This is a genomic window from Asticcacaulis endophyticus (assembly GCF_014652575.1).
GTDB lineage: Bacteria > Pseudomonadota > Alphaproteobacteria > Caulobacterales > Caulobacteraceae > Asticcacaulis > Asticcacaulis endophyticus.
Genome location: NZ_BMZB01000003.1, coordinates 114,124 through 229,466, shown reverse-complemented (window position 1 = coordinate 229,466; position 115,343 = coordinate 114,124). Strand labels below are relative to the sequence as shown.

Below are 115,343 nucleotides of genomic sequence, written 5' to 3'. Positions count from 1 at the left end.
TCAGCCAGCCAGGCGACCGGAACCACATTATCTTTATAGGCCGCGGGCACTTCGACCGGTATGACCGCGACATCTTCTTTGCCGTGCTGCACCCACAACGGCCCGCGATCGGAGCGAATCGTCAGCTTAGACGGGCCATACTGCCATTTACCCGTAGCCCCTTCGAATCGCCAACCAATGCGCACTTCGTTGGACGGCATTTTTTCAAACACATGCGCAGCCGTTACCAGAACAATTTCCGGTGGATTATTAGCCGAATTATAGCCGCGCGGAACGGAAACGAGAAAACCGGTACCGACCATGCGCTTTCCATCGGCCAGAGGCTGATCGATTTGCACCGTTGCCTTAATCAGTTCCAGTGTTAAATCAGCATCCATAAACAATATGCCCTTGAAAAAGCAGGCCAGTCGTGAATCTTACCAAACCGTCATTTGACGGATAGTTAAGAAGCGTCGCAATCTCGTTACAAAGCTCGATCATTTTCATCCCCCGGCCTTATGGCCAATCTGACAAAGGTGTCATCACATGAAAAGCCGCATAAATCGCAGAAACATGCTTGTAAGCAGCATAAGTGTTGGATTTATGGTCAACTCTGCTTTTGGTGCCACACCCGCCCTATCCGCTTCAGGAAGTCATATGTCTAAACTTACCGCCCCAAAGGCTAAAAAGGTTCCCTTCAAAATCGAACAACTGGGATACGGTCGTACTGATGACTATCACTGGATGAAGGATGATCGCTGGCAGGAGGTTTTGCGCGATCCTGATATCATTAAAACCGACGTCAAGGATCACCTGACACTTGAAAATGCCTATTCCAAAGACATGCTAAAGCCTACCGAAGCGTTACAGGCGACATTGTTTGAGGAAATGAAAGGCCGCATCAAGGAAGACGATTCATCTGTACCCGCAGCCGATGGCGCCTGGGAATACTATGTACGCTACAACGCCGGCGCACAACATCCGATTAATGCTAGAAAACCACGCAGCAAGGACAAGATCAGCAAAGAAATCATCCCCTTTGCCGCGGTGCCTGCCGACGAGCAGATTTTGCTGGACGAAGATGCTGCCGCTAAAGGCCTCGACTATTACGCGACCGGCACGACTACCCATAGCCCGGATCACAAGCTTTATGCCTGGTCCGAAGATACCCAAGGCTCCGAGGTCTACAAAATACACGTTAAGGATCTGGCGACCGGAGAACGGCTTGGCAAGCCCGTCGAAAGCGCTACGGGTGATTTCGTGTTTTCGCCAGATTCTCAATATTTGTTCTGGACGTTTCGGGACGATAATGGTCGCCCCTCAAAAATTTATCGCCGTCCTGCCAAGGGCGGGGAAGACGTCCTGATCTATGACGAAAAAGACCCCGGTTTCTTTATCGGTGTTGGCAGCCTGTCATCCGATAAGTTTATCATCATCAGTATAGGCAATCAGGAAACCTCAGAGGTCTGGCTGATTCCGGCATCCGACCCAACAAAAGCGCCTGTATGCGTCGAACCCCGTGTGACCGGTGTCATGTATGAGGTCGATCACTGGGACGATCGCTTCGTAATTCTTACCAATGCTGATGATGCCTTAGATTTCAAGCTGATGACGTCCACAGCCACCATGCCTTCAAAATCAACCTGGCAACCGTGGGTCGCCCACCGTCCCGGCACTTACATCACCGGCTTTAGCCTTTATAAGGGCCACTTGGTTAGGGTTGAGCGTGAAAACGCCAATTCACGTATTATCGTAACGAAAAAAGCTGACCTTAGCGACCACGAGATAGGCGTTAAGGAAGAGGCCTACGCCCTTGGGTTAGGCGGTTCACTGGAATACGACACGACGGTGATGCGTTACACCTACACGTCCCCGACCACGCCATCCCAGACCTATGACTACGACATGGACAGCCGGCAAAAAACCTTGCGCAAGACGCAGGTTATTCCGTCTGGTCACAATCCGAACGACTATGTCGCCAAGCGCCTGTACGCAAAGGCACCGGATGGTGTTGATGTCCCTGTCACCGTCCTGATGAAAAAAGATGTTAAGCTGGACGGCAAGGCCCCGCTGCTGCTTTACGGTTACGGTTCCTACGGCATCCCGATGGAGCCCGCTTTTTCTATCCGCAACCTAAGCCTGGTAAACCGTGGCTGGATTTACGCCACCGCCCATATTCGCGGCGGCTCTGAAAAAGGCCGTGGCTGGTTTATGGATGGCCGTAAATTTAAGAAAAAGAACACCTTTACCGATTTTATCGCCTGCGCCGAGCACCTGACGGCCAAGGGGTATGGCTCAAAAGGCCGTATAGTGGCCTATGGCGGATCGGCCGGCGGGATGCTCATGGGGGCCATTACCAACATGCGGCCTGACCTGTGGGCTGGTGTGATTGGCGCTGTGCCGTTCGTAGACGTGCTCAACACTATGAGCGATACCTCCCTGCCCCTGACCCCGCCTGAATGGCCGGAATGGGGCAATCCGATTGAGGATAAGGCCGCCTACGATTATATCGCCTCCTACAGCCCCTATGATAATATTGCCGCCAAGGCGTATCCGCCAGTGCTGGCAACAGGCGGCCTTAGCGACCCCCGTGTTACCTACTGGGAACCTATGAAGTGGATTTCCAAGCTACGCGAATTTAATACGTCTCAGGCGCCGATGTTGCTCAAGATCAATATGGAAGCGGGGCATGGCGGGGCTTCGGGTCGCTTTGACTTTCTGAAAGAAATTGCTTTTGATTATGCGTTTGCTATCTGGGCCGTCGATAAAGGATATCTGAAAGCGTAAATGCCTGTTTCACATTCGATTTTAGTCCGCAAAGCCACCTTTGCGGACTTTTCCGCCATAACCGAAATTTACGGCCATAACTGCCTTTATGGGACGGGCACCTTCGCGTTGGAACCCGCCACACCGCAGGAGATGATGTCGCGCTGGCATGAGATACGCCAAATGGACCTGCCTTATCTGGTGGCTGTGGAAGCTGATCATGTGCTTGGCTTTGCCTATGCGTCACCCTTTCGAGCCCGGCCCGGATACCGCTACGGCATTGAAGACAGCATCTATATCCACCCGGACCACCACGGAAAAGGTATAGGAAAGGCGCTATTATCCGAATTGGTCACCACGACGACAACTCTTGGCTATTACACCATGATCGCCGTAATTGGTGATGGTGAGAATGCGGCTTCCATTGCCGTCCATAAATCCATGGGCTTTGTAGAAACTGGCCGCTTGCCCAATGCGGGTTACAAACTTGACCGTTGGCTGGATGTCGTTTTCATGTGCCGCGAATTGCGGCCATTAGATAATCCGCCGGTTGGGGCCGGCTGGAGCCAATAGCATCATACCGATAAGCTGGGAAATTCGACTTATTCGTGCTCTGAAAAATATGTGGCCCCGAAATTGCTTTGGTCCGTCAAACAAATGGATCAGAACAACGGTATCATATGGCTAGTCTCAAAAATTTTGCCCCCCAGCCATCATTTGACGCGGGACGCGATCCGGTCATAGATATCGCGCGCGGCAGTGCCATGCTGCTTGTTATATTTGGCCATACCCTTTTGATCTTTTTTCTGGCACGGCCGGATGGCGGATTTGATCCCCATGCATTTTCAGCCGCTCAGGCTATACAATCCTTTCATATGCCGGCCTTTTATTTCATTTCAGGCATGGCGGCGCTGCGTTTGCATGAGCGGAATTTTTATCAAACGGCTTCCCAGGCACTTACGCTCATCTTTTTTGCCTATATTACACATCTTATGGCCGTTCCCTTTGTAGGCGCCGCGCACGGAGACCTGCTTCACCCTCTGAACCTCATTAAACTGGCCGTACGCCCCCTGGTATTGGGTAAGGATTTCGCACTAATGGTGCCCTGGTTCCTGATATCCTTAGCCATCGTCCAATGTCTGGCGTGGATTTACCTACGTGGTTCCGCAATTGTAAAAATCTCTATGATCATAGGTCTGGCAGCTATTTTTATAGCCGATGCTAATGGCCTTAAAGTCATATTCATGGACAATACCTGGGGTATCGGCCTGTTCTTTTTCCTGGTGGGGCGTGCGTTCAGCGGCGTTAAAAAACCAGCAATCACACCTCGGCTCGCCGCCGTCGCGGCATCGGTAACAATAGGGCTTGTTACCATCCTTCATCCCCTGAATAAGGGATGCCCTTTAGATCCGATTTCAAATTGCAATCAAAGCACTTACCCGTCCTTTGGTGTTAATATCGTTGCCGGGCAGGTAGGCTTTTTACCCCTGTTTCTGGTGACCGCATTTCTGGGCATTGCCAGCCTGATCTTACTCGCACAAGCCGTAAAACCCTTCCGCGCATCGGTCTTACTGGTATGGATTGGTCAGAATACCCTAAGCCTGTTGATCTTAAACGGGGCTTTTCTGGTACTTGCTACGCCCGTGTTGGCCGCGCACATCTCACTCAGACCATGGGCATGGCTAGTGTGGTCTATGCTTATTACCGCAGGACATGTAGCGGTTTTACCGTTTATCAAACCGGGGATGGACCGGCTTCAAAACCTTTGTCGCCTGGCCGGTGACGGTGTGATCCACATAGCCCAAAAACATTTTCCGGAACGGATTTAATGCAGTTATGCCCGCGCCAGTTTGAGAAAATCGACAACGCTCTGTGCGGCCAGCTCGGCGGGTGGGCGCTGCCCACGGCCCATCTGATCAAGGGCCGCGTACTGCGCTTCAATCTGTGACCGGCGCAATTGGGGATTATCCAGTCGCTCACGTACCGCCCTGACCAGATTATCAACCGTGCAGTCTTTTTGAAGATATTCAGGTGCAATTACCTTACCGGCAACGATGTTGAACAAGGTTACATATTTCAAAGACGACAGAGCCTTGAAAATATAATAGGTCAACGGCTCGACCTTATAAGCAATGATCATCGGACATCCCGCCAGTGCCAGTTCCGTCGAGACCGTACCCGAACACGCCAACGCAAGATCTGCTGCCTTCATGGCGCCTAGCTTTTCAGCTTCGGAGTCAATCAGATACACGCGGTCCTTAATGTCCCCGATCGCCTCATGCACCAAAGCTTTGACCGTATCAGCAACCGGCAACACGACCTTTAGATCAGGACGTTCCACCAGCAATCGTTCAATCGTCGCTTTGAATACCGGCATAAGGCGTTTGATTTCGGCGGGGCGGCTGCCCGGCAGAACCAGCAGCATCTGCTGCCCGTCTTTTCGAGCGATGCCCCGGGAAACGGCATCGGGGTCGGCTTTAGTGAAATCGACATTCAGTGCCGGGTTACCGACCACTACGGTCTTTAACCCCTCGCGCTCAAAATAAGGGGCGTCCATCGGGTGCAGCGCTAGCAAAAGGTCGACACTGCGCGCCAGTGTTTTCGCACGCCCAGGGCGTGTAGCCCAAACCTGCGGCCCGACATATTTAATCAACGCCACATCTGGCATCACCGCCCGGATACCGTGAGCGACCCGTAGTGTGAACCCCCACGAATCGATCAGGATAACGGCATCTGGTTTGTCTTTGACGGCCAGTGCAACCGTATCCGCTACACGCGCCTTCACGCGTTTATAGGCCTTCAAGCCTTCGACCATGCCTAAAATTGATAACTGAGCGATATCGAACGGACTTTTAAGACCAAGGGCCGCCATACGCGCGCCGCCAACGCCTACGAACCGCAACTCAACATCCGAACGGGCTTTGAGTTGCGCCATCAGCCCCGCCCCCAGCACGTCACCCGACGCCTCGGCCGCGACCAGCATGATAGTTTTAACGGGGCGGGCTGTCGCTGTCGTCGAAGCCATAGATGAATACTCCCAATCGGTCAGCAGTCGCGTAGGTAGCGGTTTTGTCAACGACCAGCAGTTTCCCCACCTGCCCAACTATGCCGCATAAACCAGCTTGCGCCACCGCCTCCACCGTCGATATACCAATAGTCGGCATATCCAGACGTAAGTCCTGTATCGGCTTGGCCACCTTTGCCAAAACTCCCTTGCGATCCGCAAGCGAGCCTTTCAGGGCCGGTGAAAGACCGCTGATGCGTGCAAGCATCAAGTCAGTCCCCTCCTGAGCCTCAACGGCCAGTGTGATTTTATTTGCAACCACAGCCGCCTGACCAATGTCCAGAGCCCCGATCACATTGGCAATACGAATAGCCTCAACCATATCGTCATGGCCTTTGGCGGACGGTTCAGGCCCAGCCTGCAGCCCGTGACCAACTAAAAGCTGCGGGTTAGCCTCATGCGCCCCTTCAATAACATACCCTTTAGACTCAAACATATGGGCAACTTGCCGCAGGAGGCTGTCATCACCACCCCGTCCTGCCGCCTGAATGGCGGGCAAATGGGCAGCCCCCCCGGCATCATGTTCAAGCGTATCAAAATCAGGTCGACGCACATAGCCGACCATACATATGTTTTGGCAGGCTTCCTGCGCCAACAGGCTGAAAATAAAACCAAAATCGCCTAGTCCGACATCGTAACCAGGATGATCTGTAAGCTCAGGTTCCGCAAATTCTTTGAGACGCAGGACGCAGTAGGGCCGATCGGTTGCCTTAAGATAGCGCGCCACTTCGACCGGAACCGCGCCCCCGCCCGCGATTAGCGCCAGTTTGCCCGACGTCACGGCTCTACTCCGCCGGCAGGCAAATGGGACGATTGGAATCCTCGCGAATAAAGTTCACGATTTCCACGATCTGCGCCACCTCGGAAAAGTTTTCGAGCACATCATCAAGGCGCTCCTGAAGTGTGCCCTCATCCGCGAACATCATCCGATAAGCGGTACGCAGCGACAAAATCAGATCCCGTGAAAAACCACGGCGCTTAAGACCCACCAGATTGAGCCCCTCCAAACGAGCATGGTTCCCCCAGACCGAGCCATAGGGGATGACATCCTTGGTCACCATCGCCGCGCCACCCACGAAGCTATAGCGCCCGATACGCGCAAACTGATGCACGCCACATAACCCGCCCAGGAACACAAAATCACCGACCTGTACGTGCCCACCTAGCGATGCATTATTGGCCATGACGACATTGTTCCCGACCACGCAGTCATGAGCTACGTGTGAGCCGACCATAAACAAACAGTCATTCCCGACGCGGGTAACCGCCCCCCCCTTGACCGTCCCCGTGTGCATGGTGACATGCTCACGGATCTGATTGCGTTCGCCGACGATCAGGCGGGTAATAGCGCTCTTGTCATGGGCCAGATGCTGAGGGTGACTGCCTAAAACCGCGAAGGGATGAACGACAGTCCCCGCTCCAATTTCAGTATGACCGGTAATCACGGCATGGGAGATCAACTCTACGCCATCCCGCAAAATCACATCGGGCCCCACGACAGACCAGGGGCCAATTTTCACATCTGCCCCGATTTGGGCACCGTCATGGATAATGGCGCTCGGATGAATAGTCATTTATTTTGGGCTTTCGACGACCATGGCCGCGAATTCACACTCACAGACGACCTTGCCGTTGACGTAGGCTTCGCCTTTGAATTTGAAGACGTCGCCACGATGACGCAGAACCTCAACCTTCATGTGAAGCGTATCGCCAGGACGCACAGGACTTCTGAAGCGCGCACCATCCACCGACATAAAGAAGATCGTTTTGCCTTCGACATCGGCATCCAGAGACTTCGACATCAAAACTGCGCCGGTCTGGCCGATGGCCTCAATGATCAGAACACCGGGCATGACCGGGTTTTCAGGAAAATGCCCCGGAAAAAACGGCTCATTGAACGTGACATTCTTAATGCCCGTCATGCTTTTGTTCTTGATCCAGTTCTCCCCACGATCAATCAACAAAAACGGATAGCGATGGGGGATGCGCCGGAGAATTTCAGCGTAGTCAATACTATCACCGACCACCTGATCGGGATTGACGGCCTGAACTTCGGCTACGGCCTGAGCGGCTTCTTCTGTCATTGAGTGGTTAACCCTTATCTTTCTGAGCCGCCTGTTTAGACAGCCAGGCAGCTTCGCGCAAGAACTGACGCGAGGGTTTGGCCGGAAAACCAGACCACATCTCGCCTTCGGGCACATCTTTATAGACGACAGCCCCCGCAGCCACCTTGGCACGCGCCCCCACAGCTATATGGTCTATCAATCCGGCACGGCCGCCAAACATCGCCCCATCACCGATGCGCGCCGATCCTGAAATACCAGCGTGAGCCGCAATAATGCACTGGCGGCCAATCTGAACATTATGGGCGATCTGAACCATATTGTCGATCTTGGTCGCTTCACCGATCACCGTATCATCATAGGCACCGCGATCAATACATGTGCCGGAACCGACGCTAATGTCATCCTGCAAGATAACCCTGCCAAGTTGCGGCACGTCAATCAGCCCCCGCTCATCCCCGCTAACCCCAAAGCCCGCCTCACCAATATGAGCCCCGGAGGCGATATGGACACGATCTCCAATCAAGGCGCAGTAAACCGTGGCGTGAGCCCCAATCCGGCAATTGCGGCCAATGGTACAGCCCGGCCCGATAACGCTATAGGCTTCTAACCGCGTACCCGACCCGATTTCTGCATTCTGACCGATAACAACACCGATGCCGATATAAACATCGTCTTCAATGCGTGCTGTTGGGTGTACTGCGGCCATGCCGTCGTGACGAACAGGCTTATAAAGGGCATTTGCCAGTCGTGCCCAAGCGGCCTGTGGTGATTTAACGACCAGAGCCAGTCCCTCCGCAGGCACCATCGGGGAGTCATCCTCGGTCACGAATACAAAGCCGGCGTGCGTTTTTTTCAACGAAGACAAATAGCGTCTATCACTGAAAAATGCAGCCTCATCGGGCCCCGCAACGGATAAAGGGGCGCAGGCCTTTATTGGCCCGCACCCTTTAACGGAAGTCTCAGTATATTTCGCCCGTGTAAGCGCCACGACCTGATCCAAGTTGAGACTTGACGCGACCTCAAAAAATCTCAGATCAGGCATGAGTGTTTACGGACGTCCTGTTATTTAGTTCTTTTTGGTTGCCGCGGTCGGTGCCGGGGCGGCTGCCGTCGGACGGGCTTGCGGCGTAATGCGCTCACGATCAAAGGTCATGGTCTTTTTGACAGCGTTAAGCTTGGTCACGACCTGTCCGGTGATATCCATAGCCGGGTTGGCGAACAGAACCGAGTTGCGATCAACCAGAATACCGCAGCCCTTTTCCGTATAGACGGCACGCAGTTGGGGTTCAAGGTCGGTGGCGATTTGACGCTGGGCCTTGGCTTCAGTTGCCTGAAGCTCCTGACCACGCAATTGTACCTTCTGTTCAAAACCCTGAACCTTACCCTGGAAGGCCTGAGCCTTGGTTTGCAGGGCCTCACCTTGCAGGGTCTTGGCGTTGACCTGATCCTGCAGTGATTTACCTTCGGTTTCAATGGCGGTGCGCTCAGGCTTGATTTCAGCCTCAACCGCAGCGCTCAACTGGCGCATGCGCTCACCGGCAGCCTTGCCCATGTCAGAGCCGGCAATGGCGTCTTCAACTGAATAGACGCAGACGCCCGGTATCACCGGACCTGGGTTCATGGCCGGTTGCGCCGGGGCAGCAGCCGGTGCCGTCTGGGCCGAAACCTGACCGGCCATAAGCGCCGCAGCGCTGGCGAGAACGAGCAGAGATTTTTTCATCGATGTAACACTCATGGCTTTGTTGGTTTCCCGGAGATGTGCCTCCGGAGATAAACGGTTTAAAACTGGGTCGACTGCGAGAAACGGAAAGTTTCCGTCTTGTCGTAATCTTCGCGCGAGAGGACCTGTGAAATATCGAACTGGATCGGCCCCATGGGGGATTTCCAACGAATGGTTACACCGGCTGCTGCCCGCAATGACATATCATCTACGATATTTGTGTTCACGGTGCTACCACTCATCTTAAGGCGGTCATCCACACCGCCGAGCGTACCGAAATCCACGAATAAGGCTGTTTTGAGGCCGTACTGCTCAGGCAGACCGTTCGGGATGCCCAGTTCGACCGTACCGATGGCATAGGTTTGGCCGCCCAAGGCATAGGTTGAGCTTTGATCGCGCGGGCCAATACCGGCATTTTCAAAGCCGCGGAACGTCGTGCCGCCCTTGAAGAAGCGGTCATTGATGCGGACTGCGTCACCGCCAAATGGGGTTATATTTCCGGCTAAACCTTGCAGATGCAGGATCATGTCCTTGCGGAAGCCGTAATACCAGTGAGCCTCAAGTTCAGAGCGAACATATTTCACGTCACCGCCCAGGCCCGCAAAATCCTGACGGGCAATCGCCTGCCAGCCGCGCGTCGCCTGCACAAAGTCATTCCGACGGTCGAACGACAAGGTGTAGCCCACGCTCGATGTCACGCCGGTGCCGCAGCTATAGATAAGGTCATCACACTGGGTTGAGGTGGTGCCGTAGGACAAGTCGTCCGAACGCAGGTTGTAGCGCAGGCGCAGCAGGCTATAGCCATTCAGGCTGTAGCCCAGACGCAGGCCAAAGCCGTTACTTTCGGACTTATAGCTGGTGTATTCCGAGTAATCGAGCGCCGATGAGAACAGGTCGATACCGGCCTGCACATCACGATTCAAGAAATGCGGTTCAGTAAAGCTGATGTCGACATTTCTCTGGATAGAGCCCGTTGAAATCCGGGCCCGCACGTTCTGGCCACGACCGCGGAAGTTACGCTCAGTGATACCCACGTCAAAAATGAACTTTTCATAAGACGAGAAGCCTGCCCCAAACGACAGTTCGCCGGTGGGCTGCTCCGTGACCGCCACTTCGATATTGGTCTTGTCAGCCGTAGTCGATGGCACTTCCTTGATTTCAACGTCTTTGAAGAACCCAAGCGCGTTGACATACATCTTAGAGCGCTCAAGCAGGGCCTTATTGTAAGCATCGCCTTCGGATAGCAGCATTTCGCGGCGAACGACACGATCGAGTGTGCGGCCATTGCCGACCACATCGATCTTATCGATATAGACGCGCGCACCTTCGCGGACATTATAGGTCACATCGACGGTACGGTTCTGAGGATCGCCCTCGTCACGCGGGCGAATGTCCACAAACGCAAAACCTGCGGAACCGGCCGCAAAGGTCAGATTATCGACGCCCTTTTCGATCAGATCGCTTTCATAGAGATCGCCGCCCTTGAACGGAATAACGCGTTCCAGATTCTGGGCATTCAGTTTGTCATTTTCGGTTTTGACCGTAACACGACCGAAGTTATATTTTTCACCCTCATCCAGCGTATAAGTGATCGCAAAGTCCTTACGATCCGGCGACAGCTCAGCCACGGACGATACCACGCGGAAATCATAGTACCCGCGGTTGGTGTAATGCTTTCTCAACTGCTCACGGTCGTAATCCATACGATCCGGATCATAGTTGTCATTCGATGAGAAGAACTTCCACCAGATCGACTTTTTAGTGACGACGACACTTGAAAGATCGCTGTCCGAGAACGCTTTGTTGCCGATAAAGTTCATGCTCGACACACCGGTCTTGACGCCTTCATCGATTTCAAAAATCAGATCGACCCGCTTTTGCGGCAGTTCAACGATCTTTGGAGTCACGGTCGCCGAAATCCGGCCAGATCGGCGGTAAAGTTCAATAATGCGCTGAACATCGGCCTGAACCTTGGCACGGGTAAACACACCGCGGGGACGGATAGTCACTTCTTCGCGCAGCTTGTCTTTGGATAGGGCGCTGTTGCCTTCAAAAACCACTTGGTTGATGATCGGGCTTTCGACAACGCTGACCACCATTTCAGCGCCATTCATGACGATCTGAACGTCGGAAAACAGTTCTGTGCGGAACAGGGTTTTTACCGATTGGTCGATGGCCAGAGGCGTTGCTGGCTGGCCCACCTGCACCGGCAGATACGAAATGATCGTCTGCGAATCGATGCGCTCATTACCTTCGACACGGATACGGCCAATATTGATCGCCGCTTGTGGTGCCACCGCTGGCTGGGTCTGCACCGGATCAACAGGCGCCGTTTGCGCCATGGCCGGAGTGGTCAGAAGCCCTAGGCTTAGAAACGCCAGAACGCTGACGCCCGATTGAAGCTTTCGTGAAGAAGTATGCACGTTGAGGCCCTTAGTCATATGTTCTGTATCATTTTTATGTTCGGACGGCGGTCCGTGTTTCGCTAACCATAAACAATCGCAGCCACCGGCACTTCGGTATTTGCAGAGTTGTTAATTACGAAAACAGTCCCCCAAAGAATTTCACTACCCCTGTATGATTTAGATCGTTCCAAGTCGCGAACAACATCAAACCCAGCAAGGTTACAAGTCCCAGTCTGTAGCCATAGCCCTGTATGGCCGAATTTAGCGGCTTTTGCATAACCGCCTCATAGGTATAAAACAAGAGGTGACCACCATCCAGCACCGGCACCGGCAGCAGATTAAGGAAGCCAATGCCCACCGAAATGACCGCGGCCATAGTGATCATGTTTAAAGCAACTAAAAGCAGCCTCTCTTCTAAAGGTGCCTTCACTTTCATGGTTTCAGAAGTAATATCTCCGGTGGCCTTAGTCATACCAATAATACCGCTTAGCTGGTCACCATTTTCTTTTCCCGCGAAAATGCGGCCAATATAGGTCACATTCGTATCAAGCACTTGCCAGGTCATTTTGGCCCCTTCGACAAGCGCCGTGTGCGGCGCAAACCGCTGCCAGCGCATATCGCCGCCCATCTCAATACCTAAACGACCGGCCTTGATGCGATGCCCCCCTGAGCCAACTTCACGTTCTTTACGCGCAGGCGTTGCTTTCAGAACAACCGATGCGCCGTCACGCAGTACGGTAATGTCGATCGTACTATCCGCCCGCATCATGATGAGGGTGAGGGCATCCTGATGATTTTCGACATCGCGACCATCGATTTCTGTGATGAGGTCACCGGGTTTAAAGCCCGCCGCTGCCGCCGGAGAGTTTGGCTCAACGCTAACGACACTTGCGGGCGTTTGCCCTTTGCCGATAAACATCAGTACGCCCGCAAACAGCACAATCGCCAGAACGAAATTGGCAAAAGGCCCCGCAGCGACGATTAGCATCCGCTGCCAGACCGGCTTGAAATGGAAATAAGCTTTTTCCGCCCCCTCGCCTTCTTTGGCGACAATGGCGGTGCGCGCAGCATCGAGTTCCTTGGCATCCGGCGACATAGAGGACACATGCTCATCACCGGCAAATTTCACATATCCGCCCAAAGGAATGGCGCTCAGGCACCATTCAACCCCGTTTTTATCGGTACGCACCAAAAGCTTGTGTCCGAAACCTACTGAAAAACGCTCAATCTTAGTCTTGAACAACCGCGCGACGCTGAAATGACCCAGTTCATGAATCGTCACAATGACACTAATCAGAATCAGAAATTGCAAGATGGTGACAATAGCATGCATGTAGCGCGTATCTCTCTGGTTTAGGCGCGAAGCTTTGGAACGCTTGAGGCTGAACGATCACAAAAGCCGCCCACCAGAGCGCGAATGCGAGCATCAAGCTCAAGAATAGTCCCGACATCCTGACTTGTGTCATTAATCGCTTTAGAAGGCAATTGGGCCCGCATCATGGCAGCTTCGACATTTTCGGCGATTTGCGTAAAGGCGAGGCGTTTCTGCAAAAAGGCGGCAACGCAAACCTCATTGGCCGCGTTAAAGACGACCGGCATGTCACCCCCGGCCTTAAGAGCTTCACGAGCCAGCCTTAACATCGGAAAAGCGTCTTCGTCAGGCGCTTCAAACGTCAAAGACCCAATGGTTTTGAGATCAAAACCCGGTGCCTGCCAGGCTGTGCGGCGCGGCCAGTTCAGGCAGTAGGAAATCGGCACCCGCATATCCGCCGGCCCCATCTGAGCCAGACTGGAGCCATCCTTATATTCCACCATCGAATGGATGACCGACTGCGGATGGATCACCGCATCAATCTGATCGGCAGGCATATCAAACAAATAGGCCGCTTCAATGAATTCAAGGCCTTTGTTAGCCAGACTGGCGCTGTCGATCGTGATCTTAGCGCCCATCGACCAGTTCGGGTGCTTTAGAGCCTGCTCTACGGTTACCCGGCTTAACTGATCGCGGCTGTAGCCTCTGAAAGGCCCACCGGATGCCGTCAACACAAGGCGATTGACCATATCCTTTTGGGTGCCATCAAGGACTTGGAAAATGGCGTTGTGCTCAGAATCAACGGGCAAAATACACCCGCCTGCCGCTTTCGCACGCGCCAGTAAGGCCGGACCGCAACACACCAGAGCTTCTTTGTTGGCAAGGGCTACAGTAGCACCGGTTCCCGATGCCGCCCAAACCGGCTCAAGGCCCGCAATACCGACTATCGCGGCCATCACCCAGTCTACCGGACGGGCCGCCGCCTCAATCACCGCAGCGTCGCCACAGGCAATCTCAAGGCCGGAACCCTCCATCAGGCCCTGAAAAGCGTCCCACGATTCAGTGTCTGCAATGACCGTTAAGCCGGGGCGAAATTTGCGCGCCTGTTGCGCCAAAAGCTCAATATTCTTACCACCACACAGAACATCGATGCGGTACTTAGGCTCAAGCGCGTTTAATTCTTCGATCAGCGCCAGAGTCGACACACCTATGGACCCGGTAGATCCCAAAACCGTGACGGACTTTGGCAGCGCATTTAGCATCAGAGCACGGTTCCCAGCATGACCAGAAGACGAATACCACCAATAGCGACAATCGCAAACATCAGACCGTCCACCCGATCAAGCAGACCACCATGCCCCGGAATGAGCGAACCCGAATCCTTGACGCCGTAGCGTCGCTTCAGCATCGATTCCCACAGATCGCCCGCCATAGTGGCCAAAGCCGTCAGGAGCCCTACGATCTGCGCCGATGTGCTGGATTTAAAAAGCCCCGTAAGATCCGACAGCGTCCCTGCGGCCAGCATCCCTGCCATCATGCCGCCCGCAAACCCTGCCCAGGTCTTATTCGGCGAATACTTGCGCCAAAGCTTAGGCCCCCCGACAGCCCGACCGACCAGATATGCGGCGCTGTCCGCCGTCCAGGCGATCAGGAAGGCAAACAGCACCCATTCAAAGCCATTGCCGGTCTGACGCAGCCAAATCAAAACAAACGCGGGCCAGCCAATGTAACAGGCACCATAGGCCGCATCCCGCCACGGCCCGCCTAAACGACGGATATAGGCGGCCGAACAGGCTGCTCCAAAAAGCAAAAGGGCCACGGATACAAGCGGATGGAATGGATCGTACGGCTTATTCAGCGCCTCAGCAAATATACCTGCCAATGCCGGCAAACAGACCGCAACGGCCATACGTGTCGGCGTTTTGGGCGCTGCCATAGCACCCCACTCAATACTGAGTAAGGCCACCCCGACACTAACCAGAACCAAAAACGCCCAATCACCCAGATGCACAATATAAAGTACAACCGGCACCAGAACGATGGCGGAAGCGATGCGAATACTCAGTTCCCGAATGGACGACCCTGTGGATTTAGGCGGAGACATGTCCTGCCTCTACCGCGCCAAAGCGCCGGTCACGCTCCTTGAAAATACGTAGCGCGTCCTCAAGGTGAACCCGATCATAGTCGGGCCACAGAACATCCTGAAATACAAATTCCGCATAGGCCGCTTCCCACAGCAGAAAGTTTGACAGCCGGTGCTCACCCGATGTGCGGATCATCAAATCAAGCGGGGGCAAATCATGCGTCGATAACAACCCGCCAAAAACCTCCGGCGTCAGATCATCAACCTGCGCATCACCGGATTTGACCTTGGCCGCAAAGCGCTTGGCGGCATCCACCACATCGGCCTGTGCACCGTAGTTCAGCGCCACCTGAAGGAAAAAGCGCGAATTGTTGCGGGTATCATCATGCGCCTTACGCACACATTCCACGATATCTTTGGGCAGACCATCCTGCTGGCCGATGATGCGGACGCACACACCTTCTTTAGACAGTTTAGCCAGATCGGATTCAATGAACGTCCGCAAAAGCCCCATCAAATCACTGACTTCAGCCGCGGGCCTGCGCCAGTTTTCGGTCGAGAATGCAAACACCGTCATATGGGTGACGCCAAGATCACCGGCGGCCCGAATGGTGCGGCGCAGAGCATTAACACCGGCCTTATGGCCCATGGTCCGCATCTGCCCGCGCGCCTTGGCCCAGCGTCCATTACCATCCATGATAATCGCCACATGCAGCGGTGAAACCGGCGCTTTATCAGCCTCCCGCGTGTCGGATACCTGTGTCGTTACGCCAGCGGGCATATACGTTTCCCTGGGTTATCAGCCGAGTTCCGCGGCCCTGAATATTGCGCCTGCTATTAAAGCCGCATGTTTGATATCACCATAAACCGTGATCCGCCATAGGTGCGGCTGAACCGCGCCCGCTTAGACCTGCATAATTTCGGCTTCCTTGATCTTTAGCTGCTCATCGATGCGCTTAATGGCAGCATCGGTGAAGCTCTGGATCTCAGTGATCATTTTCTTTTGTTCGTCTTCGGAAATATGGGAGTCTTTTTCCGCCTTCTTGATGTCATCATTGGCATCACGGCGAATATTGCGCACAGCCACGCGCTTTTCCTCAGCATATTTACCGGCAATCTTGACCAGATCCTTGCGGCGCTCTTCGGTCAAAGGGGGGATCGGCACGCGCAGGGTCGTACCATCCGTGACCGGATTCAGCCCCAGGCCCGAATTGCGGATAGCCTTTTCGACAGATATCACAAGGCCCTTATCCCAGACATTGACGCTAATCATGCGTGGTTCAGGCACGCTGATTGCGGCACATGACGTAATCGGCATGGTCGATCCATAGGCGTCAACGACAATCCCTTCAAGAAGAGAAGACGATGCGCGACCGGTACGCAAACCGCCGAAATCTTCTTTCAGCGACGTTACCGACTTATCCATGCGGTCCTTATACTTAGCCAGTTCGGGTTTGCTCATGATATGTCTCGTTATTTTAGATGATTATTCTGAAATGACCGTATAGGTGCCGCGCCCGTGAACCACATCGCGCAGTGCCCCGTCTGATCGGATGGAGAATACAACGATAGGAATGCTGTTGTCGCGCATCATGCTGACGGCAGACGCATCCATGACCTTGAGGTCTTTAGCCAGAACCTCATGATAGCTCAACGTATCATAACGCCGTGCGGCAGGATCTTTTTTCGGATCAGCCGTATAAACGCCGTCAACCGAAGTGCCTTTAAATAGCGCGTCGCAATTCATTTCCGCCGCCCGCAACGCTGCCGCTGTATCGGTCGTAAAATAAGGCGCGCCTGTGCCGGCCGCAAAAATCACCACACGGCCTTTTTCAAGGTGCCGCTCGGCACGGCGACGAATGAAGGGCTCGCACACAGAATCCATTTGAATGGCCGATTGCACACGGGTATCGACCCCTAGTTGCTCAAGGGCATTCTGCATGGCCAGAGCGTTCATGACGGTGGCCAGCATACCCATATAATCAGCGCTGGAGCGCTCCATCCCAACAGCAGCCTTCGACAGCCCGCGGAAGATGTTGCCGCCGCCGATTACCAGACAAAGTTCGACGCCCATCTGCGCCACTTCGGCGATCTCTTCGGCCACCGCCTTAACGGTGTTCATATCGATCCCGAAACCCTGCTCGCCCATGAGGACTTCACCGGAGACCTTGAGGAGGATGCGTTTATAACGAAGGTCAGCCGTTGCCACAGCAGGTTCGGTCATATCGGTATCTCCGGGGAATCAATGGTCTAATCGGGATTTGGATTTTCGCTCTCTGCTCTAGCCGGTTATTACCCATTTGAAAAGACAAAGGGCGCGAACACTATTACGTGCCGCGCCCTTATTCTCATCAAAAATGTGGATTAGGCTTAAGCCTGACCACCCATCATTGAGGCGACTTCAGCCGCGAAGTCTTCGGTCTTTTTCTCAACGCCTTCACCCAGAGCCAGACGCGTAAAGGCGGTAACCTTCACATCAGTGCCGAGCGACTTAGCGGTTTCCGCAACGAACTGCTCGATGGTTTGATCCGGGTTCATGACGAAGGATTGCTTCAGCAGCACGACTTCTTCAAAGAACTTGCGGATGCGGCCTTCGACCATTTTCTCTACCACGCCTGCGGGCTTGCCCGATTCCAGCGCTTGCTCGGTGAAAATCGCCTTTTCACGCTCAACCGCCGCCGGATCGATATCGTCCGTCGACAGCGAGATAGGCTGAGTAGCGGCGATATGCATGGCAATTTTGCGGCCCATATCGTTGAGTGCTGCCGGATCACCTGCCGATTCAACCGCAACCAGAACCGCGATGCGACCGAGATCCGGCGCAATCGAGTTGTGGATGTAGCTGGCGACAACGCCTTCGGAAACCGAATGCTTGGCCAGACGACGCACCATCATGTTTTCACCGATATTGGCGATCAAGTTGGTGATTTCGTCATTAACCGCCGACTGCACGTCTTCGACGCTATCCGTCGACAGGGCAGCTTTACCGGCATTGCGCGCCAGAGCCTGGAACAGTTCGTTACGGGCCACGAAATCGGTCTCAGAGTTAACTTCGACCGCAGCCGCCGTCTTACCGTCCGAAGCCACGACCACCAGACCTTCTGCCGCCACGCGGTCAGACTTCTTGGCCGCCTTGGACAGGCCCTTGGTACGCAGCCAGTCCATGGATGCTTCGATGTCGCCACCGTTCTCAGACAGGGCCTTTTTGCAATCCATCATGCCGGAGCCGGATTTTTCGCGCAGTTCCTTCACGAGAGAGGCTGTAATTTCCACCATGGAATCCTCCATAAATTTAAAAAGTTAAACCGTATGAGCTAACCTTAGCTCACGGGTGTTGCCATTTAACGACAACGGAGCCTGACAGGACTCAGACTCCGTTGTGAAATCTTAAGTCAGGATCAATCAGGCGCCTTCAGGCTCGATTGATCCTGAAGGAATTTAGGCCTCGGTAGCTGCGTCGGCCTCAGCCGCCAGAGCCGGTTCGACCGGAGCTTCAGAAGCGCCCAGATCAACACCAGACGCCACTTGACCAGCGGCCAGACCATCCAGAACCGCATCAGCGATCAGGTCGCAATAGAGCTGCAGCGCGCGCGCCGCATCGTCATTGCCCGGAACCGGATAGGTGATACCGTCAGGATCGGAGTTGGAGTCGAGGATGCCAATCACAGGAATATTCAGCTTACGCGCTTCCTGAATGGCGATCGATTCCTTATTGGTATCGATCACGAACATCAGGTCGGGGATACCGCCCATGTCCTTGATGCCGCCCAGAGACAGTTCAAGCTTTTCACGCTCACGGGTGAGCGTCAGAAGTTCCTTCTTGGAACGACCAACCGGGTTACCATCCAGAACGCCTTCCAGTTCGCGCAGACGGGCGATCGAACCGGAAATGGTGCGCCAGTTCGTCAGCGTGCCACCTAACCAACGGTGATTGACATAATACTGAGCCGACCGCTTAGCCGCAACCGCTACCGGGCCGGAAGCCTGACGCTTGGTGCCAACGAAAAGAACGCGGCCACCGCTGGCGGCGACTTCACGCGCCTTAAGCAGCGCCTGATGGAACAGAGGCAGGCTCTGCGACAGGTCGATAATGTGGATGTTCGAGCGCGAACCGAACAGGTAACGCTCCATCTTCGGGTTCCAGCGGTGAGTCTGGTGACCAAAGTGCGCGCCAGCTTCCAGCAGCAGGCGCATAGACAGTTCAGGCATAGCCATAAATTTATTCCTTCTTCCGATAAACCTCCGCAAACAGTTCAGTTCTCCGAATGGAGGAACCTCGGTTAGCGACGAGTAACGAATGTCACTGCGCCGCGCGTTTGCGTGCGAGATGGGGGCAACTAGGCACAATTTTAGCAAAAATCAAGCAAAATCCAGAAAGCCATTGGGAAAACCGTTTAGCCAGAGCTGAATAATCGTGCTTAAATGTCTTCGTAATATAAAACGCCCGCCATCGATTTCAAGGCCCCGCGCAGATGGCCATCAAGCCGGTAACGATCCGGCAATTTGATTTCGACTTCCCGGTCAGAGCCCAATTCCGTCAAAAGGCTGATTTCCCCTCCGGATTGCGCCTTAGATTTATCCAGAAACTCTTTAAGAGTAACAATATCCAATCCTCGCGACGAGACATGTAATCGCAGGCCGATATCATCCATTTTGAGCGTGTCAGCCATGAGCGCTGCTTCATCTCCGAACATGCGCATTTCGCCTTCACGGCCGCCCTTACAGCGAACCTTCACAACTATTGACTTGCCAGGGTCGAGCACTTCACGGCAACGTCGCAGGGCTTCAGGCTGAAACATCACCTCATATTCCCCAGTCGGGTCAGACAAGGTCACAAAGGCAAATTTTTCACCCGATTGTGCCGAAGCGCGCTCCTGGCGTCGGCGCACAACCCCCGCCATGCGAAAGGCTTCCTGCCCTTCCGATGCTAGCCCCACAGCCTCAGCATAAAGCGTGACGCTCCGACGTTTGAAAACATCCAGCATATCGCCCAAAGGATGGCCAGACAGATAAAATCCAACCGCCGCCAATTCATCATCCAGACTATCCGGGCCGGAATTGCTCGCAACTTTTGGCAGACGTGGACGCGCCGCCTCTGTGGCACCAAACAAAGTAACCTGAGAAGATGCCCGTTCCGCTGCCACACTTTGGGCATAAGCCATCAAAATATCCGCAGCCTGCACGATTTGGGTACGGTTAGGGTGGATTGAATCAAAGGCGCCAGCTTTCGCGAGATTTTCAATCGCACGTTTGTTGACGGCTTTCGGATCGATGCGTTCAAGAAAATCGAACAAATCTTTGAACTTGCCGCCCTCTTGACGCACCTGAACCACGGTCTGCATAGCTTCAAAGCCAACATTTCGGATGGCTCCCAACGCGTACAACACTTCGCCATTTTCGACATCGAAATCTGCCATAGATCGATTAATATCCGGCGGGCAAATCTTCACGCCGAAACGACGCGCATCTTGATAAAATACGGCCAGCTTATCGGTGTTGGCGATATCAAGGCTAAGCGTTGCCGCAAAAAACTCGACCGGATGATTGGCCTTTAGATAACCGGTCTGATACGAAATAAAGGCATAGGCGGCCGCGTGCGATTTGTTAAAGCCGTAGCCCGCAAATTTGTTCACAAGTTCAAAAATTGAGTCCGACTGCCTTGGGTCAACACCCTTTTCACTCGCACCAGAAATAAATCTTGCTTTTTGCAAGTCCATTTCTTCTTTTTTCTTCTTACCCATAGCCCGGCGCAAAAGATCGGCTTCGCCCAGACTGTAGCCGGACAAAATCTGGGCGATCTGCATCACCTGTTCTTGATAGATGATAACTCCGTAGGTTTCTTTCAGCACCGGCTCAAGGCTGGGATGCAGCATGTCGATTTCAGCACGACCGAACTTACGATCAACATAGGTATCGATATTGTCCATTGGCCCGGGCCGATAGAGTGAAATCAGAGCGGTAATTTCTTCAATCGAACCGCAGCGCATCTTGCGCAGGGTGTCACGCATGCCCTGACTTTCAAGCTGGAACACACCGATAGATTGGCCTGACGCCAGAAGTTCATAGGTCGGGCCATCATCCAGGGGCAGGGTCGAGAAATTAATCTCCACGCCCCGTTTACGCAAATACTTCATCGCGCGATCAAGTACGGTCAGGGTTTTCAGCCCCAGAAAGTCGAACTTAACAAGGCCAGCACTTTCCACCCATTTCATATTGAACTGGGTCGCCGGAATATCTGAACGCGGATCTCGATAAAGCGGCACCAATTCCGTTAAAGGGCGATCGCCAATAACGATCCCGGCCGCGTGGGTCGATGCGTTACGATATAATCCTTCTAGTCTTAGGGCTGTATCCAACAGCTTTTTGACCGGTTCTTCATCCTTGGCGGCTTGCCGCAACCGAGGCTCAACATCAAGCGCCTGAGCCAGAGTCACAGGGTTGGCCGGGTTAGCGGGGATCATCTTAGCAAGGCGATCGACCTGCCCTAATGGCAACTGCATGACCCGCCCAACGTCACGCAAAACAGCTCGTGCCTGCAACGTACCGAAAGTAATGATCTGCGCCACACGATCACGACCGTACTTATTCTGAACATAGGTGATGACTTCTTCGCGTCGCTCCTGACAAAAATCGATATCGAAATCGGGCATTGAAACGCGTTCAGGATTAAGGAAGCGCTCAAAAAGCAATCCAAACCGCAGAGGATCAAGATCGGTAATGGTCAGTGCCCAAGCCACAAGCGAACCAGCCCCCGACCCCCGGCCCGGCCCGACCGGCACGCCGTGCGTCTTGCCCCACTTAATAAAGTCCGAAACGATAAGGAAATATCCAGGGAAACCCATATTCTGGATAACGCCAATCTCACGCTCCAAACGATCCCAGTAGTCCTGCTCAGGGTAAGCTGGCTTAACTTCCTGAAGGCGCATTTTAAGCCCTTCCCGTGCCTGAAACGCTAGTTCCTCAGCCTCATTGCGGCCATCACCGGTGTCAAATCTTGGCAGGATAGGATCACGTTTAGCCACCAGAAATGCGCATCTCTTGGCAATCTCAAGCGTGTTATCACATGCTTCTGGCAGGTCTTTAAACACCTCACGCATTTCACTTGCGGGACGCAACCAATGATCTTTTGTTACCTTACGCCTGTCAGATACCCCCATGAAGGTGCTATCAGAGATGCACAATAAGGCTTCGTGAGCCTTGTAGAGATCTGCGCTGCCAAAATAGGCATCATTAGTCGCCACCAACGGAATGTCGTGACCATAAGCGTATTCAACAAGCCCAGCCTCAGCCATGCCGCGCTCAACACCGCCCATACCATAACCAGTATCATGCCGCTGTAACTCAATATAAAATCGGTCACCGAAAATCTCATGCATAGCCTTAAGAGCGACGCACGCTTCATCGGGTTTATTTTGCCTGAATAATGGATCGACAGGGCCATCAGGTCCGCCAGATAAAAGTATCAGTCCTTGGTTATGGGCGGCAATGTGATCCCATGTAACATGAGGCTCTTCGATGCCATCTGACTCGACATAGGCAATCGAAGATAAATGACACAGATTGAGATAACCCCGCTCATCCTGAGCCAGCAGAACAACCGTAGGAATACGCGCCCACTTCTCGGTCAAACCGCCGCCAATACCTTTGACCGGTAAAGCGCAACCAACAATTGGCTGCACCCCGACGTCCTTACAGGTTTGGGAAAATTCTAGCGCACCGTACAGATTACAGCGATCGGCAATCGCAATCGCCGGCATCGAAAGATTTTGCGCCAACTTACCCATGTCATAGGCCTTAATGGCTCCTTCAAGCAGGGAGTAGGCCGAACGAACCCTCAGATGAACAAATCCGGTCTCGCTCATATTCGTCTCCGCCAGAGGTTGCTTAAGGTGAGATTACCCGATTCACCCTACCAGCATAGACAATTGGCAAACAACCCACACAAAGCCAGCGACTGATGCAAAGGACAGCAAATTATGTAATGTCGAAACCATTTTCGCACTCCGTTAAATTCTTGCTTTGTTCTATATTCCCCATTTGTTCCAAGTGCAAATAAATTATGCACATAACAAGAACAAAAATAACAATGCATTGATTTTAAATAATTAAATCAAACAGCGCTCGTGGACAATTCCGTGAGCTTTCCGTTCTGAATGGTCACAACCCGGTCCATATGTCTGGCAAGTTCCAGATTGTGGGTCGCAATCAGTGCTGCGACCTGCTGGTGACGAACTGTTTGCTTCAGCGCCTCAAAGACTTGCTTGGAGGTATCCGGATCAAGGTTACCTGTGGGTTCATCGGCCAATAGCAATCTGGGACTGTTGACCAAAGCCCGCGCAATCGCCACCCGCTGCTGCTCACCACCGGAGAGTTGTGCGGGTTGATGGTTCAGGCGCTCGCCCAATCCTACCTGCTCAAGCAAAGCCTTGGCGCGCGCCTCAGCCTCACGCACGGAACGTCCCAAAACTCTCTGAGGCAGCGCCACATTACCCAAAGCCGTAAACTCAGGCAGCAGATGGTGGAACTGGTACACAAAGCCGATTTTAGTCAGCCGCGCCCGCGTGCGCAGCTTATCATTGGCACGCGTAAGGTCTTCACCATCAATGATTAGTTGCGCTTCTTCCGAAGTTTCCAGCAAGCCGACACAATGCAGTAGCGAAGATTTCCCTGAACCGGACGGCCCAACAAGACCAACCACTTCACCGGCATAGAGGTCAAGATCGACACCTTTAAGCACTTCAAGTTGTGCGCCCTCGGCAACATTATAAGTGCGGTTCAGGCCCCGCAGCGACATGACAACAGTTTTATTACTCATAACGCAGCGCCTCTACAGGCTCTAAACGGGCTGCCCGTATCGCTGGCGGCAAGGTCGACAAACATGCTGCCAACAAAGACCAGAACACAACAAACGCCACTTCGGTAGGCTCAATTTTGGCCGGAATATATGACAGGTAATAGACGTCCGGGTTGAAGACTTTGGTTTGAGTTACGAACTCAACAAACTGCTGTATGGGACGGATAAAGATACAGAAAATGACGCCCAGCATAACACCCGCTATGGTCCCGCCCGCGCCCAGAGTGGCACCTGACAAGAAGAATATTTTCATAATCGAAGACCTGTCGGCGCCAACGGTGCGTAAGATCGCTATGTCTTTGCCCTTGTTTTTGACCAGCATGACAAGGCCGGAAATAATGTTCATAGCGGCAATTGCAACGATCAGACTTAGGATCAAGCGCATGACGTTACGCTCGACCTGAAGCGCCCCCCACAATGACGCATTGCGCTCCGTCCAGTCCTGAACGATCCCGCCCTGCCCCGCAGCACCAACAATCTGAGGGCGTATGGACTGGATCTGATATGGGTCTGTGACTTTGAGTTCAAGCGCGTCCCACTCCCCTTCTCTGTCGAAGAAAAGCTGGGCCTGTTCGATCGGCATATAGACAAAGGACGCATCAAGCTCGCTGACACCTACCTTAAAAACGCCTGCGACCGTATAAGTTTTACGGCGAGGAATGGCGCCAAACGCCGTGGATGTCCCCGGCGTCAAAAGGGAAAGCTCATCTCCCGGTCCGACGCCCATATCGCGCGCCATGCCGTCACCGATCAGGATATTGTCACCGCCATAGTCGCCAACACCGAAATCCTTGATGGAACCTTCGGTGATATTTTCCACAACAATGGGCGTCTCTTTTAGGGTTTTCGCATCGACCCCGCGGATATAGGCCAGACCGGCCACGCCCTGAACATTCTGAGCCATGCCCGGAGACTGCACGAACGGCGAGACCTGCGTCACACCCGGTACGGCTTCAAGACGCTTAACCATATCATCGCGATGACCAAAATCGTTAATCGCCATGCCGCCGACATAGGCGTGACCGTTGAAGGCCAGCAACCGCGACATCATTTCATCGCGAAAGCCATTCATGACGGCCATGACGATGATCAGAACCGCCACCGACAGCATAACGCCTACAAAGCTGATGATCGAAATCAGCGCCACCCCGCCATCTTTGCGTTTAGCCCGCAGATAACGAAACGCCAGATCCAGTTCCCAGAGGGAAAAGCCCAGGGTTTTCTTCGGCTTTGGCAGCACTTCTGACATATGGGTTAAGCCTTTGTCAGTTGATCTAGGACGGCATCAAATTCTGCGGTGTGGCGCTCACCCGTCTTGCGGTGCTTGATTTCGACCTTACCCTCAGCCAGTCCTTTGGGCCCAATGATCAGTTGCCAAGGAATACCGATCAGATCCATCGACGCGAATTTCGCACCGGGACGGTCATCGGTATCATCATAAAGTACCGACTTACCGGCGGCCTCCAAAGCCGCATAGGCCTTTTCACAGGCGGCATCGCAGGCGGCGTCCCCTACCCGCAGGTTGATCAGGGCGACATCAAAAGGTGCGACCGATTCCGGCCAGATGATACCGGCATCATCATGGCTGGCCTCGATAATACCGCCAATCAGACGCGACACACCAACACCGTAAGAGCCCATATGGACATGGGTTTGCGTCCCGTCCGGGCCATTAACGGCGGCATTCATCGGCTCAGAATATTTCTTGCCGAAGTTGAAGATGTGGCCGACTTCAATTCCGCGGGCTGACAGTTGTTTGTCCGCTGGTACGGCGCCAAAGGCCGCTTCATCGTGCATCTCTTCGGTAGCTGCATAAAGGGCTGTGCGCTCATCAACGATGGCCTGCAGATCATCCCAATCGACATTGTCACCGGGGGCGGACATATCGACCAGATCCTTATGGCAGAAGACGGCACTTTCGCCAGTGTCGGCCAGAATGATAAACTCGTGGCTCAAGTCACCGCCGATCGGGCCAGTATCGGCACGCATCGGCACGGCCTTAAGGCCCAGACGTGAAAAGGTGTTGAGATAGGCCACAAACATACGGTTATAAGCCTTACGCGCCGCCGCTTCATCGATATCGAAGCTATAGGCATCCTTCATCAGGAATTCACGGCCGCGCATCACGCCAAAGCGCGGGCGTTGCTCATCGCGGAACTTCCATTGAATGTGATAAAGGTTAAGCGGCAGACTTTTGTACGACCGGACATAGGCACGGAAAATTTCAGTAATCATTTCCTCATTGGTCGGCCCGTACAGCAACTCACGCTCATGGCGGTCCTTAATGCGCAGCATTTCCTGACCATAGTCTTCATACCGGCCAGATTCACGCCAAAGATCCGCCAGTTGCAGAGTCGGCATCAGAACCTCAATGGCACCGGCTTTTTGCATTTCCTCATGAACAATCTTTTCGATCTTTTTCAAGACCCTCAAGCCCAACGGCAGCCATGCATAGATACCGGCAGCCTCCTGGCGGATCATGCCGGTGCGCAACATCAGGCGATGCGATACGATCTGGGCTTCGGAAGGATTTTCTTTGAGGATGGGCAGGAAATAGCGCGACAGGCGCATGAGCAGTATCCGTTAAGTCTGGTTTTGATTGTGCGTGACAATTAGCGGGGTTCGCAGGCGAAAATCAACGCCTTAACGTGGATTATTTGTTGACGCGCATTTAATCCAAAAACCGCGTTACACTTTTTGGAATGCGCTTTACCCCGGAAATTCCGGCAAAGGTATCAGGCCGAACTGGATGATGATCATAACCAGCACCCAAATCCCCGCAGCAATATAGGTCGTGGTCAGTAATTTTTTCTTGAGATTAGGCTCTACCGGCGCGCCGGGGTCACCGCCATCGGTCGTCTCAATTCCTGCCTCGCGGTGACTTTGGTTTCCCAGAGGCAGGACGACGAAAAACGCCGTCCACCAGATGATGATAAAAATCGCCGTGATCGTTAAGGGGCCCATAAGGGGTGCTTTCTTTAAATCAGGCCTAATGTTTCGTCGAGATTCAAGGCCAAATTAAGGTTCTGAACCGCAGCCCCTGATGCGCCCTTACCCAGATTATCCAGAACGGCCACCAGACGCGCCTGCTGACCATCTTCGTCACCAAAGACATGGATAAGTAGGTTATTCGTATCTTTGAGTAACTCAGCATCCAGCGCCTTGGTGGCATTCGACTCCTCAAGCGACGCCACCTTGACGAAGGCTTCACCCGCATAGTGCGCGGCAAAAATCTCATGCAGCCGTGACAGCTCAGGCTCATCCGGCAGCGCCCACAATTGCAATGGAATTTCGACGATCATGCCTTGCGCAAAGCGTCCAACAGCGGGGGTAAATACCGGCGGCGATTCCAGCCCTGAAAATACGGTCATTTCCGGCAGGTGCTTGTGGTTGAGGCCGGTCGCATAGATGCGGTAGTTATCTTCGGTGCCGCCGTCTTCGAACTCAGCAATCATGGACTTACCGCCGCCGGAATAACCGGAAACCGCATTGACCGTCGATGGCCAGAACGGCGGGATAACACCGGCATCGACTAGGGGCCGCATCAGCGCGATAAAGCCCGTTGCGTAACAGCCGGGGTTGGAAATGCGTTTAGACGCCCGGATTTCATCACGCTGCCCCGGTGCCATTTCGGCAAAGCCGTACGCCCAGTCTTCGTGGACACGGTGTGCGGTCGAAGCGTCAATGATTTTTACATCCGGATTTTCGACCAAGCTGACCGCTTCACGCGCCGCATCGTCAGGCAGGCACAGGATCACGGCATCCACCGCATTGATGGCCTCTTTACGGGCCGAAGCATCCTTGCGTACAGTCTCATCCAGCCGGATCAGTTCTATTTCCGGACGCAGTTCAAGACGCTTACGGATCAGAAGTCCGGTCGTGCCGACATCGCCGTCAATGAAAACCTTATGCGTCATTAAAACAAATCCTGAAATCTATAAAATCAATAAAAAAAAGCGCTCCGGATAAACCGAAGCGCTTTTTGATAACAACCACGAATGTGGATATTAACGCTTCGAGAACTGGAAGGAACGACGGGCTTTCGCGCGGCCGTACTTCTTACGCTCAACAACGCGCGAGTCGCGGGTCAGGAAGCCAGCTGCCTTAAGCGTCGGACGCAGAGCTGGCTCAAAATAGGTCAGAGCTTTCGACAGGCCGTGACGGATGGCACCGGCTTGCCCGGACAGGCCAGAGCCTTGAACCGTGACAAACACGTCGAACTGGGTCGCGCGCTCGGTCAGGTTCAGCGGCTGAGCAATCATCATGCGCAGAACCGGACGTGCAAAATACACTTCCTGTTCGCGGCCATTGATGACCCACTTGCCGGAGCCGGGCTTGATCCAGACGCGGGCGATGGCGTTCTTACGCTTGCCGGTAGCATAGGCGCGACCGAACTTATCCAGTTGCTGAACGCGCTCGACCGGAGCCACGACAGGGTTGGACGACAGGGAAGCCAAAGCTTCCAAACCTTGAGTTTCGGACATTCTTAGAAGCTCCGTACGTTCTTGCGGCTCATGGCCTTGAAGTCGATGACTTCCGGCTGTTGAGCTTCGTGGGAGTGTTCCGAACCGGCATAGATACGCAGGTGCGTCAGTTGGGCGCGCGCCAGCGGCGATTCCTTTGGCAGCATACGCTCAACGGCCTTCATCAGAACGCGCTCAGGATACTTGCCGCCCAGGATTTGGCCCATGGTGCGGGTCTTGACGCCACCAGGGTGACCGGTGTGCCAATGGAACACCTTGTCCGTCAGCTTCTTACCAGTATAGTGAACCTTCTCGGCATTGATGATGATGACATAGTCACCGGAATCAACGTGAGGCGTGTAGGTAGGCAGGTGCTTGCCGCGAAGACGCATAGCAATGAACGAAGCCAGACGGCCGACTACGGCGTCCTGAGCGTCGATCACGACCCACTTCTTCTCGACATCGGCCGGCTTAAGCGGCGCGGTGGTCGATTTCAACATGGTCAAATTCCTTAGATTTCTTACAGAATGCATTCCCATAAGAATGAAGTGGGCGGGAGATACATGATTGGTCGTGACAGGTCAATACATAATTTTTACTAAAACAGACACACTACATTGTTTTTATTAGCATTTTTAACAATGGTATTAAATTACCGTTATTTTTTGCGATGAAAACTTATCCAATGATTACCCTTTTCGATCTTTTCCACGTTCACACGGTCGTCTAAAAGCACATATATAAGCCCATACGCCTATATTCCGGAGTTTTCATGTACCTGTCGCGCCGCTCTATGATGAACCATGCCGCAGCGGCATCCCTTGCTTTCTCAGGCTTCCCTTTGCTGGCCTGTGCCCAGAATAGCAGCCGCGCCGACAGTACGGCCACGACCTATGAAAATGAGGTCGAAGGCTACGGACCGCTCGTCGAAGATAAATACGGCATCTGCGACCTCCCCGCGGGCTTCACATACAAGGTTATAAGCGAAGCCGGTGAAACCATGAGTGATGGCCTTGTCGTGCCGCATGTTCATGATGGCATGGGCTGCTTTGCCCACGGCACAGACACGATTGCCCTCGTACGCAATCATGAACTGTCGCCTAAACACCGTAATTTTGGTGCAATTGGCATGAATGGCCGTCTGATCGACAAGCTAGATAAATCAAAAGTCTATGACTTTGAAGCCAATGACTATCCGCTGCTGGGTGGCACCACGACGGCAATTTATAACATGAAAACCCGTCAGGTTGAGCAGCAGTTCATGTCACTCATCGGTACCTCAACCAATTGCGCCGGCGGACAGACTCCGTGGGGCTCATGGCTGACCTGCGAAGAAACCGTGACCAAAGCCGGCGAAGGGGTCGGCAAGGATCACGGCTATGTCTTTGAAGTCCCATCAGGTCACAAGGGATTGGTTGATCCTGTGCCGATAAAAGCGATGGGCCGCTTTAAACACGAAGCCACCGCCACCGATCCGCGCACCGGCATTATCTATTTGACCGAAGACACTAGTGACGGCGTGTTTTATCGTTACCTTCCTAATGATCGCCGCCACTTGCTGAAAGGCGGCAAGCTTCAGGCATTAGGGTTCAAACAGTTCCCGAAAGGCGCGGTCACCTCAAACGTCGGTGAGACCATTTGGAAAGTCGGAGACAGCTTTGATGCGGTCTGGATCGACCTAGATAATGTCGAAAGCCCGGATGATGACCTGCGGGCACGGGCCTATACAGCGGGCGCGGCGCAGTTCGTGCGCGGTGAAGGCATCCATTTCGGTGACGGAGAACTTTATTTCACCGCGACCTCCGGCGGCAAGGCCGAAGCCGGTCAGATCATCCGCTATCGACCCAGCCTGCACGAAGGCCAGACCGGCGAAAAAGACGCACCCGGCAAGGTCACTCTGTTTCTGGAATCGGCCAACGAAAACGTCTTCGACTATGGTGACAACCTGACCATATCAAACTGGGGACACCTGTTCGTCTGCGAAGATCGCTACTCTGATAGCCTGCGCAACCACATCCGCATCGTCACCCCACTGGGCAAGGTCGCGACTTTCGCCCGTAATGTGTTTAAAGAGAACGGCGAATGGGCAGGCGCGTGCTTTTCACCTGACGGTTCCACCTTGTTTGTCAACGTACAGTGGCCGGGATTTACCTTGGCTATCACCGGCCCGTGGCAAACCTTCAAAGCGTAAAAATAAAGCCCCGACGAACCGGGGCTTTATTTTATCTTAAGCGGAAATCGCGATCAGCCCGCGCCACTTTCCACATTAGAAGTGTCGCCAGAATAATAAGGCAAACCGCCACAAACTGGTGCATCAGGCCAAAACCAATCTGTGCACCCGACACAAGTGTCGCCACACCTAAAATACCCTGTACCCAGACCAGAGTTGCCACTGACGTCGAGATCAAACGGATTTCATCGTCCATACATTTCTGAGCCACAATAATGGCATAGGCCGTGATCCCAATCAGGGCAACATAAGCGACGATACGGTGCATAAACTGAACCATGCCCTGATCGTGGAAGAACACAAAGCCGATGCCTTTGCTCCAGTCAACATATGGCGCAATGTGGCCATTCATCAGCGGCCAGTCATTATAGACCGTCCCGGCATCATTACCGGCGACCAACGCACCCAACAAGCATTGCAGGATGATCACGCCAAAAACCATAGATGTCGCCACACGCCAACCCTGCGGCGCACCACGTCCACGCCCCTGCCCGGCCAAGGCTTCACACGCCGTCCATAAAGTCAGCACCAGTATAACCAGCGCCATGCCTAAGTGAATCATCAACCGTTCAGGCGCGACATCAACGCGCTTATCAAGGCCGGATGACACCATCCACCATCCGATTCCGCCCTGCAGCGCACCAAGCCCCAACAGACCCGCGCAGCGCCAGATCAGACGCCCCGGCACCTCTGACCTTAGCAGCAAGATCACAAATGGCACAAAAAACACGACGCCGATCAACCGGCCCAAAAACCGGTGAATCCACTCCCACCAATAGATGCCTTTGAAATCCTCAAGATCCATATGGGCGTTGATCTGACTATATTCAGGAATTTTCTGATATTTTTCAAATTCCTGCTGCCAGGCCGCATCACCAAGCGGCGGTATAGCCCCGGTTACCGGTTTCCACTCTGTGATCGAAAGCCCCGAATCGGTCAGACGTGTAGCCCCACCGACCAGAATCATTGCCACGACTAAAAATGCCACCGCGAACAGCCACGCTGCCACCAGAGGAGACTTTAAGGGAAGTCGCACGTCTAACGCCTCACATTTGGTAATTTTGCCTCTTATAGCTTAAGAGGTCTGTTCAATTCTTTAACCTTACCCGCTATAAGAGCGTTAATTACGACAATCTGACGAGCACTGAAAAGATTGAGAGATTTGCCCACAGGGGCAAACAAATTTCAAGTGCCCGCCCCAGGAAACGATGAAAGGGTCCACACATGCGTGCTGAAGACTGGTTAGTGGCGGTCGCCGTCGGTTGCGTCGTAAGCTGGATAGCCAATGCCATAACTCAAAGCCGCTATAGCCTTCCGATCAATCTGTTTGTCGGCATATTTGGGGCGATACTGGTCAATATGCTGATCCACACTATGTCGCTTTATCCGGATAGCCTGTTTTTGACGCTAAAGCTTGGCATGGCGGGATCAATCGGCTTACTGCTGCTGTTCCACATCAGCCGCCGACTGGAGCGCAGATGACGTTTAAGCCCTTAAGCCTGCCGGTGCGTCGACTGATCGCCTGCGGGGGCATTATCGTGTTTTTATGCGTTTATGTGGCCTTGGTATCTAATATCGCTGGCCATCTGCCCGACAATAAGCTGATTGAACTGATGTATTATGGCCTGGCCGGAATTTTGTGGGGCATTCCAATAATACCCATTATTAGCTGGTCTGAAAATTATCAAACAAAAAACCGGCGTTGATACAGATGCGGAGGCGGCCTGAAAATGTGCCGCCTCCGCCCCGTTTTAAATATTTTCCAGAACGTATTCGGCTGCCGAGACTTTGAACTCACCAGGCGCTTCAACGAACAATTTTTCGACAACACCATCCTTAGCCATCAGGGCGTAACGCTGAGAGCGAATGCCCATGCCGAACTGGCTGCCGTCCATGGTGAGGCCAAGCGCCTTGGCGAAGTCACCATTGCCATCACCCAGCATCAAAATCTCATCACCAATGCCTTGATCCTTAGCCCAGGCCTTCATGACAAAGGCATCATTGACGCTGGTGCAAACGACCGTATCGACGCCTTTGGCCTTAAAAGCGGCCACCTGATCCTTGTAGCCCGGCAAATGACGCGCTGAGCAGGTCGGGGTGAACGCCCCCGGCACAGCAAACAGGACAACCGTTTTACCGGAAAACACTTCGATGCCGTTTATCGGCTTAGGGCCATCTTCGGTGGGGGTCGAGAATTTTGTGTCTGGTAAGCTATCGCCGGTTTTGAAGGTCATGATGAAGTCCTTATTGTCATCTTACATAAGACTTGGCCGTATAGGCTGAGTGCCCGCCTGAGCCAAGTCAACAGAATGTGTAATCTCAAATTTTTGAGGTTTTACAGCTTGAAACCACCCCACAAACCCCCATCATAAGTTTATGAGTACATCTTTCCCTCCACCATCCGATCCCAACTCGCTTCAGGGGCACCTGCTGATCGCTATGCCGGGTCTTGACGATCCGAACTTTGATCACAGTGTCATCTACATCTGTCAGCACGACGATGCTTCGGCCATGGGACTGGTGCTCAATCACCCGATTCAAGGACTGGATTTCGGCCGAATGATGGATGAACTCGGCATTGAAGGCGTTGACACTGACCGGACAAGGCAGAAGATTTTTAACGGTGGTCCGGTACAGAATGATCGCGGTTTTGTTCTCCACAGCCTCGACTACTGCCTTGAGGATATAACCCTGTCGCTGACCGGCGGCGAGGATATCAATGAGGCTACGGGTCTCGGACTGACCGCCACCCGCGATATACTGGTTGATCTGTCAAACGGCAAAGGTCCACGTGATGCGCTCATTGCCCTTGGCTATGCCGGCTGGACAGCAGGCCAGCTTGAAGCCGAAATCCGCCAGAATACCTGGCTGATCGCCCCTGCGGATAAGGCTATTATCTTTGCTCGCGACCCGGCACGGATGTGGGAGATGGCAATTTCATCACTCGGCATCGCGCCTGAACACTTAAGCGGGCAATCCGGCAGCGCTTAAAGCGTTTTTCCATCAAATGATCTCATTTGATGGATAGATGAGAGCACCACATAAAAATTAGATGGATTACGCCGCAAACACTTGATGGATAACGGGTGCAGGGTCGGTTTTGAGCCGAGGCCCAAGAATAGCCGATGCACACCCCTTTTGACGGCTAAGCGTGGTGCCTACCCGGCTGAGATCATCAAGCGTAACCAGATCAAGTTCGCGGGCCTGCTCATCAATTCCGAACAGTCGCCCATTGGTCAATAACTGCGACGCATAGGCTCCGGCCCGCATGGCTGGATTTTCATCATTGAGATAAAGCGACGTCTTAAACTGCGCCTTAGCCCGTTCCAATTCGCGCTCCAACGGACTTTCGGCCAGTTCACGTAAGGTCACGCCAATCAATTCACACAAGGGCTCAAGGTCTGCGGGCAAACAGCCAGCATAGACCCCCACCACACCCGTATCGCGATATTGCGTCGACCAGGCATCAATCGTGTAGGCCAGCCCACGCGCCTCCCGCGCCGACTGAAACAGGCGCGACGCCATGCCTCCGCCCAAAATCTCACAGAACAACCGCGTTGCGAACAAATCGTCATCAAAACGGCTAACGCCTTCAAACGCCAGAGCCAGATTCACCTGCTCGATCCGGCGCGTCAGATGGCTGTGCTGACGGGTAAACTGAGCGCGTTCAGGTGTGGTTGTGACACCGGCAGGCTCAACCCCATCCAGTACCTTCACCAGCGCCTGATAAGCCGCGTCAGGGTCGATCCCGCCAGAGACGCACAAAACCATATTCTGAGGCGCGTAGAGGCTTTGAGCAAAATCACGCAGGCTTTTCACATCTACCGGTTTTAAGCTTTTGACCGTGCCCAGGATCGGGCGGCCCAGACTTTGCTCAGCAAAGCTCGACCTCTGGAGCATATCGAAGACATGGTCATCGGGGGTATCAAAGGCCTCGGATATTTCCTGCCCCACCACCAGTTTTTCACGCTTCAGTTCTTCCGGCACCATGAGCGGACGAAACATCAGATCCGTGACCACTTCCAGCGCCAGCGGCAGCAAATGGTTCAGACCGCGCACTTCAAAGCGGGTGTGCTCATAGCCTGTCGAGGCATTGATCGTGCCGCCCTGATGCTCAATGACTTCAGCCAGTTCGCGGGCGTTTCGGGTCCCCGCCCCCTTGAAAACCATATGTTCCAAAAGGTGCGCCCAGCCCGATTGAACCTCAGTTTCAAACCTTGTCCCGCCATGAATGATGGCGGTTAAGGCAAAGCTTTTCGAACCAGGGATGGGATCGCACAGCAATCTCAGGCCACTATCGAATTGATAGAGCCGGATAGCTGTGCCGGCCAGAACAGACTCACTCATCGGAAATTAAGCGTTCACTTTCTTATATTTTTGGTACAGTACGGCCCCAAACATGGCCAAAAGCGTCCAGGCCAGACCAAACCAGGTCAAGGCATATTCAAGATGGCGGTTAGACAAGGCCGCCGTCATCGGGCTTTGCACCAGACCGCTGATTTCGAGATCGGACTTTTCCAAATCCATGATCACGAAATAGTCTTCACGCACAGGCATATTCAAGGCCTTGGAAATTTCACGTGCTGAACGCCAATACCACTCGTTTTTTTCCGGTATATTGGGCGGCGTCATACCGGCCGGAATAGCATCAAGCTTTCGCAACCGCCCTACCACAGGCGTTATGATCGGCAGATCCTGCGGCAATGGCACCTCAGAAAAGCCCAGTTCAGTGATGATTTTTCGCTCTGAATCATAAGGACACGTCCCCAGAACGTGATATCCGGACACACCGTTCAGCAGGCCGTGCATATAGATCAGTTTATCGGCGGCAATAAAGCAATTGCCAATAGTGATCTGCCGCCACGACGCATCCTGATCCCCGGCAATAACGTCGCGAACCGGTAATGGCGCAATTGTCTGGGTGCGCTCAATTTCAGATTTCAACCCTTGCTTCCAGTGAAGGCGCTGCAATTGCCACACGCCCAATCCATTAAGGCAAAGGAAGGCTATGACGACACAAACCGTCATGATCGGTGGGGCTAGTTTAAATAAAGACCTAACCGCCATGTGAACGATCCTTAACCCGGTTTTTCAGTTGGAACGCGACGGTTACCCCTTTCAGGGGACGCATCAGCCCAAGGCTAAGGATCAAAGCCAAGGGCAACCAAATCACCATGTGAACCCAGATGGGCGGTTGATAAGCGAAGTCTGTAATTACAAAACCAAAACAGCAGATAAAGCCTGCGATCAAAATAATGAAGACGACGGGACCGTCTCCGGTATCCGCCGCCTTGAAATTCTGACCGCAATTTGGACAATCATCACTGACTTTAAGAAAGCCTGAAAACAGTCTTCCTTTACCACAGACGGGACACTTACCTTTCACGGCCGCGAGGAAATTAACCTCACGACCGCCGGGATTATCGTTCATCAGTGCGCCACGCCAAAGACGACATAGATGAAGGCGAACAGGAACAGCCACACCACATCGACGAAGTGCCAGTACCAGGCCGCAGCCTCGAAACCGAAATGCTTCTTAGGTGTGAAATCACCGCCCATAAGGCGCAGCAGACACACCGCCAGGAAGATGGTCCCGATCAGGACGTGGAAACCGTGGAAGCCCGTCGCCATAAAGAATGAAGAACCGTAAAGGCCGGAATTAGCAGCTTCTTCATTGAAGAACAGATGGTGCTCAATGATGTGGTGGTACTCATAGGCCTGAACGCCCGTAAAGATCGCGCCAAGGATCACAGTCAGCAAAAGACCGAGCTTGGCATCCTTACGATTGCCGACCTGAAGCGCATGGTGCGCCCAGGTAACCGTGGTGCCCGACAGAAGCAGGATAAGCGTATTCAGCAGCGGCAAATGCCAGGCACTGACCAGTTCGACACCGTGCGGTGGCCAGTTTGACCATGCCGTGCGCACTTCTTCGATGGCCGAGGCCTCGGACGCCCGGTGGCTGCCGAACAGAGCCATTTCAAAGAAAATCCAGAACCATGCCACGAAGAACATAACTTCGGATGCGATGAACATGATCATACCGTAGCGCAAGCCCAGTTGCACCACAGGGGTATGGTCGCCACCCTTGGATTCCTTGATGACATCGCGCCACCAGCCGAACATCGAATACAGGATGCCGACAAAACCTATGGCGAAGACGTACCAGGTGCCCTTTTCAAGACCAAATAGGCCCTTTAGCCAGATGACCAGGCCCACAAACATCAGCGTTACAAACGCCGATGACACCAGCGGCCAGGGACTGGGATTAATAATGTGATAGTCGTGCTTTGCGCCGTGAGCCATTTCCGTCCAACTCTTCGTTTGCGCCCCCCTGTTGTGGGCTGGCCTTAATTTTCAGGTCTCGTCAAATGCGAAACTGTCGCTAATCCCGTTTATGCCAAATCGTTCGTAAACACAATGCAAAGACCCGGCTTAAAACAGGGTTTTTAGGCTAGTTACCGGCCTCTTTGACAGGGAAAAACGTGTAGGATAAAGTCACATCGGTCGTTCCCTTGGCATCGATATCACCGATCATTTCCGGATCGAGATAATAGACCATCGGAAATTCTTTTTCCTCACCCGCTTTAAAAGTCTGTTCGGTGAAACAAAAGCACTCCAGCTTCATGAAATAGCCGCCCATAGCTTCGGGCAGCACATTATAACTGGCCTGTGCGCGAATCGGGTGGTCCGACAGATTTTTAACCTTGAAATAGGCCATGGCGGTCTTGCCGACCTGAACATCCTGATACGGCTGTTCAGGTTTAAATTGAAACTCGACATTATTGACATTGGTGTCGAAGCGAACGCGGATGACCTTATCCAGTACCACATTGGAGGCCTTAACCGCTTTTTGCGTGGTGCCATTAAAACCCGTCACCTGACAAAAAAGCCGGTAGAGCGGCACGGAAGCATAGGCCGCCCCGATCATCACCACGAAAAGACCGGCACACATCAGACCAATTTTCTGGTTTTTACTCAGTCGCGAAGTGCCTTTAGCCATGGTCAATGTCCTGCCGCCACACCTTCGGCCATGCGGACCAGAGATACGATAAACACTAATATAACGAACGCTCCCAAAGACAGACCAATGGCCAGATTGCGCTTCTTTTGCGACGCCAGATACGCTTTTTTGTCGTCATCATGATCAGCCATGGCTAAAGCCCCGTAAAAATGTGCTCACCCAACAACGTGGCAAACAACGCCGTCAGATAAAGGATTGAAAACGCAAACAGATCGCGGGCGGGCTTTGCTTCACGCTTAACGTCATACAGCGAAGCCTCACCGCCTTCTGGGTGGTCACCTGCGCGCGACAGAAAGACCTTGACCGCCAGATAGATGAAAAATGCCCCGCCTAAAACCGAGACGGCGACATAGGTAGGCCCGCCCATATTGAAGGCGATCGGCAAGCAAGCCACGGGCGCCATGATCAGGCTGTAGATCAGGATTTGCAATCGCGTTGACTTGGCACCCCTGGCTACCGGCATCATCGGGATACCAGCATTTTTATAGTCTTCGGTCGTGTAAAGCGCCAAGGCCCAGCTATGGGGTGGGGTCCACAAGAATATAATAGCAAACAATATCCACGCCTCAACCGGTGCGTTGCCCGTGGCTGCGGCCCAGCCAATCACCGGCGGGAAAGCCCCTGCCGCCCCACCGATGACAATATTTTGCGGTGTGCGCCGCTTCAGCACCATGGTGTAGAGCACCACATAATAGATAATCGTCAGCGCCAGCAGGCCTGCTGCCACAAGATTAATACTCAGCGCCATCATGAAGACCGACAAAAACGACAATACTCCGGCAAACGCCATGGCATCCTGACGCGACACACGCCCGGCAGCGACAGGACGCCCGCGAGTACGGCGCATCAGCGCATCGGTTTCATGCTCCAGCGCCATATTGAACGCTCCGGCAGCCCCCGCCCCCAAGGCAATGCATAACACAGCTACAAAGGCGATCAGCGGATTGATGCTGGTCGGGGCCACCACGACGCCGGTAAAGCCCGTAAACACCACCAAGGACATGACACGCGGCTTCAAAAGCTGAAAATAATCGTTCGGTGACCCGCGTAAGGCGCGCGAGCCATAGACACCTTCAAGCTCTGGCTTATCCGACGATTTGGGTTTGGGCGACGTCATGTGTGAAATTTCAACCGACACAGTATTTTCCAATAGGCTTTAATGAACTTAGGGGGCGAAGACGCATAGCCCTCACCCCCTATATTGTCGTCAAGGCTAAGTGCCCAATCAGTGATGATCATCTTCCTTGATCACCGGCAGTTCCTCGAACTGGTGATACGGTGGCGGCGACGACAGGGTCCACTCCAATGTCGTTGCCCCCTCACCCCACGGGTTAGCGTCAGCCTTGCGGCGGCGCACCACGGCTTCGACCAGCATAACCAGGAACACCAGAACGCCAACCACCGTAATGGCATAACCGATCGAAGAGACCAGATTCCAATAGGCGTAACCTTCGGGGTAATCAACATAACGGCGCGGCATGCCTTGCAGCCCCAGGAAATGCTGCGGGAAAAAGACAATATTCACGCCAATGAACATGATCCAGAAATGGGCCGCACCCAAAAATTCATTGTACTTGATGCCGAACATCTTCTCAAACCAGTAATAGAACCCGGCGAAGATCGCAAACACAGCCCCAAGTGACAGAACGTAGTGGAAGTGCGCCACAACATAATAGGTATCATGCAGCGAATAATCGATACCGGCGTTTGACAGCACCACCCCGGTCACACCGCCAAGGGTGAACAGGAAGATGAAGCCGATCGCCCACAACATCGGGGTTTTAAAATCAATCGAACCGCCCCACATGGTGGCAATCCACGAAAAGATCTTAACCCCGGTCGGCACCGCAATGACCATAGTCGCCATAACGAAGTACGAACGAAGCTGGATGCCCATCCCCACCGTATACATGTGGTGCGCCCACACGATAAAGCCGACAAAGCCGATAGCCACCATAGCGTAGGCCATGGCCAGATAGCCAAACACGGGCTTACGCGAAAACGTCGACACGATATGGCTGATGATACCAAAGCCCGGCAGGATCAGAATATACACTTCCGGGTGACCGAAGAACCAGAACAGGTGCTGGTACATGACCGGATCACCGCCACCGGCCGGATCGAAGAAGGACGTACCAAAGTTACGGTCGGTCAGCAGCATGGTAATGGCACCCGCCAGAACCGGCAGCGACAGCAACAGCAGGAAGGCCGTGACCAGTATCGACCACGCAAACAGTGGCATACGGTGCAGGGTCATGCCCGGCGCACGCATATTAAAGATGGTCGTAATGAAGTTGATCGCCCCAAGGATTGAAGACGCGCCCGCGACGTGCAGCGCAAAGATCGCCAAATCCATAGCCTGACCGGGGTGCCCCGTCTTACCTGACAGCGGCGGATACATGGTCCAGCCACCACCAAAGCCGTTCTGACCGGCACCGGGGCCGCCCGGAACAAACATCGACAGACACAGCAATATCCAGGCTGACACCAAAAGCCAGAATGAAATATTGTTCAGGCGCGGGAACGCCATATCCGGCGCACCGATCATGATCGGCACGAACCAGTTGCCAAAGCCACCCACCATGGCTGGCATAACCATGAAGAAGATCATGATGATGGCGTGAGCCGTTACAACCGCGTTGTAACCGTGCTTGCCTTCGAAAATGCCCAGTTTGTCCAGCATCGAGCCTTCGACAAACACCTGAAGCCCCGGATGCGCCAACTCCCAGCGGATCAGACCCGACAGCGCCCCGCCGACCAAACCGGCCATGATAGCGAACAGCAAATAAAGTGTGCCGATGTCCTTATGGTTAGTGGACAAAAACCAGCGGGCGAAAAAGCCCGGTTTGTGATCGTGATCAGCGTGATGATCATGAGCGACAGCGTCATGAGAAGCCATGGTCGTCTCTCTTCCCTATATACTATTGGGCCGGCGTGGCGGCCGGCACGGCAGCCGTCGCAGCAATGGCAGGAGTTTCAGCGGCAGCAGCAGGAGCGGTTTCGGTCGCAGGCGCTGTGGCCGACGCGGTTGCGGCCGCTTCGGCATCTGCTGCCGCTTTGGCCGCATCAGCAGCAGCCTGAGTCTGGGCCGCGCGGGCTTCTGTGGCCAGCATGGCTTTGGTCTTTCCGCCCGCCTTGATGATGTAGTCATCAAACTCAGCGTCAGTCACGACCTTAATCTCGATAGGCATATAGGCATGATCAACGCCACAAAGCTCAGAACACTGCCCGTAATAGGTCCCGACCTTTTCGGCCTTAAACCATGTATCATTCAAACGACCGGGCACGGCATCAGTCTTCAAGCCAAAGGCCGGAAGTGCAAAGGCGTGAATGACGTCAAAGGCAGTGACCTTAACGTGGACGACCTTACCGACCGGCACGACCAGCGCATTATCGGCGGCGAGCAGATAAGGCTTACCGGCCTTCTTGGCGTCCTCTTCGGTAAGAACACGCGATTCGACCCCTTCGACCCCCAGTTCAGGATAGTCGTACGCCCAGTACCACTGGAACCCGGTCGCCTTAACCACCACATCCGGTTTTGGCATGTCATGATATTTACGGAGCAGCGAGAATGAGAAAAACGCGATAAACACAAGGATCAGAACCGGCACAACCGTCCAGATGATCTCGACAACAGTGTTGTGTGAAAACTTTGCAGGAACCGGATTTGATTTGCGATTGTAGCGCACAGCAATCCAGATCAGCAGCGCCAGAACCAGCAGCGTGATGGCTGTGATTATGGGCATCAGAATCACGTCATGGAAAAAAATAGCATCGTGCTTGAGCGGCGCCGCCGCGGGCTGCAAATCAATAGCACCGTCAGTCGGTTGCCCCAGCGTATCAGCGGCAAACGCCGACATAGCCGTCATCCCCGACAGCATGGCCATTCCAGCCAGGATGGACGAAGTCTTAATCAGCCTTCGGAAGCCCATTCGCGAATTCCTCATCAATTGTGACCGAAAAGGCGCCTGAACGTCTTTTCCCTGCCGAATCTTCAATAAACCTTATCAGTTCTTTGAGAAGCGCCCAACCCTGTGAATTCAGCGCTTCCAGAGCATCCGGTGCAGAGCCTATACGTCCATCCGGACAAATTGTCCCACCATCCGCCATCGGTTCCCATAATGAATTAAATGGAGGTTGCAAAGACCAAAAAGCCAATTCCTTATTCCAACTAAGGATATTTCTGGAAAACAGGCCCAAGAGGCTCCATATAGGGCCATAAAGCCCCGCACTGCCTGCGCGGTTTTGTCACACCATAGTCCCGATTAATTTCCAACCTGTGATAAAACTGAATCGGCCCGTAGCCTTAGCCAATATTCATGCTTAAGTTAGTGACATGCGTTTTTTCAGGATTATCTCGTGACCGTATCCGCCGAACCCGCTTTAAGTGCCTCAACATCCGCCGGCAAAGGTGCCGATCTCAGTAATCTGGATATTCACGCCGCGAAGGGGTTACTGGATCAAGCCCTTACCGGCGCCGATGATGGTGAAATTTTCTTTGAAACGCGTGAAAGCGAATCGCTCGTGTTTGACGACGGCCGGTTGAAATCGTCGTCCTATAATGCCGATCAGGGATTCGGTTTGCGCGTAGTTTCTGGCCAAACCGTCGGATTTGCCAATAGCGCCGAACTCAGCCTTGAGGCCCTCAAACGCGCTGCCGAGGCCGCTTCACTGGCCAAATCCGGCAAGGCCGTGAATATCGCTCTGGTATCTGAAAATCCACACCGCACCAATCAGTCCCGATATAAGGCGGTTGACCCTTTATCGGAAATGTCATTTGCCGATAAAATTGAGCTTTTGAAAGCGATTGACGCCTATGCGCGCGATAAAAACCCAAATGTCGTTCAGGTGTCCGCCAGTCTGGCGGCTGAAAAACGTGGCATAACCATTTTACGAGCGCAAGGTGAGATCTATCATGATTATCGCCCGCTCATCCGCATAAGCGTCGGGGTATCGGTCGAAGCCAATGGTAAGCGCGAAAGCGCCTCATCCGGTGGTGGCGGAAGGTATAGCCTGTTTGAGATCACTTCGCCTGAACATTGGCAGGCTCAGATCGACGAAGCCTTGCGGCAGGCCTTGGTCAATCTTGACGCCACACCGGCCCCGACCGGGGAAATGGATATTGTACTTGGTAATGGCTGGCCGGGCGTGCTGCTGCATGAAGCGGTCGGACATGGCCTTGAAGGCGATTTCAACCGCAAAGGCACCTCCGCGTTTTCAGGCAAGATGGGCCAGCAGGTCGCCGCCAAAGGAGTCACGGTGGTCGATGATGGTACAATTGCTGATGCCCGCGGGTCGCTCAATATTGACGATGAAGGCACACCGACATCGCGCACCACTCTGATCGAAGACGGTATACTGGTTGGCTACATGCATGACCGCCTGTCGGCACGACAAATGAGCGTGGACGCCACCGGAAACGGCAGGCGTCAATCCTATGCCCACCAGCCCTTGCCCCGTATGACTAACACCTTCATGACGGCGGGCAAAGATAGCCGCGCTGATATGATCGCTTCGACCCAAAACGGCCTCTATGCCGTTAACTTCAGCGGCGGACAGGTTGATATCACCAATGGTAAGTTCGTGTTCCAATGCACCGAAGCCTACCTCATCGAGGATGGCAAGGTAACACGGCCCGTTAAGGGCGCCAGTCTGATCGGCGACGGCCCCGCCGCCATGCGCCAGATTGAGATGATCGGCAATGACTTTGCCTTCGACCCGGGCGTCGGCACCTGCGGTAAGGCGGGGCAGAGCGTGCCGGTGGGCATTGGCCAGCCCTCGCTCAAGATCAGAGGCCTGACGGTTGGCGGCACGGGATGATTTCGGGCGAATCGGCTATAACCGAGGCCATGCCTGATTTAAGTTTTGAATCCCAACTCAATGGATATGTGTGCGGCGTTGATGAAGCCGGACGCGGCCCGTGCGCAGGTCCGCTATGCGTGGCCGCTGTTATTCTTGACCGTAACAAAATTCCAGATATGATTAGGGATTCCAAAAAATTATCTGAATCTCATCGCTTTAAACTTGAGCCTTTGATCAAACAGAGCGCCATCGCCTGGAGCGTAGTTGAAGTCTCATGTGAACAGATTGATGCCATGAACATTCTTCAGGCAACGATGTGGGGTATGGCCGAAGCCGTCATCAGATTATCGGTTACAGCCCACCATGCCCTTATTGACGGCAACAAAGCGCCGAAACTCAGCATTCCGTCACATCCTATCGTCAAAGGCGATGATCGCTCACTGTCGATTGCCGCCGCATCCATTCTGGCCAAGACCGCCCGCGATCGCATTATGATTGAGATGGACTCTATCTATCCGGTTTATGGCTTTAAGAAACATAAAGGCTATCAGGCCGAGGCACATTTAGAGGCCATCCGTTTGCATGGCCCCTCGCCCATCCATCGCCGGTCATGGGCCACCGTCCGTAATCTGGCGACAAGCGCCCTCTAAAAGAACAAAACGAATCCAAAAGTGAGTCTTTTAGGACTCACTCACATAAAAATGATTCGCCCGATTCTCCATGAGTCAAGTTTTTACTTTTTGTTAACCGCAAGAGACTCTATTCCTTTGGATTCAGGGCGTTACATAAGCGCCCTCATTTGAACCTGTAAGGATTTTCTGATGTCACGGCTGGTTTCGCAAAAAGCACTTACCGACAAGAACAATGTCGCCCTGGAACTTGACACCATCCATGTGGGTGAGTGCGTGAACATCCTGAAAAGCCTGCCGGACAAGTCCGTTGATCTGGTCTTTGCCGACCCGCCCTATAACCTTCAACTGGGCGGCGACCTTCTGCGTCCGGATAATTCCAAGGTTGATGCGGTTGACGATGAGTGGGATCAGTTTGCCTCATTTGAAGCCTATGATAAGTTCACGCGCGAATGGATGCGGGAATGTCAACGCGTCCTGAAAGATGACGGCGCCATCTGGGTTATCGGGTCTTATCACAATGTCTTTCGCTTAGGCGTTGCCCTGCAGGACCTCGGGTTCTGGGTCATGAATGATGTCATCTGGCGCAAATCGAACCCAATGCCAAACTTCAAGGGCACCCGCTTTACAAACGCCCATGAAACCCTCATCTGGGCCACAAAATCCAAGGGTCAAAAGCGCTACACCTTCAATTATGACGCCCTCAAAGCTTTTAACGAAGACACGCAAATGCGTTCGGACTGGAACATTCCGCTGTGCACAGGGGATGAGCGCCTGAAAGACGAAAACGGTGTAAAAGCCCACCCGACCCAAAAGCCGGAAGCCTTATTGTACCGCGTCCTGCTGTCGTGCTCAAAACCCGGCCATGTCGTCCTTGACCCTTTCTTCGGCACTGGCACGACGGGTGCCGCGGCCAAGCGTCTGGGACGCCATTTCATCGGCATCGAGCGCGATCAAACCTACGCCAAGCACGCGCTTGAGCGGATAAGCAAGGTTACCCGCGTCAGTGAAAGCGATCTAGCCGTTATGGGGTCTAAAAAATCTGAACCGCGCGTGCCGTTCGGCGCGTTGGTTGAGGCTGGTCTGCTCAATGCCGGAGATACACTTTATTGCCCCAAGGGCCAAAAGACTGCCCGTATTCGTGCGGATGGCTCACTGGTTCACGGCGAGCTTTCGGGTTCAATCCATAAGCTGGGAGCTATGCTGGAGCAATCTCCAGCCTGTAATGGCTGGACCTACTGGCGCTTCAAATCCGATGCCGGATTAAAGCCGATCGACGATCTGCGCTCCCGCATTCGGGCCGATATGAACTGATTTAAACCAGTGATGGTATAAACTTCAAAGCCTTGCTGAATACCGTCGGCAAGGTTTTTTTGTCACTAAAACTGAGGCATTGATACTGATTGTGGCGGCGCAGAAAATCGCCCATTTGCGTTGCCGTGAGATGTTGTAGCCATACATCCTGGGTTAACCTGAAATGCGTAAAGACATGGTCATAGCGACCAATAAATTCAGCCTCACTAAAAATCAATAATTGATTTCCACTCTCAGCATCCGTCCACGCCTCATCGCGCCAATCCAGATGAGGCAGCCCTAACATACCCCCCAATAGGCCTTTATCGGGTCGGCGTTCAACAATAAAACCCTCGTCAGAAACGATCAAAAACACCACGCCATATCGATGAGGCTTTGGCGTTTTTGACAACCTGACCGGATAGTTTTCGGGATGGTTCAGATGATGAGCCCGGCAACCTTCACTCAAGGGACATTCTGGACATTTTGGCGACTTAGGGCGACATACACTTGACGCTAAATCCATCAGGGCTTGTGGCCAGTCAGAGGCCCTATCGGCCCGAACCCATTGAGCAGCATAAGCTTTTAAGACGGGCTTTGACCCCGGCACTGGCTCATCGACCGCATAGATACGGCTCATGATCCGCTCAATATTACCATCAACAACATTGGTGGGTTTATCGAACGCAAAGGCTGCAACGGCTGCCGCTGTGTAGGGGCCAAAACTGGGGATTTTTAAAAGATCGGCTTCATCATCGGGAAAAGCCCCCGCGTATTGATCGACGATGACGCGCGCCCCTTTCAGCAGGTTACGAGCGCGTGAGTAATAGCCAAGCCCCGCCCACGCCGCCATGACCTCACCATCCTCTGCAGTGGCCAGATTGTGCACCGTTGGCCAGCGTTTCAGGAAGGCCTCATAATATGGCGCGGCATGAGGGACGGTGGTTTGCTGGAGCATGACTTCAGACAACCACACCCGATATGGATCAACAATTGATTCGTCACCCGGCAACCGTCGCCATGGTAAATGGCGAGCGTGACGATCATACCAGGTCAGTAAATCTGTCCGTAAACGCAAGACATCATCCGCAGACAGGTTTATAACAGTTTTCATGAAGCGTACCTTGCCATCCCTTGAAGACGCGGTCGCCATTTTGCGCGCCACACGCACCAAGCGCATGCCTAAACCGCCGCCACCTGTCAACCGCCAGATCACGCCCCTGCTCAAGAGCCTGAGCGCACGCTTCGAGGCCTATGACACAGGCGCCGGTCGGCTGAAAAGCCGTTGGCCTGAGATTGTCGGTGAGTCACTGGCCAAATTGTCCGAGCCCGCAAAAATCATAACAAATCGACCAGCGACCAAACCAACCGCGCGGGGAAGCCTGTCAAAAAATGCCCCTGTGCCCGCAAATACTAAAAGCGTTGGTATACTGGAGATACGCTGCGAAGGTGCTTACGCGCCCATACTTCAGCATCAGCAGGATTTGATTATGTCCCGCGTCAATCTGTTTCTTGGGGCAGGCTCTGTGGGCCGCCTGCGCATCGTGCAGGGGCAGGTAAGCCAGACCACCCGACAAGCCACCGCAGCGGTTCAGTCACGGCCCTTGAATGCCGAGCAGGAACTGGCCCTGCAAAACAGCCTTAAGGATGTCAGTGATGACCGGTTACGGCAGACATTGCTCAAGCTGGGGCGTTCTGTGATCGCCAGGGATAATGCCCGCGCAAAGGCTTCGGAGCGATCTCCGAAAACGTAAACCACCTCTTGCTCCGGTCATAATCTCGCCTTACACACGATTGAAGAATTTAACGCCGCCGCGCGGAATCAGATATGATTTCGTAGCTTTGCGGTTTAACGCCCATTATCACACTTTGATCTGGTGACCTCTATGTCTATGAACTTTGGAAAATTCCTGACCGTTGCCGCTCTTGGCTTAGGCTTGATGGTGTCTGCCTGCTCAAAAGGGGGCGGAGATGCGGTGAAATCGGACGACATGGTGATGGGGTCGGATACGGCACCGATTACCATGATCGAATATGCATCGGTTACCTGCAGCCACTGCGCGCAATTTAATGAGACCGTATTTCCGGACATCAAGAAAAATTACATCGATACCGGCAAAGTCAAATATGTATTTCGTGAGTTTCTGACGCCACCTAATGATGTTTCAGCGGCGGGTGTCCTGCTGGCGCGCTGCGCCGGTGATGACAAATATTTTCAGGTGATAGACTCGGTGATGCGCTCTCAGCGGGAAATCTTTGAAACCGGAGATGCCAAAGGCGTATTGTTGCGAATCGCCAAAACGGCCGGGATTTCTGATGAGAAATTCAACACCTGCGTCACTGATGAAGCCGGACTTAAGCGCATCAATGCCAATATGGAAAGCGCCATCAAAGAACATAACATTACCGGCACGCCAACCTTCCTGATCAATGGCAAGAAGTACGACTATAAGGGCGGCGACATCAAAGAATTCGACACCGCTTTTGCTGCGGCCACCGCTGAGACCAAGTAAACATGATCAAACTACCCGCCATACTGAGCAACGCATTCAAAACCAAAAACGCTAAGGGATTGGCGTTAAGGTGCGGGCTTGGCCTGATGGCAGGTTTTATTCTGATGGTGCCCATAAGCATATATGCTCAAAATATTGCCGCTCAGGCCGAACTGCCTGAGATGTATAAAGGCAATCCCAAAGCTCCGGTTGAGGTCGTGCAATATGCTTCCGCCACCTGTTCCCATTGCGCGCATTGGCACAATACAGTCTGGCCGGAGTTTGAAATAAAGTACGTCAAAACCGGCAAGGTCAAATTCACCTTCCGCGAAGTCGCGACGCAACCGGCCAATGTAGCCTTTGGGGTTTACATGGTCGGGCGGTGTGCGGCCGCCAAGCCGCCTGCCAAAATGACAGCCTCTACAGCCTATTTCACGGTCGTCGACGGTTTTCTGAAAGATCAGGCCAAGGTCGCCCAAAGCGGCGATGCCTTGACTGAGATTAAAGCCCTGGCCGCGCTTGTCGGTATGGATGATGCGGCGCTGGATGCCTGCCTTAAGGACGAAGCCCTGTTTCAAAAGGTTCGCGGCCGCATGGAAAAAACCATGCAGGCCAATAAGGTCGAAAGCACACCAACCTTCTTCGTAAACGGTGTGCGCCTGGATGGTGAAACCGAGCTAAAAGATTTTGACGCAGCCATTACCGCCGCGCAAAAACCGAAAAAGAAATCATCTTAAGACGTGCAATTCCAGCGGCTTAAACTCTCAGGCTTCAAATCATTCGTCGATGCTTCTGAATTTCGCATCGATCCCGGTCTGACGGGCATTGTCGGCCCGAACGGCTGCGGCAAATCCAACCTGCTTGAGGCCCTGCGCTGGGTGATGGGGGCTACCTCTGCCAAGGCTATGCGTGGCATGGGCATGGATGACGTTATTTTTGCGGGTTCCGATAAACGCCCGTCGCGTAACTGGGCCGAAGTCACGCTGACCATCGACAATGCTGATCGTCTGGCGCCGCAGCCCTTTACCGACCAACCCGTCCTCGAAGTGGCCCGCCGTATCGACCGTGGTGCTGGCTCGACTTACAAGGTCAACGGCAAGGAAGTCCGCGCCCGTGACGTGCAGCTTTTGTTTGCCGATGCCTCAACAGGTGCCAACTCCCCTGCCCTTGTCCGGCAGGGGCAGATCTCCGAGCTTATCGCCGCCAAGCCGCAAAACCGCAGACGCGTTCTCGAAGAAGCCGGTGGTGTATCGGGCCTGCATACGCGAAGGCATGAAGCCGAGCTTCGTTTACGCGCCGCCGAAACCAATCTGTCACGGCTGGATGATATTTCGCGCGAACTGGATCAGGCTTTGTCACGTCTGAAACGTGAAGCCCGTCAGGCTGATAAATATAAGAAAATTTCGGCTGAAATCCGCGCCCTGCAAAAAGCTATCCTGCACGCCAAATGGCTTGAGGCCCTGTCGGCTTTTCAGACCGCGACCGGCGAGATGCAAACCTTAAGCCGCAACGTAGAAGACACGACTCGTGCGGCGGCAGTGGCCCAGACTGAGGCGTTGAAGGCCGCTGAAATTATCCCCCCCTTGCGTGAAGAAGAGGCGGTGGCGGCAACCGTCATGCATCGCCTTAACATCGAGAAAGAACGGCTTGATCTGGAAGAGAAACAGGTCAAAAATGAGATTGAGCGCCTTAAAGCCGATCTGCACAGACAGCAATCCGACCACGCTCGCGAACTTGACCTGTCCGGTGATGGTCAAAACCAGATTGAGCGCCTTACCGCGGCGCTTGATAAGGTAAAACAGGAAATATCTGAGGCCCCTGCGCGCGAGCCCGAATTGGAGGCGGCGGTTGCAACTGCCGAAACCGCGCGCCAGGCCGCCGATCAAACGATTGAACGCCTTGCCGCTGAGCTGGCGGCGCTTACCGAGAGACAAAGACTTGAGGCGGCACGCCTGCGTGAAGCCGAAAGCCGATTTGAGCGCGCCCAGTCACAGGTTAAAACCGCGCGGTCTGAAAAGTCGAATCTGGGCACATTCGATTATGAAGCGATAACCACCCTTGAACAGGCAGTCACCGCATCGCAACGCACTCTTGATGAAGCCCGCAACACCAGCGAAACCCTGGAAGCCGGTCGAGCGCCGCTCGTCGAAGCCGAAGCATCGGCACGCAAAACGGTGCGCGAAGCCGAAGACAAGCTGGGTCGTCTGACCGCAGAAGCTCGCGGGTTATCGCAAATCCTGCTGGGTTCCAATTCAAAGGACAAAGCCCCTGTGCTTGATTCCGTGCGGGCCGATAAGGGTTATGAACTGGCGCTGGCCGCCGCGTTAGGCGAAGACCTTAACCTGCGTCTGTCTTCACGCCACAGTACCGATGCGCTCGCCTTTTGGGTTGAGGACTTCACCGCACAAAACACTATAAACTGGCCCATTGGCGTTTCGCCCCTTAGCCAATTCATCAAGGCACCAACCGCCCTGACCGCCCGTTTAAATGCGGTTGGGGTTGTGGCGCAATCTGACGGCGACAGTTTGCAGGCTCTGTTGCCGACCGGGGCACGGCTTGTCTCCGTTGAGGGCGATTTGTGGCGCTGGGACGGCGTCATCGTGCGCGCCAAGGCCCCAAAGCCTGCCGCCGTCAGGCTGTCACAGCGGACGCGACTTGAGGATCTTGAAACCGAGATCGACGCACTCAAGCCGGAACTGACAGCCCTACAAGCGGTTCTGACGACAGCCGCAACAGTCCAGAAAACTCACGAAGACAATGTGCGCAACGCGCGGCTAAAAATACCGGAGCTCGAACGCGCATTACGCGGGCAACAAATCAAACTGGATGAGTTGCAAAAAGCGCAGGCCCGCTTTGACGCCCGCAATCTGGCACTGAGCGAGACCCTGACCCGTCTTGAAGAAGCCACGATCGAGGCATCAGAGGCTCTTGAAACCGTGCGGGCGGAGCAATCCGCACCACAGGATCAGACTGAGCTTAACAATGCTCTCAACACAGCCCGTCAAGATGCTGAAGTTAAACGTCAATTAGTCACCGCAGCACGATCGGCCCTTGATGAAGAAAAACGTAACCGGGCCGCAAGAGAAGGCCGCGAACGTAATATCAGCCGCGACCTGAGTGAGTGGGCACGTCGCCATTCCGAATCGAAAGCCCGTATCGAGCGCCTGCAAAAGGACCAACACGCCACCGCCGAAGCGTTGAGTAAGGCCACAGATGCGCCTGCCGCGTTCGAAGACAAACGCATAAGCCTGCTGGACTCGCTGGAAACCGCTGAAAAACGCCTGACTGAGGCCCGTGACAAGTTACAAACCGCCGAAAATACCCGGCGTGAAGCCGACATAAAAGAGCGCGCTCTGGAACAGGACGCCGCCGCAGCCCGCGAGCAACGCGCAGGTGCAGGCGCGCGTCTTGAGGCGGCCCAATTACGCAAGGATGAAATCGAAGCGCAAATCCTCAATGAAACAGGTTCCGACCCTGAAGCCCTAGGGCGGCGGCTAAAGGAAGAAGCTATTGCGACCCCTGCCGATGCCGCCGGTGCCGAATCACTTTTGTCGGGGCTTGAGCGTGAACGTGACCAACTAGGGGCCGTTAACCTGCGCGCTGAAGAAGAAGCCGGTGAATATCAGGATCGACTTGAGACCCTCAGCCGGGAACGCCTCGATCTGACAACGGCGATTGCCAAACTTCGTGACGGCATTGATGAACTGAATGCCGAAGGCCGTGAACGGCTTCTGGCCGCTTTTGAAATCATCAATGAACATTTCAAGGCGCTGTTCGTCGCCCTGTTTGGCGGCGGCTCAGCAGAACTGCGGCTGGTCGAATCAGATGATCCGCTTGAGGCCGGACTTGAGATTTTCGCCTGTCCGCCCGGTAAACGCCTGTCGACCATGAGCCTGATGTCAGGCGGTGAACAGGCCCTGACGGCGACTGCCCTGATTTTTGGCGTGTTTCTGGCCAACCCGGCACCGGTGTGCGTTCTGGACGAAGTTGATGCGCCGCTCGATGACGCGAATGTGGACCGGTATTGCAAGCTTCTGGACGAAATGCGCACACGAACAAATACGCGCTTTATCGCTATTACCCACAATCCTGTGACGATGGCGCGTATGGACCGCCTGTTTGGCGTCACGATGGCCGAGCGCGGCGTCTCGCAACTGGTCAGTGTCGATCTTAATCAGGCCGAAGCTCTGGTGGCGGATTAATTGCCGGTATCGGGTCGGCAAATAAGCTAAAAACAGCGCTGTCATTCCCCACCCATGCCTAATATAGTCAAAAACCTCCATGGCTTAGATATAAATATACATTAAACTACACTTTAGCCCCGCCCCTTGCTTGACCTTTGATCGCCTTGCGATTAGGTTCCGCGCCGTTCGAAGCAGGGTTATCTCTTAGGGGATAATCCGCCTGCCTAAGTTTTAAACATGACAGATGAACCCCAAAAAGAGACTTCGCCTGATCGGAAGCTCGATGAACTTGAACAGCGCCTTAACGCTATTGAAGCGAAAAAGCGTAAGTCATCAGAAAAAGATCACGCCGAAGCGGGCGCCAGCGCGGGCTATCAGGCCCTGGGCGAACTGATCGGGGGCATTTTTGTTGGTTTGGGGCTGGGGTGGCTGTCTGATACATATCTTGGTACGAAGCCATGGGGTATGATTGTGGGTGTTCTGATTGGTCTGGCGGGCAGTGTTTATCTGATCGCCAAATCAGCCAATAAATCCACCTCAGACAGTGATGAGTCGAAAAAAGATTAGGATGATTGAGACGGAGCCATCCGTCTTTGATATTGTTGATTTAAAGAGGTAGGGCTTATGGCCGATCCGTTACACCAGTTCCAGATCCAAAAGATCGTTGAGCTTCCGACCGTGGAAGTGGCTGGTATCCCCATCGACCTGTCGATCACCAATTCGGTTATGGCCATGATTATTGGCACCGGTGCGGTTATCCTGTTTTTCCTTTTTGCAACCGCTCGCACCGCGATCATTCCCGGCCGTATGCAGGTCATGGCAGAAGGTCTGTTTGGCCTGATCGATGATCTGGCCGAATCCATCATTGGCGATGAAGGCCGTCACTTCTTTCCGTTCATTTTTACGCTGTTCCTGTTCATCCTGAGCCTTAATCTGGTCGGGATGACGACCTACTTCACCGCCACATCGCAGTTGGCTGTGACCGCAGCCCTAGCCGTACTGACTATCGGTGCTGTTATCGTGGTCGGTTTTGCGCGCAATGGTTTGGGCTTTTTCAAACTGTTCGTGCCATCGGGCGTGCCGTGGTGGATCCTGCCGCTGATCGTCGTCATCGAAATCGTATCCTTCCTGATGCGTCCCATCACCCTGTCATTGCGTTTGTTCGGTAACATGGTTGGCGGTCACATCGTTATGAAGGTGTTCGCGGGCTTTGTCGTCGCTCTGGCAGGCCTTGGTATCGGCGGCGTTGTCGGCGCTGTTCTTCCGCTTCTCTCTGTTGTGGCTTTGACTGCACTGGAGTTTCTGGTGGCCTATCTGCAAGCCTTTGTGTTTGCGGTTCTCACCTGTGTTTATCTGAACGACGTGGTGAATTTAGGCCACCACTAATCGGTTTTTCTTCCTCTAAATAATCTCTATCAGGAGTTTTAAGTCTATGGACGCTTCAGCTTACAAATACCTCGGCGCTGGTCTGGCTATGCTTGGTATGATCGGTGCCGGTATCGGCCTCGGCGTACTGTTCGGCAACTTCTTCCAGGCCGCCCTGCGCAACCCTTCGGCTGCCAAGTCGCAACAGACCAACCTCTTCATCGGCATGGCGCTGACCGAAGCTCTGGGCATTCTGGCTTTCGTTATCGCCATCATGATCCTGAACGGCTAATTCGCTTAAACAAACACCGATTATCGCGGATCAGGAACTTAACCGTTGCTGATCCGCGGGTTTGTTTACAGATAGTCCCGTTTACGGCCTGAGTTCAGGCCATTTAAGGAATTCATGATGAGCGCCGCAAACGACACCCTGGCTATGTCGCCGGCTGCGGAGCCTTCCGATACGGCGCCCGTCACGACGGTGGCCACTCTCGACCCCGTAGCCACTGCCCCGGCAGACGCTCATGCGGACACGCATGAGAGTACTGAACACGCCGGTGGTGAAGCCCATGCCAAGGGCCTGCCTCAGTTTCAAACCGAACACTGGGCGGGACAAATCGTGTGGCTGGTGATTATTTTCACCATCCTCTACATCGCTATCGCCAAGATGTTCGCGCCCAAGTTACGCGGCGTTATCTCGACGCGCGGTTCGACCATTTCCGAAGATCTGGCTAACGCCCGCGCTATTCGTGACGAAGCCGAGGCTCAGGCTAAAATGTCGGCCGAAGAAACGGCTGCTGCTCACGCGGCTGCCCGTAAGCTGGCCTCTGACGCCAAGGCCAAGGCTGCCGCTGAAAGCGCCAAGGTTCAGGCTGAAGAAGACGCCAAGCTGAACGCTCTGATCGAAGACGCTGAAACCAGCATCCGTGCTTCACGCGACAAGGCTATGGCCTATGTCGAAGATATTGCCACGGAAACGGCCAGTGTTCTGGTTGAAAAACTAACCGGCAAAGCCGCCACCAAAACGGCCCTTAAAGCCGCTTTGAGTAAGGCATAGGAGCGCAGATATGGATTTTTCTAATCCCGAAGTTTGGGTACAGATCGGCCTCCTGTTATTCTTTGGCCTGCTGGTGGTCATGAAAGTGCCCGCTAATCTGTGGAAGTCGCTTGGTGACACAGGTGATGCGGTTCGCGCCGAGTTGGACGAAGCTGTGCGCATCCGTCAGGAAGCCCAAAGCCTGCTCAACCAAATCAAGGCCGAGCGTCTTGAGGCTGAGCAAAAGGCTAAAGAGCTGGTGGCATTTGCCGAATCCGAAGCCGTGCGTCTGGCCGAAGAAGCCAAGGAAAAACTGGCGGAGAACATTGCCCGCCGTCAGGCCTTAGCCGAACGTAAAATCGCTCAGGCCGAAGCCAAGGCGGAAGCTGATGTCAAAGCCGCGGCGGCTGATCTGGCGACCAAGTTGACAGAAACCATCCTGATTGAACGTAATGCCGGTCTAAAAAGCGATCCGTTAGTCGATAAGGCCATTGGCCAAATCGGTCAGCGTTTGTCCTGATCAATTGAAGCTTAAGTTATAAAAAAACCCGCTGGTTCATCCGGCGGGTTTTTTTAATGATGTCTGTGTTTTCTAAGAAATCTGCGCCGGAAGGCCGATAACATCTTGCCTTCTTTTTTAAGAAGCAGGCGCTCTGTACGCAGGATTTGCTGCCAGAAGATCGAAAATATGGGCGGATTTTTCCGTAGTAATTTCCGCAGCGGCATTATCCAGTTGGGGTGTGAGCGCTTGAGCTCCATGAACTTGCGCTTTGTCCAATAGGAGTTGCGCATCATGATGATCAGGCCCGCAATCGATAGCGGCATACCCATAGGTCCCGGCAAGGGCGCAATCAAGATCCCCAGCAACACCAATGAACCGCCCGCAGCAATCAGAACAGGCTTCAATACCCGGCTTAAAAGGCTGCGAGGTTTAATATTGAGCCGGGCTTTGGCGGCCTTTTCAATCTCGCGTAAAACCCGCTTGGACAGTTTAGGCTTACGCGTTTTTAAGATATCCCGAAAAAACGACCGTTTGGCTTTGGGCTGCTGACGCGCACGCTCCCTCGTCCGTCCTTTCGGAACGGCGACGGGCAGGATACCCGTGGAGGAGCTGTCGTTCGGCGCGGTCATCACATATCCGGCAAATCAGGTTATGGGGTCATACGCCCCATATGGGCGCATAGGCCCTTAGAGTAAAGGCAGTGGCGCGGCGTTTTCATGTCTTTCGTGATCAACTTAGGTAAGAAATTGATACTGTGATAAAAAAGACCCCGGCACATCGTACCGAGGTCTAAATCTATATCATAACGCTCTAAAAATTAATTGTTACAAACAGTTAAGACGCCTTAACCATAGGTCAGCTTGGGTTGACGCGCCGCCTTGGTTTCATCAAGACGCCGTGTTGGTGCCAGATGCGGGGCGTTTTTAAAGCGGGCTACATCATCCGTATTGTTCTTGGTAGCCAAAGCGGACGCGGCCAATGCCCGAAGCGTGTCTATGAAACGATCCAGTTCAGCTTTTGATTCGGTTTCGGTCGGCTCAATCAGCATGGCGCCATGCACAACCAGCGGGAAATACATGGTCATCGGATGGAAACCCTCATCGATCATCGCCTTAGCAAAGTCGAGCGTAGTGACTTGAGTGCCCTCCAGCCATTTATCATCGAACAGGGCTTCGTGCATACACGGCCCATCCGGGAACGGCACGCTCATGATGTCCTGTAACGACGCCTTAATGTAGTTGGCGTTGAGTACGGCATCTTCCGCCACCTGACGCAGACCGTCAGAGCCGTGGCTCAGCATATAGGTCAGGGCGCGGACATACATGCCCATCTGGCCGTGAAACGCACACATGCGGCCAAAATTAGCCGCAGACGCATCTTCGCCAAACTCTTCCAGCACATAGCCGTTGCCAGAGTTGACCACCCACGGCGTCGGCGCATAGGCCGCCAGAGCCTCAGACAGCACCACAGGGCCCGCCCCCGGCCCGCCCCCGCCATGCGGCGTCGAGAAGGTCTTATGCAGGTTGATGTGCATGGCATCTACGCCCAGATCACCGGGACGTACGCGGCCAACAATCGCGTTGAAATTGGCGCCGTCACAGTAGAAATAGGCACCGGCGTCATGGATCAGTTTGGCAATATCGACGATATCCCGCTCAAACAGCCCGCAGGTATTGGGATTGGTCAGCATGATGGCCGCGACATCATCGGTGATCTTGGATTTCAGGTCAGCCAGATCAACCCGCCCATCAGAGGTTTGGGCGATTTCCCGCACGCTGTAACCCACAAACGCGGCTGTGGCCGGATTAGTACCGTGCGCTGAGGATGGCACCAGTACCGTACGGCGATGGCCCTGCCCCTTGGCTTCGTGGGCAGCCTTGATGGACAATAGCCCGCATAGTTCGCCGTGCGCCCCCGCCTTGGGCGACAAGGCCACCGCAGGCATACCCGTTAGGGTCTTAAGCCAGTGCGCCAGCGTATCCATAAGCTCCAGCGCGCCCTGAACGGTCGAGGTTGGCTGCAGCGGATGGATATCCCCAATACCTTCCAGCCGTGCCATCTTTTCATTCAGGCGCGGATTGTGCTTCATGGTACACGACCCCAGCGGATAAAGCGCCAGATCGATGGCGTGGTTCTTTTGGCTCAGGCGCACATAATGGCGCATGGCCTCCGGCTCAGTCAGGCCTGGCAATCCCAGGTCATCGCCGCGCACCAGATCACCGAGATCCGATGGGGATATGTCTATGTCTGCGAAATCAACGCCCGTGCGGGTGTAATCCTTCTTCTCGAAGATCAGGCGCTCATATTGCAGCAGCCCTTTACCGCCGGTCAGCGACTTAAACTCAGCCGAGGTTTCAGCGGTATCTTCCGGGCGGGTCGGACGGCCAACAGCATTCATGGACATCTTAGAGCACCTCTTTCAGAGCGGCGACAAAGGCGCTCATGTCAGTATCGGAAACGGTTTCAGTGACGGCAATAATCAGGTGATTATCAAATGCCGCATCATTATGAAGGCGCGTAAATGGCACCCCGCCCAGAATGCCCTTGGCAGCCAGGGCTTCGACGACCTCTGCTGCCACCTTCGGCAGCTTCACCGTAAACTCATTGAAGAACCGCGGCGTCAGAACGTCAACACCGGCTATCGACGCCAGTTGGTCTTTCAGAGCATGGGCTTTGGCATAATTGATCTTGGCAACCCGCTTAAGCCCTTCCTGACCCAACAGACTCATGTGGATGCTGAAGGCCAGCGCACAAAGACCTGAATTGGTACAGATATTGGAGGTCGCCTTATCGCGGCGGATGTGCTGCTCGCGCGTCGACAGCGTCAACACAAAGCCGCGCTCACCATCCGCATCGACAGTCTCGCCACACAGGCGTCCCGGCATCTGGCGCAGATACTTTTCCTTCGCGGCAAACAGACCGACATAGGGCCCGCCAAACGACAGCGGGACGCCGATGGACTGACCTTCAACGGCGACGATATCGGCGCCCATCTCACCGGGCGATTTCAACAGCCCCAGTGACATGACCTCGGTGACCACCACAATCAACAGTGCCCCCGCCGCCTGAGCCGCTTCGGCAATCTGGGTCAGGTCAGTCGCGGTGCCAAATACGTTCGGCGTCTGCACCACCACGCAGGCCGTGTCTTTGTCGATGTGCTTCAGAACTTCGGCTTCGGCGTCAACCGCAGGCGTCAGGGCCTCAGTCTCCATGCCCACCGCATGGGCCAAGGTTTCAACCGTATGGGTATAATGCGGGTGCAGACCGCCGGACATGACGGCCTTATTGCGCTTGGTGATGCGCTGTGCCATCAACACGCCTTCGGCGGCTGCGGTTGAGCCATCATAGAGCGAGGCATTGGCCACAGGCATACCAGTTAGGCGCGCTACCTGCGTCTGAAACTCAAACAAAACCTGTAAGGTGCCTTGCGCGATTTCCGGCTGATACGGCGTGTAGCTGGTCAGGAACTCTGAGCGTTGAATGATATGATCAACCGTTGATGGGACATGATGCCGGTAAGCCCCGGCCCCGACAAAAAACGGTACGCGCGACGGGCTGAGGTTTTTCGCCGCCATCGCTTTGATTTGCGCCTCGACCTCCATTTCACCGGCATAGCGCGGCAGATCGACCGGCGCAGTCAGATGCGCCGACGCCGGCACATCGACAAACAGATCATCAACGGATTTGGCGCCAATGGTCGCCAGCATTTGGGCCCGATCGGCCTCATTCAACGGTAAATATCTCATAATACCCTTACAGCGTAGAGAGGAAGGCTTCGTAGGCGTCACGATCCATCAGAGCCTCGACCTGAGTCGCATCCGACAGCTTGATTTTCGCCAGCCAGCCCGTGCCTTCAGGGGCCGCATTGATGACTTCAGGGCTGCTGGACAGTTCATCGTTAGCGGCGATGACTTCGCCCGATATAGGCGCATAGACGTCAGAGGCCGCCTTGACGCTTTCGACGACGGCGAAGCTGTCGCCCTGATTTACGGTTTTGCCGACTTCCGGCAACTCAACGAAGACAACATCGCCCAAGGCATCGGCGGCATAGGCCGATATACCCACCAGAGCCGTATCGCCTTCGACCAGTACCCATTCGTGATCTTTGGTAAAGCGCATAAGAAAACCCCTATAAGAATTTGAAATTAAGCTGATTTTTTACGGTGATAGCCATTTTTGACAAACGGCAAGGCAACTACGGTACATGGATAGGCCTTACCGCGCACATCCCACGTCAGGTTAGTCCCGACCTCAGAAAAAGCTGGCGGCACGTAACCCAGGGCGATCAGACCGCCTGCTGACGGAGACGGCCCGCCAGAGGTAATATAGCCAATCTCTTCGCCAGCCTCAGTGAGGATCTTGGCCCCTTCGCGTGCGGGCGGGCCCGCCTCACCTTTCAAGGCCACGCGCACGCGCGTCAAACCACCGTCAAGCTCAGGTTTCAGGCGGTCAAAGCCAAGAATATCACCGGCCTCCAAGCGTGATTTTGACATGGCAAAACCGAGATTAGCCTCAGCCAGACTATAGCCCGTATCCATTTCGTGGCCATAGAGCGGCATACCGGCCTCCAGGCGTAAACTGTCGCGCGCACCAAGACCGATCGGCTTTACAACCGGATCAGACAGCAAAGCATCCCACAGTTCCGCCACCTGATTTTCATGAACTGAAATTTCAAAACCATCTTCGCCGGTATAGCCGGAGCGGGAAACGTAAACCGTATGTCCCTGCCAGGTGAAGGTGCCACAATCCATGAAGTACATTTCGCACGCCGCCGGAATGACCTTAGCCATAACCTCTTTGGCTTTGGGGCCTTGCAAGGCCAGCAGGGCACGGTCGCTCAAGATCTCCAGTGACGTATCGCCCTTAAGGTTTCGGCCGATATAGGCAAAATCCTGATCCTTACAGCCCGCATTGACGACCAAAAATAGGCCGTCAGTTTCCGGGCGCGACACCATCAGGTCGTCAAGAATGCCTGAATTATCATTGAGCAGCAGGGAATATTTTTGGCGGCCAGCTTTTAATACCTTGAAATCGGTGGGCGTGAGCGCCTCAAGCGTGGCAATCGCGTCCTTACCCTTCAAACGGGCCTGCCCCATGTGCGACACATCGAACAAGCCGCATTCGGCGCGTGTCCATTTGTGTTCACCCAGCACGCCGTCATACTGCACCGGCATGGCATAACCGGCAAACGGCACCATACGCGCGCCAAGATCGACATGGCGCTGATAAAGACGGGTATATTTCAGGGTCTCAGTGTTTGGGGCGTCAGTCATGAGCAAACCTCGGTCAACAGGCGCGAATGCGGGATCACAGAACGATGCATAGTTCTGCCCCCGCTGTCCATTGAACCTGAGAGATTTCAGCCTTTAAGATTTAAAGACCTTGCTCCTTCGGCGGATCGTCAAAAGTAGTGGCGCATTTTTAAGCGAAAAACCGGTATCCACTTTTTCGCAAAATGCTCAGACGATCACTTTCCAGCGTTTAGCATATCGTGCGGTCCATTGTGCCTGAGCGTTTCCGGGGCGGTTGCGCCTTCGGCGTTGCGAGTCACCCCGCAATCTCTCCCGCATGATATATCTCGCTTGTGCGATATGCACCGTAAAGAGTCAAGCAAACTTAGCCGTTGTTGACGATCATTTTAAGGTGACCTTTTTCGCGCAATTCTGGCGGGTCATAGGCTTCGGGTCTTTCAATCACCTTGGGCGGCACCAAAAGCTTCTTTTTATGACGCACAGCCTGCGGCAGTAATGAGGCTTCCAGATGCTCCCGCTCAATTTCGATATGAGCGTCAGCGTATAATAATATGTGTTTATTGGGAAAACGCCCAGGCGGTGAGACCAGTACCAGCTTCTTTTTAGGAAAGCGCTCTTTGAGGTAGCGCGCCGTAGCCGCATGGTCACCATCGGCGGTGACTAGATAGCAGACATCAAACAGATTATCCTCGGCATCCGCAGCTATCGACAGCGCCAGATTGACATCGCCCTGCTTCTCAATCGACAGGTGCCAGGTGTGCCCGCAAGAATTACAGCCATCCAGCGCCGACACAAAATGCCCCATGCGCGCCACGACTCCGCGGGCTTTAAGGGCCTGCATATAGTCATCGTGCCGCTTCATCTTGGTTTTCGACTGCGGACGAAAGGCTGAACACCACACCACGCGCTTAACGACTTCATCAGCCGGGGCCAACGCTCGCCCCAACGCCTTAAGGTCTAACCATTTCAGGTAGGGTCGTTTATAGGCATCAACCGCGTGATAGAGGTTGAACCCATCGTAATAGATAGCCGCCCGCTTACGGAAAAACGGTAGTGACCAACCTTTTTCAGTCTCTAGGCTTTTGTCCAGCCGTCTGTTTTTATTGTGATTGGACATACTCGGACTTAACCACCCCATTAACCCGTGATTAAGTATTGCCCGATGTTTACGCCCTTGTCAGCAGCTTTCGTGTAACACCGTGCATATTTAGCTAAGGGTGCAGGCCCTGACCCAAGTTTGCGGATATTGTGCTGACAGACGTGCAGCCAGACTATGCGCATCCTTAAGTGTATCGCACAGAGCAAAACAGGTAGCACCTGAACCAGACAATCTGGCCATACGGGTTTCAGGTTCATCCGACAAGCGTGACAGAAGATCGCCTATCTGCGGATGCAGATGAACGGCGGGCGCTTCCAGATCATTGCGGGTTTCGGATAGCGCGTGGAGCAAATGATCAATATTGATGATGGATCGAAACGGCGTGCTCGCTTCAATCTGGGCAAATTGGCCAAGCCTGTCATACTGACCGTAAACTTCCGGGGTTGAACAGGCGATACCCGGATTAATCAATACGGCCGGAACCGCGGGCAAGGCAAGCTTCGTCAAGCGTTCTCCGTACCCTTCGGCCAAAGTAGATTGAGACCAAAGACACATGGCGCCATCCGCCCCCGTGGTGGTCGCTATGGCTTCGAGTGCTTCATCCGTCATGTCAGGTGCATAATGGGCGCGCAAGAGTTGCAGAACCGCACCCGCATCCGCCGAGCCCCCGCCAAGCCCTGATGCCACCGGCAAGTTCTTGGTCAGATGAATATCATGCCGATCAATATTGACACCCGTCACCATTTCAAAGCGACGCACCGCTTTAACAATAAGATTGGTGCCATCGGTCGGCACCCCGTCTGCAAAGGGACCATCACAGGTCAGTCCTGGCGCTTGCGGCACGCTTTTAGGGCGCAAGGCGACCTCATCCCCAACATCGGCAAACATGACAAGGCTTTGTAGCGGATGATAGTTTTTAGCATCCGGAGCCGCGACATGCAGGTACAGATTGACCTTGGCACGCGCCAGAATCGTCAGAGGAGGCGATATGTCAGTCATAGATATCAGGGCTTAGGGGTGACGACCTTGGCGGATGCCGGCGCATCGACCGAAGCCACGGTGCTCTTGGCCTTAACTTCGGTATCACCGAGTTTTTGCTTGACCGAGGCCAGTTGCTTTTCGCTGGCCCCCTCAAGCGTTAACACGCGCTGCCACTGATATCGCGCCTCATCGCCACGCCCTAACGCACGGTAAACATCGCCCAGATGCTCATTCACTTCCGGGTCAGACGGTTCCAGCAAAATAGCCTGCTCGATCCAGTCCAGCGCCTGATCATATTCGCCGAGACGATAATAGCCCCACCCCAGCGAATCCATCATAGCCCCTGATTTCGGATCAGCCTCCAATGCCTTACGCACCAATTCCATGCCGTCCTTGACGTGCATATTGCGTTCGATCCAGCCGTAGCCCAGAAAATTCAGCACTTCAGGCCGGTCAGGTGCCAGAGCTTTAGCCTTTTTGACGGCACTTTCGGCCATGTCCCACTGCCCTAACTGGTCATAAAGGACGGCCTGCATGAACCAGGCCTGCCACGTAAAGTCGCCATCCCCATAGGTCTTGACGCGATCACGGATCAAATCGAGCCCGGATTGATATTTGCTTTGGGCGCGCAGGATATCCGCCATCTGAACCGTCAGATCAAGATTTTGCGGATCAACCTTGGAAAGGTTCGCTAAAATCTCAAAGGCCTGATCTTTTTGATCGTGGTCATTGAGACTCCACGCCAACCGCATCCGGGCCTCACGATAGAACGGCGAATTAGGCTCGATTTCAGCCCATACCTTTTGCGCGTAATTAAAATCGCGCATCTTACCGTGGATTTGCCCCAGCAATATCTTAGCCCGATCCTGATCCGGATTAAGATAAAGCGATAACCTAAGCGACGTCAGGGCCATCTCGACCTGCTGCTCAGTCAGGTAAAGTGTGGCTGACATGAATAACGTATCGGCAATGCCTTGCTTGAGGCTGGGTAGCGGCGGCTTATCCGAACTGCCGGACTGAATGCGTATGATCGATTGTTCCGTCAGGACATCCGGCGAAATGGCGGCAATATCCTGATAGATTTTCAGCGCTTCATCCTTACGTCCACGGCGCTCCAGAAACGCGCCATAGCTTGGCCCAAAAAATACGCCGACAGCCCCCGGCTGATAAAGCTCCTTATAGAGCGCTTCGGCTTCATCGGTCTTGCCACGAATTTCAGATAAGACCGCCTGATCTAGTGCCCCGAACAGTGACAACAGCCGGTCTCTCGATTGCGGGGCCCCAGACAAGGCCTGATCCCATTTGCTATCAAGGGCATATACCCACGGCCTCAGCAAGGCACCGGTACGGTTCTGTGATTGCAGGGCCAGCATTTCATCCAGCGCCTCACCCGCTTTTGCCGGTTTGTTGGCCTTGATGTAATCAACGGCCACTGCCAAATCACCCAGGGCCTGAATGTAGCGCGGGCTCTCTGAATTTGTTGGCCGAGAAGAAACAGCATAGTCAATATCACCGCTCAAAAGGGCAGCAATAAAGGCTTTTTCTCTAAGGCTTTCATTCAAGGGATCGGCTTTGGCGGCCGAAATCAGCGACTCGGCAGCGACCATGGTATCACCGCGCGACACGGCATATTTACCGACCAGATATTCACCGTAAGCGCTGTTGGGTGAAGCTTTTGCGAACTTCACCCGTCCCTCACCCGCAGGTGCCGCCAATGCCGGATTTGCACTAAAGATACCCGCCGTTAATAACAGGCCCGCCACCAACGAATTACGTGAAAAGCGCGGCAGTATCTGATCCATCAGGTAAAACTTTCAACGACGGGTGTGCAACTAAGCTCACCATTACATATTTGGATAGTTCGGGCCACCCCCGCCTTCAGGCGTCACCCAAACAATATTTTGTGTCGGATCTTTGATATCGCACGTCTTACAATGAACGCAATTCTGGGCGTTGATCTGTAAGCGCGGCTTGTTTTCTTCCAATCCAACAATTTCATAAACCCCTGCTGGGCAATAGCGTTGCGCGGGCTCAGCATATTTAGCCAGGTTGATGTCGATCGGCACACGTTCATCTTTAAGGGTCAGATGAACCGGCTGATCTTCTTCGTGGTTCGTATTGGAAATGAAAACAGACGACAGTTTATCAAAGCTTAAAACGCCGTCGGGCTTAGGATAATCTATCGGCGTGAAACCGGCCGCAGGTTTGAGCGACTGAGCATCGGATTTGCCGTGTTTCAGGGTGCCCAGCACCGATACGCCGCCCAAAAGCTTAGTGACGTGCATCTCAATCCCGCCCAGAACTGTGCCTAACCCGGTGCCAAAGCGCGTTAAAATCGGCTTTACATTGCGCACCAGCTTGAGTTCTTTGGCGACATCGGATTTGTCATAGGCCGACTGATACGTCTCAAGGCTGCGGTTGGCGGGGGCTTTAGCCGTATCGGTTAAGGCTTCAAAAGCCGCGTCAGCCGCCAGAATCCCGGTTTTGATAGCATTATGGCTGCCTTTGATACGCGGTACGTTCACAAAACCCGCCCCGTCCCCGATCAGTAATCCGCCCGGGAAATTCAGCTTCGGAACCGACTGAAAACCACCTTCGGAGATGGCGCGCGCGCCATAAGAAATACGCGTCCCGCCTTCCAAGTGTTCACGAATAACCGGATGCTGCTTGAAACGCTGGAACTCATCGAACGGCGACAGGTACGGGTTCTGGTAGTTCAGGTGAACCACAAAGCCGATCGAGACGTATTCCTCACCGAAATGGTACATGAACGATCCGCCGCCGGTCTTGTCATCAAGCGGCCAGCCTAGCGTATGCTGAACGTATCCGGGCTTATGTTTATGCTTAGGTATTTTCCATAACTCTTTCAGACCAATACCATATTTCTGGTAATCAGCCCCCTTATCGAGCTCGTATTTTTTGATCACCTGTTGCGACAGTGATCCGCGCACACCTTCGGCAAAAAAAGTATACTTGGCCCTAAGCTCAAGGCCGGGCTGGAAATCCGGCTTGGGCGCACCCTTGCGATCAAGGCCGAACACACCCGCGACCACACCGGTAACCGCGCCATTATCGTCATAAAGCACTTCCGAACAGGCCATGCCCGGATATATCTCAACCCCAAGCCCTTCGGCCTGTTCCGCCATCCAGCGTGTCAAATTACCGAGCGACCCAATGTAACAGCCGTGGTTTTTCATATAATCGGGCATGGGTAGCCACGAAATATCGAGCGCGCCATGCGGTCCCAGATAAATGAACTTATCCTCAGTCACCGCGGTTTCAAGCGGCGCGCCCATCGTCTTCCAGTCAGGAAAAAGCTTTTCAAGACCCGCCGGGTCCATCACCGCCCCTGACAGAATATGCGCCCCGATTTCCGAACCTTTTTCAAGCAAAGCCACGCTAATATCGGCACCGGCTTTTTCAGCCCGCTGCTTCAATCGTATCGCCGCCGAAAGGCCCGCCGGACCGCCACCGACGATCACGACATCGTATTCCATGCTTTCGCGTTCCATCGCCTCAGACATAAGCTTTTTCGCCTTTTATATCATACGCACTTTGGTTTGATTTCGACGCCGATTGCCCGTAAAGCTATGACTGCCAAAACACATTGTATTCAATAGGGTTCCGTCTTGTCTCTGTCTGCTCCCCATGACGCCGTCAAGGCGCTTGAAAGCTATCTCGGCTTTTGGATGGATCATGACGTTGCGGAAGCCTATGAATTCCAACCTATTAACCGAACCCTTCTTGAGAATAAACCCCGCTTAACCGCTAAAACGCCCGCCGGAAAAGTTTCCGCGAACGTCAACAATCAAGTAGCGCAGACCCCGGTTAACGTCAACCTGAATGCTTTGGTGCCGGAGAATCTGCGTCATTTCGATCCGGAGATTGCCCTTAATCAGGCGCGCCATCTGGCCAGCACAGCCACCAATCTGGACGAGCTTTATGCCAACCTGTCAAAGTTCGAAGCGCTGCCTCTGCGGTATGAGGGCGGCAAAAATCTGGTCAAGGGCCGGGGTAATCCCAATGCTCGCTTGCTGATCATCGGCGATGCACCAGATGCCGAGGAAGATGAATCCGGTCTGGCCTTTGGTGGAAAATCGGGCAAGATGCTTGATCAGATGCTGTCGCAAGCGGGAGTGAGCGATCACTTTTACGCCCTGCCGGCTGTCTTTTGGCGCCCTGCCGGCAACCGACCTCTTACGGATTCGGACGCAGCCCTGATGTCGCCATTCTTACATAGTTTCATCTCAATAATTAAGCCCGATGCTGTTTGGCTCATGGGCCCCGCCGCCGTTAAGGTGGTTCTGGATGTGACGGACGGCATTCAGAAACTGCGCGGAAAAGACCTTAGTTTCAAGCCGCTTATCGGTGATCATAGCCCGGTTTTACGCGCGAGCTTCCATCCGTCCCTGTTGGTGAAACAGCCTATGGCAAAGGCATTTGTGTGGCGCGATCTGCTGGAAATGTCCCAAAGGCTTGCTTAACGCTTATTAATTCGGTACCTTCACCACTTAGTTCTTTATGTAGCGCTGTGGCGCCAATTTCGGATACACCCTGACGGAGGGACATCTTGAGACTTGATCACAGCCTTGCTTATGCGCTTACTTTAAGCCGCAACCTGCGAAAATCCTTATTGATTTCTGCGACAGGCCTATTCATGGTCGCGGGTTTTTGCCATAGCGCTATGGCCGCCGAATCCAAGCCATCAAAAGAGACGGCCACACCGGCTAAAGCCACATCAAAGTCCAAGACCGTTGCAAAATCCAAAGCAGATTCGAAGGCTAAAATCGAAAAAGCTTCCAAAAAATCTACTAAAGAGAAATCTTCTGAGACTAAAAAAACAACGCCTGCAAAAGTTGATCCCGTTAAGCCTACGCCCCCCCGACCTGAGCCGCTTATCGCTACGCCAAATCAGCCGGTGCCCTATCAGGCCATTGCCGTAGCCGCGCCGGTATTGCCAACTCTGATTGCCAAGGGACAGCCGGCAACCGGCAACATTACGCCGTGGGATGCCGAGCGCTATGATCAGGCCTTCAACCTGATCGCCAAGGGTGATTTTGAAGGCGCTCAGGAAAAAAGCTCTCAGATTGCTGATGAAACGCTCAAAGGTTATCTGGAGTTTTACAAACTCTTCAACGGTAATTATTCCTCGTCTTACGGCGAGTTAACGGCGTGGCTTGAGCGTTACTCGGATCTGCCGATGTCCATGCGCGTCTGGTCTTTGGCCAAACGCAAAAAACCTGACGGTGAAAGTGATCCGCCGTTACCCGCGCTCGCCAAAGCCTCTCCCAGAGGGGATTCGGATTCGCTAAGACTGGCCAGCCTGAACCCCGTAGCCGGTATCAACGCGGTGGCGGCGATGTTTGATCGTCCCGAACCAAGTCGGACCGAATCGACCAGCGGCAGCCTTAATCCAGATTCGTCCCTGACGCCCAAATCGGCACGCTCCGCTTATAATAACAATCAGTTAGAGCAGGCGGTTAAACTTGGTGTGCAAGTCGGCGATCGCTGGGTTGCCGGCCTCGCATCCTATCGCCTTAAACGCTACACCGAGGCCGAAAAGCATTTCGACTTCGTCATCAATGACCCAAGCCAGAACGCGTGGAGCCAGTCTGGTGCTGCCTATTGGGCCGCGCGCGCAGCCTTGATGCAGAACCAAAAGGATGAAGCTGATCGTTATTTGCGTATCGCCGCTTCGTTCCCGTTCACATTCTACGGTCTGGTCGCAGAGCAACGCTTAGGGATTGAACCGGCGGTGGCGCTGGCTCAAAAAGGCCTCCCGCCCGCGCTTAGCAACGATCCGCGCAATCTGGCACGCACCTTATCCGATGACTTCGAGTGGACGAAAACCAACGATCAGGCCAAGCGTGTCACCACCCTGATGCAGATCGGCCGCACCAATGATGCACGCGCAGAGTTGCAGGATGCCATGCAGCGTGCTTCCGATGATACGACGCGTAATCACTGGCTGGCTCTGGCGACCTATCACAAGCTGTCGGTATCCAAGTTGAAAAGCTCTGATCGCCTGTTTGATTCGTCGTCCTACCTGCAACCTGACTACGAACCCAAAGGTGGATTCGCTATCGATAAGGCTCTGGTTTTTGCCATTGCGCGTAAGGAAAGCAAGTTTAACCCCAAGGCCCAAAGCTATGCCGGTGCTTACGGGCTTATGCAACTTATGCCCGCTACGGCCGCTTTGGTTACCGGGGACAAAAAGCTGCTCACCAAACCCGCCGCCCTGCTTGATCCGGAAACTAATCTGACCATAGGCCAGGAATATATTCAGCGCCTTCTGGCCGCCAAACCCATTGGTGGCGACATACTGCGCGCGGTTGCGGCTTATAATGCGGGCCCCCGACCGGTTCAGGACGCCGTCAACGCGCTGGGTCCAGACGCCGATGCGCTCCTGATCATGGAATCAATCCCAGTGGCTCAAACCCGGCAATATGTCGAAGAGGTTATCGCCGCCTACTGGATCTATAGCCATTTGATGGGAGAAACACCCAAAAGCCTGAAACATGCGGCTCAGGACGTTCGTGCGATTAGCTTGAACTAGGCTCGCTTCGGTGGCTTAGGCGGAAAGCCCATCAAATAAGCGATAAAACTCCAGCCTTTACCAATCTGAGAAAAGGCCCAGCCTTTGCGTTTGAAACGCTCACCACTGGTAATCAGCGGCGTCGGTATCGGCCTCAATCGCGCCCGTCCCAGAGCCAGATCCATGCTCAGGGCTTCATAGGCCGCCTGATCCTTATAACCGCCCACTGCATCATAGAGTGCGCGCGACATAAACAGGCCGTGATCCCCGGATGGCGCGCCAAACCAGCGCGCCCGAAACGCCAACGCCTCAGCCCAAAATGCCGCCAGCCATGACGGATCATCAAAGGTAAGCCGAAAATAACCTGCACGCTGCGGGTATTGGCGCATATGCAGGTGAATCTGATCCATCCAGCCCTCACCCAACTGTGAGTCCGAGTGCAGGATCAACAACCAATCCCCCCGCGCCTCACGACAACCCTGCCACAGTTGCAGGCCTCTACTGGCATCGGCATGAACGATGCGGCAGCCGGTTGAGTCGGCAATCTCTAAGGTCGCATCGGTTGAGCCGCCATCGACCACAATAACTTCTTTGATCAGCCCCTCAACTACCCCCGGAACCAGCGCGCTTAATGTGCGCACCAGCGAATCTTCGGCATCGATCGTGGGGATGATGACCGATATCATCGTGACAACACCCCGATCACCTCGACATGGCCCGACCACAGAAACTGATCAATCGGTGCTACGCTATCGAGAGCAAATCCGGCATCACGAAGGATGCGCACATCGCGGATAAAGGTCTGCGGATTACAACTAACAGCCACCACACGTTTGACGGATGACAGGGCAATCTCACGGGCCTGATCTTCGGCGCCTGCGCGCGGCGGATCAAAGACAATCGCGTCAAATCCGTTCATTTCCGCCGCCAGCATAGGACGCCGGTAAAGATCGCGCACCTCAGCCGTTATGGTCTTAAGTCCAGAGACCCGGCCCATTGCCGATTTCAAGGCCCCAATAGCACCCGCCGCCCCGTCAGCCGCATAGACCACCGCCTGCTCCGCCAGCGGGAAAGTAAAGGTGCCCGATCCGCAAAACAGATCGGCCACCTTCTTGGCGCCCGCCACAGCCTGCGTGACCAGACGCACCATGTCGGCTTCCGATTTTGGACTGGCCTGCAAAAAAGGGGCAAACGGCAGATCGACCATCGCCCGCCCAAAGCGCACCTGCGGCGCTCTGGCCATATATTGAATTTCATCAGACATCGTGACGCGCGCAAAATCAGCCGCCGATGCGGTCATGGCAATCTGCATCCGCCCGTCCGCGCTCAAGCCTCCGCTTTTGGAGCGCTCTACACCGCGAATGTCGATATCGAGCCCCGTTTCGGAGACTGTTACATTCAAAATGGGGGCTGACTTAGGGTGTTCAAACAGCGCCTGCGCCAGTTCGGTCAGGTGTGGAAGCGCTGCCACAATACGCGGGTCGGCCACCGGGCATTCTTCGATACGCACCTGATCCCAGGACTTGCGCATCTTAAAGCCCAGTTCGACCCGGAACGTGCCTTTTGGGCCGTTGATGCGTTTGGCATGAAGCCCGACGCGCCGGCGTGTATGAGGCGGCGTGGTCAGTATCGGCTCAACCGACGTTTCAAGGCCAGCCTTGGTCAGCATAGATGCCACCAGATCGTGCTTCCACGCGCTATAGGCGTTCATCTCCCAATGCTGAAGCGCACAGCCGCCGCAGCGGCTGAAATGGCGGCAAAGGGGCGCTACGCGCTCCGCACTTGGGGCAAGCACTTCGATCAGATCGGCGCGGTCTTTGTGGATTTCAGCGCGCACCGTTTCGTTCGGAAGAGTGAGCGGCACAAATACGCCATCGGCGGTGATGCCGTCGCCCTGAAACCCTATATGGGCAATCGATAAGGTTTGTTGCGCCATAGGCTTTGAACTCAAACTGACGTGAAGGAGGCTTCTCATAGGGCCTTAGCAAGGATTTGAGAAGGGCTGGCGAAATTTAGGCCGGTTTTAGTCCCGAAAAATCTGAATTATTTTCACCAACCACCAAATACGCAGCCCGCAACAACTAATAAGATTATGATTTAATACAATAATTTAAAATATAGCATCTTTGAACATGAACGAAAATGAACGAACGTCTCAAATCCCGTTCATATTGGAGAGCTTATAAAGGTCCTCAACAACGGTGATGAAAGGTTCTTCACCACCGCCTTTCAAGTTAAAGGAGCAAACCATGTTGAAGATTACCAAGACACGTAAGATCGCTTTGTCGGCCCTGGCGGCCGCCACCATGATCACCACCGTCGCCGCCCCCGTAACCGCTTCGGCCCGCGACCGTTATAACACCTGTTCGGTTGATCGCTCAAACGGTAAGGCCAATGGCGCGATTATCGGTGCCGTCGCCGGTGCGGCCTTGGGTAACGGGGTATCTGCCCGTAACGCCAAGACCGAAGGCACTATTCTGGGCGCCGTTCTTGGGGCCGCTGTAGGTTCGCAGGTCGGTAAGAGCAACGCCGATTGTGAACCACGCTACAATAGCGGTTATCAAAACAACGGCTATGGCCGCCCGCGTTATGAGTATCGCCAAACCAGCTACGGTAATGACCGCTACGACCGTTACGATGATCGCCGTGATCGTCATGACGACCGCTACGACCGCCGTAGCGACCGCTGGTAATAGATAAGGTCCGGGGATCGGCTTCCCGCTCCTCCCCTTATCCCCCGCTGGTTTCCGGACCTTACCCCCACCCTCTGCGCCCCCCTTTACACTATGGGGCGCGGAGGGTGATTTTTTAGACGCCCTTCTTACGGTTCCAGGCAAAGGCTTTGGCACCCCAGTAATTCCAAACCCCGCTCAAAAGTGCCGCGCTAACACCTGCGGCAAACCAGTGAACCCCCAGGTAGTCCTTTAGCAAAATAGCGACCCCAAGGCTCAACAAAGCCCCGATACTGCACGCAAAATAGAACCCGATCAGTCCGGTGACCATGGGCCATCCGCTCAGTCGTTTATCGCGGAAGGTAATGATATTATTGATATAAAAATTCCAGGTCATAGATAGCCATATGGCCAGACCATAATTGATGATGTCGTCGAACCTGACCTGATAACGATAAAGGGACATTTCGCCGTCCACGCGCGTTACGGCATGGCTTAAGGCCAGCACAAGAGCATAAACAAATACGCCCGAAACACCGACCACGCCGAACAGGACAAATCGTGCCGACAGGAAGCCATTGGTCGCTTTTTCAACCAATAACGCCGCCAGATCCAGCACAACCCGCACATCAAGCTTGGATTCACCCCCCTGGCGTTGACGCAGGGCGGCCTTGACCTCACCGAATTTGGGCCGAACCGACGCCGATGCCACCAGATCCACCAGAATCTTGAATCCAACTCCGGTCAGCTTAGGGCGCGCCTTAAGATACCACTCACGCGTCATGATGAAACAGCCGCTTAACGGATCGGTCAAAGGTGCCTTCAGCACTAAGCCGGATACTGCGGTTGCGGCCCTGGAGCCCAGATCACGGAACCAGCTAAGCCCGGTATCAGCATCGCCCAAATAACGCGAGACGCACATCAGGTCTTTTTTCTCAGCCATGATCTTATCGGCCATTTCGCGAATCGCCTTTGGGTCATGCTGACCGTCACCATCCATCACCCCCAGATAGCGTCCGCGGGCGTGGTCCCAGCCCATGATCGCCGCCGACGACAGGCCACGCTCATTGTAGCGGACATGCAGATGCACACGCGGGTTCGTCTGGGCCAGATCGAGAACTTCGGATTGGGTCTGATCTTTTGAGTCATCGTCCAGAACGATAATCTCGTAATCGATACCCGTCAGAGCGTCACAAATCTCTGTGACCACACTTCGGATAGCGGCACCTTCGTTGAGGGTGCAGATAATCATGCTGAGATCAGGTGCGCCGGGCCCTGCCTTGGTATCAACGTCCGACAAAAAAAACTCCTGATTTAGCTAATTCTTCGTAAAAATGCCTATGGCCTGCTATAGCGGCAAGATAATGTCCAGCCAATAGGGTGTGTAGGTGTCTTTTGATTCTGGAAAAACACTTTTAACGCTAAAAGTGAAACACTACGCGATAATATTCTTGTTTTGCCTGCCTATCCTCTCAGGGCTTATTGGCAAGATAGGTAAATCAAAGGCTTGGCTCGGTGACTATCAAGCCATTGCCTGTGCGGGCCAAAAGGTAATCGAATCACAGCCTATCTATGATTTTCAGTTGGCCTGCGAAGGCATGCGTCCAGCGGTTTTCGTCTATTTGCCGTTCATCGCGGATACGGCGGCCTTTCTGGCGCGTATTTTTGGACAAACCGACCTGCAAACGCTCTATGCCGTCATCTATGTATTCAGCCTTTTGGCGCTGGCCTGGCTGATCTATCTGCGTAAGGCAACTCCGGCCACGTTGATCCAGAAAATCCCGTTCGCAGCCTTCCTGACCGGCAGTGCGGTCGTGTGGGGCAATATTGCCGTTCTGTGCCATGCGGCGGTCGGTTTTAGCGCTTTGCTGGTCGCCAGCAGCTTTTGGTGGGGACCGTGGGTATTTGTGGCTATTGTCGCCGCCTGCGGTAGCGTAAAGCCCGTCTTTCTGACCTATCTGGCGGTGGTGCTGTTCATGCAGGGCTCCATTTACAAACGCCTGATCCTATTTGGCAGCGGGGCGGTTTTGGGCCTGCTGCCGACCGTTTTGTTCGCTCTCGACGGTTCGGCCTTGTCTCAGGAATGGCGTGATACGCTGTCTTACTTCGTCTACCAACTCACCCCCGGCGAAAGTTATTACGGTTGGCTGTCCCTGTTCGGTCTTAAGGCTGATGGAGCTTTGGCGGGCTTAGGTTTTCTTGGGTTCGCGGGCCTTCTCACCCTTGCCGGTTTTGCCATTGCCGAAGGCCTGAAATTGTCCGCCACTGAGCGCGTATGGCTTGGCCTTAGCTTGGGGGTGTTGATGATCCCTCGCCTGATGTCGCAGGATGTATTTTTAATCGGTATAGGTCTGGTGGTAATTGCCCTTAACAGCCAGTCCTTAGCTGCATCCAGCAAACTCATGAACTGGATCAAGAACAAAGGATTGACGGTTCTGGCGTCGATCTGCGTCTTTGTGCTTATCGGCAATGCGGTTGAACTCGGTGATTATACCACGCGCATCGCGACACTGGCTTTGAGTCTCTACGTCCTGATCGTAGGCTTTATGGCTTTCAAAAATGTGCCCGAAGCCATAATGTCTGCCCTATCACATCGGCCACCAGAGCGTTCAAACCCATGAACGCGCTGGACTGGTTAACTCAAAAAACCAGAAGCCGGTGGTCTTTGGGGCTTATGGTGTTCTTTTTTACCTTGCCGGTAACCTCAAGCCTTATTGGGCGCCTGACAAAGGGCAAGTGGTGGCTAAATGATTTCGATGCCCTGCTCTGCGGCGCGGATCACATCCGGCGCGGATTGTCGCCCTATGACCTTGCCCCCATGTGTGAAGGCCTTAAACCTGCCGCCTATGTCTATGCGCCACAGGTGGGAAAGGCCCTGATCCCTGTTATTGAGGCTATCGGGCTTGATGGCGCACGATTGGCTTATGCCGCCCTTCTCATCCCGCTTATTTTACTGATGGCATGGTACAGCCTTGGCAAACGCTTCGATCATGTCCCATTGCGACTGAGAGTTCTGGGATGCGGCTTGCTGACCGGCTCATCGATCGCCAGCGGGAATATCGGCCTTTTTCTGCACGGTGTCATTCTTCTGGCAGCCCTTGGACTTCATAAATCCCGCTGGCCCTTTTTGCTGGCAGTCGTCTGCGCCTCAGCCATTAAGCCTACCCTACTGACCTATCTGATCGTCTTGATCTATCAGGATAAACCCATAATCAGCCGATTAGGGTTCAGCAGCCTTGGAGCGATTACAGGCCTTGCCGTCGTCGCGTCCATTTTCGCTACGGCCGGGCCGTTATATGATGTCTGGCAGGCCCGGATCGCTGAGATTGTGGTGTCCGAACAGGCCGGCATGAGCTTCTTCGCCTGGGCCGCCGCCGCCGGACTTGGAGCCTCTTCGCCATTTACGTTGGCGGGATATGTGTTATTCGCCGTTGTAATGGCTGTTTGCGGATGGTTTATAGCTGAACACGCGGGCGCCACACGGGATGAACGCATATTGCTGGGACTGGGCATGGCGCTGCTGCTCAATCCCCGTCTGATGGATTATGACCTTCTGATATTGCCTGCCGTCATGGCTCTGGTCGTTTCCCTCAGCCGGACTTTAGGAGACAAGACGTTACATTGGGTCAGTTTAAGCTTTGTAATCGTATCCTTTGCGACCCTTATGCTACGAATGGCAGACATCGAAGGCTGGTCACCCGATGCGTTTGCGGTGCTTGCCTACTGCGGGCTGATTATTTTTTCAGGGCTAAAGCTGATCAAACGTCACGGCCCCGACACAATGCAGGTCTTTTTAAAGTCGCTCAGAAGACCCAGTGTGTAATTACCGCCACAGTTTACTCAAACCTAACGGCATAAACGCTTTTTATCGCGCTCGACACAATTGCAACCACATTCGGGTCTTATTCCGCCTCAATTCACGCTCAGTTGGATGAAAACCTAAGATAACAATCCATCCAAGCCTTAGTGAATTTCAATGCTTAACCGACTACCGGTTTTCAGAACCGACGCCCCTGCATGGCTGTCGTCCCGCCTGACCTCGCCCACAGCGCTGGGGTGGTATATATTTGCCTTTACGTCGCCTTTGATCGGTGGGCTCATCGGACGTATTATCAAAGAACGTCCATGGCTGGTTGATTTCGATGCGCTGGCCTGTGCGGGCGATCATATGACGCGCGGCCTTTCGCCCTATGATATCACCCCGTTCTGTCAGGGCATGAAGGCCACCCCCTATGTTTATGCCCCTCAGATCGCGGGCGTTTTTGGCCACATGATCGAAGCCCTGAGCTATGATCTGCTGAGACTTAGTTATGTTCTGGCATTGGCCATAGCTCTGGGCTTTATTGGCTGGGTCGGCATGGTCAAGGCGATGCCCCATGCGCCCAATGCCCTGCGCATTCCGGTCTACGCCATACTGACCGGTGGCAGCATCGCCTCTGGCAATATTGGCATATTGCTGCACGCCATCATTCTGTTGTGCGCGTTGCAGCTAGATAAACAGCGCTGGCCATTCATACTGGCCGTTATTTTCGGCGCCTTCTTCAAACCGACCCTGATGACCTATTTCATTGTGCTGCTCTATCAGGATCGTCCGCTAAAATCGCGTCTCGTGACCGGCTTCACGGCGGGCAGCGCCGGAATCCTCGCCTATCTGGCTCTGATTAAATCGGCAGGCCCCCTCAGCGACGAATGGCGCGCCAGCCTTGATCAGATCGTCATGACCGAACAACCCGGCATAGGCTTCTTTTCATGGATGCCGTGGATCGGATTGGAACCCAGTTCCACACCGTCTCTGATTTTAGCCGCGCTTTTCATGGTGACAGTCGCGGCTTTGGGCTTTGCCATGGCCCATTGGGGCAAGATCACGGCCTTTGAGCGCATTATGCTGGGGCTGGGTGTGGCTCAGCTTCTGAACCCGCGGCTGATGGATTACGACATCCTCTACATCGCCCCCGCCGTGGTGTTGATGGCGACGATGAGCCGGCATCTGGGGTTGCGACAATACCAAGCGGTGACCTGGGGGCTGTTGATCATGTGCGCCTCGATCCTCCTGATCAACAATTGGGACGCCAATGCCCTGCCCATCATTCCGATGTCAGGCTTAGGCATCACGCTGTTGATGCTGTGGGTCGGCAGCCAGATCGTCTGGCTTAATCGGGAAAAGCTGATCGCGCCGTTTACGGGGCTTAAAAAGCCCCGCTTACAGGGCGGCCTTGAGCCGCTCTAGGGCGGCCGCCAGCTTGGCTTTACCACCTTCGGCCTCGGCTAAGCGTTCGCGGTTTTCTTCGATCACCTCTTCCGGGGCTTTTTTGACAAATTCGGGATTATCAAGTTTACGGCGCGTGCCGTCGATCGACTTGTCAAAGGCGGCAATGTCTTTCAACAGGCGCGCTTCCTCGGCCTTGAGATCGATGAACTCGGCAATCGCCAGATGGGCGGTGGCTTCGGCGCTGACGAACGGTACAGACCCCGCCTGAGCCGTTTCCGACACCGAAACCTCCGACAACCGCCCTAAGAACAGTATCAAATCACGGTGGGTTTCAAGGCGAGCCTTGGTTACGCTGGATGCGCCGGTTAAGCTTAATGGCGCGCGGGCCGATCCGGGCACATTCATTTCCGAACGGATGGAGCGAACCTCGGAAATCAGGTCGATCAGCCAGTTAATTTCGTCATCAGCCGACGCATCAATCCAGTCGCCCTTAAACTCAGGCCATGTCTGAACAATCAGGTGGTTCGGACGTGCGCCGTTAGCGGTCTTATCCCACAGTTCTTCGGTGATGAACGGCATGACCGGATGCAGCAGGATCAGGCACTGATCCAGAACCCATGCCGTCGTGGCGCGGATTTCGGCCTTAGCGGCCTCATCATCGCCGTTCAGGATCGGTTTCGCCAGTTCCAGATACCAATCGCAGACCACGTTCCAGACAAATTTATAGAGCGCCGATGCTGCATCATCAAACGCGCAGGCCTCTAATGCTGTGGTCACCGCCTGCACCGTCTTTTGAACCTCACCGCGTATCCAGCGGCTAAGAGTCAATTTTACGTTCGCCGGATCAAAATCTTCGACATGGGCGCATTCGTTCATCTGAGCGAAGCGCGCGGCATTCCATAGCTTGGTGCCAAAGTTACGGTAGCCTTCGATGCGCTGTTTGGCCAGCTTAATATCACGCCCCTGCCCTGACATGGCGGTCATGGTGAAACGCAAGGCATCGGCGCCGAATTCATCAATCAGCACCAGCGGGTCCATAACATTGCCCTTGGACTTGGACATTTTCTGACCCTTGTCATCGCGGACCAGCGCATTGATAAAGACCCGCTCAAACGGGGCCTTCCCGGTAAAATGCAAGCCCATCATCATCATCCGGGCGACCCAGAAGAAGATGATATCAAAGCCGGTAATCAGGGTATGGGTCGGATAAAAGCGCTCCAGGTCTTTGGTCTGCTCAGGCCACCCCATCGTCGAAAATGGCCACAGTGCTGACGAGAACCAAGTGTCGAGAACATCTTCGTCCTGACGAAGCTCAACAGCCGTAATCACTCCATTTTGCCTGAATGCAGTAAATGTATTGCCAAAAGAAATTGGAATATTTCCATAGTAGTCTTTTGCTTGTTTTAAAATCTCGTCTTGATCCTCGCCTACAAATATTTTGCCTGCAAATCTGTCCGGATTATCAGCTTCAAGAGGCGGGCCGAACCACGCAGGAATACGGTGCCCCCACCAAAGCTGACGCGAGACACACCACGGCTCAATGTTTTTCAGCCACTCAAAATAGGTCTTCTCCCAGTTCTTAGGCTCAAAAACCGTGCGACCATCTTCGACAGCCGCAAGCGCGTCTTTAGCCAATTCACCGGCATTGACGTACCACTGATCGGTCAGATAAGGCTCAATCACTACTCCGGAACGGTCACCATGCGGCACCATATGACGGGTCTTTTCGATCTCTTTCAGTAGCCCCAGATTTTCCATCTCAGCGATGATAGCTTTACGCGCCGCGAAACGATCTAAACCTCGCAGATTATCAGGGATATCTTTATACTCAGGCGCATTAAAGTAGCTTGGAACAATCCGAGCTTCACCATCTAAAATGCTTAAAGACTGAAGGTTGTGGCGCTTGCCGACCTGAAAGTCGTTAAAATCATGGGCGGGCGTGATCTTAACAGCACCGGAACCCTTGGCCGGATCAGCGTATTCGTCGGCCACAATCGGGATACGCCGACCAACGATCGGTAGAACGACCTCTTTGCCGACTAAGCCCTTATAGCGCTCATCATCCGGATGCACGGCCACCGCCGTATCACCCAGCATGGTTTCAGGGCGGGTGGTCGCCACAACGATATAGTCGCGCGTCTCAAAGGTCTCATTGCCCTCTTCATCCTTGACCGGATGCTGATACGTCAAGCCATCGGCCAGCGGATAGGCGAAGTGATAATAGGCCCCATCGACTTCCTTTTGTTCGACCTCAAGGTCTGAAATCGCCGTCTGAAAATACGGGTCCCAGTTGACCAGGCGTTTATCGCGGTAAATCAGGCCCTCTTTATGCAATTGCACAAACACCTTGCGCACCGCGGCGGAGAGGCCCTCATCGAGCGTAAAGCGCTCCCGCGACCAATCGCAGGATGCGCCCAGACGACGCAACTGACCGACAATCGTCCCGCCCGATTCGGCTTTCCAGTCCCATACCTTTTGCACAAAGGCCTCACGGCCCATATCCCGGCGCGATTGCTGCCCCGCAGCCGCCAGTTGACGCTCAACCACCATCTGAGTGGCAATACCGGCGTGATCCGTCCCCGGCAGCCACAAAGCTGCCTTCCCGCGCATCCGCTCAAAGCGGATCAGCACGTCCTGAAGCGTATTATTCAGCGCATGGCCGATGTGCAGCGATCCCGTCACATTGGGCGGCGGTATCACAATCGAAAAGCTCTCAGCCCCTTCTTTGTCAGTCGGCTTAAAGGCACCGGACGTTTCCCACATCTCATAAAGGCGCGGTTCAACGGATTTCGGATCGAAAGTCTTTTCTAACATGCTCAGGCTTTGACAATAAAAACAGGAAGGGAAAACAAAAACGGCGCCCGCAATGGACGCCGTTCTCTCTATAACCATTTGTGGTGAAGCGGAAGGGCTTAGAGCGCATGCCGAAAAGTGTGAAGCGGTTTTCGGATAAAATGCGCGTTAAAAAAAATCTAACGCCTAGCTTGGCGTGCGATACGCTCGACTTCAAGGCGGACTTGTTCTTCAACAATAGTGGCCAGATTTTTATCCAGCCAGTCCTGAAGCATAGGCCGCATCAGTTCTTTAAGGACGTCCTCTAAGGTGCGACCGTCTTTCGGCACCAGCAAGGCATTGGTCAGGGCACCAAAGGCATTCGCCGCCGTGCTCTCCGTCCGGTCGCTGACCAGACGCGACGCGCCAAAATCAGGTTCCGGTGCCGAATAAACCGGCTTGGGTTCAGGCTTAGGCGCAGGGGGCGCCACGGCCGCCACCGGTTCATAGGCATCCAGATCACCAATCGACGCCACCGGTGCGGCCACATAAGGCTCGGTCAGTTCCAGAACGTCATCTTCAGGCTCGTCTTCTTCAAACGCTGCCATCGGTTCCGGCTCCGGTTCAGGCGCAGGTTCCGGTTCAGCAACCGCCACTTCGGCCGGTGCCTCAGCCGCCTCTTCAGGCGCATCATCTTCGGAGATGATGCGGCGAATGGAGGCAAGAATTTCCTCCATAGTCGGCTCGTGTGCGGATTGGTCTGACATGGTAATATCGCCGTTGAATCGGAAAACTGTGCTATAAAGACACGGCTTAAGGGATTTTGGCAACTCTTAAGCTTATAAGCCGCCCATTAATTCGCGAAACGGGCTAATTTTCCTGTTACTCATTGAAAAATCAGCCTGTTTTGCAATGGCGAAAATGACTACTTTTCAGTCATACCATCCGTAACGCCCGCGCCAAGACCGTCAATTGCGCGAATCACCGGCTCAATTGTCATGCCTTTATTCTTGACGCGATCAAAGTTCTTAGCGGGGTCATAAACCTCAACCTGGGGCACCAGTTCACGCGCATTCAGGCTGCCCATAACCGCCAAAAGCTGGGATGAGGCCACATATTCGTCGCGCTGGGCATTGATCAGCGCCAACTGTGCCGACCGATATTCCTGCTCGGCATTCAGCACTTCGATATTGGTGCGAAGCCCCACCTGAAACTCCATCTTGACACCTTCAGCCGCAAGGCGGGTGGCGCGCACCTGCTCCTGATTGGCTGCCGTTGCCGACTTGGCCGCCACCATTTGCGCCCACGATGATGACGTATCCTGAATGACGCCGCGGCGGCTTTCTTCGACCGTCATTTTTTGGGCCATGTGACCTTCTGCGGCCTGGCGAATGCGTGAGGTGTTAAACCCGGCTGAAAACAATGGGATCGACAGGCGCAAGGTCGCAGAAGCCGCATCGCGGTTATCGAGATTATTGAAATCATTGGTCGGTGCAAACGCGCCGTAACTGGCAGATAATCCAACCGTTGGCCCCAGATTTGACCGCGCCGCCTTGACACGAGCCCGCGCGGCAGCTTCGGCAAACAAGGCCGAGTTCAGATCAGGGTTATATTTTTCAGCCGCATTCAGCGCCAAATCAAAATCGGTAGGTACGTTGGGCAGCGCTGTCTCCGGCTCCAGATTGGTCGGGGCCTGACCAACGATGGCGATATATGACGCGCGGCTGGTGTCCAGTTGCGCCTTGGCTTGCGCCAGAGACGCCTGCGAGGCCGCAAGACGCGCTTCGGATTGCGCCACATCCGTGCGGGTGTTGTCGCCGACCGAGAAGCGCGCATTGGCCTCGTCCAGTTGGCGCTTCAAAACCTCATAATTTTCCTGACGGATGCGCAGGGCTTCCTGATCGCGGCGCACGGCGGTATAGACCGAAATCACATTCAACAGAACCGATTGCTCGACCGACCGCAGGCCTTCTTGGCCGGCCAAAACATCAGCCTTGGCGGCATCCAGTGTCGATACCAATGCGCCCGAAGCAAAAATCGGTTGGCTGGCGGATAGGGTCAGAGAGGTGGATGAGCGGTTGCCAGACAGATCCGGCAGATCATTGTAACCGACATCCGCACCTGCATTCAGCGAGGGCCCCAGGCTGGAGCGGGCCTGCACATAGGTTTCATCCTGCGCCCGTTGAAGGGCACGTTGTCTTTGTATGGTCGGGTTGCTGGCATAGGCCATGGCTATGGCATCCGTCAGCGTCTCGGCGGAGGCCAGTCCGGCCCAACTGCCCCCAGCCAATAGCGCCAGAACGCTTAAACCGACACGTAACCGAACAGACTTCGCACCCGACATAAATAACTTCCCTAAAAAGATTAATGACGCCCCTGTGCGTCATGCCCCTGCGCCGTTGGGCGCGAAGAACCCTTGGGGTCATCTCTGGCACAAGTTACGGTATTTGGCGAATTAAGCTTTTTTCACATTTGCCATATGCGTGGAAATGTCGCAGGTAAACTCAGAACACAAAACTTTTGGTCTTCTCGAAGCCCGACAGGATAGATGGCGACGAATCAAAAACTTCACCGGCGGATACCCCGGAATCAAGCTTCGTAAAGACAGTCGCCTTGCCGACAGCAGAGGTGCGCACCACCACACCGAGACGGCCGCCGATCTTAAGCGCCTTAAGCCAGGCATCAGGCACTTCGCTAACAGCGCCTTCGATAATAATCAGGTCGTACTCACCCGCCACAGGGGTTGCAAAGCCTTGAGTCTGCGTCTTAACGCCGAGGGTTTTAAGATAAGGCTCAACAACCGCCAGGGTGCGCGCATCTTCTTCCTGCACAATCACATCAAGGCCAGCATGCGCCAGAACCGCCCCCGCATAAGGTGCGGCGATCGCCAGAACGCTTTCACCGGCCTTGGGCGACAGAACGTGCATAAGCTTGGAAATATCGCGGGCCTTCATGAGGTAACGGTTCGGCGCGATCATAGCCTCAACTTCACCATAGGCGGCAAAGCCCTGAGATTGCGCGCACAAACGCTCGCGCTCAACATGGCGCATAGCCCGTTGCAAAGCCATGTCGGTGACATCGTTCACACGCACCTGAGATTCGACCATATTATTGCGAGCGGCGACGTAATCCATGTTCAGACCCTTTAAACGCAGGAGAGATTCCCTTGCTTATAGGCGCTCAAAAGCATTTCAGCAATTCTCCCAACCGCCAAAATAAGCCATAAAAATAAGAGTTTTCCAAACAATTCTGATAGCGGCACCGCAAAATCAATTGCAGCCACGCATATGATCTGATAGCTGCACTGACCTCGACGCTCTCGGATGGCCTGATGGCGGAGCGGTTACGCAGCGGATTGCAAATCCGTGTAGCCCGGTTCGACTCCGGGTCAGGCCTCCAACTTCCCTCAACGACATAGATCACAACCCTCATGAACTGAGGGCCATTTTGCTATGGCCGGGGTTTTGCTTAGACACGCGCAGCACTGCGCGGCCATACCATAACATTACAATTGCACTTATAGATTGCAATTTGTAAAGATACACCCGAACTTACATTTATATCGAGTCACCATGCCCACGTCCTCACTCCACCTTCCAGTTCCCACAACTTCGGTTAAGACGTTTTCCTATCGCCTGCGTCTGGCGTGGTTGCTGCTACCCGCGTTTATATCAGCCACAGCGCTGGCCGGCGCTGCAGGATGGAAGCTTGGCAAAGATAATGGCTGGGAAAACGCTCAGAAAAATCAGCCCATCGCCCATTTCCCACAAAGGCTTAACGCCATAAAATCGCAAGCCGGTCAGATGGAAGCCAAAACCATTATTTTTGGAGACAGCCTGACTGAGTTTGCGAAACTTGATACCCTCTGCGGCACGCCTGTGCTTAACGCAGGCGTCAGCGGCGCGACGATCCAGGACACCGCCGGCTGGACCGATGATTTGATTGCATCATCCTCGCGGCCTGAACGTCTGGTTTTTGCCCTTGGCACCAATAACGCCAAGACTTACCTTACTAAGGCACAGCCGGTTGAACCAACACTGGCGGCCTACCGCACACTCATCACCCGTTATAAGGGCTATGATATTGCGATTGCAACTATACCTAATATCGGCGCCGCGGCCGCAGATCGTTTTGATCAGGCCTATATCGACAGCCTGAACGCAGGTATTCGTACTTTGGCGAATGAGACCGGCGCGAAGCTTATTGAACTGGGACAGCCTATTCCAACGCGTGACGGTGTGCACTTACAGCCCGGTGCCTACAGCATCTGGACTACGCAAATGGCCAGCGTCTGCAAGGCATGATCTGCGCTCATGGCAATGGTTGATTTAAATTATAACGCCGATACGATATTCATATTTCATTAACTCAAATCAGTCAGACAAGTATTGTCTTTGCTTTCTTAAAGACACCCACCATCACCAAACTTTATAAGGCCCGAAGGTTTTCTTCGGGCTTTTTTTATGCGTTTATGGGTATTGAGTTTAATATAAAAACTGGAGCGCGCATGAGCGCTTAATTCACTCACAACATAACAGCTAACAATTTTCAGGATGAATGCGCTGGCTCCCCGGACAGGACTCGAACCTGTGACAAGTCGATTAACAGTCGACTGCTCTACCAACTGAGCTACCGGGGAATGTTTGTAGCAGCGAAGGAGCGCCCTATAGCAAGCTGTCAGGCTAGGGCGCAAGGCCTAACTTGCAAATTATCCACGAAATTGAATTTTGCGTCGGAGCCTCTACATTTATGCCCTAATAAACCATGGTGGTTTGTGACCCGCCCCCCGGCAAGAGCCAGTGAACCTTCCACGCCGCCTCAGCAGGCTGTATAGAATCCATTTCCCCAGGCTCCGCCAGCAACTCTACCGTACGGGCATCAACGGCACCTTCCGATTGCGCCGTAAGCATAACGGCCTGCCCCACCAGGCTCTGCCGTAATGGCAATATAGCGCTGTAAAGCCCCGCCTCATCGGCCTTAACGCGCGCAACATCTGCCCCGTTGACCCCCAGAGCCACCACAGCCCCGGCCTTGGCACGCCCGGCAACCGCGACCCCGCCCAGCCTGTCATAATCGACAACGGCCAAAAGCGGCGCATGGGGCGATAAGGGCAGGCTCGGAGATCCGGAGCGCATAAAAACCGCGCGCTCAGGCTGCCCGGTCGGTACAAACAGCCGCCCCTCGGCCTTCATCAGCCGACCGGATTCCTCCATCGACACATCATAGAGATTGCCGTTGCTGTCATTAGGCAAATCGGCCACAAACTCTCCACGCGCATTGGCAGTAACGCCAAAAGCCTGCCCTTGACGGCTGGTCAGACGAACGCGACCATCCGGGCGGGCGACACCGCTGATTTTGACAACACCGTTTCCGCCGATCGTAACCTTAAGAATTTCAGGGGCACGGATATAGCCCATATTCGTCGCCAGAAACGGCCCATCAGCCCCCCCTTGCGGATCAGCCTTCTCGCACCCCGCCATCATGCCTACGCCAAGGCATAGCATAGCCTGGGTAAGGGTTCTTAGAACAGCACGGCGGGCGACAATCGGGGTCATAGCGATCGATGATAGAGTAACGGGTCACTCATGAAAATAGCCGCCGCCCGCATCAGAACTAAATTAAGTTCTTTTAATTTTAAGCCTTGCCATTTTAAGATAGCTCAAACGATTGGAATGACATGACGCATCAGAATATCAAAACGATCTGCCTTTATTGCGGATCGTCAAATGGCAAAGACCCGGCCTATGTGCAGGCCGCACAGGAATTTGGTGCCCTTTTGGCGCAGACCGGACTTAAACTGGTCTATGGGGGCGGCGATGTCGGCCTCATGGGGGCTGCCGCCCGAGCTGCCTATGATGCTGGCGGCAAGGTGAAGGGCATTATGCCGCGCTTTTTGCGTACCCGTGAGCGCCTGTTTGATGAGGTCGAAACCGTCGTCGTCGATTCCATGCACGAACGCAAAATGCTGATGTTTGAAGATTCGGATGCGTTTGTGGTTTTTCCAGGCGGCGTAGGCACGCTTGAAGAAGTTATTGAATTATTGTCCTGGCGTCGGCTGGATCTGCACAAAAAGCCGATCATATTCTTCAATCAGAACTGCTACTGGAACCCGTTTTTCGACATGATAAGCTACACGATCGGTCAGGGCTTTACCCCGGAAGCCTTTAAGCGCACCTATATGAGCGTGGATAAGGTCTCAGACATCCTCAAAGCCGTAAGTCATATGTCCACGCAGGACGAAGACATCGATACGCGCAAGGTTATGTGAAGCCACTCACTTGCGGAGCGCAATTAATCGGCACCGCAGCGCTTATAGGTGAAATCCACACTGCGGGATTGGCCGTTTACAACGCCTTCAATGCGCGCCGACAAGCCATTGTGAGCCTTGCGATATATAACGCGCTGAGGAAAATCATGGGCGAGATTCTCGAAAATCACTTCACCCTCGGCTTGAGATTTCGCCGGAAAGCTGGCCTCCGCCTGCCCTGACGGGATTGCCGTGAACGTCAGCACACCGGCAATTGGCTCAATGCGCATATGCTCATAATTGCGTAATTTTCCGGCGCGCAGCGTCTTGCCGGCCCCCATAAGGACACCGCCGGACGGCTTAGTCCAATACTCTTCGACTGTACGATCACCATCCGCCTGAACCCAGCACCCGGTTAGCCAGCTTAAGTCCGCAACACCTTCGGCATTGGCAGCCCCACTCAAAACCGCAAAACCCATTGCAATCAGCAAGCCCTTCATCGCACCCTCCGTTTCCGGTCAGAGTAACGCCCTTGATGACCATCTGCCAAGATATTTAGCGCCCTATGCCGACGCCCCCAAGCGCTTGGCGATCTTTTCACGGCCAATCAGGAACGATAAAGCGCCCATGTCCGGGCCATGCGGTTTGCCGGTCAGGGCCAGACGTAGCGGCATGAACAAGGCCTTGCCCTTGGCGCCGGTGGCGTCCTTGATGGCCGCCGTCCACGCGCTCCAGCTATCGCGGCCATAATCATCCGGCAGCAGTTCCAGCGCCTTAGCGGCAAAGCCCGCGTCTTCGATGACCGTCGCCACATCATCCCGGACAATTGCGGCCCATTCAACGACCTCAGCAAACTTATGCAGGTTAGGCTTTATGGTATCCCAGAACAACTCGCCCAGATCGACGCTTAGCGCCTCCAGACGGAGCTTCGCCTCGGCGTAAGACATAGATTGCAAAACGCCAGCATTTAGTCGCATCAGGTCGTCAAAGTCATAACGCGCCGGAGCCCGCCCCATCTTGGTGAAATCCTGTGCCTCGGCCAGAACCTCTAACGAAGATGCGACCTCCAGCGGATCGGATGTACCGATCTTGGCCAGATGCGACGTAATCGCCAAAGGTTCCAAACCATCTTCACGCATCTGGGAAATCGACATCGACCCCAGACGCTTGGATAACCCCTCACCGTCCGCCCCGACCAGCAAGGTCATGTGCGCAAAAGTGGGTAGGGGCGCCCCGCCAAAAAATGCCGATAAGGCCTCGAAAATCTCGATCTGCGTGCCGGTATTGGCGACATGATCTTCACCGCGGATGACATGGGTTATCTTCATATCGATGTCATCGACCACCGACGGCAGGGTGTAGAGAAACGCACCGTCTTCGCGGATCAGCACCGGATCGGACATGGAGGTCGTATCGACTTCACAGTGCCCGCGCACCAGATCTTCCCAGGCAACGCGCTTGCCATCCAGTTTAAAGCGCCAGTGCGGCTTGCGGCCTTCAGCTTCAAAGGCGGCCTTTTCAGCTTCGGTCAGGTTAAGAGCAGCCCGATCATAGACCGGCGGCAGACCGCGCGATAACTGCACCTTGCGGCGGCGATCCAACTCATCGGCAGTTTCATAGCAGGCATAAAGACGGCCATCGGCTTTCAGCGCATCGGCGGCTTTTTGATAAATATCAAAGCGTTTCGATTGGTTATAACGCTCATCCCAGTTGAGCCCCAGCCACTTAAGGTCGGTCTCGATCAGGTCTTCATTTTCCTTGGTCGAGCGCTCAAGGTCGGTATCATCGATCCGCAGGACAAATAATCCCTGCTGCTTCTTCGCGAACAGCCAGTTGATCAGGGCGGCGCGAACATTGCCCGCATGGATGCGGCCAGTCGGTGACGGAGCGAAACGAACCTTAACGGTCATGGGCGTAATGTCTCTGGGTTACTGTCGAAATTGAGACATTCCCATACGCTGTCACACATTGAGTTAAAAGGGTCAAAAGTTTTTATTGTTCCCATTTAACAAACAGCTTTAGTCCTTTACCCGCGACAAGAGGTTCACCCGCGACCTTGGATTTGACCGTCGCGGCTTTCATGAGTTCCAGCGTAGCGGTTCCAAACCCTAAGCCTTCGGGCGTTTCGCGAATCATTTCGCATTCCGTAACGCGGCCCTTATCATCCCAATCACATGAAACCAAAACTGAGCCGGGCTGATTGCGTTGCTTGGCCACGGTTGGATAATTCCGCTTCATGCGCTCATACGGCACATGATCCCACGTCACCGGCAATTCTGGCAAAGCCTGACGAGCGGACGGTACAGGATCAACGGTTGGTGACGCCGCCCACAAAGGCAAGGCTCCGCCAACCATAGCCATCGCCGCCAAGATCAAAATTTTCCTGAACATCCGGCCTCCAGTTATACTTTTCTGTAAGTAAACCAGAGCCCGCGCCATCCGGCAAGCTTAGTCGTCGCGGTGAACGCGCTCACGACGCTCATGACGCTCCTGAGCCTCGATGCTCAAGGTCGCTGTCGGGCGGGCTTCAAGACGGGCCAGACCGATAGGCTCACCGGTTTCTTCGCAAAAGCCGTAAGATTGATCATCAACGCGACTGATGGCCTCTTCGATCTTGGAGATCAGCTTGCGCTGGCGGTCACGGGTACGCAGTTCCAGCGCACGATCCGATTCTGATGACGCGCGGTCAACCAGATCAGGATGGTTCTCGGTTTCTTTTTGCATGGTGTTGACGGTCTCTTTCGAGCCGCGCAGGATATCTTCTTTCCATTCCACCAGCTTTTTACGGAAATAGGCCAACTGACGGTCGTTCATATATTCTTCGCCGTCAGACGGTTTGTAACCTTCACCCTTAACCTGAATATCGAGTGTACTCATAAGACCTGCACTCCGAATCTAACTGTTAAGTCCCCAAAGGCCCTAACATTCCCCAAACCATTTAGCTCCGGCTGCAAACATCACGCCACAAACCGGACAGCCCTTTTTTAGGCGGCTTATAGACACCGGAATAAGACGATTCAATGACTTTGCGCAGGATTTTTTCACAAGGGAGACAATAGGCCGCCGTGTTAAGACGCCTAATGTAACTAACCCCTTCATTGCAATGCAGATTTAACTTAGGCCGCGTTTGGCAAGTTCAACCAGCGCCCGCGTTTCAATATGATCCAGAACCGCCTGAAGCTTTTCATCCTCGACGCCCTCGCGCCGATCCGCGATCATGGTTTTGAGATTAAGTAGCGTGGAATCCGCCAGAGTGCCGTCCAGAAGTGAGACCTTAACGTCCTCCAGCACATCCAGAATGTCATTGGCCCGGCGGATCTGACGCCGTCTGCGTCCCGTCAGTACGTCTTCTTCGGCCTGCAAGGCCAAAAGCGCATCGATGCCGCCCACACCAAAGGCCCCGGCGGCGGGTGCTGCACCGGCAGCCGATCCCGCACTTTGCGCTGAACTTCCTTTCGATAAGGAAAACCCATCACCACCGGTACGCTTAACGCCGCCCGCCGTAGCCGAAGCGCCTAAACCTTGAGAAGGATTGATCCTGAGCGTCATCGCCAAAAACACCTGTACTATGGATGAAATATGCTCAGGCCTTATGCCTGCTTTCAAAAAGCGTCCGCTTTCTGGGCGCGGGATCATACCCCTGCACCATGGGTCAATATTTCCCCCTGATGGTAACTTTGACGTTAATATCCGGGCAATTTTTTCCCCACCCGGTCACAGCACGCCAATTAACCAATTTTCACACTGATTTAATTGAGAAATTTCACAACCTAAGTTGGCACAAACTTCGCATAGCCCCTCCCGACTAATGTAAGGTTTAGGTGATCATGCGCTTTTTCACGTCCCTCCTGCCCCGATTGCTGCTTTTATCCACGGCGCTTTTGACCTTCGCGGCACCGGGTTTTGCGGCGTCGCGCATCAAGGACATTGTCGATGTCGAAGGCGTGCGTAAAAACCAGCTTATCGGTTACGGCATCGTCGTAGGCCTGAACGGCACCGGTGACAGCGTGCGAAACGCGCCCTTCACCAAGCAAAGCCTTGAAGCCATGCTGGAGCGACTGGGGGTCAATGTTCGCGACGCCAACCTCAACACCAAAAACGTCGCCGCGGTTATGGTCACGGCGGAGTTGCCTGCCTTTTCGGCATCTGGTTCGCGCATGGATGTGTCGGTATCAGCCATGGGTGACGCCAAAAGCCTTTTGGGCGGCACGTTACTAGTGACACCGCTACTGGGCGCTGATGGCGAGGCTTATGCGGTCGCGCAGGGCACCGTTCAGACCGGTTCAATCTCTGCGGGCGGCGCGTCGGGCTCATCCATAACCAAGGGCGTGCCGACGTCCGGCCGCATCGCTTCGGGCGGTATCGTTGAGCGCGAAATCGCCTTTGACCTTAACGCCATGCCGGTTGTGCGCCTGACGCTTAAGAACCCGGATTTCACCACCTCAAAACGCATCGCTCTGGCCATCAATGCCAGCTATCCGGGGACGGCCTTTGCGGAAAACCCGACGATTGTATCGCTGAAAGCGCCGCAGGGCACCAATATGATGAACTTCGTCACCGATATTGAACAGATGAACGTCAATGTCGACACCCCCGCTAAGGTCGTGATCGATGAAGTGAACGGCGTCATCGTCATGGGCGAGAATGTGCGCGTCTCCCGTGTCGCCATCGCTCAGGGCAATCTGACCATCTCGGTTCAGGAACAGCCCTTCGCCAGTCAACCGGCCCCTTTTAGTCAGGGGCAAACCGCGCTGGTGCCGGATAGCCAAGTCTCCATTGATGAAGAAAAGGGCAAGAAGCTTTATGACCTCAAGGCCACGACCTCGCTTAGTGATCTGATCGAAGGCTTGAATGCGCTGGGGGTATCACCGCGCGACATGATCTCGATACTGCAAGCCATCAAAACCTCCGGTGCTCTGCAAGCCGATATCGAGGTGATGTGATGGTTATCCTGATTAACAACGCCCGACCGGGCGTCGGCGACCGTTCGCCGCCCCCGCGGAGGCATGAGCGCAGCGAAATAGCCGTGAGCGAGATAAACTAATGAACCTGACAAGCAACGCCCTCCTAAGCCTGCAAGGCCAGAATACAGACGCAAAGATTGCGGCCGTCAGCGATCAGGCAAAGTCGGCCAATCAGGCACGCGCCTTAAAGACCGGGCAGGAATTTGAAACCATGGTCTTGTCAGCCATGCTGCAATCGATGTTCCAAGGCGTCGGCGATACGGATGGCATGTTCGGCGGCGGCGAAGGCGAAGAAGCCTTCAAGTCCTTCTATACCGAAGCCATCGCCAAGCAGACCGCACTTCATGGCGGCATCGGCATTTCCGACGCCATTCAAAAACAACTGCTGCAACTTCAGGAGGCCAAGGCCGCGTCATGACCCTTTCCGCAAACAATGCCTCTGATCGTGCCCGCCAAATTCTTAGCCTGACCGAGCGTTTGGGTGAACGATTAGCCTTTGAAACCAAAGCGCTGGAGGCTCATCGCCCGCAGGATATCCACGCCGGCATTGAAGAAACGCGCCAGTTATCCAACTTGTACCGGATGGAAACCGCGCGCCTTAAGGCAGACCCCACCCTGTTGTCAGGACTTGGAGACACCCTCAAATCTCAATTGCGAACCGCAACTGAAAACTTTATGGAGATCGCCAAGCGCCACGCCGTTGCCGTCGAAGCCGCCCGCGCTGTAACCGAAGGTATTTTGCAAGCAATAGCTACTGATGTGTCGGAACGCAAAGCTCAGGGCGCAAGCTACGGCCCCGGCGCCCGGCAAATTTACCGTGAGCCTACCTCGCTTAACCTATCTCACAAGGCTTAAAAGCGCGAGATCGTTTTAATCCAGACTTGGCTGAATGCCTGAAGTGCGATCTTTTGCGTAGAAATCATCGGACTCACCGAAAGCATCCGATTTACGCTGTGCCTTCTTGTCTGCGAAGGCGCCCGGTCGTGGAATGTCACTATGCTTGGCATCACGAAATGGGTCGCGATTGACCCTTTGCCAAAGAGCTGTTGCGCCCGGTTCACGCACATACTGCTTATGGGCCTCATGGTCGGCCACCTGCTGAGCCAGTGCGCGATTACTTCCTTCCGGCAGGATGGGAAGTTTAGCCATTTCAGTGCGACTTACGCCCTCACAATATGTCGGCAAAACCTCCCCTTTACGACGCATAGCAATACAATTGCGGGCGCTCTGAAGAGCGTTCATAAGTTTTTGCCGTAGAATATCCTGCTCGTTAATTTGAATGGGCGACGACAGAGTATCCATACTTTCTGAGTGTCCGGCCAATATCTCATCAGTAGCAATATCTGTGTTCGGCCCAGTTTGATGCACAACAGATTTAGCTAGCTTGTTCTGTCGGTCTACCCGGCTTTCAGGCACTTCATCAAGTGACCAGATTTCAATTACTGGGGCAGGGTTCATAACTCCGTTGGGTTTTACCCACGCGCTAAGCGCAAGCATCACCAACATATGCAAAACCAAAACGGCAGCCACGGCCAGCCATAAAACTACCTGTTGTGAACTGCGCATAAGGCCCCCTTTGCCTATGGCAGGTTCCTCGCAGATTCCGGCCTTATTGAGACAAAAATACGTTGCCTCATTGTTCTTGTGACATTTTGCCAAATCAGGCTTAAAAGTCCGCAGCTATATAAGATAATATAAACATGGGCGTCATGCTGACACTTTTGGTCAGCGTGAGGTTATCCTATATAGACTTCTTATCCAGAAACCGGACTATAGGACCTCATGGCCGATCCTGACTTTATCAAGATACGTGGTGCGCGCGAACATAATCTCAAAGGGGTGGATGTCGATATCCCGCGCGGCAAGTTAGTCGTGCTGACGGGCTTGTCCGGGTCTGGCAAATCATCGTTGGCGTTTGACACCATCTATGCCGAAGGTCAGCGCCGTTATGTGGAGTCTCTGTCGGCCTATGCGCGCCAGTTCCTTGAACTGATGTCCAAGCCCGATGTCGATCTGATTGAAGGGCTGTCGCCCGCTATTTCGATTGAACAAAAGACGACCTCAAAAAACCCGCGCTCAACGGTCGGCACGGTCACGGAAATCCATGACTATATGCGCCTGATGTGGGCGCGAGTCGGCATTCCCTACTCCCCTGCTACCGGCCTGCCTATCGAGTCTCAAACCATATCCCAGATGGTCGATAAGCTGGTGTCATTGCCCGAAGGCACACGCATTCTGCTGCTGGCGCCGTTTGTGCGTGGCCGGAAAGGCGAATACAAAAAAGAAATCGCCGATCTTCAACGCCAGGGTTTTCAGCGTCTCAAGGTCAATGGCACCTATTACCCAATCGAAGACGCCCCCAAGCTCGATAAGAAATATAAGCACGATATTGATGTCGTCATCGACCGTGTGGTCATCAAAGACGGGCTAATGGCGCGCTTGGCGGATAGCCTTGAAACCGCCCTGCGACTGGCTGACGGACTGGCGATTGCCGAATATGCCGACATTTCAGAGGAAGATCGGGCCGAAGGCAGAACCGAGCCCAAGCGTATCATTTTTTCCGAAAAATTTGCCTGCCCGGTATCTGGTTTCACCATTGCCGAGATCGAGCCACGTCTTTTTTCGTTCAATAACCCGTTTGGGGCCTGTCCGACCTGCGATGGCCTGGGCGTAAAGCTTACTTTCGATAAGCAACTGATCGTGCCGGATGAGACGGCAACCCTGACAGGCGGGGCGATTGCGCCGTGGTCAAAAGGCACCTCACCGCTTTACACTCAGACGCTGCAAGCCCTAGCGTTGCACTACGGGTTTGCGATGGACACCAAATGGCGCGCTCTGACACCTGAAGCGCAAGCTGTGGTTCTGCACGGTTCAGGCTCAGAAAAGATCAAGTTTACCTATGCTGACGGATCGCGCCGTTATGATGTGACCAAACCGTTTGAGGGCGTCATACCCAATATGGAGCGGCGCTGGCGCGAAACGGAATCGGCATGGGCACGCGAAGATCTGGCACGCTATCAGTCCGAAACCCCATGCGAAGCCTGTGGTGGCAAGCGCCTCAAGCCCGAAGCTCTGGCGGTTAAGATCAAGGCGTTCGATATCGCTCAGGTGTCAGGCCTGTCTATTAAAAAGGCCCACGCGTGGTTCGCCGATCTTGAAAACCATCTAAGCGAAAAGCAGATGGATATCGCGCGGCGTATCCTCAAGGAAATTCTGGATCGCCTGAAATTCCTCAATGATGTGGGGCTGGATTACCTCAACCTGTCGCGCAATTCCGGCACATTGTCAGGCGGTGAGAGCCAGCGTATCCGGCTGGCGTCGCAGATCGGATCGGGGCTGACCGGCGTGCTTTATGTGCTGGATGAACCCTCCATCGGCCTGCATCAGCGCGACAATGACCGCCTGCTCGAAAGCCTTCAGGGCTTGCGCGATCTGGGCAATTCCGTGCTAGTGGTCGAGCACGACGAAGACGCCATTCTGACCGCCGACTATGTGATCGACATGGGGCCCGCCGCCGGCGTTCATGGTGGTGAAATCGTCGCCCAAGGCACGCCGGAGGACATCAAGGCCAATCCTAACTCTCTGACTGGCCAGTACCTGACGGGCAAGCGCGAGATTCCGGTGCCGCTGGATCGTCGTCCGATTAACAAAAAGAAGATGCTCAAGGTCATCGGCGCGCGCGGCAACAATCTGAAAAACGTCACGGGTGAAATTCCGGTGGGCGTCATGACCTGTATCACCGGCGTCTCCGGTGGTGGCAAATCGACTTTTACGCTGGAAACCCTGCATAAGGCTGCGGCGAGACGCCTGAACAACGCCTCCGCTAACCCGGCCATCCACGATAAGATCGAAGGTTTGGAATTTTTCGATAAGGTGGTGGAAATCGACCAGTCGCCAATCGGCCGCACCCCGCGCTCAAACCCTGCAACCTATACCGGTGCGTTCGGTCCGATCCGGGATTGGTACGCCGGCCTGCCCGAAAGCAAGGCGCGCGGCTATGGCCCCGGTCGTTTCTCATTCAACGTCAAGGGCGGGCGGTGCGAAGCCTGTTCCGGCGATGGTCTGATCAAGATTGAGATGCACTTTCTGCCCGATGTTTATGTCACCTGCGATGTCTGTAAGGGTAAACGCTATAACCGTGAAACGCTCGAAATTTCGTTCAAAGGCAGTTCCATAGCCGATGTACTTGATATGACGGTTGAAGAAGGTGCCGAAGCCTTCAAGGCCGTTCCAACCATCCGCGACAAGCTGGAAACCTTGAAACGGGTTGGCCTCGGCTACATCAAGATCGGCCAGCAGGCGACGACGCTGTCGGGTGGTGAGGCTCAGCGTGTCAAGCTGTCCAAGGAACTGTCTAAACGCGCCACGGGCAAAACCCTCTATATCCTTGATGAGCCGACCACGGGCCTGCATTTCGAAGATACGCGTAAACTGCTGGAAGTTCTGAACGAACTGGCCGACAGCGGTAATACAGTCATTGTTATCGAACATAATCTCGATGTCATCAAAACCGCCGACTGGATTTTGGACTTCGGCCCCGAAGGCGGTGACGGTGGTGGTGAGATCGTCGCCTTCGGCTCCCCCGAAGCCGTGGCGGAAAATCCGAAATCGTGGACCGGGCGCTATCTTAAGGATCTTTTGGCGCGGCATAAGGAACGCAGACGGGCGTAAGGTACGCGCGACTTAATCTAAATTAACCATTTTTGACGCATGGTGGACAGGATTGAGATTAGGGATTCTGCCATGCGTATCGCCACCTTCGCCTTAAGTGGTCTGCTATTGTTTAGCCTTGCGGCGTGCAGCGGCGGGGAAAAGGCCGCACATGGCGACGAACATGCGGCACCTGACCATGAGGCTGGGCATGGCGACGGCCACGTCTCAGCAGGTGAGACATTGACTCAATGGGGCTACAGCGGTGACGAAGGCCCATCCCATTGGGCACAACTTGGCGGTGCGGCAGCTAAGTGCAGTAGCGGGGCCCGTCAATCACCGATTGATCTGGTCAGCGGCGGCAAACCCCAATTGTCAAAGGTTACCCTGGATTATCTGTCCTCGAACGCCACCATTCAAAATGACGGTCACACTATCAAGGTCGTGCCTGCAAAAGGCGGAGGTCTGACAACGGATGGTATCCGATACGATTTGAAAGACATTCACTTTCACAGCCCCAGCGAACACACCATCAATGGCCGCCGGGCCGCATTAGAAACTCACTTCGTGCACCGAAGCGCCAAGGGAGACTATCTTTATGTCGCGGTGTTGTCTCAGGTCGGCGTGGCTGACCCCATGCTGGCACCGGTTTGGACTTATCTACCCAGCGACCAGACGGCGCCCGCGGCGATCCCCGATCTGCTGATCAATGCCCGTGATCTCATGCCCGCGGCTGAGGAGTTTTTTGTCTATTCCGGCTCGCTGACCGTACCGCCGTGCTCAGAGGGCGTAACCTGGATGGTGTTCTCTGCCCCCTTAAGCGTGTCGCCTGAACAGGTCAGTGCTTATGAAACTCTGCTGGGGTCGACGGCCCGTCCCATTCAAGCCCGCAAAGACCGTGACCTGCTAACCGTGATCAGTGCAGGCTGACCTCCGGCTTCGGCCGCGCCTCGCGGGCCCGTTCCCGTAGAGTCAGAAACAGCCGACTTTGGGCGGCCGCGATCATAAGTTCACGTAAAAAGGCTGAAATCGCTGTCACCGTCAACACGACAATGAAGAATGGTAGAAAAGGCTTTAGGTCAAATAAAGTTTTTACTTCAAGCCCTTGCTTCAAAAACTTAAACTGCTCAATCAGCGACATATTCAAACCAATCGCCGAAATCGCATGCACTGAGGTCACGCAGATCAGCACCAGTACATAGGTGAATATGTAGACGACCAGTATCGACCAGATATATCGACGTGTCAGCAGGAACGAACCTATAAAATTAATTCGGCGCTGACAGAAGGTATCCATAGATGCCAAGGACAGCCGAAGTTTCAACCAGACTACTCCCAAAGCCTGTAGCAACAGAGCCAGCATAATGATGCCATAGGTCGCAAAATTACGCCCTATGTGCAGTTCCAAAGCTGTGTTGGCAAGCCAGGCCACCCCAGCCACCACCAGAAACAGCGACACGGATAAAACCATGATCAGCAGGAATTTAAGGACATAAAACACCACCAGCCGAACCTCATCCGGCCCAAGGCTCAATGTAGCGGCGCGGGGATTTTCGATAGCAATCTGCGCCCTATAGATAGCGCATTTAACGATCAGATGTGTCAGGCCTACCAGAATACCACACACGCTCACGGCCATCAGCGTGGTATAAATCAAACCTGACAGGAGTTGGGGCTCATTACGTAAGGCCTGCCAAAAGGCCAGCCAATGCTCCGCAAACGCGAGCATGGTAAAGCCATAGGCCACGCCATAGCCCGCAAACATCACCAGAAGCCATTTCATGGCGGTCAGGGGGCGGTCGCGCAATAGTCTAAGGCCATCAAACGCGATTTCTTCGGATAATTCCGTACGCACATGCCCCCCATTACACACGCTGGTGAACCTTACGCCACCCTGCGTGCATGTTGCTCAGGCGGGGTCAGTCTGTCGCGTCTATACCCCAATTCCGTGTCATTTTTTTTAGAATGTTGTCAGGTGGTTGTTCGCGCTGGTTTAAGTGATTTGTAGGCTGCGGCCTGCGCACCGATCAGCAATGCCGACAATAACGGAGCCCGCAAAGCACTCATGATCATGTACCCCGCGACAACCGGATTAGCCAGGCTTTCAAGGCGCGACAGATCAAAGGTTTGACGCATATCTGCGCCGCCCATATCGAGCCCCAGAAACGGTACGGCCAGGGCCACAAAGATGATTTCACACAAAATCTGCACCAGCATAATCATGATGATGGTGACGACATAACCCAACAAAAGCTGCCAGAAATGCCCTTTGGTCAATCTGAAACTGCCGCGGAAATTCAACCGCTTTTCATCGAAGCTTTGTACCGGCACGAGCGACAAACGAATGACCAGCCACAAATAAAATGCAACAGACACCAGCGCACTGACAAAACCGAAGGTAATCGCGGGCGCCCCCATGGTCGCCTGCGTTAATGCTACCAATATGCCACCGACAATGATCAATCCGATGGTAAAGACGATCGACACCACAAAGGCAAACACCAGCAGCAGGAACGAAATCGCGATCTGACGCAGTTCATCCTTACCGAATTTCAAGTAGCCATAACGATCATCGCCGACACCCAGAACCGCGCGATAGACCGCACACAGGACGATAGCGGAAAAAAACATTGAGACCAGAAAACCGGCACCAAACGCTGGCGTCACCTTTTGCGCCAGATTGGCATATTCGGCGGCATGGTCTGTGACCACGCCAAAGCCGAACTTATTATACATGTCCATAATGGCCATGAATTCAGGTCCGGCCATCAGGATGAGTATGCCTGCCGAAATGACCTGAGATAATAACAGCACCGGTGCCCAGAAAAGGATCAGCTTGGGCCGCTCACGGATAATACGAAAGCCTTCGAATGCAAAATCAAGCGTTAGCGCCACTTCAGTCCACCTACATCTGCCCCGGCATGGGGCACGCGCACTCTATACACCGGGTCGCACCTTAATGCGAAGCCCGCAAATCCATAATCTGTTTATAGGCTGACGATAAAAATCCGACTGTGACCGGCAGGACAAACAACACCCCGATGGCTGCATCTATCAACCGGCCCGACCAATGGTCGCCAAGCCCTTGAAGCCCGTAGGCTAAAATAATGAGAGGAAGGCAGATTACTCCATAGCCGAGTAACAGCTTGATCACCTGTCCCGATGATAAGTTCAGAGCATTGAGTGAAATCATCTGCCGTCCAGCGACCGTTGCGGGCTGGTACAGGCTGAGTTTTAAGGACAATACCCCCAGCACACACAGGATTAGAACGATCAGGGCCATGATCACCAACCCGGCAACCTGCCCGCCTTTCAACTCCTGAAACAACCCTGCGGGACTATTATAGGTTTCAGTACCCATTCCCGACGCACTCATGATCACCGCCAGAACAAGACTTAAGGTGATGAACACCATCAGCCAGAACAAACCGACCAGAAGCGTGGCACCGATCAGACGCCACTCAGTCCTGGCAAATTGTAACCCGCCAAACCCAAGACCTTCGGCGCGGGCATAGGTTCCAAAAATGGCCACGCGGTAAAGCGCCCCGATCGCGGCAAACTGTAGCCCGACCGAGGCCAGCAACAGCACCGGATGCGCCGCCTGTGGCACGGCACCGGATTGATAAAGGCCAAACACGATCAGCAGCAAGCCGAGCGACAACCACGCTCTGGCTATGCCCGTCGGTACAAAACCGAACGCCGCCTTCAAAGCCGCTATAACCGAAAAAGCCGGTTTCACTGTCATGGATTACTGCCCGCCCCAATCACAACCTTGCCACCACTCATACCTGACCGTCTGCGTCTGGCAAGTGTCGGCACGCATCTACAAACCAAGCGGCTTTTTGTGACAAACATATTCGCTTGAAAAGCATATTTATCAAAGCCGGTCGCAATTCCTGAAAACACGGGCTATAGAGCCACACCAAGGGGCGGATCAACATTCATTCAGTGCATATATTATGACCGACATCTCACCTGTTCATGTTATCGGCGGCGGCCTCGCCGGTTCGGAAGCTTCGTGGCAACTGGCAAACTCAGGCGTTCCGGTCATTCTGCATGAGATGCGCGGAGCCCCTTCAAATGACGGGCGCGCCATAACGACCGACGCGCACCAGACCGATGATCTGGCCGAGTTGGTCTGTTCCAATTCATTTCGCTCGGATGAGTGGCAATTCAATGCGGTGGGCCTGCTGCACGAAGAAATGCGGCGTATGAACAGCCTGATCATGGCCTGCGCCGACAAGCATCAGGTGCCTGCTGGCGGGGCGCTGGCCGTCGACCGCGAGGGCTTTGCTCAGGCCGTGACACAAGCCATCCACACGCACCCGCTCATCACAGTCGTGCGCGAAGAGGTCGTCAGCCTTAAAAACACCGACTGGGACAGCATTATCTGCGCCACCGGCCCACTCACGTCGCAGTCCTTGTCGGACGTGATTCTGGAGTTAAGCGGCGAAGGCCACCTAAGCTTTTTTGACGCCATTGCCCCGATCGTCCACACCGAAAGCATCAATATGGACATAGCCTGGCGCCAATCACGCTATGACAAAGAAGGCCCCGGCGGCGATGCGGCGGCCTATATCAACTGCCCGATGACCAAGGCTGAGTATGAGGCCTTTATCGATGCGTTGCTGGACGGTCCCAAGGCCGATTTCAAGGATTGGGAACACGTCCCTTATTTTGACGGCTGCCTGCCGATCGAAGTCATGGCTGAGCGCGGCCGCGAAACCCTGCGTCATGGCCCGCTAAAACCCGTGGGCCTGACCAACCCGCGCGACCCACTGGTAAAGGCTCATGCGATTGTTCAACTGCGTCAGGATAATGCCCTGGGTACGCTTTATAATATGGTCGGATTTCAAACCAAGCTGAAGCACGGCGCTCAGGCCGATGTGTTTCGTTTGATACCCGGTTTGCAGAATGCCCAGTTTGCACGGCTTGGAGGCTTGCATCGCAATACCTTTATTCAGTCACCTAAGATTCTGGATAGGAAGTTGCGGCTTAAATCTCTGAACAATGAAGGTATTTCCCTTCGTTTTGCCGGGCAGATTACCGGCGTCGAAGGCTATGTCGAATCCTCAGCCATTGGCCTGCTCGCGGGACGGTTTGCCGCCGCCGATCGTTTGGGTCGGGACATGATGGCCCCACCAGAAACCACAGCCATGGGCGCCCTGATCAATCATATCACTGGCGGGCACTTAGAGGGGGGGGCATCCCAATCTACGTTTCAACCCATGAACATTAACTACGGCCTGCTGCCGCCGCTGGAAGCGCCAAAAGTTGATGAAAATGGTCAGAAAATCCCGTTGAAAGAGCGCGGACGGGCGAAAAAACGCCTGATGAGCTTAAGGGCATTAAATGACCTTAATTCGTGGTTAGATGAATCGTTTAAAAAGGTTGCGGGCTAAAGGCTTCGCGATAGTGTTTGTGTTTCAGTCGTGTGATTGGGCGGGTTATTGGGGATGAAGGTTTCACGTATCTGTCTTGGGGTGGCAGGTTTAGCAGCTTTGTGGCTGGCAGGGTGTAAGACGACCACTGAGCCTATTACGACGACGGTATATGTGCCCGTAGTCGTCGCTCCGCCCCCGCCGCCCAGTTCCCTGACACCCCAGCCGATCATGCTGTTCAACATGACCAAGCAGGGGCGCAAACTGTTTGTTCTTAATGACGAATTTCCATTCTGCGATACGGTGACGGGCAAGGTGATCGTGGTACCCAAGTGGTATGTCACCGACTTCGCCTCGGTTCCCTGGTATGGCCAGGGCGTGGTCAATCCGCAGGGGCCGACGGCACGCGCGGCTATCATTCACGACTGGCTTTATACGGTGGGCGAAAAGGGTAAGCGCCAAGAAGCGGACGATATTTTCTACCGCGCTATGAAAAAGTTCGGGGTATCGGATTTCGAGGCTGGCATTGCCTATAATGCTGTGCGCGCAGGCGGTGAGCGGGGGTATGGGCTGGCCGACGACTGGATGTTTATCGACCCGACTCGCCCAATGGCCAAGCAACCGGCGCCCTTTGGCAAGCCGCGTACCGGTGCGACCAAGATCATGCCCAAGTGCATTGGTTTTGAGACCCTGATTGCCGGGGGTTGGAAAGCCTATCCGGTCGCGCGAGCCTCATACGCTGTGCCGCAAATGCCTATAGCCGCGCCGTCAGGAATGCCCAAAAAACCTTAAAGCGGCGCATCAACGGCCCGGTGTGCTTTTGTGCGGCATAGGCTTTCGCCAAAGCCGCGTGAGCCATTAACGCCACCAGAGACGGTGGAACTTGCCGGAATGCAGCCTTAGCCTCTTCCCTCAGGGCCTTAAACAGCGGGGCTGGCGGTGCAATCATATGCCCGGCATGAAGCCTTGCCAGCGCATAATAGTGGGCCGGTTCAGCAAGGGCAGCCGCATCGACATTTGGGTCAAGCACCTGTGCGGCAATCCGTGCCAGCAGAACTTCGCTGCGATCCGCCAGCGTCAGAGCGTCTTTGTGGCTTAGGGGCTGTTTATCCAGCAGAACCATCTGCCCTTCGATTAAATCCAACAGCATCTGCCCATCAAGGGCATAGCGTCCGAACATATCCTCCAGCGCCGCACTTAACGGGTGATAGCGCACGGGCGCACCCGCCATGATTTCTTCAACCGCCTCGTACCACCAGCGCAGACGAATTTCGCCCATAAGCGGTTGCGTCACCCGCTCCGGCACTTCACGCAGCACATCAAAAAACGCATATATCGTACGGATATCGGCGCGTTTCACGGCGTCATCAATAAAGGCCGAAGACAGCAGCAGGTCTTCGTTTTTTAAGCTCAGATCATCATCAGACATAAGGACTAAAACTATCCAAACAGGGTCTGATACATGGCCATGACCGCCAGCATCGGCAACGACAGCAGCACATTTATCCGTGAAAACCGCATGGCCTTTAAGGCCGCTGCGGCCTTTGCCTCCGGCGTCGCCTCACGGATGCCCAGCGCGATGCGCTGCGCTGGCCAGATCACATGCCAGACATTAAAGAACATGATTAGGGCCAGCCACATACCAATCCCGATAAAGGCCAGCGGCAGATCGGCGGGGTAAAACCCACCCGCAAAACCAAAGCTCAAAGCCTCAGCAATATAGCCCCGTGCCCAGGCCAGCCCCAAACCGGCAATCACGGTAAACAGCGCCGAATAGCGGAACCAGAACAGGGCTTCGGGAGCGATATACTTCGTCACAGCCGGTTTGATCTCGGCTGGAATTTCGGGCATGACCCGCATCTGCACAAAGTTGAAATAGTAGAGCAACCCCACCCACATGATGCCGAAAATTACATGCAGCCAGCGTAAAACCCCGATAAGGAAGATCAGGTCAAAACCGCCCGCGCTATGCATGCCAAGGCCCACGATCATAATGATCGCCAGCACCATACTGAAGATCAGGGTCGCCGTCAGATTATTGAGAATTTTCAGCATGGTTCCATCCAAATAAAAAACCTGTGGTCAGCATAGGGTAATTTGCCCCTAGCTGACCACAGGTTTCTAAAAAGGATTAGCGCTTACCTTTGAAACCGCCCATATCGACGATTTCAGCATCGGCATCATTGCGGTTGACGCCCCAAATCAGAATGACGGGTGCTGCCACATAGATCGACGAATAGGTGCCGATAATGATCCCGAACATCAAGGCGACCGAGAAGCTGTAAAGGGCTTCACCGCCCAGAATGGCCAGACCCAGCAAGGCCATGATGGCCGTCACACCGGTGATGATCGTGCGTGACAAGGTTTCATTGATCGACAGGTCAATGACCTCGCCCAAAGGCAGCTTTTTATATTTACGCAGGTTTTCCCGCAGACGGTCAAACACGACGACGGTATCGTTCATCGAATAGCCAATGATAGTCAGGATGGCCGCCACCGCCGTCAGGGTAAATTCCAGATCATCGAACAAGGCAAACAGACCGAATGTCAGAATAACGTCGTGCAGCAGGCCAATCGCCGCCCCAAGACCAAACTGCCATTCGAACCGGAACCAGATATAGACCATCATCAGGCCGATCGCCATAAACAGGGCCACAACGCCCCCCGTCAGCAATTCGCCGGAAACTTTGGGGCCTACGACTTCGGTACGGGTGTATTGAGCCCCTTCAAACTGACCCGACAGGTGAGTTTTGATTTCCTCAACCTTCTGGGCCGGATTACCACCTTCGGGGGTCTCAAACCTGATCATGGCGGCGGTGTTGTTTTCACCGACCCCCTGAACCTGCACATCATGCAGCCCCTCATCACCGGTTAGGGCACCGCGCAGTTTACCGAGATCGACAGACTTGCCGCCCAGATTCATTTCAAGGACGGTCCCGCCCTTGAAATCGACGCCGCAATTAAGGCCGCCGCAGGGGCCTTCAAACGGGATCAGAGTCAGGGCCATAGACCCGATGACCGCAACAACCGATATGATTGCCGCGATTTTCGAGAAGGCAACGAACCTGAAGTTCGTTTTTGCCGGCAAAAGTTTAATAAGTGGCCAAGCCATGTATGTACTCCTTGGCGCTTAAATCGGAAGTTTTTTGGGGCGGGCGGTGCGATACCACCACACCAGCAGGATCTGCGTTACGAACACCGCCGAGAACACCGAGGTGATTACCCCCAGCGACAAAGTCCAGGCAAAGCCGCGCACCGGCCCGGCCCCGAACGCAAACATGATCAATGCCGCCCCAAGGGTGGTAATGTTCGCGTCCAGAATGGTTTCAATCGCGCGCGAGAACCCGGCGTCGAGCGCACCAATGACGCTGCGTCCGGCGGCCGCTTCATCACGCATCCGCTCATAGATCAGCACGTTGGCGTCCACCGCCATGGCAAGTGTCAGGATTAATCCCGCAATACCCGGCAGGGTCAGGGTCGCCTGAGTGACCGACATGCCCGCAACCAGCAGGGTCAGGTTGACCAAAAGGGCCGCCACCGAAATCCCGCCAAACAGGAAGCCGTAAGCCAGGATCATGAAGATCACGACCGAAATGAACGCGATCAGAGTTGAGAACTGACCCTTGGCAACCGAATCGGCCCCCAGTTCAGCGCCGACGGTCTTTTGTTCTTCGACCTTAAGAGGTGCGGGCAGCGCCCCACCTTTCAGGACATTGACCAGTTCGGAAGCTTCCTGGGTGGAGAAGGTGCCGGTAATCTGCCCCGAACCGCCGGTGATGGCGGACTGAATGGTTGGAGCCGATACAATCTTTCCGTCCAGAATGATGGCAAAACGCTTACCAATGTTTTGAGCCGTGGCATCACCAAACTTACGTGCGCCCTGCCCGTCAAAGCGGAAGTCAATGGCGGGACGGTTGTACTGATCCGTGCCCACCGACGCACTGGTCAGGTTATCACCGGACACCAGCACGCGCTTTTTGACGACCAGATAAGGCTCACCCGGATTTTCAGACACCAATAACTCTGAGCCCGGCGGCACACGCCCCGCCTGAGCATCCGCAGGCGAAATGGTTTCATCGACCATCTGGAAGGTCAGTTTAGCCGTTTGACCGATCACGCGCTTAAGCTGCTCCGGATCAGATTCGCCCGGCGCCTGAACCACGATACGGTTAGCACCCTGACGCAGGATTGTCGGTTCCTTAGTGCCCAAACTGTCAACCCGGCGGCGCACGATTTCGATTGAGGTATCCACGGCTGAGGCCGCATCTGCGCGGCGACCATCGGTCGTAAACTTTAGGGAAATCGTCTGATTATCCCCACGGACGACATTGATATCGCGAATAGACGGATTTTTCGGCAAAGGCTGCGGCAGGCGCTGCAATTCCGTCAGGGCCGTCTCGAACTGCGCCGCATCGGTAATACGCACGTTGACCGCTTCGGAAGTTGCCGCAAGTCCGCTGAAATTGATGGACTTTTGACGCAAGGTTGAGCGCACGTCTTCGGTCAGGTTAGCGGTCTTTTCCCGCGCCAGCGCATCCGTATCGACCTCAAGCAGCAGGTACGACCCGCCCTGAAGGTCAAGCCCCAGATTGAGCACCTGAGACGGCAGGTAGTAGCGCCCCATAGCCTCGCGCATGGTCTGCGGCAGGAAGTTAGGCAGCGAATAAAGTATGCCGAAGACTGTGGCGATAATCACCATCCATATCTTCCAGCGGGAAAATTCCATCATAGCGTTTGCGCCCTTTGAAGGCTTTCGGGACAAACCGTGCGGTTCGCCCCTCCTTTTTAATATTCACAAAAAACAAGCCCCTGCGGTGCGCGCAGGGGCCTTGATATTTAAGGCGATTAAGCGGCCTTGGAATCGTTGGCCGGCGCCGGTTCGCCTTTGGTGCGGATTTCAGTGATGAAGCTCTTGACCACGCGCACGTTCACGCCGGTGGCGATTTCAACCATGACCTCGGCATCTTCGACGCGGGTAACCTTGCCGATCATACCATTGGACAGGACAACCGTGTCATTGCGCTTAATGGCCGCGATCTGGGCCTGATGTTCCTTGGCGCGCTTTTGCTGCGGGCGCAGGACGAGGAAATACATTAGGGCGAAAATACCGATCAGTGGCAGGAAGCTGGTGAAAGCGCTGGCCAGACCACCAGAGGCGGCGGCAGTATCGGTGGCGGCTTGGGCAAAGGCAGGTGTGGCGAACACAAGTGTCTCCTGAAAAATAAGGTGCCAAATCCGCCACGGCCTTACCGCGCGGATATCAGCGTTCAAGACTACATAAGGCCAAGTTTCAAAAGGTCAATGGGGGATAGCTTATGGCAGAACCAGATTGGGATCGATCGGCTTTGCGATTTCGGTCGACGGCGTATAGCGAATCTCAAAATGCAGTTGCGGCTTTTCCACAGCTCCGGTCTTACCGACCCGGCCGATGACCTCGCCCTTCTGGATCTTTTGATTGGTTTTCACGTCCATCTTATCGAGATGAGAATATCCGGTATACCAGCCATTACCATGCTGGACATAGATGGTGTTGCCCAGTTCCTTAACATGACCACCGACATAGACCACCTCACCGTCAGCAGCGGCGCGAACCTCAGCCCCCTCAGAAGCGCCGATGTTTATGCCGTCATTGCGAACATTGGGCCCCAATTGACCGTATGGCACCAGAAGCGGCCCCTTGACCGGCCACAGGAAGCGCCCCTTGCCCATCTGCGCCAAGGTCGATGAGGTCGGGAAGGTTCCGGCCTTCGCGACCAAAGGCTTATTCACAGCTGTATCCACAGGCTTTTCCACCGGTTTAACCACAGGGGCCGTGGTGGTGGTTACGGTCGTCGTCGTCGGCTTGGCGGGCTCGGTCACAGCCACAGTCGTCGTAACCTTAACCTCCGGCTTTGGGGCCTCAAACGGTTTGGCAATCGGCTTGGGTTGTGCCACCGCAACCGTGGTGACGACCTTGGCCGGAGCCGGGCCGGTGGCATGGGCCACAGCCCCCGCATCCTTGGCGGCATCCGGCAATTTAAGCTTTTGGCCGACCGACAGGCCCGCCCCTTCAGCCAGACCATTCTGTCCCATCAGGTTTTTCAACGGCACACCGAAGCGGCGTGAGATGCCATAAAGCGTGTCTTTGGCCTGAACAGTGTAAACATAGGTTGTTTTCGTGGTCGCTACGGGCTTTGCCGCCGTTACCGTTTGAGGCGTCGCAGGCTTCGGTGCCGCCGTCGCAGGGGCCGGTGCGGGCGTGGGCAAAGCGGCCAGTGGGGCCGACGTTATCTGACCGCTGGGGGCGGCCACAGGGGCAGCCTCTGCCGGGGCCGCAGCCTGTGGTGAAGCTTCTGGCGCACTGCCCATCGGATGGGGTACCGTCGCGGGCGGACGATCCTGCATATAGATCGGATATTTTGGCTCAGCATTTTGCATCGACGCACAGGCCGACAACCCCAATGCCGTGACCGAAGCCAACATCACAATCCTAGAGACAGCTTTGAAACGGTGCATGATCTTGCCCTCTCCGATCCTGAAAGACACGTAAGTCGCGACATAGTTATCAATCATGGCTAACGAATCGTTACCTTTGCGCCATTCCAGGTAATAAACCGTCAATAACTGCGCATCGCGAACCGCCGCGCCCTACATTAAACTTACTTAACTGGCCTGCTGGCACGAATGATGCTAGTAAATACATAACGCCGTTATTGAATGTAACCCAGGGTTACATTTTCAAGTTTGAAGAGGGGGCTTCTTATGGGGGCGTACCACTTCAAAGCATGGAGATCACTCACTCTGGTCTCCGGATTAACTTATCCCCCTGTCATCCGGCAGGGGGATCTCTTTTAAGCGTCTTTGGCGACCCCTTCGAGCAGCGGCACAAAGCGCACTTCGCCCAAATCCTCGACCTCAAAGTGATCATCCTTGGTGCGGGTATAGCGCAAAAGTTGCTGCACCGATCCACGCCCTTGCGGGGCGACCATCACCCCATTAATCTTAAGCTGCGACAGCAACGGATGCGGCTCATCGGGAAGTGCGGCTGTGACCAGAATCCGGTCAAACGGTGCCTGTTCCGGCCAGCCATCCCAGCCATCACCAAAGCGGTAAATGATGTTTTCCAGCATCAGCCGTTTATGGCGGATTTCCGCCTCCAGCATCAGCGAACGATAGCGCTCTATGGTATAGACATAGCGGCACAGGCGCGACAGGATGGCCGTCTGATAGCCCGACCCCGTCCCGATTTCCAGCACCCGGTGGCGGGCTTCCAGTTTCAACGACTGGGTCATCAGTGCGACAATATAGGGCTGAGAGATCGTCTGACCCGCCGCGATCGGAATAGCCGAATCTTCCCAGGACCGGTCAAGAAAAAGCTCCGGCACGAACAGATCACGCGGCGTATATTCCATGGCGTGCAGCAGGCGCGGCTCGGAAATCCCCTGCGCTTTCAGGCTATTCAACAACCGATGCAGGCGGGTTTCGGGAACATCATCCTCTTCGCTCATGACGCCACCTCAACCTTTTTCGGTGCCGCGCCACCGCCGAGGGTTTTGCGCAAATGATGGAAGGTCTCATAGTGCGTCAGATCAAGATGCAGCGGCGTCACGGATATCCGGTTATCGGCCACGGCCTTAAGGTCCGTCCCGTCAACCAGCGTATGTTCCAGATTATGGAAATTCATCCAGTAATAGTCGCGCCCGCGCGGATCGACGCGCTTGACGGCGTGCATTTCGTGCAGGTCGCGGAACCCTTGCTTGGTCACTTCAACGCCGGTCACCGCCTCAGCATCGCAATCGGGGAAGTTGATATTGATGACAATATCCTTGGGCCAGCCGTGTTCCAGCAAGTTGGAAATCACCGGCGCGCCATAGGCCACGGCGGATGACCACTGCGCCTCAACATCAATATCGAAATCCAGACACTGCGACAGGGCAATCGACGGCACCCCCAGCGACATACCCTGCAAGGCGCCCGCAACCGTCCCCGATAACGTCACATCCTGCGCCAGATTGAACCCGCGATTGACCCCCGACAGCACCAGATCAGGCGGCACCGAGAGCAGGTCATTGATCGCAATCTGCACGCAGTCGGTCGGCGTGCCACTCACCGCATAGACCTGATGGTCGATCCGCTTGGCCCGCAGCGGCTCATGCAGGGTGATCCCCCGCCCCTTACCCGACTGCTCGGTCAGCGGTGCGCAGATCCACACATCGTCGGACAGGGCATGGGCGATATCACGCAGGACCTTAAGGCCGTAAGCCTCGATGCCATCGTCATTGGTTAACAAAATACGCATGAGACGCTTTTAGGGCGATTTCCATTAATTGCGCAAGGCAGCCGCCGGAAATATTGCTCAAGAACTCCCCCTGATGTAGGGGGAGCTGGTTTTAAGCGTCAGCTTAAAGCCAGAGGGGGTTAAAACCCCACCTCCGGCCCGTTGGGCCTCCTCCTCCCCTGCATCAGGGGAGGTTCTTTACCCTATATGCGTCAAACCACCCATATAGGGCTGCAGGACATCCGGAATGGCAATCCGGCCGCCCTCATCCTGATAGTTTTCCATGATGGCCACCAGCGTCCGGCCAACCGCCAGCCCCGACCCGTTGAGCGTATGGGCAAAGCGCGTGCCTTTTTCGCCGGCTTTGCGGATACGGGCATCCATGCGCCGGGCCTGAAAATCCCCGCAGTTCGAGCAGCTTGAGATTTCGCGATAGGTGTTCTGAGACGGCAGCCATACCTCAAGGTCATAGGTCTTACGCGCCCCAAAGCCCATATCACCGGTGCACAACAACATGGTGCGGAAGCTTAAGCCCAGCTTTTTCAGAATGGTTTCGGCACATTCGGTCATCCGGTCATGTTCCGCCGCCGAATGTTCCGGCGTGGTTATAGATACCAGTTCGACTTTCTGGAACTGGTGCTGACGGATCATACCCTTGGTGTCGCGCCCCGCCGATCCGGCCTCAGCCCGGAAACAGTTGGTCAGCGCCGTCAGTCGCAGCGGCAGTTCTTCCTCGGACGTGATGGCCTCACGGACAAGGTTGGTCAGCGAAACCTCAGCGGTGGGGATGAGATAGCGGGCTGTCTCTGATCTTATTTTTTCGCCAATATTGGTATAATGCTCAATCATTTCTTGCTGAGTTTTGGGATATCCAGGCTTTCCACGGTTCAACAAGTCATACTCATTCAAGGCTTTATCGTAGTCACCTTGGGTAGGCTTTGAAGACGCCTTAAACAAATCTTCTTCAAATTTCGGTAACTGCCCCGTCCCAAACAGCGCATGGTCGCGCACCAGCACCGGCGGGTTGACCTCCAGATAGCCGTGCTCAGCCGTCTGAACGTCCAGCATCCACTGACCAATGGCCCGTTCCAGTCGCGCCAGTTGACCTTTCAGCACCACAAAGCGCGACCCGCTGATCTTGGCGGCGGCTTCAAAGTCCATCATCGCCCCGGCCGGGCCTTTGAGCGCTTCACCCAGATCAGCATGATCCTTGGCCGCGAACGACAAAATATTCGGCGCACCGTGTTTGCGCAGTTCGACATTGCCAGCTTCGTCTTCACCTTCGGGCAAGTCCTCAAACGGCAGGTTGGGTAATGACGCCAACAAGTCTTTCAGCGCCTCACCTTTGGCGCGCTCCTGCTCTTGCGCCTCCGCAATCGCCCCTTTCAGACCCTCAACCTCGGCCATCAATTCGGCGGCCTTGGCCTCATCTTTTTGGGCCTTGGCCTTGCCGATCTCACCGGAAAATTTTTTCAACTGGGCCTGGTTGGTCTCAAACGCCGTCTTCGCCGCGCGCAGGTCTTTGTCCAGCGTCAGCGCCTGATCGACATCGGACTGCGCGGTCTCACGGCCGCGGGATGACCAGCCCTTGAAATAAATCTCAGGTGTTTCGCGCAAAGCCTTGATATCGTGCATGGTCTGTCCTCAGCCGTGTAAAATGCCCCCTCCGTCTGCGGCTCAGATCGCCGCAGCCACCTCCCCCGCTGCGCAAGGGAGGAGAAGGAAAGCGCTTCCTTTAAAGTAAGTCGCACGCAAAGAGAACTCCCCCTGATGCAGGGGGAGCTGAATTTTGCAAAAATTCAGAGGGGGTTACCTTACGCCTCGTCCTTGCGGCGTAACTCAATCGCCCGCACGCACCAGATCGAGATTTCGTACAAAAGCACAATCGGCACCGCCAGCATAAGTTGTGAAATCGGATCGGGCGGAGTCACGACCGCGGCCACGACCACAATACCCATGATCGCATAACGCCTGCCGGCCCGCAGCATTTCCGCCGACACCATCCCCGACAGGCCCAAAAGCGTCAGTACCACCGGCAACTGGAAACATAGCCCGAACGCCAGCATAAGCGTGGTCACCAGTGAAAGATAGTCAGATACCTTGGGGACAAGTTGCACCGAAACGCCGCCGTCGCCAATGATTTGCTGACTTAAAGAGAACCACAACACCATCGGCAGGATTATGTAATAGACCAGCGCCATACCAAGAATGAACAGAGCCGGTGCCGCCACCAGAAACGGCAGAAACGCCGCCCGCTCACGCTTATAAAGCCCCGGCGCCACAAAGCGGTAAACCTGATAGGCCAGTATAGGGAAGCTGAGGATAATCGCGCCAAATCCGGCCATCTTCATCTTGGTGAAGAAAAATTCCAGCGGGGCGGTAAAGATCAGCCCCAGCTTACTGGCACCTAACGGCATGTCTTTAATGCCCAGCAGCACGCCCACCAGATCGAACATCCCCGCCGGATGGCCGCCTGATTCTTTTTCGGCCGCCAGCAGACGCCCCGCCATTTCAAACGGATGCAGCAGGAACATATAGATCGGGGTCGCCAAGGCAAAACAGATGATAAAGGCTGCTGCAAACGCCACCACCATCCAGATCAGGCGGGTGCGCAGTTCGACCAGATGCTCCATCAGGGGCGCGCGCGACGCCTCCATTTCGACCTCATCCGGGTCAGTGTCCTGAACGACCAGTTGGCTATCGGAATTACTCACTAGTCACCTTTTGGGTCACCTTTTTGGCGCGGGGCTTTCTAGGTTTGGGGGCGACATCGGCGGCCGCAGTTTCAACCGCCTTTTTGGTGCGGCGCGGCTTCGGAGCCGGGTTTTCAGGCACGTCCGCCGTGGTCAGGGTTTCCAAATGCTCGGCATCCGCCGCATCTGGCGACGGGACATCCGCGCCATAGGCTTCACTGCTAAGGGCGCGCGACGGGCTACGGATGGTGTTGTCGATATCCGCCTGCACCGACTTCATCTCACTGTCGATGTCATCAATAATCGGCGACAGGGATTTCCCCGACCGCAAGGCTTCGACCTCTTTGCGCAGATCATCTAACTCGGACTGGCGGGCCATGTCCTCAAAACTGGTGCGGAATTCATCCGCCATTGCACGCATCTTACCGACAAATCGGCCAAGCTGACGCAACATTTTGGGAAGGTCTTTTGGCCCGACAACGATCAGGGCCACGACGGCAATGACTATGAGCTCGGAAGCCCCAATACCGGGCAACATTAATTCAGGCCCTCATCATACAGGCATAAAAACACACAATCAGGCCGCCCGCACCTTGAGCGGGGGCCTGACGGCAATACATAAACCAAGGCTTAGGCGGCCTTGTTTTCGTCTTTCTTTTCGGACGCGGCGACCGTGGTGTCCTTTGAGTCCGGCTCATCTTTCAGGCCGTCCTTGAACGCCTTGATGCCCTTGGCAGCGTCACCCATGATGCCCGACAGCTTACCCTTGCCGCCGAACAGGATCAGCGCCACAACCGCGACAATGGCTATGTGCCAGATGCTGAACGATCCCATGTTACATCTCCTTCACACGATCCGGAAAATTTTTCGGATCAGACTTTACCCCATATAGTCAGTCTTTATCCTAACATCAAAGCGGAAATTGGGCCATGACCTTATGTTATGTTCGCGCATCCGGCTTCATGCGCACCCAACCCGTCACCGACAGACGGTTTTTGGCTGCAAATGGAGCGACAAAAGACACAGCATGGGCTTGCGGAACCTTGAAAAGGTTGAGCGCGTTCCTCACAGGCGTATAGGCCTCACTGATATGGCCATCAGGCGCTATAAATTGCAATAAACCGCCCCAGTCGCTGCGCCAATCACCACTAAGATTAAGGACATAGGCGAATAATCTGTGCTTTTCTTCATGAGCATCCGTATGTGTCGTCAGGAAATGCCCCGGACGATAGCGCGTAACCTGCGCGTCACAATAACGGCCACGCGCATCCCCGGTCACGTCAGCAATAAACTTTAGGAAACTATCGCTATTTAGAAATGCATAAAGGGCCATAAGATGAGGCAAGGTAGCACGCCCCGCCTCTATCTCATCGGACAAACGGTAGGCATCAAAACGGTACTGAAATCCCGTCGCGGCTTGCGCATAGACAGCGTCATCAATTTTCTTACGCGACTCATCATCCAACTGGGTCAATTCGTCTAAAGACAAATCCAGACCTTTCGGGCCGCTATTCAGAGAGAGCCGCCACGGTATCCCGGCCTCTATCTCCTCCACCAGTGACGTGAGCGCGTCAGGCCGCAAAATGTCTGGAATATGCAGACGGTCATAAGCTTTGAAAAGCGTATGCAGGCTTTTGACGTCGATGTCCGATCTTAGCATCAGTCGCCACGATCCTCTTCAAACTCAAAAAAGTCCTGATGGAATTCCGGCTGTTCCAGTTCCTCAATCGTCAAAGCATCTTCGACAGCTTTTGTGCCCGACGGGTCGGGTACGAAAAAGTCTGAGGGCACGTTTAGATCCAGCAATCCTGCCGCCCGCATCTCCGACGCTCCGGGCAGATCGGCCAGGCTCGGTAACGAAAACTGCTCAAGGAACGCCTCGGTCGTGCCATAGGTTACTGGTCGTCCGGGTGAACGCCTGCGGCCACGTAGCTTGATCAGGTTAAGCTCATGCAGCACATCCAGCGTCCCGCGCGACAAGCCAACGCCGCGCACAGTCTCAATCTCCGCCCGCGTCACGGGTTGATGGTAGGCGATGATGGCCAGAGTCTCCAACGCCGCCTTTGACAGTTTGCGCGGCTCCTCGCGCTCCTCGATCATCAGGTAGGACAGGTCGATCGCCGTGCGGAACTGCCACTTATCCGCGACGATATCGAGCACGACCCCGCGTCCGGCATAGTGCGCTTTTAGGGCAGCCAGAGCCTTACCGACCTCCGCGCCTTCGGGCAGGCGACGGGCCAGATCGGCGGCGGATAATGGCCCCGCGGCGGCAAACAACAGCGCTTCGACGGCGCGCTCTGTTTCCTCATGTGTCATGGGCGACCTCCTCCGAAACTTGTCGTAAACGCAGATAAAGCGGCTCAAAAACACCAAGCTGTTGCAGCGACAAGGCTCCCTCCTTGGTCAGTTCGAGCGAGGCTGCAAGGGTCGAGGCCAGATAGGATGGCCGCTTCGGTCCGTGCTCTCCAACCGGCACAGGGGCTACGCTATCCAACGTCGTCCACTGGGTCAGTTCTGGCAAAATATCACGCAGATGATCGCGCGCTTCCTCCAGTTGGTAAGCTTCGGTGCGGCGGGTCGGATCGTAATGCCGATCGATTTCCTTACGCCTTTGGGTGACATAGGCCGTCATCAGATCAAAGATCGAAGCCTCAATCTTTGACGACGGCACAATTACCAGTGCCTGCGGATCGCCGCGGGCAAAGACATCGCGCTTCAACTGAGGTCGTCCCTGAATGGCCTCAACAGCCTTTCTGATGGCATTCAGTTTTTGCAGGCGAAACGCTAGCGCGGCGGCCAGTTCTTCGGGCGGTGGCTCATCGGTGGCTTTCCGCTCGGTCTTGGGCAACAGCAACCGCGATTTGAGGTAGGCCAGCCAGGACGCCATAACCAGATAATCCGCCGCCAGCGAAAAGCGAAGGCGCCGCGCCTCCTGAATAAATTTCAGATATTGCTCAGCAAGCGTTGTGATCGAAATTTTAAGCAGATCGACCTTTTGCTGGCGCGCCAGTTCCAGCAGAACATGCAGCGGGCCTTCGTAACCATCCAGATCGAGCACCAGTGCGTCATCGGCTTCGATGTCCGGCGCATTGTCAGCCCGGCCATTGTCGAAATCCAGACGATGCTGGAAAACCTCATTTTCCAGAGTCTGAGCCAGTATATCGTCTTTTGAAAGTTTGGGGGCCACCTTTGCCTACACGCCGCCCAGTTCGCGCATGGCCGCAAGCGACGTGTCCGCAAAGGCTTCGGTTGGATCGGTACGCCGTGATGAGGATTTATCAATACGCGACAAAGCTTGTTGAAGGCGCAGGCGCGCTTCGTCAACATTGACAGGCTCAATCCGTTTATTCAGTCGCACCCACGCG

Annotated in this window: 113 protein-coding genes, 2 tRNA genes and 1 riboswitch (2 of these 116 only partly in view); of the genes, 35 read left to right on the top strand and 80 right to left on the bottom strand. The window is 54.4% G+C overall.

The features are described 5' to 3' along the window. Positions 1-377, bottom strand: partial view of a trypsin-like serine peptidase gene (locus tag IE102_RS12140; protein ID WP_189487010.1) — the beginning only. It extends 532 nt beyond the left edge of the window; only the first 377 of its 909 coding nucleotides appear in the window; it begins with the start codon at positions 375-377; its stop codon lies beyond the left edge, outside the window. A gap of 160 nt (positions 378-537) precedes the next feature. Here IE102_RS12140 and IE102_RS12135 point away from each other — a divergent pair, with 160 nt between their 5' ends. The 3 genes from IE102_RS12135 to IE102_RS12125 all read left to right on the top strand — a co-directional run bounded on the left by IE102_RS12135 (position 538) and on the right by IE102_RS12125 (position 4,574). Continuing rightward, the gene (locus IE102_RS12135; RefSeq protein ID WP_373295607.1) at positions 538-2,766 is read left to right on the top strand and encodes a S9 family peptidase; all 2,229 of its coding nucleotides are present in this window, start codon (positions 538-540) and stop codon (positions 2,764-2,766) included. Beyond that, the gene (locus IE102_RS12130; protein WP_189487005.1) at positions 2,767-3,318 is read left to right on the top strand and encodes a GNAT family N-acetyltransferase; all 552 of its coding nucleotides are present in this window, start codon (positions 2,767-2,769) and stop codon (positions 3,316-3,318) included. Between the two features lie 107 nt (positions 3,319-3,425). Beyond that, positions 3,426-4,574 (top strand): acyltransferase family protein, encoded by a 1,149-nt coding sequence (locus IE102_RS12125; RefSeq protein WP_189487002.1) that lies wholly within the window; start codon positions 3,426-3,428, stop codon positions 4,572-4,574. Between the two features lie 5 nt (positions 4,575-4,579). Here the strand turns inward: IE102_RS12125 and lpxB are convergent, their stop codons facing one another. The 23 genes from lpxB to rplM form a co-directional block, all read right to left on the bottom strand. Beyond that, on the bottom strand, positions 4,580-5,770 hold the full coding sequence (lpxB, locus tag IE102_RS12120) for a lipid-A-disaccharide synthase (RefSeq protein ID WP_229807729.1): 1,191 nt from the start codon (positions 5,768-5,770) through the stop codon (positions 4,580-4,582). After that, on the bottom strand, positions 5,736-6,590 hold the full coding sequence (locus tag IE102_RS12115; protein WP_189487000.1) for an LpxI family protein: 855 nt from the start codon (positions 6,588-6,590) through the stop codon (positions 5,736-5,738). The genes lpxB and IE102_RS12115 overlap by 35 nt, the downstream gene beginning before the upstream one ends. Before the next feature lie 4 nt (positions 6,591-6,594). After that, complete coding sequence (gene lpxA / locus IE102_RS12110; protein ID WP_189486997.1) at positions 6,595-7,383, bottom strand: acyl-ACP--UDP-N-acetylglucosamine O-acyltransferase; 789 nt, start codon at positions 7,381-7,383, stop codon at positions 6,595-6,597. Further along, the gene (fabZ, locus tag IE102_RS12105; protein WP_189486994.1) at positions 7,384-7,893 is read right to left on the bottom strand and encodes a 3-hydroxyacyl-ACP dehydratase FabZ; all 510 of its coding nucleotides are present in this window, start codon (positions 7,891-7,893) and stop codon (positions 7,384-7,386) included. 7 nt (positions 7,894-7,900) lie between these two features. Next, positions 7,901-8,917: a UDP-3-O-(3-hydroxymyristoyl)glucosamine N-acyltransferase gene (gene lpxD, locus IE102_RS12100; protein WP_189486991.1), complete on the bottom strand. Its 1,017-nt coding sequence runs from the start codon at positions 8,915-8,917 to the stop codon at positions 7,901-7,903. 24 nt (positions 8,918-8,941) lie between these two features. Continuing rightward, a complete protein-coding gene (locus IE102_RS12095) occupies positions 8,942-9,595 on the bottom strand; it encodes an OmpH/Skp family outer membrane protein (protein ID WP_189486989.1) in 654 nt (217 codons plus the stop codon). Between the two features lie 59 nt (positions 9,596-9,654). Beyond that, entirely contained in the window at positions 9,655-12,036 is a 2,382-nt protein-coding gene (gene bamA, locus IE102_RS12090) for an outer membrane protein assembly factor BamA (RefSeq protein WP_189486976.1), read from the bottom strand. A gap of 97 nt (positions 12,037-12,133) precedes the next feature. Then, complete coding sequence (locus tag IE102_RS12085; protein WP_189486974.1) at positions 12,134-13,333, bottom strand: M50 family metallopeptidase; 1,200 nt, start codon at positions 13,331-13,333, stop codon at positions 12,134-12,136. 20 nt (positions 13,334-13,353) lie between these two features. Then, complete coding sequence (gene dxr / locus IE102_RS12080; RefSeq protein ID WP_189486972.1) at positions 13,354-14,574, bottom strand: 1-deoxy-D-xylulose-5-phosphate reductoisomerase; 1,221 nt, start codon at positions 14,572-14,574, stop codon at positions 13,354-13,356. After that, positions 14,574-15,416, bottom strand: coding sequence for a phosphatidate cytidylyltransferase (locus tag IE102_RS12075; RefSeq protein WP_189486970.1), 843 nt, complete (start codon positions 15,414-15,416; stop codon positions 14,574-14,576). Before IE102_RS12075 ends, dxr begins: the two co-directional genes overlap by 1 nt. Then, positions 15,403-16,176 (bottom strand): polyprenyl diphosphate synthase, encoded by a 774-nt coding sequence (gene uppS, locus IE102_RS12070; protein WP_189486968.1) that lies wholly within the window; start codon positions 16,174-16,176, stop codon positions 15,403-15,405. The genes IE102_RS12075 and uppS overlap by 14 nt, the downstream gene beginning before the upstream one ends. 123 nt (positions 16,177-16,299) lie before the next feature. Further along, on the bottom strand, positions 16,300-16,857 hold the full coding sequence (gene frr / locus IE102_RS12065; RefSeq protein WP_189486966.1) for a ribosome recycling factor: 558 nt from the start codon (positions 16,855-16,857) through the stop codon (positions 16,300-16,302). 24 nt (positions 16,858-16,881) lie between these two features. Then, a complete protein-coding gene (pyrH, locus tag IE102_RS12060) occupies positions 16,882-17,619 on the bottom strand; it encodes a UMP kinase (protein ID WP_189486964.1) in 738 nt (245 codons plus the stop codon). A gap of 146 nt (positions 17,620-17,765) precedes the next feature. Further along, entirely contained in the window at positions 17,766-18,671 is a 906-nt protein-coding gene (gene tsf / locus IE102_RS12055) for a translation elongation factor Ts (protein WP_189486962.1), read from the bottom strand. A gap of 162 nt (positions 18,672-18,833) precedes the next feature. Then, entirely contained in the window at positions 18,834-19,610 is a 777-nt protein-coding gene (rpsB, locus tag IE102_RS12050) for a 30S ribosomal protein S2 (RefSeq protein WP_189486960.1), read from the bottom strand. Positions 19,611-19,813: 203 nt separating this feature from the next. After that, positions 19,814-23,257 carry a DNA polymerase III subunit alpha gene (dnaE, locus tag IE102_RS12045; RefSeq protein WP_189486958.1) on the bottom strand — a complete coding sequence of 1,148 codons (3,444 nt, stop codon included), beginning with the start codon at positions 23,255-23,257 and terminating at the stop codon, positions 19,814-19,816. 248 nt (positions 23,258-23,505) lie between these two features. Further along, entirely contained in the window at positions 23,506-24,210 is a 705-nt protein-coding gene (locus IE102_RS12040) for an ABC transporter ATP-binding protein (RefSeq protein WP_189486956.1), read from the bottom strand. After that, positions 24,203-25,498 (bottom strand): lipoprotein-releasing ABC transporter permease subunit, encoded by a 1,296-nt coding sequence (locus IE102_RS12035; protein WP_189486954.1) that lies wholly within the window; start codon positions 25,496-25,498, stop codon positions 24,203-24,205. The genes IE102_RS12040 and IE102_RS12035 overlap by 8 nt, the downstream gene beginning before the upstream one ends. 5 nt (positions 25,499-25,503) lie before the next feature. After that, a complete protein-coding gene (gene proS, locus IE102_RS12030; protein ID WP_189486952.1) occupies positions 25,504-26,820 on the bottom strand; it encodes a proline--tRNA ligase in 1,317 nt (438 codons plus the stop codon). Between the two features lie 138 nt (positions 26,821-26,958). After that, the gene (locus IE102_RS12025) at positions 26,959-27,213 is read right to left on the bottom strand and encodes a DUF1467 family protein (RefSeq protein ID WP_189486950.1); all 255 of its coding nucleotides are present in this window, start codon (positions 27,211-27,213) and stop codon (positions 26,959-26,961) included. A 14-nt stretch (positions 27,214-27,227) separates the two neighbouring features. Then, complete coding sequence (gene argC, locus IE102_RS12020; protein ID WP_189486948.1) at positions 27,228-28,166, bottom strand: N-acetyl-gamma-glutamyl-phosphate reductase; 939 nt, start codon at positions 28,164-28,166, stop codon at positions 27,228-27,230. A gap of 90 nt (positions 28,167-28,256) precedes the next feature. Then, positions 28,257-28,733: a 30S ribosomal protein S9 gene (gene rpsI / locus IE102_RS12015; RefSeq protein ID WP_189486945.1), complete on the bottom strand. Its 477-nt coding sequence runs from the start codon at positions 28,731-28,733 to the stop codon at positions 28,257-28,259. Positions 28,734-28,735: 2 nt separating this feature from the next. Beyond that, a complete protein-coding gene (rplM, locus tag IE102_RS12010) occupies positions 28,736-29,212 on the bottom strand; it encodes a 50S ribosomal protein L13 (protein WP_189486943.1) in 477 nt (158 codons plus the stop codon). Between the two features lie 272 nt (positions 29,213-29,484). Here rplM and IE102_RS12005 point away from each other — a divergent pair, with 272 nt between their 5' ends. Next, positions 29,485-30,903 (top strand): alkaline phosphatase PhoX, encoded by a 1,419-nt coding sequence (locus IE102_RS12005; RefSeq protein WP_189486941.1) that lies wholly within the window; start codon positions 29,485-29,487, stop codon positions 30,901-30,903. A 31-nt stretch (positions 30,904-30,934) separates the two neighbouring features. On the opposite strand, the gene IE102_RS12000 is transcribed toward IE102_RS12005, so the two are convergent. Further along, positions 30,935-31,978: a COX15/CtaA family protein gene (locus IE102_RS12000; RefSeq protein WP_189486939.1), complete on the bottom strand. Its 1,044-nt coding sequence runs from the start codon at positions 31,976-31,978 to the stop codon at positions 30,935-30,937. A 188-nt stretch (positions 31,979-32,166) separates the two neighbouring features. Here IE102_RS12000 and IE102_RS11995 point away from each other — a divergent pair, with 188 nt between their 5' ends. Both IE102_RS11995 and IE102_RS11990 read left to right on the top strand, forming a co-directional pair. Beyond that, entirely contained in the window at positions 32,167-32,424 is a 258-nt protein-coding gene (locus tag IE102_RS11995; protein WP_189486937.1) for a transglycosylase, read from the top strand. After that, positions 32,421-32,648: a DUF2842 domain-containing protein gene (locus tag IE102_RS11990; RefSeq protein ID WP_189486935.1), complete on the top strand. Its 228-nt coding sequence runs from the start codon at positions 32,421-32,423 to the stop codon at positions 32,646-32,648. The genes IE102_RS11995 and IE102_RS11990 overlap by 4 nt, the downstream gene beginning before the upstream one ends. A 45-nt stretch (positions 32,649-32,693) precedes the next feature. Here the strand turns inward: IE102_RS11990 and IE102_RS11985 are convergent, their stop codons facing one another. Then, positions 32,694-33,176 (bottom strand): peroxiredoxin, encoded by a 483-nt coding sequence (locus tag IE102_RS11985; RefSeq protein ID WP_189486933.1) that lies wholly within the window; start codon positions 33,174-33,176, stop codon positions 32,694-32,696. 142 nt (positions 33,177-33,318) lie between these two features. Here IE102_RS11985 and IE102_RS11980 point away from each other — a divergent pair, with 142 nt between their 5' ends. Beyond that, entirely contained in the window at positions 33,319-33,933 is a 615-nt protein-coding gene (locus IE102_RS11980; RefSeq protein ID WP_189486931.1) for a YqgE/AlgH family protein, read from the top strand. Positions 33,934-33,999: 66 nt separating this feature from the next. Here IE102_RS11980 and IE102_RS11975 read toward each other — a convergent pair whose 3' ends face one another. The 10 genes from IE102_RS11975 to IE102_RS11930 all read right to left on the bottom strand — a co-directional run bounded on the left by IE102_RS11975 (position 34,000) and on the right by IE102_RS11930 (position 42,163). Next, on the bottom strand, positions 34,000-35,289 hold the full coding sequence (locus IE102_RS11975; RefSeq protein ID WP_189486929.1) for a M16 family metallopeptidase: 1,290 nt from the start codon (positions 35,287-35,289) through the stop codon (positions 34,000-34,002). A 6-nt stretch (positions 35,290-35,295) separates the two neighbouring features. Next, on the bottom strand, positions 35,296-35,970 hold the full coding sequence (locus tag IE102_RS11970) for an SURF1 family protein (RefSeq protein WP_229807753.1): 675 nt from the start codon (positions 35,968-35,970) through the stop codon (positions 35,296-35,298). 28 nt (positions 35,971-35,998) lie between these two features. Beyond that, positions 35,999-36,373 (bottom strand): DUF983 domain-containing protein, encoded by a 375-nt coding sequence (locus IE102_RS11965; RefSeq protein ID WP_189486925.1) that lies wholly within the window; start codon positions 36,371-36,373, stop codon positions 35,999-36,001. Then, complete coding sequence (locus IE102_RS11960; protein ID WP_189486923.1) at positions 36,373-37,245, bottom strand: cytochrome c oxidase subunit 3; 873 nt, start codon at positions 37,243-37,245, stop codon at positions 36,373-36,375. The genes IE102_RS11965 and IE102_RS11960 overlap by 1 nt, the downstream gene beginning before the upstream one ends. 148 nt (positions 37,246-37,393) lie before the next feature. Beyond that, complete coding sequence (locus IE102_RS11955) at positions 37,394-37,942, bottom strand: cytochrome c oxidase assembly protein (RefSeq protein ID WP_189486921.1); 549 nt, start codon at positions 37,940-37,942, stop codon at positions 37,394-37,396. A 2-nt stretch (positions 37,943-37,944) separates the two neighbouring features. Further along, positions 37,945-38,094 (bottom strand): cytochrome c oxidase system small membrane protein, encoded by a 150-nt coding sequence (locus IE102_RS11950; protein WP_189486919.1) that lies wholly within the window; start codon positions 38,092-38,094, stop codon positions 37,945-37,947. A 2-nt stretch (positions 38,095-38,096) separates the two neighbouring features. Further along, the gene (gene cyoE / locus IE102_RS11945; RefSeq protein ID WP_189487405.1) at positions 38,097-39,080 is read right to left on the bottom strand and encodes a heme o synthase; all 984 of its coding nucleotides are present in this window, start codon (positions 39,078-39,080) and stop codon (positions 38,097-38,099) included. 108 nt (positions 39,081-39,188) lie between these two features. Beyond that, positions 39,189-40,862, bottom strand: a complete 1,674-nt coding sequence (gene ctaD, locus IE102_RS11940) for a cytochrome c oxidase subunit I (protein WP_189486918.1) — start codon at positions 40,860-40,862, stop codon at positions 39,189-39,191. A 22-nt stretch (positions 40,863-40,884) separates the two neighbouring features. Then, positions 40,885-41,910, bottom strand: a complete 1,026-nt coding sequence (coxB, locus tag IE102_RS11935; RefSeq protein WP_189486916.1) for a cytochrome c oxidase subunit II — start codon at positions 41,908-41,910, stop codon at positions 40,885-40,887. Beyond that, complete coding sequence (locus tag IE102_RS11930) at positions 41,873-42,163, bottom strand: hypothetical protein (protein WP_189486913.1); 291 nt, start codon at positions 42,161-42,163, stop codon at positions 41,873-41,875. Before IE102_RS11930 ends, coxB begins: the two co-directional genes overlap by 38 nt. Before the next feature lie 228 nt (positions 42,164-42,391). Between IE102_RS11930 and tldD the strand changes: the two genes are divergently transcribed. The 3 genes from tldD (at position 42,392) to IE102_RS11915 (ending at position 45,708) form a co-directional block, all read left to right on the top strand. Continuing rightward, positions 42,392-43,783: a metalloprotease TldD gene (tldD, locus tag IE102_RS11925; RefSeq protein WP_189487403.1), complete on the top strand. Its 1,392-nt coding sequence runs from the start codon at positions 42,392-42,394 to the stop codon at positions 43,781-43,783. Then, complete coding sequence (rnhB, locus tag IE102_RS11920) at positions 43,780-44,415, top strand: ribonuclease HII (RefSeq protein WP_308429924.1); 636 nt, start codon at positions 43,780-43,782, stop codon at positions 44,413-44,415. The genes tldD and rnhB overlap by 4 nt, the downstream gene beginning before the upstream one ends. 171 nt (positions 44,416-44,586) lie before the next feature. Further along, positions 44,587-45,708, top strand: coding sequence for a site-specific DNA-methyltransferase (locus IE102_RS11915; RefSeq protein ID WP_189486911.1), 1,122 nt, complete (start codon positions 44,587-44,589; stop codon positions 45,706-45,708). 1 nt (position 45,709) lies between these two features. On the opposite strand, the gene mutY is transcribed toward IE102_RS11915, so the two are convergent. Next, positions 45,710-46,801: an A/G-specific adenine glycosylase gene (gene mutY / locus IE102_RS11910; RefSeq protein ID WP_189486909.1), complete on the bottom strand. Its 1,092-nt coding sequence runs from the start codon at positions 46,799-46,801 to the stop codon at positions 45,710-45,712. On the opposite strand from mutY, the gene IE102_RS11905 reads away from it, so the two are divergent. From IE102_RS11905 to IE102_RS11865, 9 genes are all read left to right on the top strand, one after another. Beyond that, positions 46,800-47,441, top strand: a complete 642-nt coding sequence (locus IE102_RS11905) for a DUF721 domain-containing protein (protein WP_189486907.1) — start codon at positions 46,800-46,802, stop codon at positions 47,439-47,441. The genes mutY and IE102_RS11905 overlap by 2 nt on opposite strands. A gap of 132 nt (positions 47,442-47,573) precedes the next feature. Then, entirely contained in the window at positions 47,574-48,200 is a 627-nt protein-coding gene (locus tag IE102_RS11900; protein WP_189486905.1) for a DsbA family protein, read from the top strand. A 2-nt stretch (positions 48,201-48,202) separates the two neighbouring features. Beyond that, the gene (locus IE102_RS11895; protein ID WP_189486903.1) at positions 48,203-48,916 is read left to right on the top strand and encodes a thioredoxin domain-containing protein; all 714 of its coding nucleotides are present in this window, start codon (positions 48,203-48,205) and stop codon (positions 48,914-48,916) included. A gap of 3 nt (positions 48,917-48,919) precedes the next feature. Beyond that, a complete protein-coding gene (smc, locus tag IE102_RS11890; RefSeq protein ID WP_189486901.1) occupies positions 48,920-52,381 on the top strand; it encodes a chromosome segregation protein SMC in 3,462 nt (1,153 codons plus the stop codon). Between the two features lie 219 nt (positions 52,382-52,600). Continuing rightward, positions 52,601-52,930 (top strand): AtpZ/AtpI family protein, encoded by a 330-nt coding sequence (locus IE102_RS11885; protein ID WP_189486899.1) that lies wholly within the window; start codon positions 52,601-52,603, stop codon positions 52,928-52,930. 57 nt (positions 52,931-52,987) lie between these two features. Then, entirely contained in the window at positions 52,988-53,749 is a 762-nt protein-coding gene (locus IE102_RS11880) for a F0F1 ATP synthase subunit A (RefSeq protein ID WP_189486897.1), read from the top strand. A 46-nt stretch (positions 53,750-53,795) separates the two neighbouring features. After that, positions 53,796-54,020: a F0F1 ATP synthase subunit C gene (locus tag IE102_RS11875; protein ID WP_189486895.1), complete on the top strand. Its 225-nt coding sequence runs from the start codon at positions 53,796-53,798 to the stop codon at positions 54,018-54,020. Between the two features lie 114 nt (positions 54,021-54,134). Continuing rightward, positions 54,135-54,785: a F0F1 ATP synthase subunit B family protein gene (locus IE102_RS11870; RefSeq protein WP_229807727.1), complete on the top strand. Its 651-nt coding sequence runs from the start codon at positions 54,135-54,137 to the stop codon at positions 54,783-54,785. Positions 54,786-54,795: 10 nt separating this feature from the next. Then, positions 54,796-55,284, top strand: coding sequence for a F0F1 ATP synthase subunit B family protein (locus IE102_RS11865; RefSeq protein WP_189486893.1), 489 nt, complete (start codon positions 54,796-54,798; stop codon positions 55,282-55,284). Between the two features lie 53 nt (positions 55,285-55,337). On the opposite strand, the gene IE102_RS11860 is transcribed toward IE102_RS11865, so the two are convergent. The 9 genes from IE102_RS11860 to IE102_RS11820 form a co-directional block, all read right to left on the bottom strand. Continuing rightward, entirely contained in the window at positions 55,338-55,895 is a 558-nt protein-coding gene (locus IE102_RS11860; RefSeq protein ID WP_189486891.1) for a hypothetical protein, read from the bottom strand. 215 nt (positions 55,896-56,110) lie between these two features. Continuing rightward, on the bottom strand, positions 56,111-57,670 hold the full coding sequence (gene gcvPB, locus IE102_RS11855; protein WP_189486889.1) for an aminomethyl-transferring glycine dehydrogenase subunit GcvPB: 1,560 nt from the start codon (positions 57,668-57,670) through the stop codon (positions 56,111-56,113). Position 57,671: 1 nt separating this feature from the next. Next, entirely contained in the window at positions 57,672-59,012 is a 1,341-nt protein-coding gene (gene gcvPA / locus IE102_RS11850) for an aminomethyl-transferring glycine dehydrogenase subunit GcvPA (RefSeq protein ID WP_189486887.1), read from the bottom strand. A 7-nt stretch (positions 59,013-59,019) separates the two neighbouring features. Next, a complete protein-coding gene (gene gcvH / locus IE102_RS11845) occupies positions 59,020-59,385 on the bottom strand; it encodes a glycine cleavage system protein GcvH (RefSeq protein WP_189486885.1) in 366 nt (121 codons plus the stop codon). A gap of 26 nt (positions 59,386-59,411) precedes the next feature. Continuing rightward, entirely contained in the window at positions 59,412-60,539 is a 1,128-nt protein-coding gene (gene gcvT / locus IE102_RS11840) for a glycine cleavage system aminomethyltransferase GcvT (RefSeq protein ID WP_189486883.1), read from the bottom strand. Between the two features lie 211 nt (positions 60,540-60,750). Further along, positions 60,751-60,843, bottom strand: a riboswitch (glycine riboswitch). A gap of 39 nt (positions 60,844-60,882) precedes the next feature. After that, positions 60,883-61,635 (bottom strand): NYN domain-containing protein, encoded by a 753-nt coding sequence (locus IE102_RS11835; protein ID WP_189486881.1) that lies wholly within the window; start codon positions 61,633-61,635, stop codon positions 60,883-60,885. 90 nt (positions 61,636-61,725) lie between these two features. Further along, positions 61,726-62,616, bottom strand: coding sequence for a 4-(cytidine 5'-diphospho)-2-C-methyl-D-erythritol kinase (locus IE102_RS11830; protein WP_189486879.1), 891 nt, complete (start codon positions 62,614-62,616; stop codon positions 61,726-61,728). A gap of 5 nt (positions 62,617-62,621) precedes the next feature. Continuing rightward, positions 62,622-64,400 carry a tetratricopeptide repeat protein gene (locus IE102_RS11825; RefSeq protein ID WP_189486877.1) on the bottom strand — a complete coding sequence of 593 codons (1,779 nt, stop codon included), beginning with the start codon at positions 64,398-64,400 and terminating at the stop codon, positions 62,622-62,624. A 42-nt stretch (positions 64,401-64,442) separates the two neighbouring features. Next, positions 64,443-66,122: an electron transfer flavoprotein-ubiquinone oxidoreductase gene (locus IE102_RS11820; RefSeq protein ID WP_189486876.1), complete on the bottom strand. Its 1,680-nt coding sequence runs from the start codon at positions 66,120-66,122 to the stop codon at positions 64,443-64,445. Positions 66,123-66,227: 105 nt separating this feature from the next. Between IE102_RS11820 and IE102_RS11815 the strand changes: the two genes are divergently transcribed. Both IE102_RS11815 and IE102_RS11810 read left to right on the top strand, forming a co-directional pair. Further along, entirely contained in the window at positions 66,228-67,082 is an 855-nt protein-coding gene (locus tag IE102_RS11815; protein WP_189486874.1) for a uracil-DNA glycosylase, read from the top strand. A 173-nt stretch (positions 67,083-67,255) separates the two neighbouring features. Further along, the gene (locus IE102_RS11810; RefSeq protein WP_189486872.1) at positions 67,256-69,154 is read left to right on the top strand and encodes a lytic transglycosylase domain-containing protein; all 1,899 of its coding nucleotides are present in this window, start codon (positions 67,256-67,258) and stop codon (positions 69,152-69,154) included. Here IE102_RS11810 and IE102_RS11805 read toward each other — a convergent pair. Both IE102_RS11805 and IE102_RS11800 read right to left on the bottom strand, forming a co-directional pair. Next, positions 69,151-69,819: a glycosyltransferase gene (locus tag IE102_RS11805; RefSeq protein ID WP_189486870.1), complete on the bottom strand. Its 669-nt coding sequence runs from the start codon at positions 69,817-69,819 to the stop codon at positions 69,151-69,153. The two genes, IE102_RS11810 and IE102_RS11805, sit on opposite strands and share 4 nt — an antisense overlap. Further along, the gene (locus IE102_RS11800; RefSeq protein WP_189486868.1) at positions 69,816-71,069 is read right to left on the bottom strand and encodes a class I SAM-dependent RNA methyltransferase; all 1,254 of its coding nucleotides are present in this window, start codon (positions 71,067-71,069) and stop codon (positions 69,816-69,818) included. Before IE102_RS11800 ends, IE102_RS11805 begins: the two co-directional genes overlap by 4 nt. A gap of 313 nt (positions 71,070-71,382) precedes the next feature. Here IE102_RS11800 and IE102_RS11795 point away from each other — a divergent pair, with 313 nt between their 5' ends. After that, on the top strand, positions 71,383-71,826 hold the full coding sequence (locus tag IE102_RS11795; protein WP_189486866.1) for a glycine zipper 2TM domain-containing protein: 444 nt from the start codon (positions 71,383-71,385) through the stop codon (positions 71,824-71,826). Positions 71,827-71,941: 115 nt separating this feature from the next. Here IE102_RS11795 and IE102_RS11790 read toward each other — a convergent pair whose 3' ends face one another. Further along, positions 71,942-73,105 carry a glycosyltransferase gene (locus tag IE102_RS11790; RefSeq protein ID WP_229807726.1) on the bottom strand — a complete coding sequence of 388 codons (1,164 nt, stop codon included), beginning with the start codon at positions 73,103-73,105 and terminating at the stop codon, positions 71,942-71,944. 298 nt (positions 73,106-73,403) lie between these two features. Between IE102_RS11790 and IE102_RS11785 the strand changes: the two genes are divergently transcribed. The 3 genes from IE102_RS11785 to IE102_RS11775 all read left to right on the top strand — a co-directional run bounded on the left by IE102_RS11785 (position 73,404) and on the right by IE102_RS11775 (position 77,032). Further along, the gene (locus tag IE102_RS11785; RefSeq protein ID WP_189486864.1) at positions 73,404-74,426 is read left to right on the top strand and encodes a hypothetical protein; all 1,023 of its coding nucleotides are present in this window, start codon (positions 73,404-73,406) and stop codon (positions 74,424-74,426) included. 53 nt (positions 74,427-74,479) lie between these two features. Beyond that, on the top strand, positions 74,480-75,628 hold the full coding sequence (locus IE102_RS11780; RefSeq protein WP_189486862.1) for a hypothetical protein: 1,149 nt from the start codon (positions 74,480-74,482) through the stop codon (positions 75,626-75,628). A 153-nt stretch (positions 75,629-75,781) separates the two neighbouring features. After that, a complete protein-coding gene (locus IE102_RS11775; protein WP_189486860.1) occupies positions 75,782-77,032 on the top strand; it encodes a hypothetical protein in 1,251 nt (416 codons plus the stop codon). Here the strand turns inward: IE102_RS11775 and IE102_RS11770 are convergent. The 4 genes from IE102_RS11770 to IE102_RS11755 all read right to left on the bottom strand — a co-directional run bounded on the left by IE102_RS11770 (position 77,006) and on the right by IE102_RS11755 (position 82,920). Beyond that, a complete protein-coding gene (locus IE102_RS11770; protein ID WP_189486858.1) occupies positions 77,006-79,828 on the bottom strand; it encodes a valine--tRNA ligase in 2,823 nt (940 codons plus the stop codon). The two genes, IE102_RS11775 and IE102_RS11770, sit on opposite strands and share 27 nt — an antisense overlap. 158 nt (positions 79,829-79,986) lie before the next feature. Then, positions 79,987-80,553, bottom strand: a complete 567-nt coding sequence (locus tag IE102_RS11765; protein WP_189486851.1) for a DUF2497 domain-containing protein — start codon at positions 80,551-80,553, stop codon at positions 79,987-79,989. A gap of 158 nt (positions 80,554-80,711) precedes the next feature. Continuing rightward, positions 80,712-82,130, bottom strand: a complete 1,419-nt coding sequence (locus IE102_RS11760; RefSeq protein WP_189486849.1) for a TolC family outer membrane protein — start codon at positions 82,128-82,130, stop codon at positions 80,712-80,714. A gap of 160 nt (positions 82,131-82,290) precedes the next feature. Next, positions 82,291-82,920 (bottom strand): protein-L-isoaspartate O-methyltransferase family protein, encoded by a 630-nt coding sequence (locus IE102_RS11755; RefSeq protein WP_189486847.1) that lies wholly within the window; start codon positions 82,918-82,920, stop codon positions 82,291-82,293. 191 nt (positions 82,921-83,111) lie between these two features. Here IE102_RS11755 and IE102_RS11750 point away from each other — a divergent pair. Further along, positions 83,112-83,185, top strand: a tRNA-Cys gene (locus IE102_RS11750). A gap of 173 nt (positions 83,186-83,358) precedes the next feature. Next, positions 83,359-84,090: a GDSL-type esterase/lipase family protein gene (locus IE102_RS11745; RefSeq protein WP_189486845.1), complete on the top strand. Its 732-nt coding sequence runs from the start codon at positions 83,359-83,361 to the stop codon at positions 84,088-84,090. Positions 84,091-84,349: 259 nt separating this feature from the next. On the opposite strand, the gene IE102_RS11740 is transcribed toward IE102_RS11745, so the two are convergent. Further along, positions 84,350-84,425 (bottom strand) — tRNA-Asn (locus IE102_RS11740). 115 nt (positions 84,426-84,540) lie between these two features. Beyond that, positions 84,541-85,269, bottom strand: coding sequence for a hypothetical protein (locus tag IE102_RS11735; RefSeq protein ID WP_189486843.1), 729 nt, complete (start codon positions 85,267-85,269; stop codon positions 84,541-84,543). A 194-nt stretch (positions 85,270-85,463) separates the two neighbouring features. Here IE102_RS11735 and IE102_RS11730 point away from each other — a divergent pair, with 194 nt between their 5' ends. Further along, entirely contained in the window at positions 85,464-86,054 is a 591-nt protein-coding gene (locus tag IE102_RS11730) for an LOG family protein (RefSeq protein ID WP_189486841.1), read from the top strand. A gap of 23 nt (positions 86,055-86,077) precedes the next feature. Here IE102_RS11730 and IE102_RS11725 read toward each other — a convergent pair whose 3' ends face one another. From IE102_RS11725 to IE102_RS11705, 5 genes are all read right to left on the bottom strand, one after another. Then, positions 86,078-86,533, bottom strand: a complete 456-nt coding sequence (locus IE102_RS11725) for a DUF6265 family protein (RefSeq protein ID WP_229807725.1) — start codon at positions 86,531-86,533, stop codon at positions 86,078-86,080. Positions 86,534-86,596: 63 nt separating this feature from the next. Beyond that, complete coding sequence (gltX, locus tag IE102_RS11720) at positions 86,597-87,943, bottom strand: glutamate--tRNA ligase (RefSeq protein ID WP_189486839.1); 1,347 nt, start codon at positions 87,941-87,943, stop codon at positions 86,597-86,599. Between the two features lie 82 nt (positions 87,944-88,025). Beyond that, on the bottom strand, positions 88,026-88,472 hold the full coding sequence (locus IE102_RS11715; RefSeq protein ID WP_229807724.1) for a TonB family protein: 447 nt from the start codon (positions 88,470-88,472) through the stop codon (positions 88,026-88,028). A gap of 9 nt (positions 88,473-88,481) precedes the next feature. Further along, positions 88,482-88,910 (bottom strand): RNA polymerase-binding protein DksA, encoded by a 429-nt coding sequence (gene dksA / locus IE102_RS11710; RefSeq protein ID WP_189486835.1) that lies wholly within the window; start codon positions 88,908-88,910, stop codon positions 88,482-88,484. A gap of 234 nt (positions 88,911-89,144) precedes the next feature. Continuing rightward, positions 89,145-89,669 carry a flagellar assembly protein FliX gene (locus tag IE102_RS11705; protein WP_229807723.1) on the bottom strand — a complete coding sequence of 175 codons (525 nt, stop codon included), beginning with the start codon at positions 89,667-89,669 and terminating at the stop codon, positions 89,145-89,147. A gap of 191 nt (positions 89,670-89,860) precedes the next feature. Between IE102_RS11705 and IE102_RS11700 the strand changes: the two genes are divergently transcribed. The 3 genes from IE102_RS11700 (at position 89,861) to IE102_RS11690 (ending at position 91,852) form a co-directional block, all read left to right on the top strand. After that, on the top strand, positions 89,861-90,976 hold the full coding sequence (locus IE102_RS11700) for a flagellar basal body P-ring protein FlgI (RefSeq protein ID WP_189486827.1): 1,116 nt from the start codon (positions 89,861-89,863) through the stop codon (positions 90,974-90,976). A gap of 100 nt (positions 90,977-91,076) precedes the next feature. Beyond that, positions 91,077-91,415 (top strand): rod-binding protein, encoded by a 339-nt coding sequence (locus IE102_RS11695; RefSeq protein WP_189486825.1) that lies wholly within the window; start codon positions 91,077-91,079, stop codon positions 91,413-91,415. Next, entirely contained in the window at positions 91,412-91,852 is a 441-nt protein-coding gene (locus tag IE102_RS11690; RefSeq protein ID WP_189486823.1) for a flagellar basal-body protein FlbY, read from the top strand. The genes IE102_RS11695 and IE102_RS11690 overlap by 4 nt, the downstream gene beginning before the upstream one ends. 15 nt (positions 91,853-91,867) lie before the next feature. Here the strand turns inward: IE102_RS11690 and IE102_RS11685 are convergent, their stop codons facing one another. Next, on the bottom strand, positions 91,868-92,563 hold the full coding sequence (locus IE102_RS11685) for a hypothetical protein (protein ID WP_189486821.1): 696 nt from the start codon (positions 92,561-92,563) through the stop codon (positions 91,868-91,870). A gap of 216 nt (positions 92,564-92,779) precedes the next feature. Between IE102_RS11685 and uvrA the strand changes: the two genes are divergently transcribed. Further along, positions 92,780-95,668 carry an excinuclease ABC subunit UvrA gene (uvrA, locus tag IE102_RS11680; RefSeq protein ID WP_189486820.1) on the top strand — a complete coding sequence of 963 codons (2,889 nt, stop codon included), beginning with the start codon at positions 92,780-92,782 and terminating at the stop codon, positions 95,666-95,668. 72 nt (positions 95,669-95,740) lie between these two features. Next, entirely contained in the window at positions 95,741-96,577 is an 837-nt protein-coding gene (locus tag IE102_RS11675) for a carbonic anhydrase (RefSeq protein WP_189486818.1), read from the top strand. Here IE102_RS11675 and IE102_RS11670 read toward each other — a convergent pair. The 3 genes from IE102_RS11670 to IE102_RS11660 all read right to left on the bottom strand — a co-directional run bounded on the left by IE102_RS11670 (position 96,564) and on the right by IE102_RS11660 (position 99,392). Continuing rightward, a complete protein-coding gene (locus tag IE102_RS11670; RefSeq protein WP_189486816.1) occupies positions 96,564-97,502 on the bottom strand; it encodes a hypothetical protein in 939 nt (312 codons plus the stop codon). The two genes, IE102_RS11675 and IE102_RS11670, sit on opposite strands and share 14 nt — an antisense overlap. A gap of 116 nt (positions 97,503-97,618) precedes the next feature. Next, complete coding sequence (locus tag IE102_RS11665; RefSeq protein WP_189486814.1) at positions 97,619-98,542, bottom strand: hypothetical protein; 924 nt, start codon at positions 98,540-98,542, stop codon at positions 97,619-97,621. Between the two features lie 61 nt (positions 98,543-98,603). Then, on the bottom strand, positions 98,604-99,392 hold the full coding sequence (locus tag IE102_RS11660) for a hypothetical protein (protein ID WP_189486812.1): 789 nt from the start codon (positions 99,390-99,392) through the stop codon (positions 98,604-98,606). Between the two features lie 214 nt (positions 99,393-99,606). Between IE102_RS11660 and trmFO the strand changes: the two genes are divergently transcribed. Together trmFO and IE102_RS11650 are read left to right on the top strand one after the other, a co-directional pair. Then, complete coding sequence (gene trmFO / locus IE102_RS11655; protein WP_189486810.1) at positions 99,607-101,049, top strand: methylenetetrahydrofolate--tRNA-(uracil(54)-C(5))-methyltransferase (FADH(2)-oxidizing) TrmFO; 1,443 nt, start codon at positions 99,607-99,609, stop codon at positions 101,047-101,049. A gap of 54 nt (positions 101,050-101,103) precedes the next feature. Continuing rightward, positions 101,104-101,820 (top strand): DUF1353 domain-containing protein, encoded by a 717-nt coding sequence (locus IE102_RS11650; protein WP_189486808.1) that lies wholly within the window; start codon positions 101,104-101,106, stop codon positions 101,818-101,820. Here IE102_RS11650 and IE102_RS11645 read toward each other — a convergent pair. The 16 genes from IE102_RS11645 to nagZ form a co-directional block, all read right to left on the bottom strand. Beyond that, positions 101,783-102,457, bottom strand: coding sequence for a squalene/phytoene synthase family protein (locus IE102_RS11645; protein ID WP_189486806.1), 675 nt, complete (start codon positions 102,455-102,457; stop codon positions 101,783-101,785). The two genes, IE102_RS11650 and IE102_RS11645, sit on opposite strands and share 38 nt — an antisense overlap. 11 nt (positions 102,458-102,468) lie before the next feature. After that, complete coding sequence (locus IE102_RS11640) at positions 102,469-103,083, bottom strand: hypothetical protein (RefSeq protein ID WP_189486804.1); 615 nt, start codon at positions 103,081-103,083, stop codon at positions 102,469-102,471. Between the two features lie 76 nt (positions 103,084-103,159). Next, positions 103,160-104,140, bottom strand: a complete 981-nt coding sequence (secF, locus tag IE102_RS11635) for a protein translocase subunit SecF (RefSeq protein WP_189486802.1) — start codon at positions 104,138-104,140, stop codon at positions 103,160-103,162. Between the two features lie 18 nt (positions 104,141-104,158). Continuing rightward, a complete protein-coding gene (gene secD / locus IE102_RS11630; protein WP_189486800.1) occupies positions 104,159-105,757 on the bottom strand; it encodes a protein translocase subunit SecD in 1,599 nt (532 codons plus the stop codon). A 116-nt stretch (positions 105,758-105,873) separates the two neighbouring features. Then, entirely contained in the window at positions 105,874-106,233 is a 360-nt protein-coding gene (gene yajC / locus IE102_RS11625) for a preprotein translocase subunit YajC (protein ID WP_189486798.1), read from the bottom strand. 108 nt (positions 106,234-106,341) lie between these two features. Beyond that, positions 106,342-107,523: a M23 family metallopeptidase gene (locus IE102_RS11620; protein ID WP_189486796.1), complete on the bottom strand. Its 1,182-nt coding sequence runs from the start codon at positions 107,521-107,523 to the stop codon at positions 106,342-106,344. Positions 107,524-107,858: 335 nt separating this feature from the next. After that, a complete protein-coding gene (locus tag IE102_RS11615; protein ID WP_189486794.1) occupies positions 107,859-108,515 on the bottom strand; it encodes a protein-L-isoaspartate(D-aspartate) O-methyltransferase in 657 nt (218 codons plus the stop codon). Further along, entirely contained in the window at positions 108,512-109,306 is a 795-nt protein-coding gene (surE, locus tag IE102_RS11610) for a 5'/3'-nucleotidase SurE (protein WP_189486791.1), read from the bottom strand. The genes IE102_RS11615 and surE overlap by 4 nt, the downstream gene beginning before the upstream one ends. A 177-nt stretch (positions 109,307-109,483) precedes the next feature. Beyond that, a complete protein-coding gene (gene serS / locus IE102_RS11605; RefSeq protein ID WP_189486789.1) occupies positions 109,484-110,920 on the bottom strand; it encodes a serine--tRNA ligase in 1,437 nt (478 codons plus the stop codon). Between the two features lie 179 nt (positions 110,921-111,099). Beyond that, the gene (tatC, locus tag IE102_RS11600; RefSeq protein ID WP_189487391.1) at positions 111,100-111,942 is read right to left on the bottom strand and encodes a twin-arginine translocase subunit TatC; all 843 of its coding nucleotides are present in this window, start codon (positions 111,940-111,942) and stop codon (positions 111,100-111,102) included. A 49-nt stretch (positions 111,943-111,991) separates the two neighbouring features. Beyond that, a complete protein-coding gene (gene tatB / locus IE102_RS18035; RefSeq protein ID WP_189486787.1) occupies positions 111,992-112,516 on the bottom strand; it encodes a Sec-independent protein translocase protein TatB in 525 nt (174 codons plus the stop codon). A gap of 92 nt (positions 112,517-112,608) precedes the next feature. Next, positions 112,609-112,812: a twin-arginine translocase TatA/TatE family subunit gene (tatA, locus tag IE102_RS11590; protein ID WP_189486785.1), complete on the bottom strand. Its 204-nt coding sequence runs from the start codon at positions 112,810-112,812 to the stop codon at positions 112,609-112,611. Positions 112,813-112,918: 106 nt separating this feature from the next. Beyond that, positions 112,919-113,467 carry a 2OG-Fe(II) oxygenase family protein gene (locus IE102_RS11585; RefSeq protein WP_189486784.1) on the bottom strand — a complete coding sequence of 183 codons (549 nt, stop codon included), beginning with the start codon at positions 113,465-113,467 and terminating at the stop codon, positions 112,919-112,921. 170 nt (positions 113,468-113,637) lie between these two features. After that, a complete protein-coding gene (scpB, locus tag IE102_RS11580; RefSeq protein ID WP_189486782.1) occupies positions 113,638-114,294 on the bottom strand; it encodes an SMC-Scp complex subunit ScpB in 657 nt (218 codons plus the stop codon). Further along, the gene (locus IE102_RS11575; RefSeq protein WP_373295605.1) at positions 114,284-115,165 is read right to left on the bottom strand and encodes a segregation and condensation protein A; all 882 of its coding nucleotides are present in this window, start codon (positions 115,163-115,165) and stop codon (positions 114,284-114,286) included. Before IE102_RS11575 ends, scpB begins: the two co-directional genes overlap by 11 nt. A 6-nt stretch (positions 115,166-115,171) precedes the next feature. After that, positions 115,172-115,343, bottom strand: the 3' portion of a protein-coding gene (gene nagZ, locus IE102_RS11570; protein ID WP_189486780.1) for a beta-N-acetylhexosaminidase. 920 nt of this gene lie beyond the right edge of the window; the window shows 172 of its 1,092 coding nt (coding positions 921-1,092); the start codon falls outside the window, past its right edge; it ends in the stop codon at positions 115,172-115,174.

Coding starts and splice junctions, on each gene's coding strand:
- gcvPB (WP_189486889.1), bottom strand. CDS start 57,670: ATGTCCATGAATGCTGTTGGCCGTCCGACCCGCCCGGAAGATACCGCT.
- IE102_RS11820 (WP_189486876.1), bottom strand. CDS start 66,122: ATGTCTGAGGCGATGGAACGCGAAAGCATGGAATACGATGTCGTGATC.
- IE102_RS12125 (WP_189487002.1), top strand. CDS start 3,426: ATGGCTAGTCTCAAAAATTTTGCCCCCCAGCCATCATTTGACGCGGGA.
- IE102_RS11795 (WP_189486866.1), top strand. CDS start 71,383: ATGTTGAAGATTACCAAGACACGTAAGATCGCTTTGTCGGCCCTGGCG.
- IE102_RS11770 (WP_189486858.1), bottom strand. CDS start 79,828: ATGTTAGAAAAGACTTTCGATCCGAAATCCGTTGAACCGCGCCTTTAT.
- lpxB (WP_229807729.1), bottom strand. CDS start 5,770: ATGGCTTCGACGACAGCGACAGCCCGCCCCGTTAAAACTATCATGCTG.
- cyoE (WP_189487405.1), bottom strand. CDS start 39,080: ATGACGTCGCCCAAACCCAAATCGTCGGATAAGCCAGAGCTTGAAGGT.
- IE102_RS11835 (WP_189486881.1), bottom strand. CDS start 61,635: ATGTCCAATCACAATAAAAACAGACGGCTGGACAAAAGCCTAGAGACT.
- IE102_RS11785 (WP_189486864.1), top strand. CDS start 73,404: ATGCGTCCAGCGGTTTTCGTCTATTTGCCGTTCATCGCGGATACGGCG.
- IE102_RS11950 (WP_189486919.1), bottom strand. CDS start 38,094: ATGGCTGATCATGATGACGACAAAAAAGCGTATCTGGCGTCGCAAAAG.
- rnhB (WP_308429924.1), top strand. CDS start 43,780: ATGATTTCGGGCGAATCGGCTATAACCGAGGCCATGCCTGATTTAAGT.
- ctaD (WP_189486918.1), bottom strand. CDS start 40,862: ATGGCTTCTCATGACGCTGTCGCTCATGATCATCACGCTGATCACGAT.
- IE102_RS11775 (WP_189486860.1), top strand. CDS start 75,782: ATGCTTAACCGACTACCGGTTTTCAGAACCGACGCCCCTGCATGGCTG.
- mutY (WP_189486909.1), bottom strand. CDS start 46,801: ATGAAAACTGTTATAAACCTGTCTGCGGATGATGTCTTGCGTTTACGG.
- IE102_RS11955 (WP_189486921.1), bottom strand. CDS start 37,942: ATGGCTAAAGGCACTTCGCGACTGAGTAAAAACCAGAAAATTGGTCTG.
- IE102_RS12130 (WP_189487005.1), top strand. CDS start 2,767: ATGCCTGTTTCACATTCGATTTTAGTCCGCAAAGCCACCTTTGCGGAC.
- IE102_RS11895 (WP_189486903.1), top strand. CDS start 48,203: ATGATCAAACTACCCGCCATACTGAGCAACGCATTCAAAACCAAAAAC.
- IE102_RS11975 (WP_189486929.1), bottom strand. CDS start 35,289: ATGAGTGAGTCTGTTCTGGCCGGCACAGCTATCCGGCTCTATCAATTC.
- IE102_RS11985 (WP_189486933.1), bottom strand. CDS start 33,176: ATGACCTTCAAAACCGGCGATAGCTTACCAGACACAAAATTCTCGACC.
- IE102_RS11870 (WP_229807727.1), top strand. CDS start 54,135: ATGATGAGCGCCGCAAACGACACCCTGGCTATGTCGCCGGCTGCGGAG.
- rpsB (WP_189486960.1), bottom strand. CDS start 19,610: ATGGCTATGCCTGAACTGTCTATGCGCCTGCTGCTGGAAGCTGGCGCG.
- IE102_RS11900 (WP_189486905.1), top strand. CDS start 47,574: ATGTCTATGAACTTTGGAAAATTCCTGACCGTTGCCGCTCTTGGCTTA.
- IE102_RS11640 (WP_189486804.1), bottom strand. CDS start 103,083: ATGCTGAAAATTCTCAATAATCTGACGGCGACCCTGATCTTCAGTATG.
- bamA (WP_189486976.1), bottom strand. CDS start 12,036: ATGACTAAGGGCCTCAACGTGCATACTTCTTCACGAAAGCTTCAATCG.
- pyrH (WP_189486964.1), bottom strand. CDS start 17,619: ATGACCGAACCTGCTGTGGCAACGGCTGACCTTCGTTATAAACGCATC.
- uppS (WP_189486968.1), bottom strand. CDS start 16,176: ATGCCCGCTGGCGTAACGACACAGGTATCCGACACGCGGGAGGCTGAT.
- fabZ (WP_189486994.1), bottom strand. CDS start 7,893: ATGACAGAAGAAGCCGCTCAGGCCGTAGCCGAAGTTCAGGCCGTCAAT.
- gcvPA (WP_189486887.1), bottom strand. CDS start 59,012: ATGAGATATTTACCGTTGAATGAGGCCGATCGGGCCCAAATGCTGGCG.
- lpxD (WP_189486991.1), bottom strand. CDS start 8,917: ATGCCTGATCTGAGATTTTTTGAGGTCGCGTCAAGTCTCAACTTGGAT.
- tsf (WP_189486962.1), bottom strand. CDS start 18,671: ATGGTGGAAATTACAGCCTCTCTCGTGAAGGAACTGCGCGAAAAATCC.
- IE102_RS11650 (WP_189486808.1), top strand. CDS start 101,104: ATGAAGGTTTCACGTATCTGTCTTGGGGTGGCAGGTTTAGCAGCTTTG.
- IE102_RS11960 (WP_189486923.1), bottom strand. CDS start 37,245: ATGGCTCACGGCGCAAAGCACGACTATCACATTATTAATCCCAGTCCC.
- IE102_RS11695 (WP_189486825.1), top strand. CDS start 91,077: ATGAACCTGACAAGCAACGCCCTCCTAAGCCTGCAAGGCCAGAATACA.
- IE102_RS11805 (WP_189486870.1), bottom strand. CDS start 69,819: ATGATATCGGTCATCATCCCCACGATCGATGCCGAAGATTCGCTGGTG.
- gcvT (WP_189486883.1), bottom strand. CDS start 60,539: ATGACTGACGCCCCAAACACTGAGACCCTGAAATATACCCGTCTTTAT.
- trmFO (WP_189486810.1), top strand. CDS start 99,607: ATGACCGACATCTCACCTGTTCATGTTATCGGCGGCGGCCTCGCCGGT.
- IE102_RS11645 (WP_189486806.1), bottom strand. CDS start 102,457: ATGTCTGATGATGATCTGAGCTTAAAAAACGAAGACCTGCTGCTGTCT.
- IE102_RS11745 (WP_189486845.1), top strand. CDS start 83,359: ATGCCCACGTCCTCACTCCACCTTCCAGTTCCCACAACTTCGGTTAAG.
- IE102_RS11880 (WP_189486897.1), top strand. CDS start 52,988: ATGGCCGATCCGTTACACCAGTTCCAGATCCAAAAGATCGTTGAGCTT.
- IE102_RS12075 (WP_189486970.1), bottom strand. CDS start 15,416: ATGTCTCCGCCTAAATCCACAGGGTCGTCCATTCGGGAACTGAGTATT.
- secF (WP_189486802.1), bottom strand. CDS start 104,140: ATGGCTTGGCCACTTATTAAACTTTTGCCGGCAAAAACGAACTTCAGG.
- IE102_RS12040 (WP_189486956.1), bottom strand. CDS start 24,210: ATGAGTAATAAAACTGTTGTCATGTCGCTGCGGGGCCTGAACCGCACT.
- IE102_RS11915 (WP_189486911.1), top strand. CDS start 44,587: ATGTCACGGCTGGTTTCGCAAAAAGCACTTACCGACAAGAACAATGTC.
- lpxA (WP_189486997.1), bottom strand. CDS start 7,383: ATGACTATTCATCCGAGCGCCATTATCCATGACGGTGCCCAAATCGGG.
- dxr (WP_189486972.1), bottom strand. CDS start 14,574: ATGCTAAATGCGCTGCCAAAGTCCGTCACGGTTTTGGGATCTACCGGG.
- IE102_RS12025 (WP_189486950.1), bottom strand. CDS start 27,213: ATGGGCCCCTTAACGATCACGGCGATTTTTATCATCATCTGGTGGACG.
- IE102_RS11735 (WP_189486843.1), bottom strand. CDS start 85,269: ATGATGGCGGGGTGCGAGAAGGCTGATCCGCAAGGGGGGGCTGATGGG.
- surE (WP_189486791.1), bottom strand. CDS start 109,306: ATGCGTATTTTGTTAACCAATGACGATGGCATCGAGGCTTACGGCCTT.
- IE102_RS11700 (WP_189486827.1), top strand. CDS start 89,861: ATGCGCTTTTTCACGTCCCTCCTGCCCCGATTGCTGCTTTTATCCACG.
- rpsI (WP_189486945.1), bottom strand. CDS start 28,733: ATGTCCGAAACTCAAGGTTTGGAAGCTTTGGCTTCCCTGTCGTCCAAC.
- gltX (WP_189486839.1), bottom strand. CDS start 87,943: ATGACCGTTAAGGTTCGTTTCGCTCCGTCACCGACTGGCCGCATCCAT.
- IE102_RS11830 (WP_189486879.1), bottom strand. CDS start 62,616: ATGACTGACATATCGCCTCCTCTGACGATTCTGGCGCGTGCCAAGGTC.
- IE102_RS11715 (WP_229807724.1), bottom strand. CDS start 88,472: ATGGCGCGGGCTCTGGTTTACTTACAGAAAAGTATAACTGGAGGCCGG.
- IE102_RS11725 (WP_229807725.1), bottom strand. CDS start 86,533: ATGAAGGGCTTGCTGATTGCAATGGGTTTTGCGGTTTTGAGTGGGGCT.
- IE102_RS11800 (WP_189486868.1), bottom strand. CDS start 71,069: ATGGCGCAACAAACCTTATCGATTGCCCATATAGGGTTTCAGGGCGAC.
- tatC (WP_189487391.1), bottom strand. CDS start 111,942: ATGGAGGCGTCGCGCGCGCCCCTGATGGAGCATCTGGTCGAACTGCGC.
- IE102_RS11765 (WP_189486851.1), bottom strand. CDS start 80,553: ATGTCAGACCAATCCGCACACGAGCCGACTATGGAGGAAATTCTTGCC.
- scpB (WP_189486782.1), bottom strand. CDS start 114,294: ATGACACATGAGGAAACAGAGCGCGCCGTCGAAGCGCTGTTGTTTGCC.
- IE102_RS11705 (WP_229807723.1), bottom strand. CDS start 89,669: ATGATCCCGCGCCCAGAAAGCGGACGCTTTTTGAAAGCAGGCATAAGG.
- serS (WP_189486789.1), bottom strand. CDS start 110,920: ATGCACGATATCAAGGCTTTGCGCGAAACACCTGAGATTTATTTCAAG.
- IE102_RS11685 (WP_189486821.1), bottom strand. CDS start 92,563: ATGCGCAGTTCACAACAGGTAGTTTTATGGCTGGCCGTGGCTGCCGTT.
- IE102_RS11760 (WP_189486849.1), bottom strand. CDS start 82,130: ATGTCGGGTGCGAAGTCTGTTCGGTTACGTGTCGGTTTAAGCGTTCTG.
- dksA (WP_189486835.1), bottom strand. CDS start 88,910: ATGAGTACACTCGATATTCAGGTTAAGGGTGAAGGTTACAAACCGTCT.
- coxB (WP_189486916.1), bottom strand. CDS start 41,910: ATGAGGAATTCGCGAATGGGCTTCCGAAGGCTGATTAAGACTTCGTCC.
- uvrA (WP_189486820.1), top strand. CDS start 92,780: ATGGCCGATCCTGACTTTATCAAGATACGTGGTGCGCGCGAACATAAT.
- IE102_RS11690 (WP_189486823.1), top strand. CDS start 91,412: ATGACCCTTTCCGCAAACAATGCCTCTGATCGTGCCCGCCAAATTCTT.
- IE102_RS11755 (WP_189486847.1), bottom strand. CDS start 82,920: ATGGATTACGTCGCCGCTCGCAATAATATGGTCGAATCTCAGGTGCGT.
- dnaE (WP_189486958.1), bottom strand. CDS start 23,257: ATGAGCGAGACCGGATTTGTTCATCTGAGGGTTCGTTCGGCCTACTCC.
- tatB (WP_189486787.1), bottom strand. CDS start 112,516: ATGTTGCCCGGTATTGGGGCTTCCGAGCTCATAGTCATTGCCGTCGTG.
- IE102_RS11980 (WP_189486931.1), top strand. CDS start 33,319: ATGAGTACATCTTTCCCTCCACCATCCGATCCCAACTCGCTTCAGGGG.
- IE102_RS11810 (WP_189486872.1), top strand. CDS start 67,256: ATGGTCGCGGGTTTTTGCCATAGCGCTATGGCCGCCGAATCCAAGCCA.
- IE102_RS12005 (WP_189486941.1), top strand. CDS start 29,485: ATGTACCTGTCGCGCCGCTCTATGATGAACCATGCCGCAGCGGCATCC.
- argC (WP_189486948.1), bottom strand. CDS start 28,166: ATGACGCATAAGGTTTTCATTGACGGCGATGTCGGCACGACCGGACTT.
- gcvH (WP_189486885.1), bottom strand. CDS start 59,385: ATGCGCTTTACCAAAGATCACGAATGGGTACTGGTCGAAGGCGATACG.
- IE102_RS11885 (WP_189486899.1), top strand. CDS start 52,601: ATGACAGATGAACCCCAAAAAGAGACTTCGCCTGATCGGAAGCTCGAT.
- IE102_RS11905 (WP_189486907.1), top strand. CDS start 46,800: ATGAAGCGTACCTTGCCATCCCTTGAAGACGCGGTCGCCATTTTGCGC.
- IE102_RS11970 (WP_229807753.1), bottom strand. CDS start 35,970: ATGACGGTTTGTGTCGTCATAGCCTTCCTTTGCCTTAATGGATTGGGC.
- frr (WP_189486966.1), bottom strand. CDS start 16,857: ATGAGCAAACCCGAACTGGCTAAGTATAAGGACCGCATGGATAAGTCG.
- IE102_RS11860 (WP_189486891.1), bottom strand. CDS start 55,895: ATGACCGCGCCGAACGACAGCTCCTCCACGGGTATCCTGCCCGTCGCC.
- rplM (WP_189486943.1), bottom strand. CDS start 29,212: ATGTTGAAATCGACCACCGCGCCGCTTAAGCCGGCCGATGTCGAGAAG.
- IE102_RS11995 (WP_189486937.1), top strand. CDS start 32,167: ATGCGTGCTGAAGACTGGTTAGTGGCGGTCGCCGTCGGTTGCGTCGTA.
- IE102_RS11865 (WP_189486893.1), top strand. CDS start 54,796: ATGGATTTTTCTAATCCCGAAGTTTGGGTACAGATCGGCCTCCTGTTA.
- IE102_RS11825 (WP_189486877.1), bottom strand. CDS start 64,400: ATGGATCAGATACTGCCGCGCTTTTCACGTAATTCGTTGGTGGCGGGC.
- IE102_RS11875 (WP_189486895.1), top strand. CDS start 53,796: ATGGACGCTTCAGCTTACAAATACCTCGGCGCTGGTCTGGCTATGCTT.
- IE102_RS11660 (WP_189486812.1), bottom strand. CDS start 99,392: ATGACAGTGAAACCGGCTTTTTCGGTTATAGCGGCTTTGAAGGCGGCG.
- IE102_RS11675 (WP_189486818.1), top strand. CDS start 95,741: ATGCGTATCGCCACCTTCGCCTTAAGTGGTCTGCTATTGTTTAGCCTT.
- IE102_RS11990 (WP_189486935.1), top strand. CDS start 32,421: ATGACGTTTAAGCCCTTAAGCCTGCCGGTGCGTCGACTGATCGCCTGC.
- proS (WP_189486952.1), bottom strand. CDS start 26,820: ATGCGCCTGTCGCGCTATTTCCTGCCCATCCTCAAAGAAAATCCTTCC.
- IE102_RS12085 (WP_189486974.1), bottom strand. CDS start 13,333: ATGCATGCTATTGTCACCATCTTGCAATTTCTGATTCTGATTAGTGTC.
- IE102_RS12095 (WP_189486989.1), bottom strand. CDS start 9,595: ATGAAAAAATCTCTGCTCGTTCTCGCCAGCGCTGCGGCGCTTATGGCC.
- IE102_RS11965 (WP_189486925.1), bottom strand. CDS start 36,373: ATGAACGATAATCCCGGCGGTCGTGAGGTTAATTTCCTCGCGGCCGTG.
- IE102_RS11730 (WP_189486841.1), top strand. CDS start 85,464: ATGACGCATCAGAATATCAAAACGATCTGCCTTTATTGCGGATCGTCA.
- IE102_RS11620 (WP_189486796.1), bottom strand. CDS start 107,523: ATGCACCGTTTCAAAGCTGTCTCTAGGATTGTGATGTTGGCTTCGGTC.
- tatA (WP_189486785.1), bottom strand. CDS start 112,812: ATGGGATCGTTCAGCATCTGGCACATAGCCATTGTCGCGGTTGTGGCG.
- IE102_RS11615 (WP_189486794.1), bottom strand. CDS start 108,515: ATGAGCGAAGAGGATGATGTTCCCGAAACCCGCCTGCATCGGTTGTTG.
- secD (WP_189486800.1), bottom strand. CDS start 105,757: ATGATGGAATTTTCCCGCTGGAAGATATGGATGGTGATTATCGCCACA.
- IE102_RS11780 (WP_189486862.1), top strand. CDS start 74,480: ATGGTGTTCTTTTTTACCTTGCCGGTAACCTCAAGCCTTATTGGGCGC.
- IE102_RS12035 (WP_189486954.1), bottom strand. CDS start 25,498: ATGTCAGAAGTGCTGCCAAAGCCGAAGAAAACCCTGGGCTTTTCCCTC.